Annotated in this window: 96 protein-coding genes and 2 pseudogenes (2 of these 98 only partly in view); 49 read left to right on the plus strand and 49 right to left on the minus strand. The window is 61.0% G+C overall.

Annotated elements, in window-relative coordinates:
* The 3 genes in view from BUA38_RS16735 to BUA38_RS16745 are tightly spaced (at most 49 nt apart) and all read left to right on the plus strand, a layout consistent with a single transcriptional unit that may run on beyond the window.
* Positions 1–128 carry the 3' end of an SDR family NAD(P)-dependent oxidoreductase gene (locus BUA38_RS16735; protein WP_072819352.1) on the plus strand. 634 nt of this gene lie to the left of the window's left edge, so 128 of the gene's 762 nt are visible here — the last part of the coding sequence; its start codon lies beyond the left edge, outside the window; it ends in the stop codon at positions 126–128.
* Positions 129–140: 12 nt separating this feature from the next.
* Entirely contained in the window at positions 141–560 is a 420-nt protein-coding gene (locus BUA38_RS16740) for an acyl-CoA thioesterase (protein ID WP_072819354.1), read from the plus strand.
* Positions 561–609: 49 nt separating this feature from the next.
* Positions 610–1,758, plus strand: coding sequence for an ABC transporter substrate-binding protein (locus tag BUA38_RS16745; RefSeq protein WP_072819356.1), 1,149 nt, complete (start codon positions 610–612; stop codon positions 1,756–1,758).
* A gap of 16 nt (positions 1,759–1,774) precedes the next feature.
* Here BUA38_RS16745 and BUA38_RS16750 read toward each other — a convergent pair whose 3' ends face one another.
* From BUA38_RS16750 to BUA38_RS16760, 3 genes are read right to left on the minus strand one after another with little or no spacing between them, the layout of a single operon-like run.
* Positions 1,775–2,512 carry an ABC transporter ATP-binding protein gene (locus tag BUA38_RS16750; RefSeq protein WP_072819358.1) on the minus strand — a complete coding sequence of 246 codons (738 nt, stop codon included), beginning with the start codon at positions 2,510–2,512 and terminating at the stop codon, positions 1,775–1,777.
* Entirely contained in the window at positions 2,509–4,278 is a 1,770-nt protein-coding gene (locus BUA38_RS16755; protein ID WP_072819360.1) for an ABC transporter permease subunit, read from the minus strand. The genes BUA38_RS16750 and BUA38_RS16755 overlap by 4 nt, the downstream gene beginning before the upstream one ends.
* A gap of 5 nt (positions 4,279–4,283) precedes the next feature.
* Positions 4,284–5,324 carry a branched-chain amino acid ABC transporter permease gene (locus tag BUA38_RS16760; protein WP_072819362.1) on the minus strand — a complete coding sequence of 347 codons (1,041 nt, stop codon included), beginning with the start codon at positions 5,322–5,324 and terminating at the stop codon, positions 4,284–4,286.
* A gap of 130 nt (positions 5,325–5,454) precedes the next feature.
* Between BUA38_RS16760 and BUA38_RS16765 the strand changes: the two genes are divergently transcribed.
* A complete protein-coding gene (locus tag BUA38_RS16765) occupies positions 5,455–5,958 on the plus strand; it encodes a MarR family winged helix-turn-helix transcriptional regulator (protein WP_072819364.1) in 504 nt (167 codons plus the stop codon).
* A 130-nt stretch (positions 5,959–6,088) separates the two neighbouring features.
* Here BUA38_RS16765 and BUA38_RS16770 read toward each other — a convergent pair whose 3' ends face one another.
* The 8 genes from BUA38_RS16770 to BUA38_RS16805 all read right to left on the minus strand — a co-directional run bounded on the left by BUA38_RS16770 (position 6,089) and on the right by BUA38_RS16805 (position 14,520).
* Positions 6,089–7,369: a glycerate kinase type-2 family protein gene (locus BUA38_RS16770; protein WP_072819366.1), complete on the minus strand. Its 1,281-nt coding sequence runs from the start codon at positions 7,367–7,369 to the stop codon at positions 6,089–6,091.
* A 119-nt stretch (positions 7,370–7,488) separates the two neighbouring features.
* Positions 7,489–8,721: an ABC transporter substrate-binding protein gene (locus BUA38_RS16775; RefSeq protein ID WP_072819367.1), complete on the minus strand. Its 1,233-nt coding sequence runs from the start codon at positions 8,719–8,721 to the stop codon at positions 7,489–7,491.
* 202 nt (positions 8,722–8,923) lie between these two features.
* On the minus strand, positions 8,924–10,147 hold the full coding sequence (locus tag BUA38_RS16780; protein WP_425304959.1) for an ABC transporter substrate-binding protein: 1,224 nt from the start codon (positions 10,145–10,147) through the stop codon (positions 8,924–8,926).
* Between the two features lie 21 nt (positions 10,148–10,168).
* Positions 10,169–11,209: a branched-chain amino acid ABC transporter permease gene (locus BUA38_RS16785; RefSeq protein ID WP_072819371.1), complete on the minus strand. Its 1,041-nt coding sequence runs from the start codon at positions 11,207–11,209 to the stop codon at positions 10,169–10,171.
* A gap of 2 nt (positions 11,210–11,211) precedes the next feature.
* On the minus strand, positions 11,212–12,090 hold the full coding sequence (locus BUA38_RS16790; RefSeq protein WP_072819372.1) for a branched-chain amino acid ABC transporter permease: 879 nt from the start codon (positions 12,088–12,090) through the stop codon (positions 11,212–11,214).
* Positions 12,091–12,103: 13 nt separating this feature from the next.
* Positions 12,104–12,814, minus strand: coding sequence for an ABC transporter ATP-binding protein (locus BUA38_RS16795; RefSeq protein ID WP_072819374.1), 711 nt, complete (start codon positions 12,812–12,814; stop codon positions 12,104–12,106).
* Positions 12,811–13,608: an ABC transporter ATP-binding protein gene (locus tag BUA38_RS16800; RefSeq protein ID WP_072819376.1), complete on the minus strand. Its 798-nt coding sequence runs from the start codon at positions 13,606–13,608 to the stop codon at positions 12,811–12,813. The genes BUA38_RS16795 and BUA38_RS16800 overlap by 4 nt, the downstream gene beginning before the upstream one ends.
* Positions 13,609–13,656: 48 nt before the next feature.
* The gene (locus BUA38_RS16805; protein ID WP_072819378.1) at positions 13,657–14,520 is read right to left on the minus strand and encodes an IclR family transcriptional regulator; all 864 of its coding nucleotides are present in this window, start codon (positions 14,518–14,520) and stop codon (positions 13,657–13,659) included.
* A 197-nt stretch (positions 14,521–14,717) separates the two neighbouring features.
* Here BUA38_RS16805 and BUA38_RS16810 point away from each other — a divergent pair, with 197 nt between their 5' ends.
* The 8 genes from BUA38_RS16810 to BUA38_RS16845 all read left to right on the plus strand — a co-directional run bounded on the left by BUA38_RS16810 (position 14,718) and on the right by BUA38_RS16845 (position 27,716).
* Positions 14,718–16,805 (plus strand): 3-hydroxyacyl-CoA dehydrogenase NAD-binding domain-containing protein, encoded by a 2,088-nt coding sequence (locus tag BUA38_RS16810; protein ID WP_072819379.1) that lies wholly within the window; start codon positions 14,718–14,720, stop codon positions 16,803–16,805.
* 163 nt (positions 16,806–16,968) lie between these two features.
* Positions 16,969–18,648, plus strand: coding sequence for a dicarboxylate--CoA ligase PimA (gene pimA, locus BUA38_RS16815; protein ID WP_072819381.1), 1,680 nt, complete (start codon positions 16,969–16,971; stop codon positions 18,646–18,648).
* On the plus strand, positions 18,645–19,832 hold the full coding sequence (locus tag BUA38_RS16820) for an acetyl-CoA C-acyltransferase (RefSeq protein ID WP_072819382.1): 1,188 nt from the start codon (positions 18,645–18,647) through the stop codon (positions 19,830–19,832). The genes pimA and BUA38_RS16820 overlap by 4 nt, the downstream gene beginning before the upstream one ends.
* A gap of 180 nt (positions 19,833–20,012) precedes the next feature.
* The gene (pimC, locus tag BUA38_RS16825; RefSeq protein WP_072819385.1) at positions 20,013–21,203 is read left to right on the plus strand and encodes a pimeloyl-CoA dehydrogenase large subunit; all 1,191 of its coding nucleotides are present in this window, start codon (positions 20,013–20,015) and stop codon (positions 21,201–21,203) included.
* 182 nt (positions 21,204–21,385) lie between these two features.
* The gene (gene pimD / locus BUA38_RS16830; protein WP_072819386.1) at positions 21,386–22,528 is read left to right on the plus strand and encodes a pimeloyl-CoA dehydrogenase small subunit; all 1,143 of its coding nucleotides are present in this window, start codon (positions 21,386–21,388) and stop codon (positions 22,526–22,528) included.
* A gap of 162 nt (positions 22,529–22,690) precedes the next feature.
* Positions 22,691–23,464, plus strand: a complete 774-nt coding sequence (locus tag BUA38_RS16835) for an SDR family NAD(P)-dependent oxidoreductase (protein ID WP_072819388.1) — start codon at positions 22,691–22,693, stop codon at positions 23,462–23,464.
* 191 nt (positions 23,465–23,655) lie between these two features.
* On the plus strand, positions 23,656–25,158 hold the full coding sequence (glpK, locus tag BUA38_RS16840; RefSeq protein ID WP_072819390.1) for a glycerol kinase GlpK: 1,503 nt from the start codon (positions 23,656–23,658) through the stop codon (positions 25,156–25,158).
* 122 nt (positions 25,159–25,280) lie between these two features.
* Positions 25,281–27,716 carry a penicillin acylase family protein gene (locus BUA38_RS16845; protein WP_425304980.1) on the plus strand — a complete coding sequence of 812 codons (2,436 nt, stop codon included), beginning with the start codon at positions 25,281–25,283 and terminating at the stop codon, positions 27,714–27,716.
* 37 nt (positions 27,717–27,753) lie between these two features.
* On the opposite strand, the gene BUA38_RS16850 is transcribed toward BUA38_RS16845, so the two are convergent.
* Positions 27,754–28,698 carry a threonine/serine dehydratase gene (locus BUA38_RS16850; protein WP_072819394.1) on the minus strand — a complete coding sequence of 315 codons (945 nt, stop codon included), beginning with the start codon at positions 28,696–28,698 and terminating at the stop codon, positions 27,754–27,756.
* A 55-nt stretch (positions 28,699–28,753) separates the two neighbouring features.
* Here BUA38_RS16850 and BUA38_RS16855 point away from each other — a divergent pair, with 55 nt between their 5' ends.
* Positions 28,754–29,056, plus strand: coding sequence for an ArsR/SmtB family transcription factor (locus tag BUA38_RS16855; RefSeq protein WP_072819396.1), 303 nt, complete (start codon positions 28,754–28,756; stop codon positions 29,054–29,056).
* Positions 29,057–29,107: 51 nt separating this feature from the next.
* Here the strand turns inward: BUA38_RS16855 and BUA38_RS16860 are convergent, their stop codons facing one another.
* Positions 29,108–30,301, minus strand: coding sequence for a urate hydroxylase PuuD (locus tag BUA38_RS16860; protein WP_072826178.1), 1,194 nt, complete (start codon positions 30,299–30,301; stop codon positions 29,108–29,110).
* Positions 30,302–30,527: 226 nt separating this feature from the next.
* On the opposite strand from BUA38_RS16860, the gene BUA38_RS16865 reads away from it, so the two are divergent.
* Both BUA38_RS16865 and uraD read left to right on the plus strand, forming a co-directional pair.
* Entirely contained in the window at positions 30,528–30,830 is a 303-nt protein-coding gene (locus tag BUA38_RS16865; RefSeq protein WP_072819398.1) for a hypothetical protein, read from the plus strand.
* Between the two features lie 23 nt (positions 30,831–30,853).
* Complete coding sequence (gene uraD / locus BUA38_RS16870) at positions 30,854–31,741, plus strand: 2-oxo-4-hydroxy-4-carboxy-5-ureidoimidazoline decarboxylase (RefSeq protein ID WP_072819400.1); 888 nt, start codon at positions 30,854–30,856, stop codon at positions 31,739–31,741.
* A gap of 6 nt (positions 31,742–31,747) precedes the next feature.
* Here the strand turns inward: uraD and BUA38_RS16875 are convergent, their stop codons facing one another.
* From BUA38_RS16875 to BUA38_RS16885, 3 genes are all read right to left on the minus strand, one after another.
* The gene (locus tag BUA38_RS16875; RefSeq protein ID WP_072819402.1) at positions 31,748–33,145 is read right to left on the minus strand and encodes a nucleobase:cation symporter-2 family protein; all 1,398 of its coding nucleotides are present in this window, start codon (positions 33,143–33,145) and stop codon (positions 31,748–31,750) included.
* A 128-nt stretch (positions 33,146–33,273) separates the two neighbouring features.
* On the minus strand, positions 33,274–35,997 hold the full coding sequence (locus tag BUA38_RS16880) for a molybdopterin-dependent oxidoreductase (RefSeq protein ID WP_072819404.1): 2,724 nt from the start codon (positions 35,995–35,997) through the stop codon (positions 33,274–33,276).
* The gene (locus BUA38_RS16885; RefSeq protein ID WP_072819406.1) at positions 35,994–36,806 is read right to left on the minus strand and encodes an FAD binding domain-containing protein; all 813 of its coding nucleotides are present in this window, start codon (positions 36,804–36,806) and stop codon (positions 35,994–35,996) included. The genes BUA38_RS16880 and BUA38_RS16885 overlap by 4 nt, the downstream gene beginning before the upstream one ends.
* Before the next feature lie 126 nt (positions 36,807–36,932).
* On the opposite strand from BUA38_RS16885, the gene BUA38_RS16890 reads away from it, so the two are divergent.
* Positions 36,933–38,273: an 8-oxoguanine deaminase gene (locus BUA38_RS16890; RefSeq protein WP_072819408.1), complete on the plus strand. Its 1,341-nt coding sequence runs from the start codon at positions 36,933–36,935 to the stop codon at positions 38,271–38,273.
* Positions 38,274–38,463: 190 nt separating this feature from the next.
* Here BUA38_RS16890 and BUA38_RS16895 read toward each other — a convergent pair whose 3' ends face one another.
* The 4 genes from BUA38_RS16895 to BUA38_RS16910 all read right to left on the minus strand — a co-directional run bounded on the left by BUA38_RS16895 (position 38,464) and on the right by BUA38_RS16910 (position 43,330).
* Positions 38,464–39,537: a BMP family ABC transporter substrate-binding protein gene (locus BUA38_RS16895; RefSeq protein ID WP_072819410.1), complete on the minus strand. Its 1,074-nt coding sequence runs from the start codon at positions 39,535–39,537 to the stop codon at positions 38,464–38,466.
* Between the two features lie 78 nt (positions 39,538–39,615).
* The gene (locus BUA38_RS16900; RefSeq protein ID WP_072819412.1) at positions 39,616–40,533 is read right to left on the minus strand and encodes an ABC transporter permease; all 918 of its coding nucleotides are present in this window, start codon (positions 40,531–40,533) and stop codon (positions 39,616–39,618) included.
* A gap of 150 nt (positions 40,534–40,683) precedes the next feature.
* Complete coding sequence (locus tag BUA38_RS16905; RefSeq protein ID WP_072819413.1) at positions 40,684–41,775, minus strand: ABC transporter permease; 1,092 nt, start codon at positions 41,773–41,775, stop codon at positions 40,684–40,686.
* A complete protein-coding gene (locus tag BUA38_RS16910) occupies positions 41,759–43,330 on the minus strand; it encodes an ABC transporter ATP-binding protein (RefSeq protein WP_072819415.1) in 1,572 nt (523 codons plus the stop codon). Before BUA38_RS16910 ends, BUA38_RS16905 begins: the two co-directional genes overlap by 17 nt.
* 572 nt (positions 43,331–43,902) lie before the next feature.
* On the opposite strand from BUA38_RS16910, the gene BUA38_RS16915 reads away from it, so the two are divergent.
* Positions 43,903–45,006, plus strand: a complete 1,104-nt coding sequence (locus tag BUA38_RS16915; protein WP_072819417.1) for a hypothetical protein — start codon at positions 43,903–43,905, stop codon at positions 45,004–45,006.
* Between the two features lie 303 nt (positions 45,007–45,309).
* On the opposite strand, the gene BUA38_RS16920 is transcribed toward BUA38_RS16915, so the two are convergent.
* From BUA38_RS16920 to BUA38_RS16945, 6 genes are all read right to left on the minus strand, one after another.
* A complete protein-coding gene (locus tag BUA38_RS16920) occupies positions 45,310–45,810 on the minus strand; it encodes a nucleoside deaminase (RefSeq protein WP_072819418.1) in 501 nt (166 codons plus the stop codon).
* A gap of 25 nt (positions 45,811–45,835) precedes the next feature.
* Complete coding sequence (locus BUA38_RS16925) at positions 45,836–47,368, minus strand: ABC transporter ATP-binding protein (RefSeq protein WP_072819420.1); 1,533 nt, start codon at positions 47,366–47,368, stop codon at positions 45,836–45,838.
* Positions 47,365–48,048 carry a cysteine hydrolase family protein gene (locus tag BUA38_RS16930; protein WP_072819422.1) on the minus strand — a complete coding sequence of 228 codons (684 nt, stop codon included), beginning with the start codon at positions 48,046–48,048 and terminating at the stop codon, positions 47,365–47,367. The genes BUA38_RS16925 and BUA38_RS16930 overlap by 4 nt, the downstream gene beginning before the upstream one ends.
* Positions 48,049–48,224: 176 nt before the next feature.
* Positions 48,225–49,151 carry an ABC transporter permease gene (locus BUA38_RS16935; protein ID WP_072819424.1) on the minus strand — a complete coding sequence of 309 codons (927 nt, stop codon included), beginning with the start codon at positions 49,149–49,151 and terminating at the stop codon, positions 48,225–48,227.
* An 18-nt stretch (positions 49,152–49,169) separates the two neighbouring features.
* On the minus strand, positions 49,170–50,276 hold the full coding sequence (locus BUA38_RS16940) for an ABC transporter permease (protein WP_072819426.1): 1,107 nt from the start codon (positions 50,274–50,276) through the stop codon (positions 49,170–49,172).
* 16 nt (positions 50,277–50,292) lie between these two features.
* A complete protein-coding gene (locus tag BUA38_RS16945) occupies positions 50,293–51,402 on the minus strand; it encodes a BMP family ABC transporter substrate-binding protein (RefSeq protein WP_072819427.1) in 1,110 nt (369 codons plus the stop codon).
* A 457-nt stretch (positions 51,403–51,859) separates the two neighbouring features.
* Between BUA38_RS16945 and BUA38_RS38045 the strand changes: the two genes are divergently transcribed.
* Positions 51,860–52,732 carry a transglutaminase-like cysteine peptidase gene (locus BUA38_RS38045; RefSeq protein WP_083587607.1) on the plus strand — a complete coding sequence of 291 codons (873 nt, stop codon included), beginning with the start codon at positions 51,860–51,862 and terminating at the stop codon, positions 52,730–52,732.
* A gap of 21 nt (positions 52,733–52,753) precedes the next feature.
* Here the strand turns inward: BUA38_RS38045 and BUA38_RS16955 are convergent, their stop codons facing one another.
* Positions 52,754–54,433: a methyl-accepting chemotaxis protein gene (locus BUA38_RS16955; protein ID WP_072819429.1), complete on the minus strand. Its 1,680-nt coding sequence runs from the start codon at positions 54,431–54,433 to the stop codon at positions 52,754–52,756.
* 322 nt (positions 54,434–54,755) lie between these two features.
* On the opposite strand from BUA38_RS16955, the gene BUA38_RS16960 reads away from it, so the two are divergent.
* Positions 54,756–56,348 (plus strand): glycosyltransferase family 39 protein, encoded by a 1,593-nt coding sequence (locus tag BUA38_RS16960; RefSeq protein WP_172806037.1) that lies wholly within the window; start codon positions 54,756–54,758, stop codon positions 56,346–56,348.
* Between the two features lie 53 nt (positions 56,349–56,401).
* On the opposite strand, the gene BUA38_RS16965 is transcribed toward BUA38_RS16960, so the two are convergent.
* From BUA38_RS16965 to BUA38_RS16980, 4 genes are all read right to left on the minus strand, one after another.
* Positions 56,402–56,698 (minus strand): hypothetical protein, encoded by a 297-nt coding sequence (locus BUA38_RS16965; RefSeq protein ID WP_156898545.1) that lies wholly within the window; start codon positions 56,696–56,698, stop codon positions 56,402–56,404.
* Positions 56,699–56,818: 120 nt separating this feature from the next.
* Positions 56,819–57,058 carry a hypothetical protein gene (locus tag BUA38_RS16970; RefSeq protein WP_072819433.1) on the minus strand — a complete coding sequence of 80 codons (240 nt, stop codon included), beginning with the start codon at positions 57,056–57,058 and terminating at the stop codon, positions 56,819–56,821.
* Between the two features lie 227 nt (positions 57,059–57,285).
* Positions 57,286–57,792, minus strand: coding sequence for a YkgB family protein (locus tag BUA38_RS16975; protein ID WP_072826180.1), 507 nt, complete (start codon positions 57,790–57,792; stop codon positions 57,286–57,288).
* Between the two features lie 47 nt (positions 57,793–57,839).
* A complete protein-coding gene (locus tag BUA38_RS16980; RefSeq protein WP_072819435.1) occupies positions 57,840–58,376 on the minus strand; it encodes a carboxymuconolactone decarboxylase family protein in 537 nt (178 codons plus the stop codon).
* Positions 58,377–58,508: 132 nt separating this feature from the next.
* Between BUA38_RS16980 and BUA38_RS16985 the strand changes: the two genes are divergently transcribed.
* Both BUA38_RS16985 and BUA38_RS16990 read left to right on the plus strand, forming a co-directional pair.
* Entirely contained in the window at positions 58,509–59,531 is a 1,023-nt protein-coding gene (locus tag BUA38_RS16985) for an AraC family transcriptional regulator (RefSeq protein WP_072819437.1), read from the plus strand.
* Positions 59,532–59,722: 191 nt separating this feature from the next.
* Entirely contained in the window at positions 59,723–60,163 is a 441-nt protein-coding gene (locus tag BUA38_RS16990; RefSeq protein WP_072819439.1) for a hypothetical protein, read from the plus strand.
* A gap of 240 nt (positions 60,164–60,403) precedes the next feature.
* On the opposite strand, the gene BUA38_RS16995 is transcribed toward BUA38_RS16990, so the two are convergent.
* Positions 60,404–60,883 carry a hypothetical protein gene (locus BUA38_RS16995; protein ID WP_156898546.1) on the minus strand — a complete coding sequence of 160 codons (480 nt, stop codon included), beginning with the start codon at positions 60,881–60,883 and terminating at the stop codon, positions 60,404–60,406.
* 122 nt (positions 60,884–61,005) lie between these two features.
* Positions 61,006–61,587: a methylated-DNA--[protein]-cysteine S-methyltransferase gene (locus BUA38_RS17000; protein WP_072819456.1), complete on the minus strand. Its 582-nt coding sequence runs from the start codon at positions 61,585–61,587 to the stop codon at positions 61,006–61,008.
* 425 nt (positions 61,588–62,012) lie between these two features.
* Between BUA38_RS17000 and BUA38_RS17005 the strand changes: the two genes are divergently transcribed.
* From BUA38_RS17005 to BUA38_RS17015, 3 genes are all read left to right on the plus strand, one after another.
* Positions 62,013–62,666 carry a hypothetical protein gene (locus BUA38_RS17005; RefSeq protein ID WP_156898547.1) on the plus strand — a complete coding sequence of 218 codons (654 nt, stop codon included), beginning with the start codon at positions 62,013–62,015 and terminating at the stop codon, positions 62,664–62,666.
* Between the two features lie 177 nt (positions 62,667–62,843).
* Positions 62,844–63,293: an ester cyclase gene (locus BUA38_RS17010; protein ID WP_072819460.1), complete on the plus strand. Its 450-nt coding sequence runs from the start codon at positions 62,844–62,846 to the stop codon at positions 63,291–63,293.
* Positions 63,294–63,517: 224 nt separating this feature from the next.
* Entirely contained in the window at positions 63,518–63,940 is a 423-nt protein-coding gene (locus BUA38_RS17015) for an adenylyltransferase/cytidyltransferase family protein (protein ID WP_072819462.1), read from the plus strand.
* On the opposite strand, the gene BUA38_RS17020 is transcribed toward BUA38_RS17015, so the two are convergent.
* The gene (locus tag BUA38_RS17020; protein ID WP_156898548.1) at positions 63,934–64,284 is read right to left on the minus strand and encodes a VOC family protein; all 351 of its coding nucleotides are present in this window, start codon (positions 64,282–64,284) and stop codon (positions 63,934–63,936) included. The two genes, BUA38_RS17015 and BUA38_RS17020, sit on opposite strands and share 7 nt — an antisense overlap.
* A 262-nt stretch (positions 64,285–64,546) precedes the next feature.
* On the opposite strand from BUA38_RS17020, the gene BUA38_RS17025 reads away from it, so the two are divergent.
* Positions 64,547–64,924 (plus strand): hypothetical protein, encoded by a 378-nt coding sequence (locus tag BUA38_RS17025; protein ID WP_156898549.1) that lies wholly within the window; start codon positions 64,547–64,549, stop codon positions 64,922–64,924.
* Positions 64,925–65,215: 291 nt separating this feature from the next.
* Here BUA38_RS17025 and BUA38_RS17030 read toward each other — a convergent pair whose 3' ends face one another.
* The gene (locus tag BUA38_RS17030) at positions 65,216–66,268 is read right to left on the minus strand and encodes an IS110 family transposase (RefSeq protein WP_244553128.1); all 1,053 of its coding nucleotides are present in this window, start codon (positions 66,266–66,268) and stop codon (positions 65,216–65,218) included.
* Between the two features lie 561 nt (positions 66,269–66,829).
* Here BUA38_RS17030 and BUA38_RS17035 point away from each other — a divergent pair.
* On the plus strand, positions 66,830–68,539 hold the full coding sequence (locus tag BUA38_RS17035; protein WP_083587609.1) for a PAS domain-containing sensor histidine kinase: 1,710 nt from the start codon (positions 66,830–66,832) through the stop codon (positions 68,537–68,539).
* Between the two features lie 200 nt (positions 68,540–68,739).
* Here BUA38_RS17035 and BUA38_RS17040 read toward each other — a convergent pair whose 3' ends face one another.
* The 10 genes from BUA38_RS17040 to soxC form a co-directional block, all read right to left on the minus strand.
* Positions 68,740–70,212 (minus strand): sensor domain-containing diguanylate cyclase, encoded by a 1,473-nt coding sequence (locus BUA38_RS17040; protein ID WP_072819464.1) that lies wholly within the window; start codon positions 70,210–70,212, stop codon positions 68,740–68,742.
* An 842-nt stretch (positions 70,213–71,054) separates the two neighbouring features.
* Positions 71,055–72,749: a thiamine pyrophosphate-binding protein gene (locus BUA38_RS17045; RefSeq protein ID WP_072819465.1), complete on the minus strand. Its 1,695-nt coding sequence runs from the start codon at positions 72,747–72,749 to the stop codon at positions 71,055–71,057.
* A gap of 283 nt (positions 72,750–73,032) precedes the next feature.
* Positions 73,033–73,821 carry a sensor histidine kinase gene (locus BUA38_RS17050; protein ID WP_072819466.1) on the minus strand — a complete coding sequence of 263 codons (789 nt, stop codon included), beginning with the start codon at positions 73,819–73,821 and terminating at the stop codon, positions 73,033–73,035.
* Between the two features lie 181 nt (positions 73,822–74,002).
* Positions 74,003–74,386 (minus strand): nuclear transport factor 2 family protein, encoded by a 384-nt coding sequence (locus BUA38_RS17055; RefSeq protein WP_072819468.1) that lies wholly within the window; start codon positions 74,384–74,386, stop codon positions 74,003–74,005.
* Positions 74,387–74,541: 155 nt separating this feature from the next.
* Positions 74,542–77,397: an ATP-binding protein gene (locus BUA38_RS17060; protein ID WP_072819470.1), complete on the minus strand. Its 2,856-nt coding sequence runs from the start codon at positions 77,395–77,397 to the stop codon at positions 74,542–74,544.
* A gap of 393 nt (positions 77,398–77,790) precedes the next feature.
* Positions 77,791–80,670: an ATP-binding protein gene (locus BUA38_RS17065; protein ID WP_072826183.1), complete on the minus strand. Its 2,880-nt coding sequence runs from the start codon at positions 80,668–80,670 to the stop codon at positions 77,791–77,793.
* A gap of 368 nt (positions 80,671–81,038) precedes the next feature.
* Positions 81,039–81,968, minus strand: a complete 930-nt coding sequence (locus BUA38_RS17070; protein WP_072819472.1) for a helix-turn-helix domain-containing protein — start codon at positions 81,966–81,968, stop codon at positions 81,039–81,041.
* A 364-nt stretch (positions 81,969–82,332) separates the two neighbouring features.
* Positions 82,333–83,238: a c-type cytochrome gene (locus BUA38_RS17075; protein WP_072819483.1), complete on the minus strand. Its 906-nt coding sequence runs from the start codon at positions 83,236–83,238 to the stop codon at positions 82,333–82,335.
* Between the two features lie 46 nt (positions 83,239–83,284).
* Positions 83,285–83,848 (minus strand): c-type cytochrome, encoded by a 564-nt coding sequence (locus BUA38_RS17080; protein WP_197685939.1) that lies wholly within the window; start codon positions 83,846–83,848, stop codon positions 83,285–83,287.
* Positions 83,835–85,163 (minus strand): sulfite dehydrogenase, encoded by a 1,329-nt coding sequence (gene soxC / locus BUA38_RS17085; RefSeq protein ID WP_083587611.1) that lies wholly within the window; start codon positions 85,161–85,163, stop codon positions 83,835–83,837. Before soxC ends, BUA38_RS17080 begins: the two co-directional genes overlap by 14 nt.
* Before the next feature lie 458 nt (positions 85,164–85,621).
* Here soxC and BUA38_RS38775 point away from each other — a divergent pair, with 458 nt between their 5' ends.
* The 15 genes and pseudogenes from BUA38_RS38775 (at position 85,622) to BUA38_RS17160 (ending at position 101,561) form a co-directional block, all read left to right on the plus strand.
* On the plus strand, positions 85,622–86,254 hold the full coding sequence (locus BUA38_RS38775) for a helix-turn-helix domain-containing protein (RefSeq protein WP_072819485.1): 633 nt from the start codon (positions 85,622–85,624) through the stop codon (positions 86,252–86,254).
* Positions 86,255–86,356: 102 nt separating this feature from the next.
* The gene (locus tag BUA38_RS17095; protein ID WP_072826185.1) at positions 86,357–87,139 is read left to right on the plus strand and encodes an enoyl-CoA hydratase/isomerase family protein; all 783 of its coding nucleotides are present in this window, start codon (positions 86,357–86,359) and stop codon (positions 87,137–87,139) included.
* A 122-nt stretch (positions 87,140–87,261) separates the two neighbouring features.
* Positions 87,262–87,723, plus strand: a pseudogene (locus BUA38_RS17100) (cysteine hydrolase family protein); the annotation flags it as partial.
* A gap of 23 nt (positions 87,724–87,746) precedes the next feature.
* Positions 87,747–87,902, plus strand: coding sequence for a hypothetical protein (locus BUA38_RS38780; RefSeq protein WP_425304981.1), 156 nt, complete (start codon positions 87,747–87,749; stop codon positions 87,900–87,902).
* Positions 87,903–87,974: 72 nt separating this feature from the next.
* Positions 87,975–88,628, plus strand: a complete 654-nt coding sequence (locus tag BUA38_RS17105; protein WP_072819486.1) for a hydrolase — start codon at positions 87,975–87,977, stop codon at positions 88,626–88,628.
* Positions 88,629–88,666: 38 nt separating this feature from the next.
* Complete coding sequence (locus BUA38_RS17110; RefSeq protein WP_072819487.1) at positions 88,667–88,963, plus strand: XapX domain-containing protein; 297 nt, start codon at positions 88,667–88,669, stop codon at positions 88,961–88,963.
* On the plus strand, positions 88,960–90,846 hold the full coding sequence (locus BUA38_RS17115) for an amidohydrolase (RefSeq protein ID WP_072819488.1): 1,887 nt from the start codon (positions 88,960–88,962) through the stop codon (positions 90,844–90,846). The genes BUA38_RS17110 and BUA38_RS17115 overlap by 4 nt, the downstream gene beginning before the upstream one ends.
* Positions 90,847–90,907: 61 nt before the next feature.
* Positions 90,908–91,096, plus strand: a complete 189-nt coding sequence (locus tag BUA38_RS17120) for a hypothetical protein (protein ID WP_072819489.1) — start codon at positions 90,908–90,910, stop codon at positions 91,094–91,096.
* On the plus strand, positions 91,093–92,505 hold the full coding sequence (locus tag BUA38_RS17125) for a cytochrome ubiquinol oxidase subunit I (RefSeq protein WP_072819490.1): 1,413 nt from the start codon (positions 91,093–91,095) through the stop codon (positions 92,503–92,505). The genes BUA38_RS17120 and BUA38_RS17125 overlap by 4 nt, the downstream gene beginning before the upstream one ends.
* A 5-nt stretch (positions 92,506–92,510) precedes the next feature.
* Complete coding sequence (gene cydB / locus BUA38_RS17130) at positions 92,511–93,503, plus strand: cytochrome d ubiquinol oxidase subunit II (RefSeq protein ID WP_072819491.1); 993 nt, start codon at positions 92,511–92,513, stop codon at positions 93,501–93,503.
* Positions 93,504–93,792: 289 nt separating this feature from the next.
* Positions 93,793–95,370, plus strand: a complete 1,578-nt coding sequence (locus BUA38_RS17140) for an MFS transporter (protein ID WP_197685940.1) — start codon at positions 93,793–93,795, stop codon at positions 95,368–95,370.
* Between the two features lie 10 nt (positions 95,371–95,380).
* Positions 95,381–96,520, plus strand: coding sequence for an HlyD family secretion protein (locus tag BUA38_RS17145; RefSeq protein WP_072819493.1), 1,140 nt, complete (start codon positions 95,381–95,383; stop codon positions 96,518–96,520).
* Between the two features lie 248 nt (positions 96,521–96,768).
* Positions 96,769–99,393 carry an MMPL family transporter gene (locus BUA38_RS17150; RefSeq protein WP_072819494.1) on the plus strand — a complete coding sequence of 875 codons (2,625 nt, stop codon included), beginning with the start codon at positions 96,769–96,771 and terminating at the stop codon, positions 99,391–99,393.
* 85 nt (positions 99,394–99,478) lie between these two features.
* Positions 99,479–99,928 carry a DoxX family protein gene (locus tag BUA38_RS17155; RefSeq protein ID WP_083587615.1) on the plus strand — a complete coding sequence of 150 codons (450 nt, stop codon included), beginning with the start codon at positions 99,479–99,481 and terminating at the stop codon, positions 99,926–99,928.
* 43 nt (positions 99,929–99,971) lie between these two features.
* A complete protein-coding gene (locus BUA38_RS17160; protein ID WP_072826187.1) occupies positions 99,972–101,561 on the plus strand; it encodes an MFS transporter in 1,590 nt (529 codons plus the stop codon).
* A gap of 209 nt (positions 101,562–101,770) precedes the next feature.
* Here BUA38_RS17160 and BUA38_RS17165 read toward each other — a convergent pair whose 3' ends face one another.
* The 4 genes from BUA38_RS17165 to BUA38_RS17180 form a co-directional block, all read right to left on the minus strand.
* Positions 101,771–102,703 carry a lactate/malate family dehydrogenase gene (locus tag BUA38_RS17165; RefSeq protein ID WP_072819496.1) on the minus strand — a complete coding sequence of 311 codons (933 nt, stop codon included), beginning with the start codon at positions 102,701–102,703 and terminating at the stop codon, positions 101,771–101,773.
* A gap of 110 nt (positions 102,704–102,813) precedes the next feature.
* A complete protein-coding gene (locus BUA38_RS17170) occupies positions 102,814–103,920 on the minus strand; it encodes an FAD-dependent monooxygenase (RefSeq protein ID WP_072819498.1) in 1,107 nt (368 codons plus the stop codon).
* A 58-nt stretch (positions 103,921–103,978) separates the two neighbouring features.
* Complete coding sequence (locus BUA38_RS17175) at positions 103,979–104,827, minus strand: polysaccharide deacetylase family protein (protein WP_244553316.1); 849 nt, start codon at positions 104,825–104,827, stop codon at positions 103,979–103,981.
* 488 nt (positions 104,828–105,315) lie between these two features.
* Positions 105,316–106,395: an alkene reductase gene (locus tag BUA38_RS17180; RefSeq protein WP_072819499.1), complete on the minus strand. Its 1,080-nt coding sequence runs from the start codon at positions 106,393–106,395 to the stop codon at positions 105,316–105,318.
* Between the two features lie 43 nt (positions 106,396–106,438).
* Here BUA38_RS17180 and BUA38_RS38055 point away from each other — a divergent pair.
* The 8 genes and pseudogenes from BUA38_RS38055 to BUA38_RS17215 all read left to right on the plus strand — a co-directional run.
* A pseudogene (locus tag BUA38_RS38055) lies at positions 106,439–106,628 on the plus strand (hypothetical protein); the annotation flags it as partial.
* Between the two features lie 353 nt (positions 106,629–106,981).
* On the plus strand, positions 106,982–108,118 hold the full coding sequence (locus BUA38_RS17185; RefSeq protein WP_083587616.1) for an HlyD family secretion protein: 1,137 nt from the start codon (positions 106,982–106,984) through the stop codon (positions 108,116–108,118).
* Entirely contained in the window at positions 108,115–109,704 is a 1,590-nt protein-coding gene (locus tag BUA38_RS17190) for an MFS transporter (RefSeq protein WP_072819501.1), read from the plus strand. Before BUA38_RS17185 ends, BUA38_RS17190 begins: the two co-directional genes overlap by 4 nt.
* 343 nt (positions 109,705–110,047) lie before the next feature.
* Positions 110,048–110,653, plus strand: a complete 606-nt coding sequence (locus tag BUA38_RS17195; RefSeq protein WP_072819503.1) for a (2Fe-2S)-binding protein — start codon at positions 110,048–110,050, stop codon at positions 110,651–110,653.
* Between the two features lie 3 nt (positions 110,654–110,656).
* A complete protein-coding gene (locus BUA38_RS17200) occupies positions 110,657–111,652 on the plus strand; it encodes an FAD binding domain-containing protein (RefSeq protein ID WP_072819504.1) in 996 nt (331 codons plus the stop codon).
* Positions 111,649–113,862: a xanthine dehydrogenase family protein molybdopterin-binding subunit gene (locus tag BUA38_RS17205; RefSeq protein ID WP_072819506.1), complete on the plus strand. Its 2,214-nt coding sequence runs from the start codon at positions 111,649–111,651 to the stop codon at positions 113,860–113,862. The genes BUA38_RS17200 and BUA38_RS17205 overlap by 4 nt, the downstream gene beginning before the upstream one ends.
* Positions 113,863–114,071: 209 nt before the next feature.
* Positions 114,072–114,542: a 2,4'-dihydroxyacetophenone dioxygenase family protein gene (locus BUA38_RS17210; protein ID WP_083588006.1), complete on the plus strand. Its 471-nt coding sequence runs from the start codon at positions 114,072–114,074 to the stop codon at positions 114,540–114,542.
* A protein-coding gene (locus tag BUA38_RS17215) for an alpha/beta fold hydrolase (RefSeq protein ID WP_072819519.1) crosses the window boundary here: on the plus strand, positions 114,539–115,343 show its 5' portion. It continues 38 nt past the right edge of the window; 805 of the gene's 843 nt are visible here — the first part of the coding sequence; it begins with the start codon at positions 114,539–114,541; its stop codon lies beyond the right edge, outside the window. Before BUA38_RS17210 ends, BUA38_RS17215 begins: the two co-directional genes overlap by 4 nt.

The following is a 115,343-nucleotide window of genomic DNA, read 5'->3' on the forward strand; positions in this document are numbered from 1 at the left end:
TTCCGTTCCCGCACCGTCTCGGCGATCCATCCGAATTTGCTTCCCTCGTGATGCAGATGATCGACAACGCCTACCTCAACGGCGAGGTGGTGCGGCTCGATGCGTCGCTGCGCATGGCGCCGAAATAGGACGGCGTCTTCATGTTCGTTCATCGCAGGGACGTGCAAATCCAGTGGGGCGATTGCGACCCTGCGAATATCGTCTATTACCCGCGCTACTTCGAGATGTTCGACGACTCCACCTCGATCATGTTCGAGGCGGCCGGTTTCTCCAAACAGGACATCGTCAGGAAATACGGCCTGGTTGGCATTCCCATGGTGGACACGCGGGCGAAATTCTACATCCCATCAACCCATGGCGACTGGATCACGATCGAGAGCCGGGTCGAGAGTTTCAAGCGGTCGAGTTTCGAGGTCACCCACAAGGTGTACAAGGGTGAGCGGCTTGCAATCGAGGCATTCGAGACCCGGGTGCTGGTCGGGCATGATCCCGCTGACCCCGCGCGCCTGAAATCGGCGCCGGTGCCGGAAGAGATCGTCGAAAAATTCTTGAAGGGATAATCGCTTCATAGAAAGCGAAATGATAAGGGAAATGTCAGGGAGGAATTCCATGAACAAGATGATACTCGCGACTGTCGCCAGCACTGCGCTCGCGCTGTCGGCGCCATCGGCGCAAGCGCAATCGGCCGAAATCACTATCGGCATTTCGATTTCGACCACGGGACCTGCGGCGGCGCTCGGCGTGCCCGAACGCAACGCGCTTGAATTCGTACCGAAGGAAATCGCGGGCGTGCCGCTGAAAGTCATCGTGCTCGACGATGGCGGCGATCCGACCAGCGCCACCACCAATGCGCGGCGCTTTGTGACGGAGTCCAAAGCCGACATCATCGTGGGGTCGTCGACCACGCCGCCGACCATCGCGATCTCCAACGTCGCCAACGAAGCCGGCATTCCCCACATCAGCCTCGCGCCGTTTCCGGTGACGCCGGAGCGCACCAAATGGTCGGTCGTGCTGCCGCAGCCGGTGCCGATCATGGGCAAGGTGCTCTACGAGCACATGAAGGCGCACAACATCAAAACCGTCGGCTATATCGGCTACTCCGATTCCTACGGCGATCTCTGGTTCGACGACTTCAAGCGCCAGGGCGTGCCGATGGGGTTGACGCTGGTCGATGAAGAGCGCTTCGCGCGGCCGGATACGTCGGTCGCGGGCCAGGTGTTGAAGCTGGTCGCCGCCAATCCCGACGCGATCCTGATCGGCGCGTCCGGCACGGCGGCCGGGCTGCCGCAATCGAGCTTGCGCGAGCGCGGCTACAAGGGGCTGATCTACCAGACCCACGGCGCCGCCAGCATGGACTTCATCCGCATTGCCGGCCCCGCGGCCGAGGGCGTGATCATGGCCTCAGGCCCGGTGATGAATCCGGAGGGCCAGTCGGATTCCGCACTGACCAGGAAGCCGGGGCTTACGCTCAACTCGGCCTATGAGGCTAAATACGGTCCGAACACCCGCAGCCAGTTCGCCGGTCACGCCTTTGACGCGTTCGAGGTCCTCAAGCGCGTGGTGCCCGCGGCGCTGAAGAGCGCCAAACCCGGCACGCCGGAGTTTCGCGAAGCGATCCGCCAGGCGTTCATGAGCGAGCATGAAATCGCGGCGACGCAGGGCGTCTACAACTGGACCGAAAAAGACCGCTCTGGTCTGGACGATCGCTCGCGGATCATCCTGACGGTGAAAGACGGCAAATACGTTCCGGCGATGTGAGGAGCGGAGGCGCCACTTATGTGGCGCTTTCTTCGCCTAAGCCCAGATAACTCGCGGCGACGCGCGCATTGCCGGCGATGTCCTTGGCCGTGCCTTGCAGCACGAATTCGCCGAGCTCCATGACATAGGCGCGGTTGGCGATTTGCAGCGCGGCCTGCGCGTTCTGCTCGACCAGCAGCACCGAGACACCGCTGGCACGGAGCTCGCCGATGGTGCGGAAGATGTCGGCGACGATGATCGGCGCGAGCCCCAGGCTCGGCTCGTCCAGCATCAACAGTTTCGGCGTGCCCATCAGCGCGCGGCCCATTGCCAGCATCTGCTGCTCGCCGCCGGACAGCGTGCCGGCGAGCTGCCGCCGTCGCTCCTTCAATCGAGGAAACAGCGTGTAGACGCGCTCCAACGACTGCGCCGACTCTGCCCTGCTATTTCGGAATGCGCCGAGCCGCAGATTGTCCTCGACATTCATCGCGGCAAACAACTCGCGGTGCTCCGGCACGAGGCTCAAGCCCGCCATGACGCGGTCCTCGATGTCGAGCCGCGTGATGTCGCTGCCAGCAAAGTTCGCGCCACCTTTCAGCGGTAGAATGCCCATGGTCGCATTGAGCAGTGTGGTCTTGCCGGCGCCGTTGGCGCCAATGATGGTGACGATCTCGTTTTCCGCGACATCGAGCGTGACGCCGCGAACCGCCTCGACCTTGCCATAGCCGATGTGGGCTTCTGTGATCCGCAGCAGGTTGGTGGCGCTGTCGCTCATGGCGCGCCTCCGAGATAGGCGCGGATCACGTCGGGATTGGCTTTGATCGCATCAGGGCGGCCTTCGGCGATCCGGGTGCCGAAATCGAGCACCACGACGCGGTCGGCGAGCCCCATCACGAACCCCATGTCGTGCTCGACCAGCAGCACCGACATGCCGCCATCGCGCAAGCTCCGCAGCAACGATGCCAATTGCTGCTTTTCCATGTGACGCAGGCCCGCCGCCGGCTCGTCGAGCAGGAGCAGCGCCGGGTCGGCGCAAAGTGCGCGCGCAATCTCGACAATGCGCTGCTGGCCGAGCGAGAGGTTGCCGGCGAGCATATGCGCCTGATCGGCGAGCCCGACGCGCTCGATCTGGCGCATGGCTTCCGCGAGCAGCCTGGCCTCGTCGCTGCGGTCTAGGCGAAGCAAGCTCTTGATCGCGCCCGCATGCCCGCGCAGATGCGCGCCGATCGCGACGTTTTCGAGAACGGTCATATCGGCAACGAGCTTGACGTGCTGGAACGTCCTGGAGACGCCGAGTTTGGTGATGTCCTGCGGCTTCGCACTTTTGAACACCTTGCCCGAGACCGAAATCGTACCAGCGGACAACGAGAGCATGCCGGTGATGAGGTTGAACGTCGTGCTCTTGCCGGCGCCGTTCGGACCGATCAAGGCCACGATCTCGCGGGTGCCGACATCAAAGGATACGTCGTTGACCGCGATCACGCCGCCGAATTCCTTGCGCGCGTGATCGACGATCAGAAGCGAGTCGTCGATCGCGGCGGGCTTTCGCCGCGGCGGCAACACGAGCGACGGATCGATGGCTTTGGGTCCCGGCTTGAACGGCAGAAGCCGGACCAGCCACGGCCACACGCCGTTCGGCGCGAGCTGAAGCAAGGCCACCAGCATCATGCCGAACACGATGGTCTCCAACTGGCCTTCGCCGTGAAACAGAACCGGCAGATAGTCCTGGAGGACTTCCTTGAGCACGACGACGATCGCCGCGCCCAGCACGCCGCCCCAGACATAGCCGGCGCCGCCGACCACGGCGACAAAGAGATATTCGATGCCGGCCTGGGCGCCGAACGGGGTCGGATTCACCGCGCGCTGGAAGTGGGCATAGAGCCAGCCGGACAGCCCAGCGAGCACGGCGGCGTAAATGAAGACCAACAGCTTGGTGCGTGGCGGCTGGATGCCGAAGGCTTCCGCCGCGACATGGCCGCGCCGCAGCGCGCGGATGGCGCGGCCGGTGCGGGAATCCAAAAGGTTCATCGTCAGCAACGCGCACAGGATGACCGCGGTCCAGATCGCGAAGTAGATCGTGTCGGGATCGATCATCTTCAGCGGCCCGATCGCGAGCGGTGGGATGGCGGAAATGCCGTCATTGCGGCCAAGGAATTCGAGCTTGCTGAATAGATAAAAGAGACCGAGGCCCCAGGCGATGGTGCCGAGCGGCAGGTAATGACCCGACAGGCGCACGGTGATCAGGCCGAGCGCGACGGCGAAAACGCCGCTGACGACAAGCGAAAGCGGCAACGTCAGCCACGGCGAGAGCCCGTAGGCCGTGGTCAGCACCGCGGTCGTGTAGGCGCCGAAGCCGCAAAACGCCGCCTGGCCGAACGACGTCAGCCCGCCGACGCCGGTGAGCAGCACGAGGCCCATCGCCACCAGCGCCGAAAGGCCAATATTGTCGAGCAGCACGATCCAGAACGGCGGCATGGTGGGGATAAACGGGATCGCCGCCATGACCAGCGCGAACAGGATCAACGGCAGCCGCTGCGCCATCTTGATCAGTCCTTTTCCTCGTCGACCGCGGGCGTTGCCAGCGAGCGCAGCAGCAGCACCGGAATGATCAGCGCAAATACGATCACTTCCTTGAAGTTGCTGGCGTAGAAAGACGAGAAGGATTCAACGCTGCCGACCAGAAGGGCGGCGATCGCGGTCAAAGGATAACTCACCAGGCCGCCGATGATCGCGGCGACGAAGCCTTTCAGGCCGATCAGAAACCCCGTGTCGTAGTAGAGCGTCGTGATGGGAATGATGAGAATGCCCGAGGTCGCGCCGATCACGGCGGCGAGCAGAAAGGCGATCTGACCCGACAGCGCGGTGCGGATTCCGACCAGCCGCGCGCCGAGGCGATTAACCGCAGTGGCGCGAAGCGCCTTGCCGTAGAGGGTAAAGCTGAACAGCAGCCAGAGCGCCGCAATCAGTGCCAGCGTCACGGCGTAAACAGCGATGCTTTGGCCGGTAAAGCGCAGGGGATCGATGGTAAACGCTGCGTTCGACAACGCGGGCCCGCGTTGGCCTTCGGCGCCGAAGAAGACAAGCCCGATGCCTTGCAGCGCCAGATGACAGCCGACGGCTGCGATCAGCAGCACCAGCACGGACGTGTGCGCAATCGGCGCAAAGGCGATGCGATAGAGATAAAGCCCGATTGTTCCAACGATCAGAAGCGAGAGCACGATGTCGACCGCGATCGGCGTCTGCTTACTTGCCAACGACAGTGTGAGCGCGAGGACCGCCGTGGGCAAGGCGATGTTGATGAAGAAACCTTGCACGATCAAAACAAAGCGCAGGCTTCGCCGACGCATCACGAGATCAAGGACGAAAGCGACGATGCCCATGGCGACGGCCAGCCGCGCGGTGCCGGGCACCTGGCCCGCGGCGAGCGTCGCATAGGTCAGCGCTCCATAGGTGACGAATTCGCCCTGCGGAATCAGGATGACGCGCGTCACGGCGAAGACCAGCACCAGGGCCAGGCCCAACAGGGCGTAGATCGCGCCATTGGTGATGCCGTCCTGCAGCAGGAACAGCATGATGGTCGTGTTCAATTGGGCCGCTCCCCTTAATCCCCTTCACGCAAGCGGTTGAACTCCGCGTGCCTAGTTTGATATAGTGGATAACAATTATCAGATATAACCTCAAGGCCGCGACCGGCATTGAGGCGGGTAACACGAGGCGATGACCGTTTCCAGAACCGCCACCGATGGCGCCAAGACGCAGCGTGCCGGCCGCAAGGAGGCCGAGGACGCGGGGATAGAACTCGGCGAACTGTCGGAAATGCTCGGCTATCCGCTCAAGCGCGCGCAACTGAAGATCTTCGAGGATTTTTTGCGCTGCATGGCGCCGCTGCAACTGACGCCTGCGCAGTTCTCGGTGCTCCTGCTGCTCGAGCGCAATCCCGGCCGTAACCAGACCGAGATCGCAAGCACGCTCGGAATCCTGCGGCCGAATTTCGTGGCGATGCTCGATGGCCTGGAGGCCCGCGAATTATGCTCGCGCGTTCGCTCGGCCAATGACCGGCGCTCGCATCATCTGGTGCTGACCGACAAGGGCAGGGCGGCGCTCGCGCGTGCCAAGAAACTTGTCGCGGCCAAGCACGAGGCGCGTCTCAACGAGTTGCTGGGCCCTGCCAATCGCGCGGCGCTGGTGGCGATGCTGACGAAGATTGCCGACGAGTTTTGAGTGCTTGCTCAAGTGTCATTCCGGGGCGCGAGCTTTTTTGCGAGCGAACCCGGAATCCATGTCGACAAGCGTTATGATGGTGCAATGGATTCCGGCCTCGAGGCTTCGCCTCGTCCCGGAATGACGGAAACTAGTCTACCAAAATCACCCTGACGTCATTGACGTTGGTGAGCGTCGGCCCGGTCTGAAGCAGGTCGCCGGTCGCTGTAAAAAAAGCGGTCGCGTCGTTGTTGGCGAGATAGGCCGCGGGATCGAGCGCGAGCGATTTCATTCTGGCAAACGTGGCGTGGTCGATGATCGCGCCCGCGGGGTCGCTGGCACTGCCCGCGCCGCCATCGGCGCCATCGGTATCGCCGGCGAGCGCCGAAACATCTGGCGTGTCCTTCAGGAGCGCCGCAAGCGCCAGTGCATATTCCTGGTTCGGGCCGCCGCGTCCGTTGCCTGTCACGGTCACGGTGAGTTCGCCGCCGGAGAGAATCGCGACGCGTTTGCCTTCGCTCCGGGCTTTCAGCGCCAGCCTCGCATGTTCGGCCGCGACGTCGCGCGCTTCGCCTTCGAGGTCGGCGCCAAGGCCGATGGTCGCATAGCCGGCCTCAGTCGCCACCTTGATCGCGGCATCGAGTGAAGCCTTGGGGCGCGCGATCAGCTCAAAGGTCGCGCGGTCAAAGGCGGCATCGCCTACCTTGCAGCTCTCGTTATTGGGATCGTCGAGCGCGCGGCGCACGGCGTCGTCGATATTGAGCTTGTACTTCGCGACGATGGCGCGCGCGTCAGCCAGTGTCGTCGGATCCGGCACCGTCGGTCCGGAGGCGATTGCCGACGGCTCGTCATGCGGCACATCCGAAATCGCGAGCGTCACGATTTCGGCGCGTTGTCCGGCGCGCGCGAGCCGGCCGCCCTTGATGCGCGACAGATGCTTGCGCACGACATTCATCTCGCCGATCGGCGCGCCCGAACGCAGCAAAGCACGATTGACCTGCTGCTTTTGCGCGAAGGTCACCCCAATGGCCGGCGCGATCCAGTTCGCCGAGCCCCCGCCCGAGAGGAGCACCAAAAGCAGATCGTCGGGACCGGCCTCCTGCGCCAGCGCCAATGTCTCGTCGGCGGCTTTCAACCCGGCTTCGTCCGGCACGGGGTGCCCGGCTTCGATCACCCGGATCCGCCGCGTCGGCACGCCATGGCCGTGGCGCGTGGTGGCGAGCCCCGACAGGCGCGCGGGATCAAGCTTGAGTTCGTCGAGATAATGCCGTTCGGCGGCGGCGGCCATTGCGGCTGCGCCCTTTCCGGCCGCAAGGCAAATGATCTTTCCCTTCGGCACGGGCGGCAGGTGCGCCGACAGGATCACGTCCGGATGCGCTGCCGCGACGGCGGCATCGAAAATCGCGCGCAGAAGGGGGCGTCGGTCGGTCATGGCGTCTCGATGGTTCGAAGGACCTGGAACGGGAGGCCGTTATCACTCCCCTTGCGGCAAAAGAAAACCCCCGCTGACGAGGTCCGCGGGGGTTTGTCGTGGGCTGCTTGAAGAAATGCTCAGCCGCCGATCTCGCCGCTGATGACATCACCGAACAACACCCAGCGCTCACCCTTGAACACCATCAGCTGGAGCTGGGTGATTGGGGCAAAATTGGTCGGCGAGGTGTTGATCCGAATGCCGGGCAACAGCACGTCGGTGCGAAAGTCCTTCAGATTGGCCGCCTGCTTCATGATATTCGCTCGCGTGAGGTCGTCGCCGCACTGCTTGAGCACCTGCACCATGGTTTGCGCGACGGCATAGCCGACGATCACCGAACCGTCGAGCTTGTTGGCTTCCGGGAAATCCTTGGCCAGGAAATCGAGGAATTGTTTCATGCCGGGATCGTTATTCCACTGTGGATCCGAGACGTCCTTCAGGTACGCGGCGGAAATGATGCCTTGTGCATTCTCGAAGCCGGCGGGCTTGACGACGCTGCCGATGGAAGCCGACACGTTGTTGAGAAAGTGCAGCGCCTTCCAGTCGATCTCGGCGACCTTCTTGATGGCCTGCGCCGCGAATTTCGGCGTGGCAATATCAACGAAGATGTCGGCGCCGGTAGCCTTGAGCTTGACGATATGGCTGTCGATGGTCGGCTCCGAGGTCTCGAAGCTTTCTTCCGCGATGATCATGGAAGCGGCTTTGTCGCCGAGGCCGTCTTTCAGGCCTTTCAGGTAGTCCTTGCCGTAATCGTCGTTCTGGTAGAGCACGGCGATTTTGGCGTTGGGCTTTTCCTTCAGAATATATTTGGCGTAAATGCGCGCCTCGCTCTGGTAGCCCGGCTGCCAGCCCATGGTCCACGGATAGTCTTTCGGGTCGTTCCACTTGGTAGCGCCGGTGGCGACGAAGAGCTGCGGCACCTTCTTGGCGTTCATGTATTTGTGGATCGCTGAATTGGGCGGTGTGCCGAGCGAATTGAAGATGAACAGAACCTCGTCGCTCTCGACCAGCTTGCGTGCCTGCTCGACCGTCTTGGGCGGGCTATAGCTGTCGTCATAGGTGATGAAGTTTATCTTGCGGCCGTTGATGCCGCCGGCGTCGTTGATCATCTTGAAATAGGCGACCTCGGTCCTGCCTTGTATGCCGTAGGCGGACGCAGGCCCGCTATAGGGCATAATGTTGCCGATCTTTATTTCGGTGTCGCTGGCGCCGGTGTCGTATTTCTTCTGGGCCAGCGCGCTGCCGCCCGAGACAGCCGATATTGCGAACGCAGCGACAGACGCGATCGCAATTCTGGTTGCGAAAACAGCCATGACCTTCTCCCTCTCGTCCAGTGACGGATGATTGCGTGCGGCCTTCTTGGTCGAAAGCTCTTGATCATTCCGATGATGGATCAGCCTACCATGTCGGACAAGAAAAAGCCCTCCGCGAAAGGCGCGGAGGGCTGCATCTTTAGTAGGCTTTTGAGGCGCGTGAGGCTCCTTCACGCCATCTCACAGGGCGGAAAGCCAGGCTCTAGTTGCTCAGCTCGCTCGACATGATGTCGCCGAACAGCTCCCATTTCTCGCCCTTGAACCGCATCATCTGCAATTGCTTGATCGGGGCGAAGTCGGTCGCCGAGGTGTTGATGGTGACGCCCGGCAACAGCGTGTCCGGCGTGAAGCTCTTCAAGCTGGCCGCCTGCTTCATCACGTTCTCGCGCGTCAGGTCGTCGCCGCACATCTGAAGCACCTTCACCATGGTCTGGGCCGCGCCATAGCCATAGACCACCGAGCCGTCGAGCTTGTTGCCGTCGGGATAATACCTGGTGAGGAAATCGAGGAATTTCTTCATGCCGGGATCGTTGTCCCACTGGGCGTCGGCGCCGTCCTTGGCATAGGCGGCCGACAGAATGCCTTGCGCATTTTCGAATCCGGCCGGCTTGATCACGCCGCCGACCGAGGCCGAGACGTTGGACACGATGTGCAGCGGGGTCCAGTTCATCTCGGCGAGCTTCTTGATCGCCTGGGCCGCAAATTTCGGCGTGGTGACGCTGATGAAGACGTCGGCGCCGGAGGCCTTCAGCTTGACGATGTGGCCGTCAATGCTCGGCTCTGAGGTCTCATAGCCTTCTTCTGCCGTTATCATCGACGACTTGGCGCCGAGCCCGTCTTTCAGGCCTTTCAGATAGTCCTTGCCGAAATCGTCGTTCTGATAGAGCACCGCGATCTTGGCGTCCGGCTTTTCCTTGATCAGATATTTGGCATAGATCCTCGCCTCGGCCTGGTAGCTCGGCTGCCAGCCCATGGTCCACGGAAAATCCTTTGGCTCGTTCCACTTGGTGGCGCCGGTGGCGACGAAGAGCTGCGGTACCTTCTTGACGTTCATGTACTTCTCGATCGCCGTGTTCGACGGCGTGCCGAGCGGGTTGAAGATCAACAACACTTCATCGCCTTCCACGAGCTTGCGCGCCTGCTCGACCGCTTTCGGCGGGCTATAGCCGTCGTCATAGGTGATGAAGTTGATCTTGCGGCCGTTGATGCCGCCCTCGGCATTGATTTTGTTGAAATAGGCCGTCTCGGTCTTGCCGATCACACCGTAGGCAGAGGCCGGCCCGCTATAGGGCATGATGTTGCCGATCTTGATTTCGGTGTCGGTTGCGCCGGTATCGTATTTCTTCTGCGCCAGCGCGCTGCCGCTCGAGGCGAGCGCGATGACGCCCGTTGAGACGGCGGCGAACCAAAGCTTCCTTGCAAACATCATGTTCTCCTTGGAATGTTTTTAGCGTCTTTTTAGGCTGCCCAGCAGATGCTGGGCGACCATCGCGACTTGCCTTGCACCATGCGGCACCAGGAAGATAACGAGAAACAGAATGACGCCGAACACCGCGCCGGAAAGGCCCTTGGAAATACCTTCGGCGATGTTCGGCACGAAGATGATGAAGGCGGAGCCGACGATCGAGCCCGGCAACCAGCCGACGCCGCCGACCACCATGCCGAGGAACAGCGAGATCGCGAGCGTGATGGTGTAACCGTCGGGCGCAACGAATTGCACGGCGATGGCGCCCAACCCGCCGGCGATGCCGGTGATCGCCGCCGAGACGCCGAAGGCCAGCGTCTTGTAGAGCGCCACATTGATGCCCATCGCGGACGCCGCGATTTCGTTGTCACGGATCGCCATGAAGGCGCGGCCGGAGCGGGACCTCAACAGGTTGACGGAGAAGATGTAGATCGCGATCGTGATGAGAAGCGTGAAATAATAGAGCCACATGTCCTGCGACATCTTCAGGTGAGCCCATGCGAGCACGCTCTGCACGGTCTCTGGCGGGTCCGGCTTGGTGACGACAAGGCCCTGCACCCCGCCTGTCCAGTGTTCGAAGTAGCCGAGCTTGAGCAATTGCGGCATCGCGGTCGCGAGCGCAAAGGTCGCCAGCGCCAGATAAACGCCCGAGAGCCGCAGCGCCGGCTGGCCGAACAGGAAGCCGAACACGAAGCAGACCAGTCCCGCGACCGGCAGCGTCAGCGCGTAATTCATGCCGAGGTGTTCCATCAGGATCGCCGAGGTGTAAGCGCCGACCGCATAGAACGCGCTCTGTCCGAGCGAGAATTGTCCGCTGCCGCCGGTCAGGATGTTCAGCGCCAGAACCGCAAGCCCATAGATCAGCAGCATTGTCATCTGGAAGATGATGAAGTTCTTCACGAACAGCGGAAAGGCGATCAGGAGCGCCAGCGCGATCAGCGAGGTGCCGGCCCCTAACGTCATCGCCCGCTTCGGAACGGCTTCGAGCGCGGGGGCTGCGGTGACTTCCTGCACGGCGCTCATGATTAAACCCGCTTCACGATTGGCCGGCCAAACAGCCCGGCTGGTTTGACAACCAGAACAGTGATGATCAGCGCCAGCGCGATCGGCAGCTTCAATTCATTGCCGACGCCCGGGATGTAGGTGCCGGCGAGATTTTCGATGATGCCGACGAGAAAGCCGCCAATCACCGCGCCGAACGGGCTGGTCAGGCCGCCGAGGACGGCCGCAGCGAAGCCGTAGATCAGAACGCCGCCCATCATGTTGGGTTCGAGGAATACCACCGGCGCGATCAACATGCCGGCGATCGAGCCGATCGCGGCCGCCATGCCCCAGCCGAGCGCGATCATCCATGACGTATTGATCCCGACCAACCGCGCCGATTCCGGGACGGAAGCCGCCGCGCGCATCGCAAGCCCGATCCGCGTGTAGCGGAAGAAAACGTAGAGCGCGATCAACAGCAGCACGGTCACGCCGATCATGCCGGCCTGGTGGGTCGAAATCAGCTGGCTGCCGAGGAAGGGCGCCGAGCCGAACGGCGTCGGGTATTGCTTGATGGTGAAGTCCCAGATCAGGCCGGCGCAGCTGTTGATGATCGCAAACAGCGCGATGAAGCCGGCGACGTTGGTCAGGATCGGCGCCTTCGCGAGCGGCTTGAACAGCAGGCGTTCGATGACGATGCCGCCGGCAAAGGAAAACGCGAGCGTCAGCAGGAAGGCGACCCAGTAGGGAAGGCCCCACTGCATCAACTGCCAGGAGATGAAGGTCGAGAACATTGCCATTTCGCCTTGCGCGAAATTGAGATGGTCGATCGCCTGATAGATCATAACGACGGCAAGCGCCATGCAGGCATAGATCGCGCCGGTGGCGATGCCGGCCAGGACCTGGTTGGTGAAAAGCTCCATCGGCTCGCGTCCCCTAATAGCCGAGATAGGATCTGCGGACGTCTTCGTTGTCCGCGATCTCGTTCGCTCTTCCGGACATCACGATACGGCCGGTCTCGATCACATAGGCCTGGTCGGCAATTTCGAGCGCAAGCTGTGCGTTCTGCTCGACCACCAGGATCGTGACCTTGTCCTCGCGGTTGATCTTGCCGAGAATCTTGAAGAGGTCACGCACGATCAACGGCGCCAGTCCGAACGAGGGCTCGTCGAGCAGCATCAGGCGCGGCCGCAGCATCAGTGCGCGCGCCACCGCCAGCATCTGCTGCTCGCCGCCCGAGAGCGTGCCGGCCTGCTGGGTATGGCGTTGCTTGAGCACCGGAAAATGCGCGTACATGCGTTCGATGTCGGCCGCCACGCCGGACTTGCTGCGGGTGATCGCGCCAAGCTGGAGATTTTCCTCCACCGTCATGGTGGTGAAGGTGCCGCGGCCCTGCGGCACATGGGCGATGCCGAGACGGACGATGTTTTCCGTCGAACGGCTGGAGAGCGGCGCACCGTCGAATTCGATCGCGCCCGTGGTGCGGACCATGTTGCAGATCGCGCGCAAGGTCGTGGTCTTGCCGGCGCCATTGGCGCCGAGCAGCGTGGTCACGCTGCCTTCGTCGAGCGTGAATTCAAGGCCGTGCAGCGCCTGGACCTGGCCATAGAAGGCGTTGAGCGCCTTGATATTGAGGAGCGCGGTCATTGGTCCTTGCTCCCGAGATAGGCCTTGATCACGTCAGGATCGGATTGCACGGCGGCGGGCGTGCCGTCGGCGAGTTTGCGGCCGAAATTCAGCGCCACGACATGATCGGCGATCGACATCACAAGGCCCATGTGGTGTTCGACCAGCAGCACCGTGATCTTGCGGTCGTTGCGAATGCGCCGGATCAGGTCGCCGAGCGCATAGACCTCTTCGTGGTTGAGGCCGCCGGCCGGTTCGTCCAGCAACAGGATCTTGGGTTCGGTGGCGAGTGCGCGCGCCAACTCGACGCGTTTCTGGGTACCGAACGGCAGGCCCGAAACGACGTTGTGGGCGACGTCACCGAGTTCGAGGTAGCCCAGGATTTCATCGACGCGCGCGTTCAGCGCCGCTTCGCCGCGGCGGACGCCGGGAAGCCTGAGCGAGTCGCTGATAATGTCGCTTTGGGTCCGCGCATGCGCACCGATCCGCACATTGTCGAGCACCGAGAGGTTGGAGAACAGGGCGACATTCTGGAAGGTGCGGCCGATGCCGATTTCGGCGATCCGGTGCGGCGGGCGCCTCAGGATGCTTGCGCCTTCCATCAGGATATCGCCGGCGCTCGGCTGATATAGCCGGCTGAGGCAATTGAAGAGCGTGGTCTTGCCGGCGCCGTTCGGGCCGATCAGGCCCAGGATCTGCCCCTGATGCATGTCGAACGACACGCCGTTCAACGCAACGATGCCGCCAAACGTGACGCTGACGTTGCAAACTGCAAGGAGCGGCGTGGCGGCAGGTAGCGCCTGGGGATCGGTCATCGTTCCCCGCACACAGCCGGCGCCTTTCCTGAATCAGGCCGGCAAAGGCTATCTGATCCCCTCAACCATCCGCGCAACTTTCCCTCCCGTTTTCAGTTTCCGCCCTTCTTGTTTTCTTGCTTGCGGCGCTATTCCGCCGAGTGCTGCTTCGATGGTGCGGACCATGGTCAAAAGACGCGGCCCGATATCGTTGCGCAGCCGGTCTTCCGTGAAACGGAACGCCGGCGCCCCACAGTTAAACGCATATGGGCCGGTTCCGTCATTGAGCTTTAGTGCTACGCCGACGGCGGCGATGTCATCGTGCCATTCGCCTGCCGAGATCGTAAAGCCGTGTTTGGCCACGGTTTCTCCGGCGCGTTCGAGGCCGTCGCGCATCTTGGCCCAGCGGGTGCCGTAATATTCGCGCAGGTCGCGCAGCAGCGCATTGCGCTCCTCCTCGGGCAGCGCCCAGAAATAGGCGCGCCCCATCGCGGTGGTGGCGATTGGAATGCGCGAGCCGACATCGAGCTGGACGCCGAGGGTCATGCCGCGGCTCTGGCCGAAATAGATCATGCTGAGGCGGTCGCGGCCGCCGACCGCCACCGCGCCGCCGGTCTCGCGCATCAGTTCTTCCCGGTAGGGTTCCGACAGGTGACGGACGCCGAGATTGGTAAGTGCGGCATAACCGAGCGCCATGGCTGCCGGCGCCAATTGGTACTTCTCGAAGCGGGGAACCGGCGTAAGATAGCCGAGCTTTGTCAGAGTGTAAGTCAGCCGCGAGACGGTCGGCTTCGGCAGCTTGGTGCGGGCGGCGATCTCCTGATTGCCGAGGAGGCCATCATTTGGCTGGAATGCGCGCAACACATCGAGACCGCGGGAAAGCGCAACAACAAAACTGCGATCAGTCGCGACTTTCTTGCCTTGACGCTTCATGGTCTGACGCCGACGCTTGTTCGCTACTTTCGTACCCGCGAATTCTGGTAGCGAACCCAGCGAGAGGTTTTGTTGACAAGGGACGTGCTTCAAAATAACCCTCCCTGTCAAGATGCGGAATTCAATTCCGCAATGCGGAATAAATTCACCGGCTAAAAATTAGCTACGCAAGAACAGGCTGTTTAGGGAGAGTTGCCGTGAGCGAAGTAGTCAGGCTTGAGCGTCATGACGTGGTTGCCATCGTCACGGTCGACAGTCCTCCGGTGAATGCGCTGAGCGCCGCGGTGCGTGGCGGCATCGTGGACTGCATCACGCGTGCGATTGCGGATTCCGAAGCAAAGGCAATCGTCCTGACCTGCGCCGGGCGCACCTTCATCGCCGGTGCGGATATTACCGAGTTCGGCAAGCCGCCGGTTCCTCCAAGCCTTCATGACGTGCTCAACGCGATCGAAAGTTCGCCAAAGCCCGTGGTGGCTGCGATTCATGGCACGGCACTCGGTGGCGGGCTCGAGGTTGCGCTCGCCTGTCACTATCGGGTCGCGGTCAAGGAAGCCCGGCTCGGCCTGCCCGAAGTGAAGCTCGGGATCCTGCCCGGCGCCGGCGGCACGCAGCGTCTGCCGCGCGCGGTCGGACCGGAGTTGGCGGTCAAGATGATCGTCGGCGGCGATCCGATCTCCGCTTCCGATGCCCTCAAGAACGGTCTGATCGACGAAATCGTCGAAGGGCCTGCCGCCGGCGGCGAGGCGTTCGCCCGAAAGGTGCTCGCGGAAAAGCGCCCCTTGCGCAAATTGCGCGACGACGACAGCAAGCTTGCGGCGGCCAAGGCCGACCGTTCGATTTTCACCAATGCGGTGGCGGCGCTGACCAAGAAAGCCCGCGGGCTGGAGGCGCCGTTCGCGGCGGCCGACGCCGTGGGCGCTGCCATCGATCTGCCGTTCGACGAGGGGATCAAGAAGGAGCGCGAGACGTTCCTCAAGCTCGTCGCAAGCGATCAGTCCAAGGCGCAGCGCCATGCGTTCTTTGCCGAGCGCGAGGCCGCCAAGATATCAGGCGTTCCCGACGGCACCAAGGCCCGGCCTGTCGAGCGCGTCGCCATCATCGGCGCGGGCACCATGGGCGGCGGCATCGCGATGTCCTTTGCGAATGCCGGCATTCCCGTCACGCTGATCGAGACCGGCGAGGAGCAGCTCAAGCGCGGCATGGGCGTGATGCAGAAGAATTATGAGGCGACCGCCGCGCGTGGTGGCATTCCCGCGGATGCGCCCGCCAAGCGCATGGCGCTGATCCACGGCGTCGTGGGGCTCGAAAACGTCAAGGACGCCGACCTGATCATCGAGGCGGTGTTCGAGACCATGGCGATCAAGAAGGAAGTGTTCAACGCGCTCGACAAATATGCCAAGCCCGGTGCGGTGCTGGCCTCCAACACTTCCTATCTCAACATCAACGACATCGCCAAAGAGACCAGGCGCCCGCAGGACGTGCTCGGCATGCACTTTTTCTCGCCGGCCAACGTGATGAAGCTCTGCGAAATCGTGCGCGCCGAGAAAACCGCGCCCGATGCGCTCACCACGGCCGTTGCCGTCGCCCGCAAGATCGCCAAGGTTCCGGCGGTGGTCGGCGTTTGCGACGGCTTTGTCGGCAACCGCATGCTGGCCCAGCGCAGCAAGCAGGCCGAAAAGCTGCTGTTCGAAGGCGCGTTGCCGCAACAGGTCGACGCCGTCGTCACCAAGTTCGGCATGCCGATGGGCCCGTTCGCGATGGGCGATCTCGCCGGACTCGATATCGGCTGGCGCTCGCGCAAGGACCGCGGCATCAAGTCGGAAATCGCCGATGCCCTGTGTGAAGCCGGGCGCTTCGGCCAGAAGACCGGGAAGGGCTATTACAAATATGAAGCGGGCTCGCGCGCGCCGTTGCCCGATCCGGAAGTCGAGAAGCTGATCGACGAGACGCTACAGCGCCTGGGGCGCAAGCGCCGCGCGGTGAGCGACGAGGAAATCCTCGAGCGCATGATGTATCCGATGATCAACGAGGGCGCGAAGATCCTCGAAGAGAAGGTCGCCGCGCGCCCCGGCGACATCGACGTGATCTGGCTCTACGGCTATGGCTGGCCGGTCTATCGCGGCGGCCCAATGTTCTATGCCGATCAGGTCGGGTTGAAGCACATCGCCGATCGTCTGGCATTTTACGCCAAGGAGACCAACGATCCCTCGCTGGAGCCCGCGCCGCTGTTGAAGCGTCTCGCCGCCGAGGGAAAGACGTTCGCATCGCTGGCGAAAGCAGCGTGATGGATCGCGTCAGCATGTTCTCTCCGTTCCCTCTCCCCTTGTGGGGGAGGGTTAGGGAGGGGGGTAAGACGCGGGCGCGGTGCTCGGGGTACCCCCAACCCCTCCCCACAAGGGGGAGGGGAGCATCTGGCACTATGCTCACCTCACGCTTCGCATCACTTCCATGACCCATCCCGGCGAACAGTTTTACCCGAAAGGCGTCCGCTGGGACGACGCGATCGAACGCGGGACACTGCCTGATCTGTTGTCGAAGGCTGCACGCGACTTCGGGGCGCGGCCGGCGATCGAATTCCGCGATCGCGCCATCAGCTATGCCGAGCTGGAGGAGCTCGCCGAGGTCGCAGCGGCGGCGTTCATGCGTGCCGGCGTCGGCAAGGGCGCGACGGTTGCGCTGTTCCTCGGTAACTCGCCGGACCATCCCGCCAATTTTTTCGGCGCCTTGAAATCCGGTGCGCGCATCGCGCATCTGTCTCCGCTTGATGGCGAGCGCGCGTTGTCCCACAAACTGAGCGACAGCGGCGCGCGCATTCTTGTTACGTCCAATCTGGCGGCGCTGCTGCCGACGGCGCTGAAGTTTCTGGAGAAGGGCCTGGTCGACCGGCTGATCGTCTGCGAGGACGACCGTTGGGGCGTGGTCGGCAATCCGCATGCGCCGATCCCGGATCATCCCGCGATCACCACCTTCGCGAAATTCGCCGAAGGCGCGACGAAACCTTCACGCTGGCCCGACATCTCGCCGGACGACGTCGCGCTGCTGCAATATACCGGCGGCACGACCGGGTTGCCGAAGGGCGCGATGCTCAGCCACGGCAATTTGACGTCGGCGGTCTCGGTCTATGAGGTCTGGGGCCGGCCGGCGCGGCTCGAGCGCAATACGGTCGAGCGCGTGATCTGCGTGCTGCCGCTGTTTCACATTTATGCGCTCACGGTCGTGATGCTGTCCGCGATCCGCGTCGGCAATTTGATCTCGCTGCATCAGCGTTTCGATGTCGAGGCTGTGATGCGCGACATCGAGGTCAAGCGCGCCACCGCGTTTCCCGGCGTGCCGACCATGTGGATCGCGATCGCGAGCCTTCCCGATCTCGACAAGCGCGATATGTCGTCGCTGGTCAGTTGCGGATCGGGTGGCGCGCCGCTGCCGGTCGAGGTCGCCAAGGTCTTCGAACGCAAAACCAACATGAAACTGAAGAGCGGCTGGGGCATGACCGAGACCTGCTCGCCCGGCACCGGCCATCCCAAGGAAGGGCCGGACAAGCCGGGCTCGATCGGGGTGATGTTGCCCGGCATCGAGATGGATGTCGTGTCGCTCGACGATTCCAGAAAGGTTTTGGCGCCGGGCGAAGTCGGCGAAATCCGTATCCGCGGCCCGAACGTCACCAAAGGCTACTGGGGCAGGCCGCAGGAAACCGCGGAAGCGTTTGTCGGCGACCGTTTCCTGACCGGCGATATCGGCTACATGGACGCGGACGGCTATTTCTTTCTGGTCGACCGCAAGAAGGACATGATCATCTCCGGCGGCTTCAATGTCTATCCGCAGATGATCGAGCAGGCGATCTACGAGCACGCGTCCGTGCAGGAAGTGATCGTGATCGGCGTCGTGGACGAATATCGCGGCGAGGCGGCCAAGGCCTTCGTCAAATTGCACGCGGGCGCGGCTGCCTTTACGCTCGATGAACTAAAGGAGTTTCTCTCCGGCAAGCTTGGCCGGCACGAGATTCCCACAGCCCTTGAATTCGTCGACGAATTGCCGCGCACGCCGGTCGGCAAACTCTCGCGCCATGAATTACGCAACCAGCAGTCCGCGCCGACAAAACAACAATTAGCAACAGGAGGTCGTCCATGACCGACGCCGTCATCGTTTCCACCGCCCGCACTCCGATCGGCAAGGCCTATCGTGGCGCGCTGAACGCCACCGAGGGCGCCACGCTGCTCGGTCATGCCATCGGCGAGGCCGTCAAGCGCGCCAAGGTCGATCCCAAGGAGGTCGAGGATGTGGTGATGGGTGCCGCACTCCAGCAGGGCTCGACCGGCGGCAACATCGCGCGCAAGGCGCTGTTGCGCGCGGGCCTGCCGGTGACGGTCGGCGGCACCACGATCGACCGGCAGTGTGCGTCAGGCTTGCAGGCGATTGCGCTCGCGGCGCGCTCGGTGATCTTCGACGGCGTCGAAGTCGCGGTTGGCGGCGGCGGTGAGTCCATCAGCCTGGTGCAGAACGATCACGCCAATAAATTCCATACCCAGGACCCGGCGCTCCTGAAGATCAAGGGCGAGGTCTACATGCCGATGATCGACACCGCCGAGGTCGTCGCCAAGCGTTACGGTATCTCGCGCGAGCGGCAGGACGAATATTCGCTGGAGAGCCAGCGCCGTGTCGCCGCCGCCCAGCAGGGCGGCAAGTTCAATGACGAACTCGCGGCGATCACCACCATGATGGGCGTGGCCGACAAGGCGACCGGCGAGATCTCGTTCAAGGAAGTGACGCTCGCCAAGGATGAAGGCCCGCGGCCGGACACCACCGCCGAAGGGCTCGCCGGCCTCAAGCCGGTGCGCGGCGACGGCTTCACCATCACCGCCGGCAACGCCAGCCAGTTGTCCGATGGCGCCAGCGCTAGCGTGATCATGAGCGACAAGGAAGCTTCCCGGCGCGGTTTGAAGCCGCTTGGCATCTTCCGCGGTTTCGTTGCCGCCGGTTGCGAGCCGGACGAAATGGGCATCGGGCCGGTCTTCGCGGTGCCGCGGCTTTTGAAGCGTCACGGCTTGAAGGTCGACGACATCGATCTCTGGGAGCTGAACGAGGCGTTCGCCGTGCAGGTGCTCTATTGCCGCGACAAGCTCGGCATCGATCCGGAAAAACTCAACGTCGATGGCGGCGCGATCGCGGTCGGTCATCCCTATGGCATGTCGGGTGCGCGGCTCACCGGTCACGCGCTGATCGAGGGCCGCCGCCGCAAGGCGAAGTATGCCGTGGTGACGATGTGCGTCGGCGGCGGCATGGGCGCGGCCGGATTGTTCGAGGTGGTGCAGTAATTCGTCGTCCCGGCCTTGCGCCGGGACCCATAGGCCGCGGCCCAACTTGGGGCACAAGCGGCAACCGGCTTACGAAATTTCGGTGGCCGGTGGTTATGGGTCCCCGCTCCAGTGCGCAATTGCGCACAAGGCGGGGACGACGGTAGGTAACGTGATGAGATAAATTCACAGGAGAATCCGATGGATCTCGCTTTCACCAAGCAAGAAATGGCGTTTCGTGACGAAGTGCGGGCGTTCTTCCGCGACAACGTTCCGCCTGCGACGCGGCAGAAGATGGTCGAGGGCCGTCATCTGACCAAGGACGAGATGATCGCGTGGTGGCGTATCCTGGACCAGAAGGGCTGGGGCGTCTCGCACTGGCCGAAGGAATATGGCGGCACCGGCTGGAGCTCGGTGCAGCATTACATTTTCAACGAAGAGCTTCAGGCGCATCCGGCGCCGGCGCCGCTGGCGTTTGGCGTCAGCATGGTCGGCCCCGTGATCTATACCTTCGGCAACGAAGCGCAGAAGAAGCAATACCTGCCGCGCATCGCCAAGGTCGAGGACTGGTGGTGCCAGGGCTTTTCCGAACCGGGCTCGGGCTCCGACCTCGCGTCGCTCAAGACCAAGGCCGAGCGCAAGGGCGACAAGTACATCATCAACGGCCAGAAGACCTGGACCACGCTGGCGCAGCACGCCAACATGATCTTCTGCCTTTGCCGCACCGATCCCGGCGCCAAGAAGCAGACCGGCATTTCCTTCATCCTGATGGACATGAAGTCGAAGGGCATCACGGTGCGCCCGATCCAGACCATCGATGGCGGCCACGAGGTCAACGAGGTGTTCTTCGACGACGTCGAGGTGCCGGTCGAAAATCTGGTCGGCGAAGAGAACAAGGGCTGGGACTACGCCAAATTCCTGCTCGGCAACGAGCGCACGGGGATCGCGCGGGTCGGCGTTTCCAAGGAGCGCCTTCGCCGCATCAAGGATCTCGCCTCGAAAGTCGAATCCGGCGGCAAGCCGGTGATCGAAGACCAGGCGTTCCGCGAAAAGCTCGCGGCGGTCGAGATCGAGCTGAAGGCGCTGGAACTCACTCAGCTTCGCGTCGTGGCCGACGAAGGCAAGCACGGCAAGGGCAAGCCCAATCCGGCGTCGTCGGTGCTCAAGATCAAGGGTTCGGAAATCCAGCAGGCGACGACCGAACTTCTGATGGAAGTGATCGGCCCGTTCGCAGCGCCGTTCGACGAGCATGCCGACGACGGTTCGAACGAGGCGATGGAGTGGACCGCGCAGATCGCGCCGAGCTATTTCAACAACCGCAAGGTCTCGATCTACGGCGGCTCGAACGAGATCCAGCGCAACATCATCACCAAGGCGGTGCTGGGATTGTGACTCTTCTCCCTCGCTCCGCTTGCGGGGAGAGGGTTGGGGTGAGGGGCTGCTCTCCACGATCGTGATCGACGAGAGAGATGTACCCCCTCACCCGATCACTTCGTGATCGACCTCTCCCCGCAGGCGGGGCGAGGTGCAGCGAGCGCCAGTTTCGGAAGATAATATTAGTCGAGGAAACGTAGATGGATTTCGATTTGACCGAGGAGCAGCGGCTTCTCAAGGATAGCGTCGAGGGACTGCTCGGTGACGCCTATGATTTCGAAGCGCGCAAGAAATACATGAAGGAGCCGGGCGGCTGGAGCAAGGCGATCTGGGGCCGCTTTGCCGAACAGGGCCTGCTGGGCCTGCCGTTTGCGGAAGACGACGGCGGCTTCGGCGCCGGCGCGGTCGAGACCATGATCGTGATGGAGGCGCTGGGCCGCGCGCTGGTGATCGAGCCGTATCTCGCGACGGTCGTGATCGCCGGCGGGTTGTTGCGCCATGGCGGCTCGGCCGCGCAGAAGGAAGCGCATATCCCGTCCATCATCGACGGAGCCAAGACGTTTGCCTTCGCGCAACTGGAGAAGAACTCGCGCTACGATCTCGCCGACGTCACCACCTCGGCCAAGAAGAAGGGCGACGGCTGGATCATCGACGGCGAGAAGTTCGTCGTGCTCAACGGCGAGGCCGCCGACACCTTTGTCGTCACCGCGCGCACCAGGGGCGGCCAGCGCGACGCCAACGGCATCGGCGTGTTCCTTGTGCCTGCGAACGCCAAGGGCATCGTGAAGAAAACCTATCCGACCCAGGACGGGCTGCATGGCGCGGATGTCACCTTCACCGGCGTTGAGGTCGGCGCGGATGCCGTGATCGGGGATGGCGAAAACGGCCTGCCGCTGATCGAACGCGTGGTCGATGAAGCGCGCAGCGCGCTGTGCGCCGAGGCTGTCGGACTGATGGACGAATCCCTGAAGGCCACGGTCGAGTACCTGAAGACGCGCAAGCAGTTCGGCGTGCCGATCGGCAGCTTCCAGACCTTGCAGCACCGCGCGGCTGACATGTTCGTCGCGGTGGAACAGGCGCGCTCGATGTCGATGTTTGCCACCATGGCCTGCGACTTCGACGACGCGAAAGAGCGCTCGACCGCGGTCGCCGCCGCCAAGGTGCAGATCGGCAAGTCCGGCAAGTTCGTCGGCCAGCAGTCGATCCAGCTGCATGGCGGCATCGGCATGACGATGGAGGCCAAGATCGGTCACTACTTCAAGCGCCTGACCATGATCGAAAACACCTTCGGCGACACCGAGTATCACCTGCGCCGCGTCACCGCCGCCGGCGGGCTGGTGTAGGTCCCATCCACCCGTCCTCGTCATTCCGGGGCGATGCGTAGCATCGAGCCCGGAATCCATCGGGCCGCGTTAGTGCGAGGAGAAATGGATTCCGGGTCTGGTCCTTCGGACCATCCCGGAATGACGGTGTGAGAGCTGGCCAAACTGCGAAGGAACATCCCCATGAAATCCACCCCTTTCGATCTCACCGGACAGGTTGCGGTCGTCACCGGCTCGAGCCGCGGCATCGGCCGCTCCTCGGCCGAACTGCTCGCCGAACTCGGGGCAAAAGTCGTGATCTCCTCACGCAAGGCCGATGCCTGCGAGGAAGTGGCGCAAGGCATCCGAAAAGCAGGCGGCGACGCGCACGTGATCGCCTGCAACATCTCGCGCCGCGAGGAGATCGAGGCGCTGATCTCGGGCGCGACCAAACATTACGGCAAGGTCGACATTCTCATCTGCAACGCCGCGATCAATCCCTATTACGGGCCGCTGCTCGACATCAAGGACGAGGCGTTCGACAAGATCATGGCCTCCAACGTCAAGAGCAACATCTGGCTCTGTCAGCTTGCGATTCCCGCAATGGCCGAGCGCGGCAAGGGCTCCGTCGTAATCATCTCCTCGATCGGCGGCTTGCGCGGTTCGACCGTGATCGGCGCCTACGGCATCTCGAAGGCGGCGGATTTCGCGCTGTGTAGAAGCCTCGCCGGCGAGTGGGGCCCGAAAGGCGTGCGCGTCAATTGCGTCGCGCCGGGCCTGGTCAAGACCGATTTTGCGCGCGCGCTGTGGGAAGACGAAGAGCGGCTGAAGCGCCGCACTGCGTCTACGCCGCTCCGGCGTATCGGCGAACCCGACGAGATCGCAGGCGCAGTCGCCTATCTCGCGTCCGATGCCTCGAGCTTCATGACCGGTCAGACGATCGTGGTCGACGGCGGCGTCACCACGGCGGGGGCGTAGCTCGCGAATTTCGTGTCCCGGACGCGGTGCAGCGTCCGCAGATCCGGGACCTATTATTCGTTTTGCTCATGGCCCCGGATCAGCAGCGTATCATTGCATGCTGCGCGGCGTCCGGGGCACGAGAGCCGCCTTGACCTTCTCTCTCTGATCCGCTTGCTTGGCCGCCAATGAGAAACGTTGGAGGAACGCCAATGTCCTTCGTGCTCGCCATCGATCAGGGCACCACATCCTCGCGCGCCATGGTGTTTCGCGGCGACCTCTCGGTTGCCGGCATCGCGCAAGCTGAATTCCCGCAGCACTTTCCGGCTTCCGGCTGGGTCGAGCACGATCCGGAAGACATCTGGAACTCGACGGTTGCGACCTGTCGCGACGCGCTGAAGAAGGCTGGCGTCACGCCGAAGGACATCGCCGCGATCGGCATCACCAACCAGCGTGAGACGGTGGTGGTGTGGGATCGTGCCACCGGCAACGCCATTCACCGGGCTATCGTCTGGCAGGATCGGCGCACCGCCGATTTTTGCGCGAAGCTGAAGGACGAGGGCCACGAGCCGATGATTGCGGCCAGGACCGGCCTGATCATCGATCCCTATTTCTCCGGCACCAAGGTCGCCTGGCTGCTCGACAATGTCCCGGGCGCGCGGGCGCGCGCGGAGCGCGGCGAATTGCTGTTCGGCACCGTCGATTGTTACCTGCTGTGGCGTCTGACCGGTGGCAAGGTGCATGCGACCGACGCCACCAACGCCTCGCGCACGCTGCTGTTCAATATTCACACCGGCGCTTGGGATGACGACCTGCTCAAGCTATTGGGTGTGCCGCGCGCGATGTTGCCGGAGGTGAAGGATTCCTCGCACCGGTTCGGCGAGAGCGTGCCCGATCTGTTCGGTGGCGCCATCGCGATTGCCGGCATCGCCGGCGACCAGCAGGCCGCGACGATTGGACAAGCCTGTTTTTCGCCGGGCATGATCAAGTCGACTTACGGCACCGGCTGCTTTGCGCTGCTCAATACCGGGACAACGCCCGTCGCCTCGAAGAACAAGCTCCTCACCACGATCGCCTATCAGCTCAATGGCAAACGCACCTACGCGCTCGAAGGCTCGATCTTCGTGGCGGGGTCTGCGGTGCAATGGCTGCGCGACGGCCTGGGGGTAATCAAGCAGGCCGCGGAAACCGGCCCGCTTGCCGAAAAATCCGATTCCGCCCAGAGCGTCTATCTCGTGCCGGCCTTTGTCGGTCTGGGTGCGCCCTACTGGAATCCGCGCGTGCGCGGCGCGCTGTTCGGGCTGACGCGCAACACCGGCCCTGCCGAGCTCGCACATGCCGCGCTCGAGAGCGTCTGTTACCAGACCGTCGATCTCTGGGAGGCGATGCGCGCGGACTGGCCGGAAGCCAAAGCCGCCAACGTCGTGCTCCGCGTCGATGGCGGCATGACGGCGTCCGACTGGACGATGCAGCGGCTCGCCGATCTGCTCGACGCGCCGGTCGACCGGCCGGTCGTGCTCGAAACCACCGCGCTTGGTGCGGCCTATCTCGCCGGACTTGCCGCCGGTGTTTATCCCGCGCCGGAAAAATTCGCCGACAACTGGCGGCTCGAGCGCCGCTTCAAGCCCAACATGAGCGCGGCGACACGCGAGCGAAAATTGAAGGGTTGGTCACGCGCCGTGAAAGGCCTGCTCGCAAGCGATGAAGACATCTGATGATCGTCGTCATTGCGAGGAGCAGCGCGACGAAGCAATCCAGGCTTTTTGGTAGTGCTGGATCGCTTCGCTGTCGCTCGCGATGACGAGGAAAGAAAAAGAATCGGGAAGAACAAATGAAAATGCCTCAAACCCTCGCGACGCGGCTCGGTGTCGCCGCGTTGCTTTTTGCCGCAGCATCTCTAGCCTTTGCCCGCGACAGCGACAACGCACCTTCCGCCGCGCGGCTTTCGAGCGCGCCAGCGCCGGGCTTGCTAGCCGCTGGAAAGATCCTGGTCGACGTCTGGGGTATTCCGCATATCTATGCGGACAACGAGCACGACCTGTTTTTCCTGCAAGGCTTCAACGCTGCGCGCGACCGGCTCTGGCAGATCGATCTCTGGCGCAAGCGCGGTCTTGGCCTGCTCGCCAGGGATTTCGGCCCGGCCTATGTCGAGCAGGACAGAAGCTTGCGGCAATTTCTCTACCGCGGCGACATGAACGCGGAATGGGCGTCGTATGGCCCGAAGGCAAAATCCTACGCGGAAGCCTTTGTCGCCGGCATCAACGCCTATGTCGCGGACGTGCAGGGCGGCCGCCGCGCACTGCCGATCGAGTTTCGCATCGCCGGCACCATGCCGGACGCATGGAAGGCCGAAGACGTGGTGCGCGTCCGCAGCCACGGCCTGACCCGCAACGTTGCGTCCGAGGTCAAGCGTTCGCTGGTGGCCTGCGCGGCCGGCCTCGAGGCGGATCGTTTTCGGGTCAAGCTCGAGCCCGCCTGGACCACGAAAATTCCGGAAGGGCTCGACCCCTGCTCGATCCCGAAGGGCGTGCTGGCGGCGTATGATCTGGCGACGCGGCCGGTGGCGTTCGCGCGCGCCGAAGAGCGCAAGGCGATGTTGCAGCATGACCCGGATCGCTATCTCACCGAGGCCGACCAGCAGCGCGACACCATCGGCTCCAACAACTGGGTGGTCGCGCCGTCGCGCACCGCGACCGGCCGCGCCATCCTCGCCAACGATCCGCATCGCGAGCACAGCGTGCCGTCGCTGCGTTACATCGTCGGATTGAATGCGCCGGGGATCTCGGTGATCGGCGCGGGCGAACCGGCGCTGCCGGGTATTTCGATCGGCCACAACGGCACGATCGCGTTCGGTCTCACCATCTTCAACGTCGATCAGGAAGATCTCTACGTCTACCAGCTCAATCCCGCCGATCCGAACCAGTATCGCTATTGCGATGGCTGGGAGCAGATGCGGATCGTGCATGAGAGCATCGAGGTCAAGGGCGAGAGCGCTCGCGACGTCGAACTGAAATTCACCCGGCATGGCCCGGTGATCCATGTCGATGCCGCCAACAAGCGCGCCTTTGCCATCCGCTCGGTCTGGTTTGAGCCCGGCACCTCGGCCTATTTCGGTTCGTCCGACTACATGACCGCCAAGGACTGGAACGGCTTCGTCACCGCGATGAAGCGCTGGGGCGCGCCGTCGGAGAATCAGGTCTATGCCGACGTCAAAGGCAATATCGGCTGGATTCCCGGCGCCAAGACGCCGCGCCGCGTCAACTATGACGGGCTGATGCCGGTGCCGGGCGATGGCCGCTACGAATGGCAGGGCTTCGTCCAAAATGACGAGCTGCCCCGCGTCTACCGTCCCGAGCAGGGCTTTTTCGCCACCGCGAACCAGATGAACCTGCCAAGCGATTATCCAGTCACGGAGCGCAAGGTCGGCTTCGAATGGTCCGACCCGGCGCGCTGGCAGCGCATCGTCGAAGTCTTGCAGTCAAAGCCGAAGATGACGCTGGCCGACGCGATGGATTTGCAGAACGACACCACCTCGATGCTGGCGCGGCGTCTGGTGAAATTGCTCGGACCAATTCAGTCCGATGACGCCAATGCCAAAAAGGGATTGGGGCTGCTTAAGGATTGGGATGCGCGCGACGACGCCGACAGCGCGGCGGGCGCGATCTACGAGGTGTGGATATCAAACCACCTGGGCTCGGCGCTGCTCAAGGCCGTCGCGCCGAAGGCAGCAGACCTGATCGCATCGGAAGCGTCTTCCATTTCGCCCATCGTCGCCTATCTCGAGGCGCCGGATGCCGCGCTCGGCGCCGATCCCAAAGCCGCACGCGACCGGATCCTGAGTGAAAGCCTCGGGCGTGCGGTCGCCGAGGTCAGCGAAAAGCTCGGCGCGGACACCACGATGTGGCGTTGGGGCAGATTGCATGTGGCCAAATTCGATCACGCGTTGATGCCGCTCGCTGACAAGGCAACAGCCGCTCAGATGTCGGTCGGGCCGCTGTCGTTTGGCGGCGCCGCCAACGTGCCGCGCGCCGCGACCTACCGCCGCTCGGATTATCATCTCACCGCCGGCGCCTCGTTCCGCATGGTGCTTGATGTCGGCAATTGGGATGCCAGCCGCGCCGTCAACACGCCCGGCCAGTCCGGCGATCCCTTCAGTGGGCACTACCGCGATCTCGCGCCGCTGTGGGCGACCGGCCAATATGTGCCGCTGCTCTACAGCCGCGCTGCGGTGGAGGCTGCTGCGGCGGAAGTGATTAGTTTGACGCCGAGGTGAGTCGTTTATCCCTCCCCGTTGCGGGGAGGGAAAGAAGCTACCCCTCAAACCTCACCGCCGTCGTATTCGCGCCGCATAGCAACACGGCGACACGTTCTCCGGCGGCGGGCTTGTAGCGTCCCGAGAGCAGCGCCGCGAATGCTGCCGCGCCGCCGGGCTCGGTCACCACGCGCAACGTGGACCACAGCTTCTCCTGCGCCTGGCGGATCGCCTCGTCCGTGACCAGCACGACGCGATCGACATTGGCGCGCGCGATCGGAAACATCAGTTGGCCGACCTGGCGCGGGGCAAGACTATCGGCGGCGATGCCGCCGGCGGGCGCGTCCACCGGATGGCCTGCGGCCAGCGCATCATGCAGCGTGGGCGCCGCTTCCGGCTCGACCGCGACGATGCGGATTCTGCGACCATACCAGGCGGCGATGCCGCCGATCAGTCCGCCGCCGCCGACCGCGACCAACAAAGTATCGATGTCCGGCGCATCCTGTTCCAGTTCGATACCGACCGAGCCCTGACCGAGCAGCGTCTCGGCCTGGTCGTAGGCATGAACCGGCATCGCGCCGGTCCGTTCGATATGCGCTTCGCTTGCGGCGAGCGCATCGGCATAGCGCGAGCCGGCAATGACGAGTTTCGCACCGTATCCACGGATTCGCTCCTGCTTGGCGGGCGAGGCGATGTCGGGCACGAAAATGGTCGCGGGCACCTGCAAGCGATGCGCGGCACAGGCGACCGCCACGCCGTGATTGCCGCCGGACGCCGCCACCACGCCGGCAGCCGGCGCCTTTCGCAACAGCAGATTGGCGAACGCGCCGCGCGCCTTGAACGACCCGGAATGCTGCAAGAATTCCAGTTTGAAGGTGAGGGGACCGGCCGCAAGGCCGAAGTCGGCCATATCGGCCTTGAGAAGGGGCGTTCGCCGCACGAAGGGGCGGATTGTTGTTTCGGTCGCGGCAATGCGCTCGCGTGTAATGAACGTGTCGGTCATGGGAGCCTCACTGGGCCGATCTTGACACAAGTTAGGTAATTAGCAAAATAGCTAAATGAAAATTGCGATTGCGTTGCGCGCGCTGGCCAGCGAGCGGCGTCTCCTGATCCTGGACTGGCTTCGCGACCCGAAAAGGCATTTTCGGGCGCAGGTCGACGGCGACCTCGAGGATGACGGCGTTTGCGGCCTGTTGATTGCCGAAAAGCTCGGCGTCAGCGCCCCCACTTTGAGCGAGCACATGCGCGTCCTGATCGCAGCGAAGCTCGTGCGCGCCAAGCGCGTCAAGCAGTGGACGATGTACCGGCGCGACGAGGATGCGATTGCGGCCGTCAAGCGCGTGATTCACGACAAGGTTTGAGGCGCGGTCTCAGATCCGACTCTCGCCGATGGAAAGAAGCGAACCGCAATCTCAGCGCGCGCCGTCGGCGATCCAGGCCGCGAGCACTGCGCGCTCCTGGGGTGTGATTTCGGTGATGTTGCCGGGCGGCATGGCGTTCGACCAGGCCGCGTTGCGCCCGATCAGCCGGCTGTTGCGCATGATTGCTTCCGGGTCGTCGAGCCGCACGCCCTTGGGCGCTGCGGTGATTCCATCAAACACCGGCTCCGCGGCGTGGCACATGCTGCATCGGGACATGACGATTTCCTGCGCGGCGGCAAAATCATGCTTGGGCACGACTGTGGCCGCCTTGGCGTCGCGGGGACCTGCGGTGGTCAGGAACGCAATCGCGATCATGCCGATCGCAGCCACCCCCCACACCCACCACGGCGATTTGCGCCCGGCGTGGCGCTCGTTGAAGAAGTGACGGATCACGGGGCCGAGCGCCAGCACGATGGCGGCGATCAGCCAGTTGTAGCGGGTGCCGAAGATCAGCGGGTAATGGTTGCTGATCATCAGGAACACGACCGGCAGCGTCAGATAATTGTTGTGGACCGAACGTTCCTTGCCCTGCTTGCCGAATTTCGGATCCGGCTTCTCGCCTTTGAGCAGTGCGGCGATCACCTTCTTCTGGTTCGGGATGATCAGTGTGAAGACGTTGGCGACCATGATGGTGCCGATGATCGCGCCGATCTGGTTGAAGGCGCCGCGGCCGCTTAGCACATGGGTGAAGGCGTAGGTCAGCGCCACGAGGAAGATGTAGCCGCCGATCGCAAACGGCAGCTCGTAGGCGGAAAGCCCGCTGCGGCAGGCCGCTTCATAGAGCAGCCAGGCCAGCGCTAGGCTGAAAAAGCTGAACAACGCGGCCTGGGTGGGCGTGAGGTCGAGCACGGACTTGTCGACCAGAAACAGTTCGGCATCGAGATAGTAGACGATGACCATCAGCACGAAACCCGACAGCCAGGTGGTGTAGGCCTCCCACTTGAACCAGGTCAGTTCCGCCGGCAGCTTCGCCGGCGCGACCAGGAATTTGACGATGTGGTAGAAGCCGCCGCCATGCACCTGCCAGGCGTCGCCATGGGCGCCTTCGGGCAGACCCTCGCGCGGCTTGAGTTCCAGGTCGAGGTGGATGAAGTAGAACGAGCTACCGATCCAGCCGACCGCCGCGATCACATGCAACCAGCGGAAAATAAGGCTTGCCCACTCGGATAAAATCGATGCCCACATCGCCCAGCTCCATGCCTCGCGCGGCGGATGCGGCGACCGTCCCGCGCGTTTTGTCCGGCCAACCACCTTGGCCGGAAACCCCAATTTCTGTGTCGCATTGATCGGGGTTGTTTTCCAGCGCTTCCGGTTGGCAGCCGGGAATGGCGGTTTGCCCAAAAAGGGGGCATGTGGACTTCGCCGCACCAATCCGGGTAAATGATGGGGGGCTGATTTCAAGGTGGGACGTATGAAAAAGATTCTCCTGTGCGCGATGCTGGTCGTGGCGGCGACGCCGGCCTGGTCGCAAACCAAGCCCAAGGCGGGCCGTGCCGACCCCTGCGCGCCGATTGGCCAGACCGCCAACCGCGAGCTGGTCTACCCGATGAACTGCAATAACCTGCCGGCGCCGCCACCGCTGCCGCCGCAGGCCGCGGTTCAGCCGGCCCCTGCCGCGGCGCCTGAGCCCGAAATCCGGCGCGGCGGCCTGTTCGGCATGTCCTTCGACGTGGGTGGAGGAAATGGGCCAACCGCGCAGGGAAGGAGCCCATAAGCGGGTCGATGGTGTCGGGACCCATGTTGCAGAAGCCGCTTGAGGAGCTGAACCGCTGCACGCAAAGCGACTTTGTCGCCGCGCTTGCCAATATCTTTGAGTATTCGCCCTGGGTCGCCGAGCAGGCTTTTGCCGCGCGGCCGTTTGCCGGCGTCAATGCGCTGTTTGCAGCCATGAAAACGGCGGTCGAACGCGGGAGCAAGGATCAGCGGCTCGCGCTGATCAAGTCGCATCCGGACCTCGCCAACAAGACCCAGCGTGCTGCGGGGTTGACGGCCGAATCCACCGCCGAACAGAACAGCATCGGGCTCGACCGGCTGTCGGATGCCGAATACGAGGCCTTCGAGCGCGTCAACAACGCCTACCGTGGCAAGTTCGGCTTTCCCTATATCGTCTGCGTCCGCCGTCACACCAAGGATTCGGTCCTGGCCGATTTCGAGCGCCGGTTGCCGAATGACGCCGCGACCGAGACCGCAACTTCGATTGCGGAGATCTGCCGGATCGCGGCGCTGCGGCTCGATCAGCTCGTCGCCTCGAGCGACCGTCTGGCCGTTCATGGACGGCTTTCGACCCACGTGCTCGATAACCACAACGGCAAGCCGGCGGGTGGAATTGCGGTCGAGCTCATCGAACGCTCGTTAAAGGGCGAGAGCCGCGTCGTGGCACGAGCCGTGACCAATTCGGATGGCCGCACCGACCAGCCCTTGATTGGTGGACGGCCAGTGCCGATCGGCCGCTATGAACTCAACTTCAGCGTTGGAAGATATTTCAGGGAGCGCAACGTCCCGCTCTCCGAGCCGCCGTTCCTCGACGATATCGCTTTGCGGTTTGCGGTAAGCGAACCGGAGGGGCATCTGCATGTGCCCCTCCTGGTCACGCCGTGGAGTTACGCGACCTATCGCGGCAGCTAGCTCTTTCTAGACATGCTGGGCCGATGAAGCGATCGCCGCGGCGTCGGCCTTTGCGCTCGCACTGCTGCCGAACCCGTTGAAGAATGCGTTCAGGATCACCGCCGTCACGGCGCAGAGCAGGATGCCTGATTCCAGCAGCGGCTGAAGATCGCGCGGCAGGTTGTGGAAGAAGCCGGGCGCCGCGAGCGGAATCAGGCCGAAGCCGACCGAGATCGCGACCACGAACAGGTTGAAGCGGTTGTTCCTGAAGTCGACGGATGTGAGGATTCTCGCACCGGTCGCAGCCACCATGCCGAACATCACAAGGCCCGCGCCGCCGAGCACGACCAGCGGCACCGCTTCGACCAGTGCGGCCAGCTTCGGCACCAGTCCGAGCAGCAGCATGATCGCGCCGCCGGTGATCGTGACCCAGCGCGAGCGCACGCCGGTGACGCTGACGAGGCCGACATTCTGCGAGAACGACGTGTAGGGGAAGGTGTTGAAGATGCCGCCGATCAACGTGCCGACGCCGTCGGCGCGCAGGCCGCGCGACAGCGCATCGCGGTCGACGGTCTTGCCGGTCATTTCGCCGAGCGCGAGGAACATGCCGAGCGATTCGATCATCACCACGATCATCACGACGCACATGGTGACGATCGGTACGAGATGGAATTGCGGAATGCCGAAGCGGAAGGGGATGACGATGTCACCCCACGGCGCGGCCACAATTTTCTCGAAATGCATCACGCCAAGCACGCTGGCCAGGATCGCGCCGGCGATGATGCCGAGCAGCACCGAAACATTGGCGACAAAACCCGAGCCCCACCTGATCAGCCCGAGGATGACGAGCAGCACGAAGGCAGAGATACCGAGGCCTTGCAACTGGCCGTAGGCCGGATTGGGAAAGGCGCCTGGAACGCCGTCCACCACCTTGGTCAGGGTCGGCAGGCCGCCACCAGCCCAGTTGATGCCGACCCGCATCAACGAAATGCCGATCACCATGATGATGGTGCCGGTGACGACGGGCGGAAACAGCGGCAGCAGGCGGCTGATGAAAGGCGCGGCAACGATGCCGAAGATCCCCGCAGCGATGACGGAGCCGTAGATGCCGAGCAACCCGATGTCGGGAGAGGCCGCCATCGACAGCATCGGGCCGACGGAGGCAAAGGTCACGCCCATCATCACGGGCAGCCGGATACCGACTGACGGAAATCCGATGCACTGCACCAGCGTGGCGAGGCCGCAGGCGAACAGGTCGGCGCTGATCAGAAAGGCCACGTCCTCGGGCGACAGTTTCAGCGCGCGGCCGATAATCAGGGGAACGGCGACCGCACCGGCATACATCACCAGCACATGTTGCAGCCCGAGCGCCAACAGGCGCGGGACCGGCAGGACCTCGTCGACGGGATGAACTTCGGTGCTCATGGCAAAACCCCCAACTGCGCAAAAAAGGCGCGTTGTCACAGCTTTGCAGCAATTCAAGCCCTGTGCCAGATGCCTCTCTCGCGCTGCCGCAGAGAAAGCTGCCACAGAGAAACATGTCTGCCTGTTGCTCAACTCCCGAACTTTTCCTTCAGCGCCGGAAACAGCCGGTCGGGCTTGAACGGGGTCGACGTAAAGCGGATACCGGTGGCGTTGGCGATGGCGTTGCTCATCGCCGGCGCCACGGGATTATACGGGCTTTCACTCATCGACTTGGCGCCCATCGGCCCGATCGTATCGTAGGTGTCGGCGAAGTAGACCTCGGTGCGCGGCACGTCGGCGAACGAAGGCAGGTGGTAGTCGCGGAAGCGCGGATTGACGATGCGGCCGTCGCCGTCCATCACCATTTCCTCGTAGAGCGCGGCGCCGAGCGATTGCGCGACACCGCCTTCGACCTGGCCGCGGCATTGCATCGGATTGGCGACGCGGCCGGCATCGGCCGCCTGCACGCTCTTGAGAATCTTCAGTTTGCCGCTGCCTTTGTTGATGGCCACCCGAAAGCCCTGCACATTGAAGGCGACCGAGCGCGGCGTGCCGGCGGAGTTGCCATGCGCAGTGAGCGTCTTGCCTTGCGATCGCGCGGCGGTTGCGATCGCCGCGAACGGAAGCCGCTTGCCGTCGCAGACAAGGTGATCCCGTTCGAGCACGCCGGTCGCAGCATCCGCGCCCATGGCCTGCGCGGCAAAGGCCTTGATTTCGGTGGCGAGATTTTCCGCGGCCATTCTTGTGGCCATCCCCGCGACAAAGGTGCCGGACGAGCCGTAAGCGCCGGTGTCGTGGCCGCCATTGGCGGTGTCGGATTGTCTGAGGCGGATCTGGTCGACGGTGGTGGCGAGCGCGGTCGCCGCGATCTGGCGGTGCACGGTCGCGGTGCCGTTGCCGAATTCGGCGGTGCCGACCGTGAGGTCGAATCCGCCGTCGTCGCGCAGCGAGACAAAACTGTCCGAGATATGGCCGGCGGGCGGTATGGTGTCGATCATGGTAAGCGCGATACCGTCGCCGATCAGCCATTCGTCGGACAGTTGCGGCCGAGGCGCCTCGGCCTTCATCGCGCGTTCGACCAGGTCGAGGCACTGGTCGAGCCCGTAAGAGCCATACGTCACGTCGTGATATTCGGATCCCGGCGGTGCCAGCATCGGATCGCCGGGCTTCACGATATTGCGGCGGCGCATCTCGAACGGGCTGATGCCAAGTTGTCTGGCGAGCTCATCGATGGCGGACTCCACGGCGAGCTGCGTCTGCGGCAGGCCATAGCCGCGAAAGGCGCCCGCCGGCACCGTGTTGGTATAGGCGGCGATGCCATCGACCTTCTTGTTCGGGCAATTATAGACGCTGATGCACTCGGCGACGGAGTGAAACAGAACCGGACCTGCGTGATTGCCGTAAGCGCCGGTGTTGGAGAGCACGTCGAGCTGCAAAGCCGTCAGCTTGCCGTTCTTGTCGGCGCCGGCCCTGATCGTGGCGCGCATCGGGTGACGCGTCGACGTCGCGATAAACTGTTCCTCGCGCGTCAGTTCGAGCTTGACGGCGCGGCCGGTTTTTAGCGCGGCAAGCGCCAGAATATCCTCGACGAACATCTCCTGCTTGCCGCCGAAGCCGCCGCCGACACGCTTGCAGAGAACGCGCACTTTATCCGGAGGCAGATCGAACAGACCGGCCAGTCCTCGCCGCGTCAGGAACGGCACCTGCGTCGAGGAGCGAACGGTGAGAACGCCGTCGTCGTCGACATAGGCAAGCCCCCCATGGGTTTCCAGCGCGGCGTGCTGCACGCGTTGTGTCTGGAACGTGCCCTCATAGGTGACGGCGGAGCTGGCCAGCGCCGCGGCAACGTCGCCGAACTCGCCATGGATCTCGGCGGCGATGTTGCGGGCGGAATTGGCGACGCGATGCTCGCTGGTCTTGCCGGGATGAATCGCCGGTGCGCCTTCGGAGATCGCTTTGGCCGGGTCGACCACGTGCGGCAATATCTCGTAACTCACCTTGAGGCGGCGGCAGCCTTCTTCGGCCGCGCCTTCGCTTGTCGCCACCACAGCCGCAACCTTCTGCCCGATGAAACGTACGACATCGTCGAGCACGCGCGTGTCTTCGGGGTCCATCCAGTCATGCTCGTGGCGCGCGGTCGAGAACAGCGTTTTCGGCGCGTCCTCGTGGGTGAGGACCGCATGCACGCCCGGCACCGCGAGCGCGGCGGTCTTGTCGATTGCGACGATTTTCGCGTGCGGATGTGGCGAGCGAAGCATCTTGATGTGGAGCAGGTCCTCGATCTCGGTGTCGAACGTATAGCGTTCGGCGCCGCTCACCACCTGCGGTCCGGCGGGCGCGGGCAGGCTGCGGCCGAAGGCATCGCCGGCGGCGGCATCCTCGATGTTGTGCTTGCCGTTGAGCGCGTCCTCGATCGAACGATAGCCGGTGCAGCGGCAGATATTGCCCTTCAGCGCCGCGCCGAGGTCGCGCTGCTGGGCCTGGTTCAGGGAAGCGCAAGTGAGGATCATGCCGGCGGTGCAGAAGCCGCATTGAAAGCCCTGCGCATCCAGAAACGCCTGTTGCATCGGATGAAGGGCAGCCTCGCTCGCAAAACCCTCGATGGTCGTGACCGCATGACCCTCGGCGCGAAACGCGGGAATCAGGCAGCTGTGCACCGGTTCGTTGTCGAGCAGCACGGTGCAGGCGCCGCAGTCGCCGGCATCGCAGCCTTTCTTAACGCCGAAATGGCCGAGCTCGCGCAGGAACGTGCGCAGGCATTGCCCGGCGCGGGGCTGTTGTTCGAAACTCTTGCCGTTGACCTCGAAGCTCATGAAAGCTCGTCGCGGATTTCGGCAGCCAGCCGCAGCGTCATGTGCTTGCGCCAGAACGGCTTGCCGTGAACGTCGTCGTGGTAAAGGTTCTCGGGGATGGCTTGCACGATTGCATCGCGCAGTTCGGCGGCGCCGGGCAATTGGTTGAAGGCCAGCCGGAGCGGCCGCTTGGTCGAGGCGGTCACCGTCAGGGCAAAGGCTCCGTCATGGGCGATGCTGCCGATCACGAGCGCGGCCGAACGTCCGACAGGCGTCAACGAAATCTGGCGGAAGGCCGAGCGGCGCTTCAAGGCGGCGAGCGGAATGTCGATTCCGCGCAACAGCTCGCCGGGCTTGAGCACGTTGGCGTTGTTGCCGGTGACGAAATCGGAAACCGCAATCTTTCGCTCGCCGCCGTCCGCTTGCCAGATGGTGCAGACGCCATCGAGCGCTGAGGTCAGCGAGATCATCGGCCCGGCGGGCAGCGACATGCAGACGTTGCCGCCGACGGTCGCGGTCTTCCAGATCTTGAAGGAGGCGAGAAAGGCGCGGCAGCATTGATTGATCAGCGGCGCGGCAAGCCAGTCCGGCGGGCAGGCGATCGCGTCGAGTTCGGCGACCGTGCAGGTCGCCGCGATCGACAGCCCGTTCGCATCGATCGTCAATGCTGGCCATCCGAGTGCGGCGAGGTCGATCAGGCGATTGAGATGCGTCTGCGGTTCCGAGAACAGCCACGTGCCGCCCGCGAGCCAGGCATCGCCTGCTGTCCAAACGGGCAGTTCGGAACGCGCTTTCGGGCGCGTCACCGCCCTGATCGTATTCAGGTCCATGCCTAGAGCAACACTTTCAACACCAGCATTCTTTCTGTAACAGTCCTTGCAAAACCAGAGCCAATTGGGCGGCCCGCTTGGTCCTAGAATTGCAAGAATAACGGGTTAAAGAGGAAGGCGTTAACGATGGCGCAAGCGATCTGGATCAAGGACCCCTTGGGCGTTCTGGCGGAGGGGGCGACCCGCGGCATTGTCGTGCGGAAGGGGCGGATCGTCGAACTGGTCCCGGCCGGTGCGACGCCGGCCGAGGACGCCGCGGTGTTCGACGCCTCGGCGCATGTGGTCATCCCGGGGCTGATCAACACCCACCATCATTTTTACCAGACGCTGACCCGGGCGGTGCCCGCGGCGATGGACCGCGAACTGTTCCCGTGGCTACAGGCGCTCTATCCGATCTGGGCTGGATTGACGCCCGAGGCGCTTGAACTCGGGGTTACCGTGGCGATGTCGGAGCTGATGCTGTCCGGCTGCACCACCACGACCGATCACCACTACGTCTTTCCGGCCGGACTTGAGCAATCCGTCGATATCGAGGTCGCGGTCGCGCGCCGGCTCGGCCTGCGCGTGCTGTTGACCCGCGGTTCGATGAATCTGTCGCAGCGCGACGGCGGTCTGCCGCCCGACAGTGTGGTGCAGGACGAAGATACGATTCTCGCCGACAGCGAACGTGTGGTCGCCAAATATCACCAGCGCGGCGAAGGCGCGATGGTCCAGATCGCGCTCGCGCCCTGTTCGCCGTTTTCAGTGACGACCTCGCTGATGAAGAAGACCGCCGAACTCGCCGAAAAACTCGACGTGCGCATGCACACGCATTTGGCCGAGACCGAGGACGAAAACCGCTTCTGCGAAAAGCTCTACAACTGCCGGCCGCTCGATTATCTTGAAGATTGCGGCTGGCTCAATTCGCGAACCTGGCTCGCGCACGGCATTCACTTCAACGCCTCGGAGATGAAGCGGCTCGGCAAAGCCGGGACCACGATCAGCCATTGTGCCTGCAGCAACCAGATTCTGGCTTCCGGCGGCTGTCCGGTCTGCGAGATGGAAGAGGCCGGCGTCGGCATCGGGCTCGGCGTCGACGGCTCGGCGTCGAACGATGAATCCAACCTGATGCAGGAGGTCCGCGCCGCGTTTCTGTTGCAGCGCGCGCGCTATGGCGTCAGCAAGGTGAGCCACAAGGACGCGTTGCGCTGGGCGACAAAGGGATCGGCAGCCTGCGTCGGCCGTCCCGAACTTGGTGAAATCGCCGTCGGCAACGCCGCCGACCTCGCGCTGTTCAAGCTCGACGAGCTGCGCTTTTCCGGTCATGGCGATCCGCTTGCCGCGCTCGTGATCTGCGGCGCGCATCGCGCCGACCGGGTGATGGTTGCGGGGAAGTGGACGGTCGTCGACGGAGCCATTCCCGGCCTTGATGTCGCCAACCTGATCCGCCGCCACAGCGCCGCCGCGCGCAAGCTTCAGGCGGGGTAGAATCGTTCGATGTTCTTTCCTCATGGTGAGGAGGCGCTCTTGCGCCGTCTCGAACCATGATGTCCGCAGCCCATCCTTCGAGACGCGGCTAAGCAGCCGTTCCTCAGGATGAGGCGTTGCGCGGAGATGCAAAGAAAAAAGGCCGGGCGTTGCCGCCCGGTCTTTCCGCCGCCGCGATGCCTTCTCGGGCTTACTTGCCCGGGATCTTGTCGTCGATGCCCTTGACGTAGAAGTTCATGCCGAGCACCTGGCCGTCGTCGAGATGGTCGCCGCCCTTGCACTCGACCGTCTTGCCTTCCTGGTCGACGACCGGACACTTGAACGGATAGAGCTTGCCGGCAATGATGGCGGCTTCCGTATCGGTCGCGAGTTTCTTCACGTCGTCGGGCATGTTGGTGTAGGGCGCCATCACGACCATCTTGTCCTTGAGGCCGTCCCAGACGTTGTCGGTTGCCCACTTGCCATCGAGTTCAGCCTGGACGCGACGGATGTAGTACGGCCCCCAATTGTCGATGATCGAGGTGAGCTGCGTCTTCGGACCGAACTTGATCATTTCGGAGTCCTGACCGAAGGCGAGCTTGCCGCGCTCGGATGCGATCTGCATCGCGGCCGGCGAGTCGGTGTGCTGCATGATCACGTCGGCGCCCTGGTCGAGCAGTGCCTTGGCGGCATCGGCTTCCTTGCCGGGATCGAACCAGGTGTTGGCCCAGATGATCTTGACCTTGATGTTCGGGTTGACCGTCTGCGCGCCGAGGATCGTGGCGTTGATGCCCATGATCACTTCCGGAATCGGGAACGAGGCGATGTAGCCGAGCACGCCCGCCTTCGACATCTTGCCGGCGATCACGCCCTGGATGTAACGGCCTTCGTAGAAGCGGCCGTTATAGATCCCCATGTTCTTGTCGCTCTTGAATCCGGTGGCGTGCTCGAAATGCACGTTCGGATATTTCTTGGCGACCTTCAGCGTCGGGTCCATGTAGCCAAAGGACGTCGTGAAGATCAGCTTGTTGCCAGCGCGCACGAGCTGCTCGATCGAACGCTCGGCGTCAGGGCCTTCGCTGACGTTTTCGAGATAGGTGGTCTCGATCTTGTCGCCCAGTTCCTTCACCAGGGCCTGGCGTGCGACGTCGTGCTGATAGGTCCAGCCGAGATCGCCGACCGGGCCGAGGTAGATGAAGCCAACCTTCAGCTTGTCGGCAGCCGAAGCGCTCAGGCTCCCGGCCAGCAGAACTGCGGCAGAGGCCGCAAGAAGTTTTTTCCTCATTATCAATCTCCACTACTCGGGGTAAAATTTACATCCAGAACGCAGCGCCCCCTACCGCCGCGTCCCGAAACGAAAGATTCAGCGATCCGGCACGAACGTATTTCCTAACGCCGCAGGCGCGGTCGAGCCGCCGGTTCTCGCCCGCGAAATCAGAACAAGGACAATGACAGTCGCCAAGTATGGCAGCGATGACATGAATTGCGAAGGGATGCCAAAGCCGAATGCCTGCACGTGCAATTGCAGGATGGTCACGGCGCCAAACAGGTAGGCGCCGATGGCCAGACGCAGCGGCCGCCACGACGCGAACACGACGAGCGCAAGCGCAATCCAGCCGCGGCCGGCGGTCATGCCCGGAATGAAGAACGGCGTGTAGGCGAGCGGCAGATAGGCACCGGCAAGACCGGCGCACGCACCGCCGAAGATCACCGCATACAGGCGGATGCGAAGCACCGGATAGCCGAGCGCATGGGCCGAGACATGGTTGTCGCCGGCAGCGCGCAGGACCAATCCGCCGCGCGTGCGATAGAGGAAGTACCAGACGCCGATCAGGAGCGCGAGCGACAGATAGACGAACGCATCCTCGCCGAACAGGATGCGGCCGATGAAGGGAATGTCGGTGAGGCCGGGGATGTAGAGATGCGGCGCCGGCGTGATGCGCTCGCCGACGAAACCTGCACCGATCAGGCCGGAAACGCCGATGCCGAGAATGGTCAGTGCAAGCCCGGTCGCAACCTGGTTGACCGCGAGACCGAGCGTCATCAGCGCGAAGATCAACGACAGCAACACACCCGCAACGATCCCGAGGATCGCGCCGACGACGATCGAACCGGTGAGCCACGCGCCGCCAAAGCCACACGCCGCGCCCACGATCATCATGCCTTCGACGCCGAGGTTGAGCACGCCGGAGCGCTCGGTCACGAGTTCTCCCGTCGCGGCGATCAACAGGGGTGTCGACGCCGCCAGTACCGACAGGATGATGGGTTCAAGCAGTTCCACTAGTGCCCACTTTCCGAAGCTCGTATTAAATCTCAGCGCACACCTTTCACGAACTTCGGAAAGTCATGGGCACTAGCAGACTTATAATTCCAGTACCGCCTTTCTATTTGAAGTTCCTGGATCGAATTTGCCGCTTGTCGTGCAGGAACTTCAAATAGGCGGTACTGGCACCTGTCCGGAGGCGGGGATCAGCCGGATCCGGTAGAGAATGAGGGAATCGCAGGCCAGCACATAAAACAGCAGGATACCCTGAAAAACCTTGGTCACGTCCAGCGGTATCTTCATCGCGATCTGGGCCTGTTCGCCGCCGATGAAGGTAAGCGCAAGAAAAAGTCCTGCAATTAATATTCCAACAGGGTTCAGCCGTCCAAGGAAGGCGACGATGATCGCGGTGAAACCGTAGCCCGGCGAGAAGCCCGGCTGAAGATGGCCGACCGGACCTGCCACCTCGATGATCCCGGCAAGGCCTGCGAGCGCGCCGGAAATGGCGAAAGTCAGCAGGATCAGTTGTTTGGAATTGAAGCCGCCGAAGCGTGCGGCGCGCGGCGCCGCACCGACGACGCGGATTTCGAAACCCTTGATCATGCGGCTGAGCAGAACGGCGGCTGCAATGACGACGAGCACGACAAAGATCGCACCGAGGTGCAGGCGGCCACCCTCGATCAGATTGGGAACGGTCGCGACCGGATCGAACTCCGCGGTCGTCGGGAAGTTGAAGCCGTTCGGATCGCGCCACGGGCCGCGCACGAGATAGTCGAGGAAGAGATCGGCGACATAGACCAGCATCAGGCTGGTCAGGATCTCGCTCGCGCCGAACTTCACCTTGCAGATCGCCGGGATCAGCGCATAGAGCGCACCGCCGGCTGCGCCCAGCACCAGCATCACCGGCAAGACCCAGGCGCCGGCGTCCGTGCCCTGGGTTTTCACCGCAAGCCAGCTGCCGGCAACCGCGCCGATCAGGAATTGCCCCTCGGCGCCGATATTCCAGACGTTGGCGAGATAGCAGAGCGAGAGGCCGATCGCGATCATCACCAGCGGCGTCGCCTTGACCGCGATTTCCTGGAGCGAATAGCTGTCGGTCAGGGGATCGATGAAATAGACCCAGAGCGCGAGAAGTGGATTCTTGCCGAGAATGGCAAACAGAATGACCATGGTCACGATCGTTAGCCCGATCGCGATCAAGGGCGAGACCAGCGCAATCGTGTTCGATCGCTCGGTGCGTTTTTCAAGCACGAGCTGCATGCGCCGCCTCCGTGTGGTCGAGGCCGCTTCCGCCCATCAACAATCCCAATTTTTCGCGGCTGGCTTCCGCCGTCGGCAAGGCCTCCGACAGCCGGCCGTGAAACATCACCGCGATACGATCGGTGATTTCGGCGAGTTCGTCGAGGTCCTGGCTGGTGACGAGGACGGCTGCGCCGGACGTGGCCAGATCGAGCAGCGACTGGCGGATCACGGCGGCCGCGCCCGCATCGACGCCCCAGGTCGGCTGGCTCACCACGAGCACCGCGGGCTTGCGCAGGATCTCGCGTCCGACGACGAATTTCTGCAAGTTGCCGCCGGACAGGGAAGCGGCTTCCGGATCGCGCTTGGCCTTGCGCACGTCGAAAGCTTCGGTGGCGCGGTCGACTGTCGCGAGTGTCGCCGGCGTATCGATGAAGCCGTATTTCACCATGCCGCTTGCCGCATGGCCGGTCAGGAGCGCGTTCTCCGACAGTTTCATGCGCGGCGCGGTGCCATGGCCGAGCCGTTCTTCCGGCACGAAGGCCGCGCCGAGTTTGCGCCGCTGCGTGATCGTGAGATGGCCGGCTGCAATCCCTTCGATCACGACCGTGCCGGGGTCGTTGGAGCGCCGTTCGCCCGACAGCGCCGAGAAAAGCTCATCCTGCCCGTTGCCGGCAACGCCCGCGATGCCGAGGATTTCGCCGCCGCGCAGCTCAAGCGAGATGTTTTGCAGCCGCACGCCATGCGGATCGTCGGGCTCGAGGCAGAGATCGTTGACGACAAGCCGCGGCACCGTGATCTGTCGCGTGGCCGCGGCCTTCACCTGCTTGATTTCGGTGCCGACCATCATCCGCGCCAGCGAGGCCGCGGTTTCCGCCTTGGGATTGCAGGTCGCGACCTTCTTGCCGCCGCGCAGGATGGTGGCGGTGTCGCACAGCCGTTTCACTTCCTCGAGCTTGTGGCTGATATAGAGAATGGCGCGGCCTTCGGCTTTCAGCCGCTCCAGCACGATGAAGAGTTGATCGGCCTCCTGCGGGGTCAGAACCGCGGTCGGCTCGTCGAGGATCAGGAATTTCGGATTCTGCATCAGCGCGCGGACGATTTCGATGCGCTGCCGCTCGCCGACCGATAACTGCCAGACCTCGCGGCGCGGATCGAGCGGCAGCCCATAGGTGCGCGACACCTGTTCGAGTCGCGCCGACATGTCCTTGAAGGATTCCTTGCCGTCGAGCCCGAGCGCCACATTCTCGGCCACCGTGAGATTATCGAACAGCGAGAAGTGCTGGAACACCATGCCGATGCCGCGTGCGCGCGCTTCTGACGGTCCGGACAGCACCATCCGCTGGCCTTGCCAGCGCATCTCGCCTTCGCTCGGCTGGATCAGGCCGTAGATGGTTTTGACCAGCGTCGACTTGCCGGCGCCGTTCTCACCCAGCAGTGCGTGGATTTCCTGCGGCCGGACTTCGATGTCGACGGAATCATTGGCGAGAAATGTGCCGTAGAGCTTGGTCAACCCAATGGTTTGCAGAAGCGGCGTATCGCCGGAATGGGCGCTGGCATGCGTCGGATCTGACATTCGGGTCCACGGCTCAAAAAGCTGCCTCAATAAGGCTGCCTCAATACTGTGCTAGTTTAAGCGCCAGCGTAAGTAGCGAAAATGCGTCACCCGTTGCCCAAGCTTTCAGCAGCCGGGAGACCAGGCGTGATTCTCGGGCAGCCGTGTTGCATTGCGATCATCCGACCTTCAGCGGGCGTCGAAAGCCTTTCACAGACTGAAATCGCTGTTGCATAATTGTGACGGTCTGTTGCAATTCGTCATCGGTCACGGGAGCTTGCCTTGCGGACTGGCGCCGTCGCCAGGCTGTCTCCTTAGAGGTGCGACGAGCCGCTTTTCCCGCACAACGGGTTTTGCGCTGCCGGACAAAAAATCAATAAAAACAATTGGAACGTGGCATGTGGCCGCGGCCGTTCGAATCCTTTTGGCGAAGCGTCGAGGCGCGATTTGCCCTGCAAAACAGGGGTCGCGAGGGCGTTTTTGATTAAACATGCAGCAGGGGTTGGAAAAACTTGAGGCTTCTCACACCCGACGAACGGCGTAACTGTTCCGTTCAGGGCCTGTGATGGTTCGCTCTGCAATTGGGGGTACTAATGTTTAAAAAGCTAATCTTCGCAACCGCGGCAGTCGCGCTTGCTTCAGCCGGTATGGCCCGCGCCGCTGACCTTCCGGTCAAGGCCGCCAAGCCGGTCAAGGATCTTCCCTTCTTCTTCGTGATCGATGACCGCGTCACCTATTCGTGGATGCCGAACGGTACCGATCCCGGCGCCTATTCGTTGAAGCCCAATGGGGGCGGTTTCAATGGCAATACGGCCAAGAGCGTGTATTCGTTCACTCACTTCGACGCGTGGCAGTACGGCACCAACTTCTTCACCATCTCGATGTTCAAGTCGGACCACAACGATCCGGCCTCGCCGTGCTTGGGCTTTACGACCAACTCGACCCAGAACTCCGCGTCGCTTTTCCCCGCCAACGGCAGCACCGTTTGCGCCGGCGCCACCGAGTTCTACGGCCTGTTCCGCTCGACCTTGGGCTGGAACGAATTGTTCGGCACCAAGCAGTTCAGCATGGGTCCGCTGCACAACATCTCGTTCGAGTGGGGCGCCGATTACGAGACGGAAAACAGCTTCCTGGCTCCGGCCAAGCGCGACTTCGTCGCCGGTCTCCAGTTCGCGTTTGATCTTCCCTACAAGGGCTATATCAACGTAGCGCCCTTGGCCTACAAAGAAATCAACCACAACGCTTTCGACTCGTGCGCCAGCGTGTTTGGTGCGGGCATTCCGGGCGTGACCTGCCTCACGGACGGCAACACCAAATTCAAGACCACCTGGGCGATTGAAATCAACTACTACATGGATCTCGGCTTCATTCCGGAAGGCTACCAGTTCTTCTCGATCAGCGGCCGTGCCGGTTTCTACGGACCGAAGGGTGACTCGAACGCTCCGCTCGTGAACATCATGCCGTCGAAGACGGAAATCAACAGCGAGCCGATCCGTCTGACCTTCGATGCCTCCAAGGCGATCATGGGACCGAAGTACTCGCACTTCGTGGACGTCTGGGTTGCCTATCGCTACTGGCAGAACAAGTTCGGTCTCGACCACAACAGCTCTGTGAACGGTATCTGCGCTGTGGCCGGCGTGAGCACCAACACCTGTACCGAGCAGACCGTCTATACCGGCGTGACTGTGAAGTTCTAAGACTTTCACAGGTCCTAAAAACGATGGCGCCGCGACTTGATCGCGGCGCCATTTTCTTTTGGCGAAGCTGTCAACGCTTCGCTTGCCAAGACTTTCCACGGTCGTCCCGGCGAACGCCGGGACCCATACCGCGGAATCTCACCGTGGGTTTCGGTGATCGACAATCTTCGCTTGAATGAAGGTCTGTGGTTATAGGTCCTCGCGTGCCGCCTTCGCTGAAGCTGCGGCGGCCCACCGATCTAGCCCCGGCGAAGCCTTGGCGGAGACGGGTCGCGAGGACGACGTTCGTAAAGCGAATGCGGCCTATTTCTTCCAGACCCCGTCGTGAAGCGCTGCGGCTTCGCCCTCGAGCAGCGGACCGATCACGTCGGTCGGTCGTTGCCCGCTCGCAAACACCGCGCGGCAGGGCAGGTCGAGCGTCGGATTTTCCGGGTGATTGCCGGTGATGTCGCGCAACCGCGCTTCGCTCAGGCCGTAGACGAGACGGCCGATGCCGGCCCAGTAGATCGCGCCTGAACACATCGCGCAGGGCTCGGCGGACGAATACATCGTGGCGTCGGCAAGGTCCTCGGCCTTGAACGTGCGGCAGGCCTGCGTCGCCAGCAGGCGCTCGGCATGCGCGGTGCCGTCATGGGCGGGCATATAGCCGTTCTCGGTCTCGATCAGGATTTTACGATTGCGATCGACCAGGATGGCGCCGAAGGGATGGTTGCCGTTGTCCATCGATCGCCGCGCGACATCGAAGGAATGCCGCAGAAAGTGCTCGTCCAGTTCGGCCTGCGTCAGGCGCTCGACATCCGTCATCGGCGTTCCGCCATCAGATTGTTGTTCAGTGTCCCGCCATGTGGCGGCCAACTTCCGTCAGGTCGGCTTCGCTGGCGCGCGCCTCGTAGACGAACTGGCCGTGAAACATCACCACCAGACGATCCGACAATTCGAGCAATTCGTCGAGGTCTTCTGAGACCAGAAGCACCGCCGCGCCGCGGTTGCGCGCCGCCATGATCTCGGCATGGATCTGGGCGACGGCGGCGAAATCGAGCCCGAAACAGGGATTGGCGGCAATCAGCACCTCGACGTCGCCGCCGAGTTCGCGCGCCAGCACCGCGCGCTGCACGTTGCCGCCCGACAGCGCCGAGATCGGCATATCGGGGCCGCGGGTCTTGATCTTGTAGAGATCGATCTTGCGTTCGGCGTCGCTGCGGAAGGCCGCGCGGTTGAGCCACCAGCCGCCTTTTGCAAAGGGCGCGCGATCGAATTCGCGAAACGCCACGTTGTCGGCGACGCTCATGCCGCCGACGCAGGCGTTTTTCAGCGGCTCTTCGGGCAATAGCGACATCTTGTGCCGCCGCATCTCCTCGCGGCTCGCATGATAGGCATCGCCCGCGACGCGGATTTCGCCGCTTTCGGCCTCGCGCTGCCCGGCCAGAACTTCGACGAGCTGACGCTGGCCGTTGCCGGACACACCGGCGATGCCGACGATCTCGCCACCGCGCACCGACAGCGAAACGTCATTCACCGCAACCGCGCCGGCATCGTCGAGCGCGCAGATCTTGTCGAGTTCGAGCCGCACGCCGCCGGCTTCCCCCGAGCGCGGCGGCTGGATCGTCAGTTGCTCGGCGCCGATCATCGCGCGCGCCATCGCGTCCGGCGTCAGCTCCTTGACCAGACCTTTGCCGGCGAGCTTGCCCCGGCGCAGGATGGTGACTTCATCGGCAAACGCCATCACCTCGCGGAATTTGTGGGTGATCATCAGGATGGTCAGTTCGCCGCCCTTGACCATGTCGCGCAGCATGCCGAGCACTTCATCGGCTTCGCCCGGCGTCAGCACCGAGGTCGGCTCGTCCAGGATCAGGAAGCGCCGCTTCAGGTAGAGCTGCTTGAGGATTTCGCACTTCTGCCGTTCGCCGGCCGAAATATCGGAGACGCGGGCGTTGAGCGGTACCTTGAACGGCATCCGCGAAAGAAACGCCTCCAGCTCCTTCTTCTCCTTGGCCCAGTCGACCACGGCCGGCACGTCGTCGCGCGCCAGCACCAGGTTCTCGGCGACCGTCATCGCCGGCACCAGCGTGAAGTGTTGGTAGACCATCCCCAGGCCCAGCGCATGCGCGTTCTTCGGATTGGCGATCGCGTGTTCGCGCTCGCCGATCATGATCTGGCCTTCGGTGGCGTGGTAATAACCCATGATGCATTTGACGAGCGTGCTCTTGCCGGCGCCGTTCTCCCCTAACAGCGCGTGCAGCGTTCCGGACTTAACCTTCAGTTCGACATTGTCGAGCGCGACAAAGTCGCCGAAGCGCATCGTCATCGCGATGGCGTCGATGCCGAAGGCGCCAGCCGGCGGCGGGATCTCGCCGATGATCATGAAATCGCTCCGATCAGGTCGGCGGAGGTGGTCACCGCGCCGAACACGCCGCCCTGCATCTTGACCATCTTGATGGCGTGGTTGTGGTTGTCCTTGTCGGTGGCGCCGCAGCAGTCCTCCACCAGCACGCATTCGAAGCCACGGTCGTTGGCTTCGCGCATCGTGGTGTGGACGCAGACGTCGGTGGTGATGCCGGTCAGCACGATGTTGTCGATGCCGCGCACGCGCAGCATCAGTTCGAGGTCGGTGGCGCAGAACGATCCCTTGCCGGGCTTGTCGATGATCGGCTCACCGGCGATCGGATAGAGGTCGGGGATGATGTCCCAGCCGGGTTCGCCGCGCACCAGAATCCGTCCGCACGGGCCGGGGTCGCCGATGCCGGCGCCGATCTGGCGCGAGCGCCAGCGCTTGTTGGCGGGGAGATCCGCAAGATCGGGCCGGTGTCCCTCGCGGGTGTGGATGATGTGATAGCCCTTGGCGCGCATCGCGGTGAGCAGGCGCTTGATCGGCTCGATCGGCGCGCGGGTCAGCGACAGGTCATAGCCCATCTTGTCGACATAGCCGCCGACGCCGCAGAAGTCGGTCTGCATGTCGATGATGATGAGCGCGGTGTTTTCGGGGCGAAGGTCGCCGTTATAGGGCCAGGCATAGGGCTCGGACTTGGCATAACGTTCGGGCATGGCTAGAGCTCCGATTCCGAAGTTCGCAAGCTATCGTGGCGGCCTCTGATGCGAACTTCGGAATCAGAGGAGCTCTAGCAACTCTTGGTCTTCTAGTGCGGCTTTTGAATTTAAAGTTCCCAAAACGAACTTGCGGCAACTTTGATGGGAACTTTAAATTCGCCGCACTAGCCTCGTTACTTCGTGATCGATAGTTCGGCGGGCGCGCCGGTCAGCGTGCGCTTCGGCGAGCAGGTGATGATCATGATCGCGAGCGTCAGGATGTAGGGCGCGGCGTTGAACAGGTGATAGCCGGAGGTGACGCCGACCGATTGCAGCGCCGGTCCGAGCGCGGCGGCGCCGCCAAAAGCGAGCGAGGCCCACAGGCACAGCATCGGGTCCCAGCGGGCGAAGATCACGAGTGCGACCGCCGTGATGCCCTGGCCCGACGACAGGCCTTCGTTCCAGCTTCCGGGATAGAACAACGACAGGAACGAGCCGCCGATGCCGGCGAGAAAGCCGCCGACCATGGTTGCGCGCAGGCGGATCCCGAGCACCGAGTAGCCCATGGCGCGCGCGGCGTCCGAACTTTCGCCCGCGGTGCGGATCAAGAGACCCCAGCGCGTGGTGCGGAACGCCCAGTAAAGAACCGGCGCGAGCACCAGGCCCAACAGGAACAGGACATTGATCCGCAGCGCCGAGCGGAGCTGCGGGATGTCGGTCCACCAGCCGAAATCGATCGCCGGCAATCTTGGCGCCGTCGGCTCGATCAGCGGCTTGCCGAGATAGAAGGCGAGGCCGGTGCCGAACAGCATGAGGGCAATGCCGACCGCGATGTCGTTGACGCGCGGCAGCGAGCAAATTCCCGCGTGAAGTGCGCCGAGCAGTGCGCCGGTGACGCCGGCTGCGAGCACCCCTAACCAGGGCGAGCCTGAAACGTAAGAGATGCCGTAGGCACTCATCGCGCCCATCACCAGCGTGCCTTCGAGGCCGAGATTGATGCGGCCGCTTCGCTCGGTGATGCATTCCCCAAGGCTCACGAACAAAAACGGCGTGGAGACGCGGATGGCGCCGCCGAACACGGCGAGTGGCACGGTCCAGAGTCCGATCGATCCGTCAGCCATGTCGCCCGCCTCTTAACGTCATTTGCTTTTCAGAAAACCGATCCGCCCGTAGAGCGCGTCGCTCGCCAGCACGAACACGAAGATAATTCCCTGCAGCACCAGCACGGACGCGTCGGGCAGACCGAGCCGGCGCTGCAAGAGGCCGCCGGAGGCATTGATACCGCCAAGCAGGATCGCGACCGGAATGACCGCGAGTGGATTCTGCCGCGACAGGAACGCGACCAGGATTCCGGTGTAGCCGTAACCCGCGGCGAGGTTGGCGTTGGTGCGGCCCTGGACGGCGGCAACCTCGACCATCCCGGCAAGGCCGGCGCATGAGCCCGCTATGAAGCAGACGGTGAGGATCAATTTGCCGACGGAGAGGCCGACGATCTTGGCGGCGCGGATATTGCCGCCTGCGACGCGCGCCGCGAAGCCGAAGGTGGTGTGATAGATCAGGATGTAGGAGGCCACCGCCGCGATCAGGCCGAACACCAGGCCCCAATGCACGTCGGTGCCGGGAATGGTGCCGATCATGTTGGCCGCGCCGATCTCGTGCGTCGACGGCTTGTTGAGGCTCGCGGGATCGCGCATCACGCCCTCGACCAGGTGATTGAGGATGGCAAGCGCGATATAGACCAGCAGCAGGCTCGATATGGTTTCGTTGACGCCGCGATATTGCCGAAGCGCCCCCGACAGCAGGATCCACAGGCCGCCGCCGGCCATGCCGGCAGCCGCCATCGCTATTTGAACGACCAGCGGCGGGGCGAACGGCACAGCGAGCGCCATCGACGTCGCCGACAGCGCGCCGATCAGGAGCGCACCTTCGCCGCCGATGATGACGAGGCCGAGTTGCGCCGGCAGCGCCGCGCACAGCGCGGTCAGGATCAGGGGCGCGGCGCGGGTCAGCGTGTTCTGCCATGAGAACCAGGTGCCGAACGCGCCCTGGTACATATAGAAATACAGGTCGATCGGATTCTTGCCGAACAGCGCGACAAAGATGCCGAAGACCACGAGCGCGGCGGCAAGCGCCGCGCCCGGGATCAGGATGTATTCGATGGACGTGCCGTGGCGCTGGAGAAACCCAGGGTCGGCGGATGGTGCTACGACGGCCGCCTCTGCCGGATCAGCAACTTCAGATGTCACGAAGTTACTCCAGATGTCACGAAGTTGCGCCGATCACGCCCTCGACCAGGTAATCCATCTTCTCGAGTTCAGGATCCTTCTGGCCGCGCTCGGTGCCGGCGGTGATGACCGTCTTGCCCTTGTTGTCGAGCAGCGGGCCCTTGAAGATCGAAAGACCCTTCGCCAGGAACGTGGCCTTGACCTCGTCGGCATGCTTGCGCGCCTGCTCCGACACCTTGGGGCCGTAGGGCGAGACCTTGACGATCTCTTCCTGCAAGCCGCCGCGGTAGAAATTCGGAATGCCGTCGGCGCTCGCCATCATCTTCAGGAACTTCGGATAGAGCGCTTCCCAGTTCCACTCGGCGCCGGTGAGATAGGCCTCGGGCGCGAGCGGCGACAGGTTGACGTGATAGCCGCACACCATGGCGCCGCGACGCGCGGCGTTTTCGGCCATCGTCTTCGGTCCGTCGACGTGGCAGGTCAGGACGTCAACGCCCTGGTCGATCAGGCTGTTGGTGGCTTCGGCTTCCTTGACCGGCATCGACCAGTCGCCGGTGAAGATCACCTGGGTGGTCGCTTTCGGGTTGGCGAGCTTGGCGCCGAGCGTGAACGCGTTGATGTTGCGCAACACCTGCGGGATCGGCTTGGCGGCGACGAAGCCGAGCTTGCCGCTCTTGGAGGTGTAACCGGCGACGATGCCGGAGATGTACTGCGCTTCGTCGATATAGCCGAAATAGCTGCCGGCGTTCTTCGGGTCCTTGTCGGTCCAGAGGCCGCCGCAGTGCTCGAAGCGCACTTTCGGATACTTGTTGGCCATCTTGACCATGTGCGGGCTGAAGTAGCCGAACGAGGTCGGGAACACGAGGCTCGCGCCGTCGAGATTGATCATCGACTCCATGGTCTTTTCGACCGCGTCCGTCTCCGGCACCTTCTCTTCTTCGATGACCTTGATGCCGGGCATCTTCTTCAGCGCGGCGGCGGCCACCGCGTGCGCCTGGTTGTAGCCGTAGTCGTCGCGCGAACCGACATAGATGAAGCCGATCGTGGTGTCGGCGGCGGCGGCCGGGCGCGCACCGAGCGCCGAGCCCAGTGTCAGCGCCGCGCTTCCCTGCAACAGGCGCCGTCGTGAAATATTGCTGAAATCCATTGACTACTCCCCGTGGCGGGTAATCCCGCTTCCCAACTCTGTTGGCCGCGCCGGTTCGGCGGGACCTGAACCCGTGTCGCAAGCTTCATGCCAGAGCTTTGTGACTCACATCTATCTGTAATCATTAGTCAAAAGCTGGAGGCCGGATGCGACCCCCGATTTGGAAGTGATTAAATTAGCAGCAGATTTGGCGAATTGTATGCGGGAGAGTTGAGCAGCGGGGTCTTGGAGGGGTGGTTGGACCCGAAGGCCCGTGAAGGGGCCACTGCCTTGCCTAGAAATTAAGCAGTCGAAAGAGCTCTCGAATCTCTTCCCCGGGCGTGGCGTTGAAGCCATTTGGCCAACGCGGACATCAAAGCGCCATGGGTCAGCGCTGCGGTGAGAAAACAGTTGGAAGCGATCTGCTTAAGCCAATCTTAGAATCCTGGGGCGAGAATCCGCAGCACGGGATTTTCGAATGGTCAGGTTACGAATTTCCGCCGCGCTTCAGCGAAGCCTCACGGTCCTGGTGATTTCTCCCCTCGTCATCACCGGCTTTGTCGTGTGTGCGGCCGTGTCATTAGCGTCCTCCCTGACGGTTCTCTCGGTCGCTTTCAAGGTTAGCGATCACCACACCGTGGAATCCCGTCTCTCCAGCGCGCAACCGCCGCTGTGGAACGACCTCTGGAATGACGCGATCGCCGGCCTTGCGAGCGTCGCCGATCGAGGCGTCCAGATCAGTCTTGCCTCCCGTCTCGCGAGCGTGCAACCGCTGCCGCGGAACGACCTCCGGCATGGCGCGGCCGCGGCTCTCGCGAACGTCCCCGATGGACCGCCGCAAGGCCTCCAGTTCATCAGGCTTGACGTGCCGACCCTGGCTCCGATGGCATTTACGCGCTTCTGCCTGGAATACCCGGCCGAGTGCAAACCGCAGCGGTTGGTGTTCGCCGGCGACCGGATTGAGTTGAACATCACGCGCTGGGCGGAGCTCGAGGACGTCAATCGCACCGTCAATTCGTCGATCCATCCAGAACGAAATGAAGACGGCCTCGCCGGTGAAAAATGGTTGCTGGGCCCGGATCGCGGCGATTGCAACGATTATGCTGTCACCAAGCGTCACGAGTTGATCGCGAGAGGCTGGCCCGCCCGCACCGTTCTGTTGAGCGAGGTCGTGACCGTCTCGGGCGAGCATCACCTTGTCACGGTTGTCCGCACCGACAGCGGCGATCTGGTGCTCGACAATCTGACCGACCAGATCATGCCGTGGTCCCGCACGCCCTATCGATGGGTGCGCATCCAGATGCCGAAAAACCCGAACTACTGGGCATCGATTTCCGAACGAAGCGCCTAAAAAGTTGCGGCCAGAGGCCGATCAGGCCGCCCGGATTCCGGCGACGAAGCGATCGATCTTGGATCTCAGATGAGCTGCCTGCTCATTGAGTTCCTCGGCGGAAGTCAAAACCCGGTTGGCCGCCGCGCCGGTGTGGGCCGCAGCCTTGGATGCGCCGCCGATATTCTGAGTAACCTTCTCGGTTCCCTGGGCGGCTTCCTGGATGTTGCGGGCGATTTCCTGGGTCGCGGCGCCCTGTTGTTCGACGGAGGACGCAATCGCCGTCGTGATCTGGTTGATCGCGCCGATGGTCCCGCCGATATTCTCGATGGCCTGGACGGCTTCCGTGGTCGCGCCTTGCATCGCAGCTACCTGGGACGAGATTTCATCGGTCGCCTTGGCTGTTTGGCTCGCCAAAGACTTCACTTCGTTGGCGACGACGGCAAAGCCCTTGCCGGCTTCGCCGGCACGCGCGGCCTCGATGGTTGCGTTCAAGGCCAGCAGGTTGGTTTGACTCGCAATATCGTTGATCAGCCTGACGACATCCCCGATCCTCTGCGCGGCGGCGGACAACCCTTGAACGGTGGTGTTGGTGCGATTGGCTTCCTCGACGGCCTGGCTGGCGACCTTGGTCGATTGAGCAACCTGACGTCCGATCTCGGCGACGGATGAGGCGAGTTCTTCGGTCGCCGCAGCGACGGTTTGCACATTGGCCGACGCCTGTTCGGCCGTCGCCGCGACGGATGTCGCCTGATGATTGGCTTCGTCCGCGGAAGCGGACATCTCGTTCGATGTCCCGCGCAGTTCAGCCGCAGCGCCTGAAAGCGTATCGAGCGAGCCGCGGATGCTTGCCTCGAAGTCGTCGGCCATGGAGCCGAGAAGGTTGCGTTTCTCGGTCTCGGCCTTCTTCTTCAGTTCATCCTGTTCGCCACGCAAACGGACGGCTTCGATCATGCTGTCCTTGAAGACCTGGACGGATTGCGCCATGGCTCCGACCTCGTCACGGCGATCCTGAGCAGGGATGACGGTGGCCATATCGCCCGCGGCGATCTTGCGCATGGCGCTCGTCATTCCCTTGATCGGCAGAACGATGCTGCGCCCCAGAAGCACGGACGTGCCGACCACCATCACAAGAACGATGGCGAGCAGCATGCCGATGCGCCAGACCTGTTGCCAGAAGATGGCGTCGACGTCGTCAAGATAGATGCCGCCTCCGATGGTCCAGCCGTACGGCTTGAACTCGACCGCGTAGGAAACTTTTGGGAGTGGTTCCGTGCCGCCCGCGCGCGGAAAGCGATAGCTGACGAAACCGCCGCCTTTGGCCGCGATGTTGATCTGGTCCCGCGTGAAGTAAACGCCATTCGAGTCGGGCGCGTTATACAGGTTCTTGTTCTCGACCTTGGGATTCGGGTGGGACAGAACCAGGCCCTCGGAGTTGAAGGCGTAGAAATAGTCGTCGTTACCGAAGCGCAAGGTCTTGAGAACGGTTTTTCCCCGTTCGAGCGCCTGGGCATCCGAAAGGCCGGTTGCCTTCGAGTTCTGATAGTCGAGGTCGATGTTTTGCCTGGCGAGCATCACGACGTCACGGAGCTTCGCCTCGCGGTCCTCCAGCAGATTTTGCCGCAGCGCCGAGAGTCCGACCGCCGCGATGACTGCCACACCGGCAACCGCAAGCAGCACCATCATCAGCAGCTTGGTGGAAATCTTCAGGCTTGCGTGCATGGAGCACCTATTTTTTCGGGGTTCAGGCGGGTTCCCGAAGCGTTAATCGGAATTGATAAAAATGCCCCTAACAGCCTCCCGTGGGCATGGCTGGGCGCACGTTCTGACATGGCAACGGCGCGCGCGCACCGCGCGGCAATCCGACGTTCATCCCCCAACGGCGCTGCGACAACTAGGCCGATTTCCAAGCCTGCCCGGGCGTGCCACAGGTCAGCTTGTTGCGTGACAAGTTGGTTTTAACTGGTTTTCCCCGCCCGCGATGAGGGTTTTCCTCCCCGATTTGACATTCCCGAATGCGGCTGCCCGCTCGGAAGTCCGTCCGGTGCGGTGGCGGCAGCCGTTTCTACGTCTGCTCGACGGGATCGAAGCGGGCTGGGCCATTCCGCTTCTGCTGGCCGGATTTGTCGCTGTCTGGATGGCCTTTCTGGTGATCGCCTACCTTGTCGGCGATCTGCATTCTGATGTGCTGGAGGCCTGGACATTCGGGCGCAGCTTCGAATGGGGCAGCGCCAAACACCCGCCGCTGATGGGATGGATCGCGCATGCGTGGACGTCGGTCTTTCCCCTGACCGACTGGTCGTTTCAACTGCTGGCGCTCGTCAACTCGACGCTCGCATTGTGGTTCGTCGACCTGATTTCGCGGCGTTTCGTGACGGGCGACAAAAGAATCATCGTGCTGCTGCTTCTCATGCTGCCGCCGACCTATCAGTTTTTCGCGCAACGTTTCAACGCCAACGCGGTGCTTTTGCCGGTCTGGCCCATCGCGACCTATTGTTTTCTGAGGTCGTTTGAAACGCGCGAGGTGAAATGGGCCGTCGCCGCCGGTGCAACGGCCGCGCTTGCCATGCTGGGAAAATACTATTCGGTTTTTCTGATCGGCAGCTTTGTGTTTGCCGCGATCTGCCATCCTCAACGCCGGGCTTATTTTGCATCGCCGGCTCCATGGATTTCCGCCGGCGTCGGTCTTGTGGCGTTGGGACCGCATTTGCATTGGCTGGCGACAACCGGCGCGATGCCGTTTACCTATGCGCTCATGGAACACGGCGGAAAGACATTTTTCGCCGCGCTCAACGAGGCGGTTCTTTTTGTACTTGAAGCGGCGTTGAGCCTGGTGCTGCCGGCTTGCATGTGGGCCGCGATCGCAGGACGGCGCCTGAAAATGCTTCCGCGCGATTTTCGACAGATGGATCCGGGCCTGCTGCTGTTGTTCTGGGTCACCGTCGGGACGATCGTGTTTCCGGCGATCGCGGCAATCGTCGTCGGCACCCACATGCCGGGCGTCTGGGCCTCACAAGGCCTCTTCCTGTTTGTCATTCTCTTGGTCTGCACCACGAGCTATCCGATCGACCGCTTCCATACGGTCAATTTGATCGTCATCGTCGCAAGCATCGCGCTGGTCGCCGCCTTGATCGTGGCGCCCGTTCTCGCGTTTTATCGCAATACCCATCCGCTCAATGAAGGCCGCAATTTCTACCGGCTGTCCGCGCTCGAACTCACGCGTCTGTGGCATAGCCAGATGGACGTCCCGCTTCCGATTGTCGGTGGCGAGGAGGGATTGGCGCTCGCGACGGCTTTCTACAGCCCCGATCATCCCTTGTTCGAGGTGGAGCTTGTTTGTCCGAAAACGAATGAATTTCCCAAAGCTGCCATCAGCCGCGGGTGGGCGGCTTTGTGTTTCGCCGGCGACGGGGCTTGTCTCTATCGAATGGCGAGGAACATCTCGAAAGCCCCTCGCGTCGTGGAGATCGAGTTCGCCGTTCAGTCCACTTTGATGGGTCTTCCGGGCGCCCAACAGCGTGTGAAAGCGTTCATCATCCCGCCCTCGACCGAGGGAATGATGTCGTCGATGTCAGCGGAGGATCTGAAGGAGCGGCGTTGCAAGGGTGGCAGACGTCCCGTAGCAGATGAGCGTTGAGACGAGGCGATGCTTTGCAGGCGTCGGTCCCCTCTGGCCTTTTCGAAGCGCATTCAACGCCGATGACTTTTGTTCGATCGTCGGTAGTGCCAATGCCTGTGCGAGGCATGCCGTCGATGCCTGGTTTCGCGCTCAGGTTCGCTCTCCATTTTGGCATTGGCTTGCAGAGCAGCGACCCGGATGGCTTCCACCGGAACGATCTTCTTGTCTTCATCTGTCATCGTCAGCTTGTCGTTCTTGCTGGCCAGATTGACGACAACGATATCGGAGGCGCCGGCATCGGTTGCTGATGCCGGGGAGGCAGGCGAGTTGCTCCTGGCTCGGAGCGCGAACACGCCGCCCAGAACCAAAGCGCACACCATAGCGAGGCGGACTGCGGTCCACATAAGCTTGCGCCCTCGTCACGCTAACCCCTTAAGAAACATGGGTATTTGGGGCGAAAAAAGGGCGGTCGATCCCTTGGTAAGGGCTCAGCCTGTCGATGCAGCCTCCAGCCTGATCTCACTGCGACCCTTTTCGGCGAGGTTCAGACGCGCGAGCTTCTCGATGGTGGACCAGTTCTCCCGGAAAATGATGGCAGCGTCGACCTGGCTGGCGGCTTGGATCGTAACGCTGCAGGCGTGCCTTGCGCCCGCGTCCGTCATCTGGAAATTGATCTTGAAATCCGCCGCCTGTTGGGCAGGCGATAGCGATGGCTGCTCTTGGCGCATTCTGACGCTCCCCTTTTTGCAACCTAATTTCCCCAGTTGCAGAGCGCAGTTTACGTTAGCGATTGGGAAATCTGTTGGGCGCGATTGCGGCCGTCAGCGGGAACGATCGTGGCTCGACAGCGCCAAGGCGGGATTGCCCCGGCGCGGTGAACTGTTGAATAACCAACGTGCCGTCGCCGGCGAGCGGAAAGCTCACCGGCGACGCATCGTCATCGGCAAGGCGCCGTCTATCTACGCACCAGGCGAATCGCGTCCTGCCGCAGCAGGTAGAACGAGACCGCGAGCAGGACGACGTCCTTCATCAGGAAAGGCAAGTTACCCGTCATCGCGGGGAAACCTCCCGCGGCAACGTCCCAGCCCTCGGGCATGAACGGGATAATCGTGACCGTTGCGATGAATGTGCCGGTCGAGCCGAGCGCGCCAAGAATACCGATCCGCTTGTCCCAAAAGCCCGCGAGCAGCAGGGACCCGAACGTCCACTCCGAGACGCCCAGGAAATAGCTGGCGCCGGCATGGCCGAATACCGGATAGAGCCACCAGATCAGCGGCCCATTGCTGATGAAGGGGACCAGTCTTTCGAACTCGTACGGAAACCACTTCTGATAACCGAAGAAGAAGAACATGATCACCATCGACGCCCGGACGGCGTGGTAGTCGAGGTCCTCCGCCAACAGGCCGGTGCCGTGCAGCGCGCGGACGAGCGGGTTATGAACGGTCGTGGAAAGCGTAGTCATGGTCGTGATCCTTTCGTGCTTGAGATCTGACGGATCGCACCGTCGCTTCATGCGACGGCCGGGAAGTCGATCTCGGTGTCGTTGATGCGGTTGAAGACGTTGGTGAAGACGATAGTCGCGAAAGCCAGGCTGATCTCGACGAGCTGGGCGTCGCTGTAGCCGGCGGCCTTGATCGCTGCGAACTCATCGTCGCTGACGGTGCCGCTGGTTGCCGCGAGCTTGCGGACGAAGCGGGCCAGTGCGTCTCGCTTGGAATCGCCCGTGGCGTTGCCATCGCGAATGTTCTTCAGTTCGTCGGGCTTCAATCCTGCGAGCTTGCCGAGCAGGCTGTGTGCAGCCACGCAGTAATCGCAGCCGGCGACACCGCTGACGATCAGCTTGATGGTTTCCCGGTCGCGCTTGTCGAGCGAACCGGATGCGAGCACCGCATCGGCGGCGAGCACCGACTTGAGCGCAGCAGGGCCGTGAGCGGCGATCGCCGCAAAGGCGTTTGGCACGTTGCCGACCGCCTTCTTGATCTGCGCGTAAACTTGACCGGACGGACCGGCATCGGACTCGAGGTTCGGAACTGAAAGGCGGGACATATTCGCACTCCGTTGTTGGGGTTGATGAACGATTGCGGAGTGAGGATATGGCCGCGGTATGAGACTTTGAATGTCGATAAATCTCGATTATATGCTTATTCGTCTCATTTGATCGTCACGGGAGAATCGCCCATGGATTGGCTTAGCCGGCTGTTCGAGATGATGCCGGTGCGCGGGCGGCTGGATTTGCGCTGCGCCTATGGCGCGCCCTGGCGCATCGTGCAGGGGCCCGGCGAGACCAACGAAATCCCGTACCACGCAGTGCTGGCCGGCTCGGCGATACTGGACGACCCGGCAGGAGGCCGTCCCCTGCACTTGAAGGCCGGCGACATCTTGCTGCTTCCCGGCAACCCGCGGCACGTGATGCACGACAGTAGCGGCGCCAAGCCGATGCCGGCGAGCAACCGCGCCGCGCTCAACTTCACGATCAGCGAGAACCTTGGTTCAGGCGATCGGCTCGACCTCTTGTGCGGACATTTCGCGATTGCGCCGCCGCACGATCGTCTGCTGCGCAATTTTCTGCCGCCGCGTCTGGTCGTGCATGCGGGAGCAGCCGGCGAAAACGAAACCGCGGCGCAGCTCGCCAGCCTTGTCACCGTGATGCGAGGGGAATCGGCGGACGACCGCCTGGGCGGACGCGCGATGCTGAACGCGTTGTCGACGGCAATGTTCGCGCTGGCGTTGCGGCTTGCCAGTGAGACCGAGGACGCGCCGCACGGCATTCTCGCCCTCGCCGGCCATCCGCGCCTTGCGCCGGCGGTGGCTGCCTTGTTCAACGAGCCCGCGCGCGCCTGGTCGTTGCCTGAACTCGCCGAACTGTCCGGTATGTCGCGCGCCACGCTGGCCCGTCAGTTTCAGGAGAAGCTCGGCCGTTCGGCCAGCGATCTACTGACCGACATCAGGATGACGATGGCAGCGAACGAACTGACACGTTCATCGCTTTCAACCGGCGCAGTCGCCGAGGCGGTCGGCTATCAGTCGGAAGCGGCCTTCCAGCGTGCTTTCAAGAGCCACATGGGCCTTACGCCAGCGCAGTGGCGCAAGACGGGGGAGGCGTCGGGCCGGGAGATCTTTGCAAGGCGTGCGGCCGCGAGAGCCGATGCGAAGCCGGCGGAGACACGCGCGGGCCAGAAACGGGTACGGCAGTCCCGATGAAGGAGAGCCGCGCCGCCAACGCCTCGTGAACTTCTGCGCGCCATCGAACCTCCGCTAGCCCTCTTTGTGTGCACGGTCACCTCAGTAGTTGCCCGGATATGCAGGGAGCGCCTGCGTCGAGATAATTCGGAGCTGGGAACGATAGGTCATGAAGTCAAATGCCGACTTCGCTGTAAACGCAGGATGGGAACATGAAATTCCTTACGGGACTGCTCGCGTTTGTACTTTTGTTTGCCGGCGCTGAGTCTGGCGGCGCAGCAGTCAGGATCGCCGATGACCGCGGTGGAATGATAGGTTCCTATCTCGATAAATATGAAGGCCTTCGACGCTCCCACCAGGTGGTCATGATTGACGGTCAGTGCGCCTCGGCATGTACAATAGTCCTCGGAAAGATTCCTCACGACAAGATTTGCGTGACTTCCAACGCGGCTCTCGCTTTCCATGCGGCTTTCGATTTCGGAAGCGGGGGTCAGGAGATTACCAACCGCGCTGCAACCAAGGTGCTTTACTCGATGTATCCGTTGCGGGTGCAGCGCTGGATAAGCCGGCAAGGTGGATTGACCCCGCACCTGATCGTTCTGCGCGGGGCCGAACTTGCGAAAATGTACCGTCCCTGCGATTTGAACGCCTAGGCTTCCTTGACCATTGAGCCTCGCGTGGTCGCCGCCAGACGAGCGGGAGCAACGCAGTGTTCGCTTTGGGGGCAAAGTGGAAGAGAGCAGCGCTGGTAGAGACGCCCGCTAGTGATCCACAATAGACATCAGCTAGGAGCTCCGGCGCACCTGAGATCGAACCACCTAGACGGATCCATTCGATGCGCCGGCTACTGCAAGCGCTAAGTCTTGCACGGTAAAGCGGAACGAGAGTGGTCGTCATTTCCGCGCGTCATGATCCCTGTGAAACAGGAAATCAATGACTTGCGCAACTACTGGTGAGCCGGGCGTAACCGATGTGCGGTCATCAGAACGCGACATGAGTTGCAGCTGCATGGCACGGCGCCCCGTCGGGTCGATATCCGTGAGATCCTCCGTGTCGGTTATTTCGATAGCCAGGATAGCGACCCTAGGCTGACGTTGCTGTTCTGTTAGTGGCCGAAGAACGAGCAACGGATGCTCCGGGCAGATCGCGGCGATATTGGCGAGTCTCTTGAGCGGCCACTTCAGATGGGTCCAGTGTTTGACGATCTCCGACCAATTGCCACCGTCCTTGAAGGAGCCATTCAAGAGACCATTCGACAAAGGGTCGTGTGGGGTGAACACGCCGACACTGGCCCCGATATCGATCGCGTGCGGTCCCGTCGGCAAGAGCACGTGGAGGCCGATCTTCCCATCATCCGAACTAACTAGCTTCATCGTCGTCTCCATTTGTCGGAGGCTCTTCGCGCGCAGCAGAATTCACTGTCGGCCGCTGCCGGAGGTCTGGCCGCCGTCGGGTCCAGTCCGTAATCGGGTCGCAGTAAGTATTAGCCGTCGGCTTAGGGTACCGGACCGCACGACGTTGCTTCCTTCGCGATCAATTTGCGCTTGCGCTCGAGGCCCCAACGGAAGCCCGCTAGTCCGCCATCGCTGCGAACAACGCGGTGACACGGAATTGCGAGAGCCAGCGGATTGGCAGCGCAAGCGTTGGCCACGACCCGCGCGGCCGCGTTCGGATAGACACAATTGATCACGCGGGCCAAGTGCATGTAGCTGACCGTCCGTCCGACCGGGAGATTGCGGATCGCCTCCCAGACGCGGCGTTGTAGCGGCGTTCCTCGCATATCCAGCGTGAGGTCAAGCCTTTGGGTAGGCTTGTTCGCGAATACGACTACCTTCGAAAGATCGTCACGAAGGAAGGCTTGGCTTCGCACGAGCGTTGCCTTTGGAAAACGCACCAAGAGATCAGTTACCAGCTCCTTGTCACTATCACCAATCAGGATCGCGCAAACGCCCTTGCTGCTGTGGGCAACCAGTATCTCGCCGAGATCGGATTCGCCCGTAGCATAGAACAGGATCTCAGCGGTTGGCCCGGCACGCGCCTTTGACTGCGTGACGCCATTCTTCATCATGAGGTCCATGGAATATCTCCTTTATCAGTCCTCATGACCCAAGGTAGTCGGAAGCCTTTTGGTTCGAACTCCGATGCTTGCTCTCAAACTGAGAAAATTTCCGACACAGTTCCGAGCATAAAAAGCCTGCCGTGCGACCGGCGAAAAGTAGGGCGCCCCCTTGGCAAAAGTGACACCAGGCCGTCCGCCACGCACAGCAGCGGCCAGCCAAGCCGCAGCGTCACGCGATTGCCGGCGTGAGATTGCGCGTTCCAGATTCTCGCTCGTGCGTCCAAGAGTTTGAAAGCAAGAATCGGAGTGCGGTGCGCGGCGGCTCACGAGAGAAGATTTGCGAGAGCGGAATGAACCGACCTCTCTTCCGCAGGAGATCTACCGGCCTTGGCGCCTGTGTCGCACAATATGATGTCGGGTCGGGACAGCTGCGGAGAAGAGAGATGGCCCCCACGCGGCCAAAGTACCGAACCTTGAAATTTACCCACCTTGGCGTTGAATTCTGCGTCACTGCTGTTCCTGCTGGCGTCGATGTCGAACTCCATATCGCCGATCAGTACGGTCGGCTCTTGTTGCCCATTTCGCTTCTGATTTCGGGCGCTAAGCAGGAGCCTGGGAGCGGCAACAAGCGTCGACGGATCGACGCAGGCATGGCCGAACTCCAAAAAGCCGTCAAAGCACTCGACGAACCGCGCTTCCTGAAGTTTCTGGAGATCCCAAGGGCGGCGAGCGACTTTGATTGGACGCCCGCGGAACTGAACGCGGCGTCGAAGATCGACTGGTCACAACCGGCAGCGGCCATCGTTCATGAGGGATATTGCTTCTCGATCGCCGCGTTCGAAACCGAGCATCGGTTGGTTATCCTGCTCAGTGACGCGGACGGGCCTTTCGACGGCCCAATGTCCGTGCCGAGGGAAATGATCGACCGCGCGAATTGGAAAGGCGATGATCCACTCTTATTCGGCGTCAGAGCGATGGTCACGCAAATCCGTACTTGGAGCGAGTCTCGGACGGCCGCTTTCGTCAGGGACGCGCCTCGGCTGACTGAGCAAATGCAACGGTATGGACGACCGACGGCCCGCGATCGTCTGAATTGAAGAATTGGTCAGAGTTCTCACGAAGTCATGAGCCCGCCCAATCGATGGCGCAGCCCGCGAGAGGCCTTTCTAGTTTGAAGGCAAGAATCGGAGTTTGGCGGTGAGGAGAGCGGAATACGTCTGATCTCAGGTCATCGAATGATTTGGTGATTCCGAGGTGATGAAAGGACCTTTTCTATGAGCAAGGAAGAAGACAACAAGGCAGTCGTCGTTCGTTGGTTTACCGAATTCTGGGGCAAGGATGTCAATTTGGCGGTCATCGACGATATCGCCGCGCCCGACATGCTGCTCAAGTATTCGCTGCACGAACCGCGTCGCGGCCGTCAAGACATCAAGGCGTTCATGACCGACTTCCGGGCCGCGTTTCCCGATCTTAATTTCTGGGGTACGGCTGATTTGATTGCAGAAGGCGATTACGTCGTCGGTCAGTGGGAGGGTGGAGGCACCCACACGGGTCCGGCCTTCAAAGATTTTCTGATCGGCGGTCTCCCCGCTGCGACGGGTCGTAAGATGCACTTCACCGGCACGACCGTGCTGAAAGTGATCGGCGGAAAGATCGTGCAGGAAATCGGTCTCGACGATGGCGTCACCGCACTAACGCAACTCGGCCTCATCAAGGCCGCCTAAGCGAACTCGCACGACGCCGACCTGTGATTTATCGGCACTCTTCGGCAAGAGACTGGGCCCGCGCAATGTCAAGTGCGGGCCTTCGTCATTTCGGGCGGAAGAGCAGAGCGAAAAATCTTCTTTCGACATTTGTTGATTTCGAAACACGAACCGGAGCGTAGCGATTTCGATACAGCAGTAGTTTCTTCAAAGTGAAATCCACTAAGATAATCGGAACGACAGCCATGATCCGCATCGGTTACGCCCCCGGCGCCTACGACCTCTTCCATATCGGCCATCTGAATCTACTGCGCCGTGCGAAAGAACGATGTGATTATCTGATCGCCGGCGTTGCGGCGGATGACGTGTTGATCAAGCACAAGGGCATCCAGCCAGTAATCCCACTCGCCGAGAGGCTCGAGATCGTCCGTAACATCAGCTTCGTCGATGCCGCCTACGCTGCGACGACGAACGATAAGGTCGAGATCTGGAAAGAATTGCGGTTCAACGTCCTGTTCAAGGGCAATGACTGGCAGGGTACCAAGAAGGGTCTGGAGCTCGAACGGGACTTTGCTGCTCTCGGGGTGGAGATAGCCTACTTCTCCTACACGCCGTCGACAACGAGCAGCGCACTCCGCAAGACGCTTCAGAATGATGCGAGTTATTGAGAAATCGGAAGCTCAACTTGTGTTCCGTCCGGATCGATAAGATAGATTGGCGACGAACCGCGCGTTGGATCGTGCGCACCTTTTTGCGGAAAACACACGCGTTGCGGGTCAAGCACGGGCTGTTTTTCCTTGCCCGAGACCAACGTCACGCCGTTGCTGTCCTTCTCCATCACGACGGCTCGGGAATCGCGTTCGATCGACCTAAGGATAAAGACTTCCGAAAGCCCGACATTGTCACGGTACCAGTTTACGGACCGCCTCATGTCCGAGACGTAGACGACAACATCGCGCGTCGTCGGCGCGACCGAGTTGCACGGAGAAAGCTCAGCTTCCGCGCTTTTCATGTTAGCGCCCTCGATCGAGAGCAAGCACACCGCGCTCAGGATGATCGGAGTCCTTGTGCCACGCAACAGTGCCTCTGACCACGCCATCTCATCCTCCTCACATTAAAAATGACGATGGGAATGGTCTAGGTCGAACCGGGCAACGCGCGCACTCCGGTTCTTGCTTCCAAATCACTGTATCGTTCAAAATTTGAAAACAAGAAACGGAGTGCCGTTGTTCGCCTGGACCGTTCTACTCGGCCCGAAGCACGAGCGGGGCTCTATGGCGGACCAGATCGATATTCGCAGATTGGTGAATTTCGAGACCGCGATCGATGGTACGGCCGTGAAACTTGTGGCCGAAGATCAGGCAGGCCGGACGGTCGACATCATCCTTACGGTCGAAATACTGTCGGCGTTGCTGATGACCTTGCCAAAGATGGCATCGAGCGCCGTGAGACGCGCAAATCACGATCCGAGGATGCGCATTACGTATCCGCTGCGGGAATTTCAGATCGAGGCGGCACCCGACAACTTCCGCATTCTGACGATCGGCACGCCGGACGGATTTACGGTTTCGTTTAGCCTTACCGAGGAGCTCTCCCGCGAACTGGGAGAGGCGCATCTGAAAGGTAGCGGCGAGCGCGCGAAAACGCACTGACGACGCTCGCGTACGCTACGACTTCAGAGCTGAAGCGGGGCCGTCGCGACGCGCCCTATCTGAAGGTCTGCTTTCCGGTGACAGGCCAAGGTCCGCAATTGGCCCTTGGCAGACGTCGACCATGCCCGATTCGATTTCGGCTTTCGGTGGCGAAGCAGTCGACCGGGACGACCCGGAAAATCTCCCCTTGCCCCGTCGGGCAAATCACCTTTAGAAGCCCGCGCGTCCTTGCCCGATCAAGAGCAACTGTGCCGAAGTAAACGGGGACCAAGGGCGATAAAGTTCGCTGGATCAGGCCGATGTGTAGCGCGCGGCATCCCATTTCTGGCGACGAGCGATCATGACGTTGAGGATGACGATCAGCTTTCGCATGCAGGCGACGAGGGCCACCTTCGGCTCCTTTCCCTTGGCGATCAGGCGTTGATAGAAGGCCTTGAGCACCGGGTTGTGCTGCGTGGCTGCGCTGAGGCAAGGCATGTAGACGGCGTTTCTGACCCAACGGCGGCCGCCCTTGATGTGTCGCTCGCCGCGCCGTTTGCCACTATCGTCATCATAAGGTGCGAGGCCTATCAAGGCCGCGGCGATCTCCTCACCCACCATCCCGAGCTCCGGCATCCCCGCGATGAGGATCGCGGATGTCGTTTCGGCGAGGCCCGGCACACTCTCGATGATCTCGGCGCGCTCAGCAAAGCCCGGTGTCGCCTTGACCTTGGCGGAGATCGCAGTCTCGAGCTTGGCAATTTCGGCAGCCAGACTCTTCAACACGTGGGAATGGGCCTTCTGCACCGGTCTCGGTCCGGCGTGTTCGTTCTGGCTTTGCAATCGGGTCTTAACATCAATCAGGTTTTTGCGTGCCTTCACCAGCGCTGCCAGCTCCTCGCGTGCGGCATCGTGGATCTGGCCAGGTATCTCGTCAAATGTCTCTGCGAACCAGGCGATCATCCCCGCGTCGATCGGATCGTTCTTCGCTAGGCGTCCGGCCGACAGCGCGAAGCTGCGGACCCGCCTGGGATCAACGATCCGCACCTCGATGCCGGCTTGGCGCAGCACTTTGGCCCAATCGCGTTCGTAGCCGCCACTGGCCTCCATAACGGCCTTGTTCACTTGGTGCTTGCGAAGCCAGGCCACCAGCTTGCTGTGCCCTGGCGCGGTGTTCGGGAACACCTGACGCAATGCGAACTTGCGAAGGCAGACATCTACTTTGTCCTTGGCCACGTCGATACCGGCGACAACCAAACCGCTTTGTGCCATCATCCACTCCCTTCCTTGCTCGGTACGGGCTCGAAGCCCTTGCAACTGTTCGGGTTGAGGAAGACACCGGAACTGTCCCTCGCTCTTGAACAAGCTTTGTCGCTTTTGGGGCGCTACGGGCTCAGCTCCAGCAACGGGCGGTTGGTCAGAACCGCCCGTTCGCACATTCTGCCAGATTTCCTGGACACAAGGGGCGTTTCGCGATCGTCACGAACGTTGGGCCTAAAGGATGCGATGGGCGCGTTGACGCCGCCGGACGAGCGGCATCGATGCGGACGGCGAAGTCGTGTGGTCTTGATGCCTCGATGCTGGCATCAACTGGCGATGATGCTTCGCATCACGCCGGGATGGTGGCAAGAAAGCCGATCACCAGAGAGAGCACGAAAGAAGCCGTTAAAACCATCGTGCAGGAAAGGCCGGATCGTTCTGGCGAACCTGTGGTGACTAACTTGTGTGCTTTCTTACATCGCACACAAGGCTGCGGGTGCGCTTGAGCATCCGGCTTTTCCTGCGCCCTCTGTTTTTCGAGGGACAAGATTTGGCAAAAGCCCGGGCAACAAAGGCCGCGGGGGTGCACGATTTTGTCTACACAACACCGCACGGCTGTATAGACTGACCTTTGCAGCCGACGATTTTGCAGATGGCCACCTCGACATGACTCTGGCCCCCGAGGGTCTTAACTTCAAAGAGGCTCCTGACTTCAAAGCGCTGTTCGAAGGCGCTCCCGGTCTCTACCTGGTCCTGACGCCAGACTTGCGCATCGTCGCCGTCAGCGAGGCCTATTTGCAGGCGACCATGACGAAACGTTCGGAGATTCTCGGGCGCCCGCTGTTCGAGGTCTTTCCCGACAATCCCGATGACCCGGCTTCCGATGGCGTGCGCAACCTCAACGCCTCGCTTCAGCGCGTGTTGCAACTCCGCCGCCCGGACGCCATGCCGGTGCAGAAATACGACATCCGCAAGCCGGAGTCGGAGGGCGGCGGCTTCGAAGTGCGGCACTGGAGCCCGCGCAACTCGCCGGTGTTCGGCCCCGACGGGCGCATCGCCTACATCATCCATCGGGTCGAGGACGTCACCGAATTCATTCGCCTGAAACAGCAGGGCGTCGAGCAGGACAAGCTTGCGGAGGAATTGCGCGGCCGCACGCGGCAGATGGAGGCCGAAGTCTTCCTGCGGGCGCGCGAGGTCGATGATGCCAAAAAGCAGCTCGAAGACGAGCAGCGGCTGCGCCAGACCCAGAAGATGGAAGCCGTCGGGCATCTCACCGGCGGCGTCGCGCACGACTTCAACAATATTCTCACCGTCATCATCGGCATGGCGGAGGTGTTGAGCGAAGATCTGGCCGACGACCCGGCGCGCATCGCCTCCGTGCGCATGATTTCCGACGCGGCGCAGCGCGGAGCGGAGGTGACGAAGCAACTGCTTGCATTTTCCCGCCAGCAGCCGCTGCAGCCGCGCGAGACCAATCTCAATGAATTGGTCGAAGACATCGCCAAGCTGCTCCGGCCGTCATTGGGCGAGCAGGTCGAGATTCAGCTCGCGCTCGAAGACGACAGCTGGTCGGCGCTGGTCGATCCCAGCCATCTGACCACCGCGCTTCTCAACCTCGCCTTCAACGCGCGTGACGCGATGGGGGAGGGTGGCAAGCTCACGCTGGAAACCGGCAACGTCTTTCTCGACGAGGCCTATGCGGCGCTGAATGCCGAGGTGCGGCCGGGCCATTATGCGATGGTCGCGGTCAGCGACACCGGCAGCGGCATTCCCGAAGCGATCCGCGACAAGGTGTTCGAGCCGTTCTTCACCACCAAGCAGACCGGCAAGGGGACGGGGCTCGGCCTTTCCATGGTCTACGGCTTCGTCAAGCAGTCCAACGGCCACGTCAAGATCTACTCGGAAGAAGGCCACGGCACGTCGATCAAGCTCTATCTGCCGCGCGCGACCGAGACCGTGCAGGCGCGGGAGCCGGTGGCCTCGGGCGAAGTCGGCGGCGGCGGCGAGACCATTCTGGTCGTCGAGGATGATCCGCTGGTGCGCCAATATGCCAGTGCCCAGCTCACCCTGTTGGGATACCGGACGATTCTGACCGCCAACGGGCCGGAGGCGCTGGTCGAAATCAGAAAAGGCATCGCCTTCGATCTGCTGTTCACCGATGTGATCATGCCGGGCGGCATGAACGGGCGGCAATTGGCCGATGTCGTGCGCGCGTTGCATCCGAAGATGCGGGTGCTGTTTTCGGCGGGCTACACAGAGGATGCGATCTTCCATCACGGCCGGCTCGACCCCGGCGTGTTGCTGCTGCCAAAGCCCTATCGGCGTTCCGATCTCGCGCGGATGATCCGTCTCGCGCTCGACCAGGAGGCGTGAGGCTGCGTTCGTTTGGTTCCGGGTGCGGCCCATCCTTCGAGACGCCCGCCGGCAGCGGGCTCCTCAGGATGAGGGCGGAGTACGCGGTTTAAATCCTCATGGTGAGGAGCGCCATTTGGCACGTCTCGAACCATGAGGCCCGGACGGCTGGCTGTTGACAATTGAATCAGAAAATGGCTTGGCCCACCGCGGCGTGCAGCTCACGCGACGCTGGTCTTGCGGCGGTTCCGGTTGGTCTCGATATAATGCTGGCGCTTGGCGCGCAGCATCTTCATGTCCGCGCGTTTGACGACTTGTTCGAGCCGGTCGCCCGGCTCGCTGGTGGCGATACCGGCCGAGATGCTGAGCGGCGTTTCCGGATAATACTGATTGTTGATCTCGATCAGCTCCTTCAGCGTGTTCAGAACCGCATCGCCGACCACGGCATCGGTGCCGGGCAGCAACACGGCGAATTCATCCCCGCCGATGCGCGAGACCGAAGCCGGCTTTTCGATCAGCGAGTCGAACACTTCGCCCGTCCGGCGTAAGAGCCCGTCTCCGGCCGCATGGCCGAGTTCGTCGTTCACCGCCTTCAGTCCGTTGAGGTCGACGATGATGATCGTGACCGGCAACGGTCCCTTCCGCTCCAGCCGATTGAGTTCGTCGACATAAAACGAGCGGTTCAGCGTGCGCGTCAGCACGTCATGGGTGCCGAGATATTCGAGGTAGGTCTCGGCTTTCTTGCGGGCGGTGATGTCGGTGAGCGCGACCTGCACCCGCGCCCAGTCGCGTTCGTGGCTCGGCAGGATCGAGAATTGCAGCAGCAGATGCAGCTTGGTGCCGTCGAGCGCGTAGTTCACGACTTCACGCTGCTGGAACAGCTTGCCCGCCCACAGATCGATCAGCTGCTCGCGGAAAGGCGGCTCCATTTCGTCGCGGAAGACCCGCGGAAGGTTGTGCAGCAGCGTCTTCTTGTCGGGTGCGCCGAACAGCTCCAGCGTGCGGCTGTTGACGTCGATGACGTGGATTTCGCTCATGCAGCGCGCGACGAATTCCTGATGCACGTCCGTGAAGACGCGCAAGTCCTCGACGCCGCGGTTGCGTACGTCGTCCATCAGGCGTTTCACGCCGCTGAAGTCTTCCACCCACAGCGATACGGGCGAGTGGGCGAACAGGCCGAAGGCGTAGTTCTGGCTGTCGACGAGGTCACGCCGGGCGTTTTCCCGTTCGCTCACGTCCTCGATGGCCACCATGACGCGGTCCCAGCTTCGTTCGTGGCCGGGAAGGATACGGCCCGAGAGCTGGATATCGAGACGCTTGCCGGTCAGCGTGTAGTTGACCGTGTTGCTTGCGAAGCTGGTCTGCCCGTACCAGAGCTGGGCGAGCTCCTCGACATGGCTCTTGAACGTGTCGTCGCGCAGCACCTGGCCGAGGTTGGCCATCAGATGATCGAGGTCGCGTGCGCCGTACAGCGACAGGGTCTTGGGATTGACCTTCAGCACGCGGATGCGCTCGGAGCAGCGCCGGACCCGATCCGGATTTGCGGTTAAGAACGCCTTGATGTCGGTGACGTTCTCCGCGCGCCATTCCTGGAACAGCGCCTGAACTTCACTATAGTCCTCGAGCCAGAGCGAAACCGGCGCCAGATCGAACATTTCGGCGTCGCTTTTCCGGTCGATGGAGGTTGCGGACATGAAGAGCCCTGACAAAAGTCGGATGCTCTTTTGTGGTAGGCAGAATTCGTTAAGATTCCTTCAGTGTGTGCGGAGGCGAGTACCCGAACGGCGGAGATCGGTGGCCCGCCTGGCCGTAGCTCGCAAAGCGAGCGAAGGATGGTGCCCCTGGCCGATAGTTGCCTAGAGCCATAACCATTTGAATTTGAAACCACTTTTATCGTCGATTGCTGCCGATACCAGCACAAATACCAGCAGGATGGCGCGCGGTATTCACTTGCAAAAATAAAGCTGCGGGCTCCTCGGCAGCAGGCACGGTCCACGCGGTTTTTTGTCTCCACAATCGGCCGACCGGAGTCGAACCCGACTCAGGCTCGAAATCTTTGGAGGAGGCAGGCGACCGCTTACTCAGCAGCTTTTCGTCTTCTTCGAAGTGGAATGATTGAAAATCGTGGGTTTGAGTCCCTCCCTGCGTCCGCGCTCAGCCAATCCTTAGCGTTTACACAGCTTTGAGCGCCACACACTCTCCGCTGCACCGGTCACCATACGATGGGTACACAGGATGAAAAGTCTTGGCTGAGCAAAGATCGCCCGTTCACCGGAGGAGCGATAGTATTCTTCTCTCACAAGAGGCGTGCGGGCGCCAACGTTCGCAGAAAAGCATTTGACGATTTGTGAGGCGCTCCACTGAATAACTCCTTCCCGATCGGCGCGAATCCGTGAGGAGCGCACCTCATCTGCGCTAGGCAGCAAAGTGATAGGCGACAAACTGGCCCGTTCCGAGTTCCCGCACGATAGGCTCCTCGTTACCACTTGTGAGATTTCGACTAATCTCGCTAACCGCGCTCGTCTCCACCTCTATGTTAGCCGCCGGTTACGGCAAGTACTGCTTCCTTGATCTTCGCGATAGCATAGTGCCCAGCCTGCTCGGGTTCGACGTGCGGCATGTTCGGCATTTCGTCGGCGGCAACGACCGCATCTACGATCGCGGGACCATCGACGGTAAGTGCCTCGGTGATAGCGCCCATCAGGTCACGCGGCTTTCGCGCCGTAAAGCCGTGGCCGCCACAGGCGCGCGCCAGCGCCGCAAAATCGGGGTTGGGAAATTCAATGGCCTCGCGAAATGGCACGATGCCGACACTCTCGGCTTCCAGCGTGATCAGGCCCAGCGCAGAGTTATTGTAGATGATGACCTTCACCGGCAGCTTGTGATGCACGGAGGTCATGAACTCGCCCATCAGCATGTTGAAGCCGCCGTCGCCGACAAGTGCGATCACCTGGCGCGAGCGGTCGAGCACCTGGATCCCGTTGGCCTGTCCAAGAGCCGTACCGACGGCGGCGTTGTTGAAGGAGCCGACGATGCGTTGCGATCCGCTCTGCCGGATCCAGTTCGCGGACCATAGGGTATTCAACCCGGTGTCCAGAACAAATATGGCGTCGCGGCGGGCGGCGTCGCTGACCGCGCGCGCGACCGCTTGCGGATGAATACGGTCCTTGCTCCGCTCGAGGTCGGCCTGCTTGTTCAGCATATCGTCCCACCGCTGACGTTCGTGGGTGACCTTGTCAAAGAAGCTGGCGTCGCTCTTCGCCGCAACACGATCCAGCAGCAGCTTCAAAGTGGGCTTAGCCGAGCCTACAACACCGAGTTCGGTCGGCGTGCGGCGCCCCAGCACTTGCGCACGTTCATCGATCTGGATCACGGCACCCTTGTCGGGCAGGAAATTGGAGTAGGGATAGTCGGTACCAACCATCAGCAGAAGGTCGCAGCGCTGTACGGCGTGATAGACTGCCTTGGTACCGATCATGCCGAGGCCGCCCATCCAGCGCGGATCTTCATAAGCCATCAACTCCTTGCCGCGCACTGAATGAATCAAGGGCGCCTTGAGACGGTTCGAAAGCTCTCCCAGGAGATCAGCCGCGCCGCGGCAACCCCCGCCGCACATGATCACCACGCTGTCAGCCTTGTCGATCCGCCGGGCGATGTCGGCGACGTCTGTTTCGCTTGGGGTTACTTCGCTGCGCGGCTTTAAGGTCGCCACGCTAGAGGCCGCGCCGGCCGTCCTCGCGGAAAGCACGTCCTGCGGAAGCGTCAGATGCGCAACGCCGGGACCCGAATAGGCGGCGGCGATGGCCTGATGAATCACAGCCGCTGCTTGCGCCGGCGACGAAATTGTTTCGGTATAAAGCGAGACATCCCGAAACAGGAGATCCGGCGCGGTGGTCTGGATGAAGTCGGTGCCCTGCATCGCCCGCGGCATGTCACCGGACAGCGCAAGGACAGGCGCGTGATCGCGGCTCGCCTCGTAGAGCCCCGCCACCAGATGTGTGCTGCCCGGACCGGTCGTGCCCGCGCAGACGCCGAGCCGTCCGGTCAGCTTCGCTTGTCCGGCTGCGGCCAACGCCGCGCCTTCTTCGTGCCTGACGCCGACCCACTCGATCTTGCTTCTGCGAACCGCATCCGCCAGAGGATTGAGGGAATCGCCGATCAAACCGAAAATCTGCGTTACACCGATCTGTTCAAGTACTCCGACCAGAAGCTCCGACACTGTCTTCGACATTTGCTCCTCCCGATCAACGTATCGCCACCTTGGGCCACAGGCGCAAGCCTGCGTATGGAAAGGGGTTAATGTGGGGCTCACAAAAATGTGCCGTGGTCATGTTGCGTCGATAGCAAGTGAATTGAAGGTGACCTTGGCCTGCGGGGAGTTGGCGTCTATTCGCAATGCGCGAGGCAGTTTCGGCGCAATCCATAGGGCCGGGTTTTTCGGATCGCCTGCAAATTGCAGCACATCCCGGCGCCCGAGCCTTGCGTTTTCTCTCGATGCGCGATGTTGGTTCCACTCACTCGCCCTTCGTGTCGCGTGCGACGAAAATGGAGAAGCGAGACCCGCGGCAGGGAGTGGAAGCGACGTCGATGCGGTGACCCAGGATGCTGAGCGCCTGACGAACGATGAAGAGACCGATGCCAAGGCCGTCACATCGCGCAGCATCAAGACGGGTAAAGGCTTCGAAGATTCTCGAAATGTTTTCTGCAGGAATTCCAATGCCCGTGTCGTATATATCGATCCGGATTCCTGAACAGGAATGCCTGCAACCGAGCAGGATGCGACCACCCGGTTGGGTGTACTTGATTGCGTTGTTGACCAAATTGCGCAGGACGGCGCCGAGCAGCAGGCTATCGCTCACGATCGTAGCCCCACAGGAAACCATGTGAATGCTTACGCCCTTGGCCAGCGCATCCTGCTCAATCTCCCGGCAGGCTTGCCGCAAAACTTGATGGACACATACAGGCTTAAGCTCGAGACGCTGAGCACGTTCTTGGATGCGCAGCGCAGCCAGTATTTGCTCGAGCTGTTCCTTTAGTCGATCGACCGCATTTTGGCCGGACCGCAGGTATAGCTGTTCGGAGCTTGTTCGGACGCCACGTCCAAGGCGTTCGTAGGCTGCCTGAATGACCTGGAGCGGCTGGCGAAGGTCGTGACCCGCTATGGCGAGCAGCACCGCCTCAAAATTCTCGGCGCTCTGCGGCCTAGCAGTGGCCGTCAGACTCCAGGACGCCGGCACCCCCGTGGTCGCTCGAAACTTTGCGTCGCGTTCTTCCGTCCCGAGATGGTCGCTCACGTCGTGCATGCGCGTTTTCCGCAGATGGTAGTCTCGAAAGATTGCAGAGCAGAGGGTGAGGCAGTCGTCGCGCGAAAGCGAATTAAATATTTTAAAACCTTGTTAATCGTGGTGCGGCGTGCGCACGAACGTGCGTGCGTTTGCTAGAGGCGCAGAGAATGAGACGAGCCAAGCCAGATGAAACGAATTGTCATACATCGCAGCGATTGCGCAGGATGATCAATTGGACAATAAGTTCGTGGTGTGGCGTAAAATAAAAAGCGAGGACAAGAGGGTCCGGTAGACCGCGCTTGTCGAAATTTCCATCAACATTGGCAGTGAGAATGAAATTTCCGTAATGGCTCACGATTTTCGTGACTGCGATCGTCAGCCTATCGCCAATGATGTCTCGCTCTGCCCAGTCCCTGATGGCCGCTTTGCCCCAGTAGTCGCGCAACTGATCGTTGACCAGGGCGTCGTCCGCGAATGTGGCCATTAGCTGCTCCAAATCGACGCTGTTTGTCGCCTCGATGAATGCAGCGACGAGCGGAGGAAGCGGAATTGGCGTATCGGGCGACGAAGGCGAACTGGGCATGCAGAACCACGACCGTACATAAAGTATTTTTCGGCAACATGCCTGAGTTGGGGAGCTTTGGCGCATAGTAAGATGTAAAAAATTGTAAATTGGATCGGGTTCCCGAAGGACAGTGCGGCTTAGGATCCCGGTTCCACAATTCCAGGAGGCGCGGTTTATGCGTCTTGCGCGATCATCGCATGCGCCAATTTCAGATCCAACGTATCGAAACCTTCCGTGAAACGGTCATAGACATTGGCCACGCATTGACGGGCCTCGACACTCTCGCCGTCTTCCCGAAGAAGGCGTGCCAAGGTCATTGCCGACCTGAGTTCAAGGCTGAGCGCTTGTTGCGCGTGGGCCTTTGCAATCGACGTCCTCAAACATGTCTTGGCGGATTCACGGTCCTTTCGCGCTGCGAGGATTTCTCCCTTGATACGCAGCAGTGCAGGCAGGTCAAACTCCGCGCCTGAATGGGTTGCGGCAATTGCACCATCGATCGTGAATAGCGCTTCTTCCAACTGCCCGATTATTCGAAGACCTTCTGCGAGCGCTCCTATGGCTGCGGCACGAACCACGTTGTATTGCTCGGCGTCCATTATTTCTAAAGCTTCCCTCAATGACTCTATTCCCGCTTGCGCCTCGCCACTGGCTACCTGAAGTTCGCCCTTTAGCCCAAGCCCCCCGGCGCGATAGGGCCGCAGAGCGTGTCTTTCGGCGTACCCTATCAACTGTTCGACCAACTCCCGGACCTTGGAGATATTCCCGGTCCAGAAAATGACCGAGGCGCCGTAGAGAAGGGACGTGCAAACGGATACGGGGTGGTGTCGGCCACGGCTCAATTCATCGATTGCTTTTTGTGCCGTTCTGAGCGCCCGATCCGGAAAGCCGCGCAGCCACAAAACTCGGGCAAGAGCCACCATGGCTCCTGTACGATTGATGATTCCAAAGTAGTTGTTGACGAGGTGTGAGCCGACTTCGGCGTCAAGTGACATTCCCTTTTCGATATGAAACTGCGCTGAAGCGAGATCTCCTTTCATGTAATCCGAAACACCTATCATCCACTCGGCCCAGACAAGGCCGGCAGGGTCAGAGATTGCTTGCGCCACGCTTCTTCCACGTTCGACAGCCGCTCGCGCGCCGCGAACGTCACGTTGCCGGACCAGGAACAGATTCAAGCTCGCCAAGAGCTGCAACTCTCGCACCTTGTCCTTGAGCGTCTCGGCAAGTTCGAGCCCGCGCTCGATCGCGGCGCGAGCGCTGACGTCGTGTCCGCGAGTGTACATATACGCGAGCGCTAAGGATTCCTGAAGAATTATCTCCGTTTGCGCGCTAATGCTTTTATCACCGCGAGCGACCAAAGCCCATTCGCAAAAGTATCTACACTCTTCCAGTAGAGATAAGCCCAATAGCAACGGCGCCGCTTGCGCGACGAGAGCTGTTCCAAAGGCAGGGTCGCCACGATCCGACAGTGCCCACCCCAGCGCCGCGCGCACGTTGCCTATGTGTGGGGCATATAGCGAGAAATCGTGCTGGCCGATCCTCGAGTTGGTAATCTCGTCGCGTTGCAGAAACCTTGAATAATATTCCGCATGGCGGCGCGCGACGCAATCTGCTTCACCCCGTTCAGCGAGTTTTGCTCGGGCATATGCGCGTGTCGTTTCGGGCAACCGATAGTATGCCGATTCGGATTCTTGAGTCGTCGATATTAGTGACTTCGTGAGTAGGCTTTCGAGAGCCTCGATAGTGCTCGCTTCTTCTGCCTTTGTCTCCGACGCAACCGAGCAGGCTGCCTCAACCGTGAAATCCCCGACGAACACCGAGAGCCTGCGAAGAACAACCCGTTCCTGCTCGGGAAGGAGTTTGTAACTCCAATCAAGCATCGCGTTCATGGTTTGGTGCCGGGGCACCCCGGTTCGGCGTCCGTGCCAAAGCAGGCTGAAGCGATTGTCGAGCAGTTCCGCAATTCCACGAATCCCGAGAGAGCCTGCGCGACTGGCCGCGAGTTCGATCGCTAGCGCAATTCCATCAAGTCGGCGACAGATCGAGGCGACGATCGGTGCGTCAACTTCGCTCAACGCTGTTCTTTGGCCAGCCGCCGCTGCCCGATCCATGAAGAGTTGGACAGCTGGATATCCCATCACTTCGGCGGCGGTTGTATCGGCATGCTCTGGCGGACAATCAAGTGAGTACAACAAGTGGACATGTTCACCTTCGACACGAAGCGCCTCGCGGCTGGTCGCGAGGATATACGCTTGTGGCGCCTCGTTGACGACGCGTTCTGCCAACTCGGAAGCCGATTCGATCACGTGCTCACAGTTGTCAAGAATCAGCAGAATCTTCTTTTCGTCCAGATATGTTACAAGGCTGCCGAAAGGGTCATGAGCCTGAACCATGAAGCCGAGCGCCGAGCCGACCGCCGTCGGCACGAGTTGAGAATTTGTCAACGTGCCCAGATCGATAAAGAAAACGGCGCCACGAAAGCCCTTCAGCAACGAATGCGCAACCGAAATGGCGACCGTCGTCTTTCCTATTCCGCCTGGGCCCACGATGCTCACGAAGCGTCCCATGATGAGCTGCTCGGATACGGCTCGAACAACTTCATCCCGCCCGACCATTCGTTCCAATGGCTGCGGAAGCTTTCTGGGCAACTCGCCGTCCGTATTTCCTTCGGCGGTGGTGGGGCGCGCTATCGCATGTGACACTGGTGCGACAAAACAATAACCGCGACCGGAGACGTTAGATATGTATCGAGTGCCGTCCTCTCCGTCGTTCAGCGCCTTCCGCAGCGTACCGATCTGCACGCGGAGATTTGCTTCAAAGACCGTTACATTCGGCCAAGCGCTAGAGATCAACTCGTTGTAGCTGACGACCTCGCCGGCACGCTCCACCAAAGCAATCAGGAGATCGAGCGCGCGGCCTCCCAGATGTATCGGGTCGTCAGCCCGTTTGAGCTGCCTGCCTGTCACAAACAAACTAAACGGACCAAAGGAAAGAGCATCCTCCGGTAAGGAATGTCGGTGATCATTCATCCGAATTTCCGCTCACATGAGCGAGCACGGGCAGCCGTGCGTAGCGGAATTCCTCGTTAAGGCCTACATTGCGCCGGGCCGTCATGCAGCTCTACTGTGTCACACATAGTATGTGATACTCGGGTGTCAGCAGCCCAATCATCCGAGTACCCCACCACGCACGGAAAGCACAAGCCGTAGAGATAAAGTATAGGACGATGGCGTGAAGTCGGCAAGTTCGCTCGGTGCTGAGTCTTCCGTCGAGTGCGAAAGGAACCTTGGCGTAAACCTCTGAGCGATATGCGATATGGGAATGAGCGCGTTGTCGAGCGTTCCGATTTTTGGCTGCACGGTCATCGCTGGCCAGCAGTTCGCCCGCCTTCGAGCCATCTACCGGGCAATATCAAACCGAGCTTAGCTTGCTCGGCAGCCGGACCTATGAAGACGCACTTGATCTGAAGCTGAAGTGGATAGGAGGGCGCGGGCTGCCCGCAAATCTGCCGTCTCGAACCCCTCTGTATATCGCCCATAGATGTCCGCCAGCATATCACGCGCCGCGTCCGCACGTCCCTGGTCTGTCCACAAGCGGAATAGCAAAATTGCTGAGCGCAATTCCCATCCAGGAGACGATTGCTTCCGGGCCAAGTTGATTGATGTCATGAGCGACTTCTCAGCCGCCGTCCAGTGTTGTGGCGACAGCGCCAAGAGCGTCTTCGCGCTTGTGCGAAGCAGATCGGGAAGCTCGAACGTCCCACTTCCGCGCTCGGCTTTGGTGACGGCGTCTTCAATAAGATCAAGCGCCTCCTCGGGCTCGCCTTCCCGAAGCAATCCTTCCGCCAACGCGCGGGAAATCGCCGGGAAAAGAATATAGTTGCGCTCAGCAGCCAGTATCGAGCGTGCGCGGCGCAGATGCGCAATGCCGGCGGACGTTTCACCACGCGCTACCAGGAGTTCGCCCAATCTGACGAGACCGCACGCGTGATACGGAACCAGCGAGTGCTTTTCGGCGCCAGCTATCAGCTCATCGATGAGTGCTGCCGCGACATGCTCGTCGCCGCGCCAGAGAAAAATCTCAGCGCCATAGATCAAACAAATGGATAACGTCACCGGATTGCCTTCTCGTCGAGCGAACTCGATGCCGCTTTGCGAAAATTCCGCCGCCCTGCAGGGAAAACCGCGCAACCATAAAGCTCTGGAAAGCCCAACTCGAGCCCAGAGTTCGTGATCGAAGCCGAAGTATTGGCTTCGGCCTAGTGCGGTAGCTGCCGCACGCTCGAAACCCCTCTCGTAGTGCTGCTGCGCCTCTGCTTGGTTCCCGAGCAGATGATGGCTTCCCCCCAGCATCCACTCACCGACGACTTTCTCGCGCGGCCCGCCAAACTCGGCGGCTGCGGCTGAATACTGCACAGCGGCCGCGAGCGCGCCGGCGAAATCTCCCGCGCGCATCCGAAGGAGATTACGACCGGCAAGCAAGTGCATTAGCTGCTCTGTTTCGCGCAACGCCTCGGCGAGCGAAATTCCGCGTTCGAGCGCGCCGGCCACCTCTCTGCTGTCGCCCTGAGCAAACATAGACGACATGGCAAGCGAGGCTTGCAGCGTAAGTTCTCGTTGTGTCCCCCGATCGGATTCGCCAAGTGCTGATATTGCCTTTTGGCACCATTGCTGGCATTCGCTTAGCATTGACGAATTTAAGAATAAGGGTGCCGCGCCGGCTCCGAGGGTGACTCCAATCGACGCGTCGCCCGACGGCGAGAAACTCCATTGGAGCGCTGCTCTCACGTCCCCCAACAGCGGGCTGTGGTTAGAGCTGCATTGGCTTTGGAGGAAACCATGAGGGGTTACGAGCGGATGCTCTGAAAAATAGAGGGCGTGTCGTCTTGCTATCGTACATTCTTCGTTTCGTTCAGCCAGTTTCAGAGCAGCGTAGTTTCGCGTCGTATCCAGGAGGCGGTACAGGCTTTTGTCGCCACCTGGGGAAGCCATTAGAAGCGACTTGTCGACCAGCTTTGTGATTATGTTGATAAACGCCGACGTAGGCTCATTCGATTCGGCCGCCACCGCTTGGGCGGCTTGCAGAGTGAAGGGGTCAACAAAGAGCGACAGCCTGCAAAGAACCTTCTTTTCGTCCTCTGATAAGAGATCGTAGCTCCAATCAAGAGTTGCTCGCAATGTCTGATGCCGAGACGCCTTACGCCGACCGAGCCAAAACAGCGCCAATCGATCACTAATCAGTTCGGACACTCCTCGAATACCATATTGACTTGCGTGGCCGGCTATCAACTCGATCGCCAACGGAACGCCATCGAGTTGACGGCAAACGTTTGCGACTATGCGTGCGTCGTCATCTCCAATATCCGCGTCGTAACCGCCAGCGGCCGCGCGCTCCATGAAGAGTTGTAGCGCCGGAAAGACAAGTAGATCGCCACTGGTAGCCTCATTCAGCGGAAATCCAAGCGGTGGGAGCCAATAGAGGTGCTCGCCAGAAACCTGCAGCGGTTCGCGACTTGTTGCGATGATGTGCACGAAGGGTGCGGTTTGGAAGAGAGAGTCGACCAAAGGTGCGACGGCATCGACAACATGCTCGCAGCTATCAAGAACAAGAAGTATTCGCCGTTCGGTAAGGAACGTCAGCAGCCCCGCGAGTGAGCCCTGTGTCTGAGCATGATATCCGACTGCACTCGCGACAGCCGGAATAACAAGTGCACCGTCCTTGAGAGACGAAAGGTCTACGAAACAGATTGTATCATCAAATTCGTTCATCATCGCGTGTGCGACGGCGATGACCAGAGTCGTCTTGCCTATACCACCAGGGCCAACGATGCTTACGAATCGCTTGGTGACGATCATCGACTGCAAGGCATCGATGTTCTCGTCACGGCCAATCATTCGTCGCAACTTCGGAGGCAGCGTCCGCTTCTTAACTGATGGCGAGGAGGCCGTCGTGCTTTGCTTTAGTTGCCGGTGAGTTGGTGCAACAAAGCAATAACCTCGGCCGGCGACGTTAGTGATGTATCGTGCGCCATTCCGGCCGTCTCCGAGCACCTTGCGAATAGCCGCTATATGGACGCGAAGATTGGCTTCCTCCACGGTAACGCCGGTCCAGACCTGCGCCATGAGCTGCTTATGAGTGAGGGTCTCGCCAGGCCGCTCCACCAGCGCGATCAGGAGATCAAATGCTCGACCGTCAATCGGAAGTGACTCGTCGTTTTTTTTTAATAACCTCTCAGCCGCGAACAGCCTGAAAGGACCGAAGGTGACGACGTCATTCGTGCATGAGTTGGCGAGATCAAGCATAGAGACAATCCGAAGGCCCCCGGCCATCCCATGTGCAGCTTGCCACGCGAGGTATCGTTTGCGCGGAAGATCGACGCGTCGCTGATTGATGTGAGCTATTTCATGTATCGATCGTGCACAAAATGTACGAATCGTACACGGCTGAACGCAAGGATCGTACTCACGGTGGGCCTTGAAGTTCGCATCGTGGTGGTTCGTGATCTAGAACGCGTTGCTGCGGAGAGCTTCGTCATTCTGCTCCGCGCTGGGCCCTCCAGAAGCCGGCCTGGAGCGCGGCAACGCCTCGGATTGTGTCAAGCGGCAACAAACGTGCTCACGTCGTCCTCAGACAAGTGGACTTGCCTCGATGAAATCTTGGGACATGTCCATTAATAAACTAACTTGCTCCAGGCGCGAGGACTTAAGCCGACGCGTCGGGTAAATACTCGTGTGAAGTGGCTTCTGTCGACGAAACCGCAACTTTGAGCAATCGCGGACAGCGATGCATCTCGATCCCGAAGCATCACCTTCGCCGTATCGACCCGCACCTGGAGCAGCCACGCGTGCGGAGCGAGGCCGGTTGATTTGCGGAATGCCCGCGAGAAGTGGCCGACCGACAGCCCGCACATTTTAGAGATTTCACTCAGCGATATCGCGCCAGCCAGATTGTTAGCAATCAATTCCTTCGACAATCTTTCCTGCCATGGCGCGAGCCCGCCCTTGAGCGGCTTTGAAAGCGTGCAGATTCCGCCGTATTTTTCTGCTGTATGACTTGCGAATGCCAGCATCACGTAATCCAAGAATAGTCGATTGGCTTGCTCAGGAGCGCGAAACGCTGGCATCAGGGATAAGCCCAAATGTTTGATTGTCTCGTCCGAGATCCCCACACCAGGCTCGTACTGAAGTTCGTCTATGCGCGGCATCTCCGCCTGATCCGTCAGAACGTCGATCGCCATTTTGGGTAAATAGAAGAGAGTGGAATGGTAAGGTCTATCAACTAACACGCGCGGCTCGCGCCTCATATCGCTGATCAGGATTTGGCCTGCCCGGAGAGGTGCGGATGAAACATGACGGTCGCATTCCCAATAGCAATTCTTAGCGGCGTCATTCATGACCAAAGTGACCATATAGGCGTCAAAGCGAGGCAATGCAGCCGATAGCGTCCCTGATGGCTTGAGCACATGGATGTCGGTTACCGCGATCTCAGCCTGTCCCAACGATCGCGTCACGATGGCGGGCGCGTCCTCTAGGCCTAGTTTTTCCGCTAGGCTGCGACCGTAAGGAAAGTGCGGGCTGCGCGAAGAGTTGGATCTGTCCATTGCAGCTTCCAATTCATATTCGGATAGCACTCAGCCTCGCGAGTAAATCACAGCATCGTTCGAACCAAAAGCGCCGAGAGGCCTGCGGGCAACGGAACTTGGTGTCATTAGCTCGAGGCTCTCCCGGGTGCCCCACGGAAGCGGGTGCGGACGGCTCCTTCGGCTGAGGCCAACTTGCCACTTACTGAGAAGCTGATCGCCATGACTTCCTCGCGAACCCTTCCTAGGGAGCGTACCTGTTAGTCTCCAATTTGCATGGATGGGTCCATACCGTGTCCGATCGATTGGTACGGCCAAACCAAACGCGATGCCTCGTCTCGTGTTTTCATGCACGTGCCCAACTCTCGCCAGTCTGAATGCCGTGCTATGGCTCGAGGGAGGCGAGGTATGCCGCGATTGCCACCATATCGTCGACGCTCAGTTTCTGTACGACGCCATGCATCAGCGCCGCCGACGGTCCCGAGCGGCTGCCGTCCTGGAAAAAGTAGAGTTGGCGAACGATGTAATTTGCGTGGCGGCCCGCGATGGGGGGCGCAACGCCAAGACCCTTCAGTGTCTCACCGTGGCAGATTGCACATTTGGTTGTCTTGCCGTCACCAGTTGCGACCAGCGCTTCTCCTCTGGCGACGCTCCCCATCGGTACGTAGGCGACGAATCCGGATTTCGGATCGCGATTGAGCGCGGCCTTTTCGTCCTCAGGCAATTCCACGATCCGGCTCCCAATGGGTTCCGCGCCCCCGTCAGGGAGATTTAGCCGAATGTTGCCAGGTGCAACGTAAGTCTTCGGAACCGTGTCGGTCTCGACCACACGGAGCCAAGGCCGGGCCTGGAGCGAGGCAAAATATGCGGCAGCGGATTGAACCTCCTCATCGGAGAGGGCCTCGGCAATCGTCGGCATCACGCCGAACCCTTTCCTTGCGCCACTCTTGAAATCGACCATCTGCTGGACAAAGTAGGGCACAGGAAGCGCGGCGAGATATGCCGATTCATCGTGACCGGTCCCGGTAGGCAGATGGCAGGAGCCGCATGCAAAGGTTTTAGCGCCGTGGGCTACGACCGGTGGCATCGGCGGATGCATGTCGGGATACCAATCCGGCGGGTTGGACAAATCGTCAATTTGTTTGCGTGTGTAAGACTTGGTGCTGCCGGGCGGAGGCTTCGGCTCGCTCTCGCTTGCCAGCGATGGCGGTTGGACCTTATCGGCCTCGGGGAACGCCCAATCGGGGCGCTCGGCCCCAAAAACTACGACGGGAATAAAGCCGAACAGCAATATCCAACAACCACGCCGTGCCCCGTTTCGTCTAGCCCACCTATTCCTAGTCATGCGGGGTGCTTTCGGGGAAGCGAGGGATGAATCCGTTACGGTTAGGCATTTGCACCTTCGGGAGTGTCTGCGCGTTGATGACCTGTTTTGCGTCGATCAGCTTGTTTTCTGCAAGGATGTACGCAGTGAGCGCGTAGACCTGATCGTCAGTAAGTGACCTCGGTGAGGTCCAAGGCATTGCGCGCCGGATATAGTCGAACAACGGGGGTGCGTAAGGCCAGAAATTGGCGATCGTCAGCGTCGTATCATCGATGCCGCTTCTCTTCATGTCGCTGACCACGGGCGGAGCGGCGGGAGCACCGCTCGTCGTCGTTGTCGCACCCTTTCCACCATCGCCGTGGCAGGCCGCGCAGTTATCCGCAAATATCAGGGCACCCTGATCGGATGTTCCGCTGCCCGCGGGCAAGCCTGCCCCGCTGGGTTCAATATCAATATCCCACGGCGCAATATCTGCGGGAACGATCGGCCTGCCGAGATTTCGTCCCTCGCCGAACGCCAAGCCTATCCCGAGAGCGAGGGTGCAGAAGGTCGACAGGAGCATTTTATGCATACGCATGCGTTACTGCTCCCCTGTTGTCGATTGCCCAGCTTACAACGGCATTGAAATGATGATTTTTGAATGCCAGTAGCGGCGGTACTGAAGATAATTCGCCACGCTGCGCGACAAACTGCGCGCGCGTCGGCTGCACGTTTCCGGCCTCGTCCAAGGCGCGGCTTTGCAAGATGGCCGGGCCACCATTCCAGCGCCATGGCATTCGAAAGCGCGTGAACGCCTTGCTCAGCACCGGCTCCTGCAGTGCTGCGTCTGCCCAGCTACCACCACCATCGGCAGAGACTTGTACCTTGGAAATCTTGCCTGTCCCGGAATAAGCGATGCCTGAGATCTCGTAGACTCCAGGCTGCTGCAAAGGACGCCCCGGGGAAGGTTGTGTGATGAATGATTTTACCTCGTTCACAAAGTAGAACTGATAGGCTTTGCCGCTCGGTAATGGCTCCGTGTAAACTTGCGATTCCCAATAACTCATGGCGGGCTCCGCCAGGAGCTTGATCCGCCGTACATACTTGATGTTCATGTTGCCTTCGTAACCCGGCAAGAACAGCCTCATCGGATAGCCATTGCCCGGCATCAGCGGCTCGCCATTCTGGTAGAGCGCGATCATCGCGTCGTCCATTGCTTTGGTGAGGGGGACGCTCCGCATCACGTGCGCCGCGTCGGCACCTTCGGCAATGAACCACTTTGCTTTTGGGTCAACGCCAGTCTCTTCGAGCAGCGTCGAGAGTTTGACGCCCGTCCACTCGGCGCAGGAAACGAGCCCGTGCAGTGCCTGGACGTCCGCCTGGAGTGGTTTTGGAGAAAATAGTGCCGCGCTATTGCCGCCACATTCAAGAAACGCAACGCGCGACGTCATGGGAAAACGCAGCAACGTTTCAAACGAGAAGAGCAGCGGCTGCTTGACCAGACCGTGGATCAGGAGTTGGTGCACGGCCGGATCGATTTCCGGAACGCCGTCATGAACGATGGTAAAAAACACGCCGTTCGGCGTGATTGTCCCGTCCAGCAGGTGGTGGGGAGTGCGTGACTGTGAGGTGCGCGGCTCGAAATCCGGATTGGAGAGCGTGCGCACCACGCTTTTCGCAAATTTCGACGGTAGCTGATAGGCGGGAACGGGATCGCCTGGTGCGAGACTCCAAGGTGCTTCGACGAGAGGCTCGGCAGCAGCGCCAGTTGCCCTTAGTCCGACGACCGTACCCAAAGCGCCAGCGAATGCGACGCCATTTCTGAGCAACGCGCGCCTGTCGAGTAGGCCATTGCCTGCAACTGTCTCGATACGGTTGGCCTTCAGGTCGATATATCTTTTGGATTGCGTCATCGCGCCACTCCCAGGCTTGAGAAGTTCCAGTTCATCGGTTTTGGGTAAGTTGAGCGGGTATCTCGCGGCGCTGCGACCGAAGCTAGACAATCCAAATGCACGGTGCGTTTTGAATCAGTGATGTCTTGCGATGCGCCCCAACGATCCAAGCCCTGCGTCACCTTTTGTCTTCTCCTCCTAGTGACCGCAGATGTGTCCTACCGTTGCATGTGCGATTTTTTGCGGCTTGGACGATAGCTAGTTGATTTGAACATTTTGATTTATCGGCGCGGCCCTAACCGATCGATTATCAAAGTGTGCCGCGCAGTAGCGAGCCGCTGCAAAATTGTTCGAAGACGTTCTGCATTTTAAAATTTACAATTTTTTTCGGCCTTTTACTCGCCAATCCCTCTTATTAGGCACAACTTGATGCCTGCCCGCGCGACTTCGGGGCGCCCGGACGGTGAGGGAGGTATCCAATGCAATTCTCCTCAATACCCGGCAAGACTTCTGCCCCCCCGGCGACACCGAGCGCTTCGGATGAATTTTCTGCAGCGCTGACTAATTGGCTGGCTGAGGCGCGATCGGCTATCAGCCACGATCCGCGCACAGCGGATCGGTATTGGGACCGGTTCGAGGAGTTGCTGCTGCGGAACGGTGCCTTAGAGCGCCGTTACGACGAAATTGAGCTTCCCTCATGCGGCTTGGCGCCTTGGCAGCGCGCACGCATAACCAGTTACGTCGACGCCAATCTGGCCAAACGGCTTTCGACAGCGGAGCTCGCTGCGCTGGTGCGGCTAAGCACGAGCCATTTACGCCGCGCATTCAAGGCCAGTATGGGATGCTCGCCGCATGAGTACGTTATCCAGTGTCGAATAGAGCGCGCAAAGACGCTTATGATCGAGACGGGGATTTCGCTTGCGCAGATCGCCTTTGAGTGCGGGTTAGCTGACCAGGCTCACCTCTGCCGGCTCTTTCGTCGCCAAGTCGGAATAAGTCCGTCCGCTTGGCGTCGAGCGCGGCAGTTGCGTCGAGTGGAGGCGCCTGAAGATGCTGCAACTGTCAAAAAGCACAATGAGGCGGGGTGGCTATGTCTGTCACCAGCAAATTAAGCGTATGTGGCGGTGTTGAGAACATAAATGCGAACACCGATCTGGTCGAAACTCCGTTTCAGTTGAAACGTCAAAACGAGCAAAGCAATGAAGGAGGGTGCCATGCAAACCCGTCAAGCTGAGTACTTCGGTGCCTATCGCACCATAAGGATGACGCGAGATGCTAAGGGCGTTCTGGTTGTTGAATTCCATAGCGATGGCGGACCGTGCACCTTCTCGGCACAACACCATACGGAGGTCGTAGATGCCTTCCACCGGATTGCACAAGATCGAGCAAACAAGATCGTCATACTGACGGGAGCAGATGGCGACTTCATTATTGGGGTCGATTGGAACTCTTTCGGCGATGTTTCCGATCCCGGCGTTTGGAGCCAGATTCACGACGAAGGCAGTCAAGTGTTGGAAAACATAGCCAACATACGTGTGCCTGTGATCGCGGCGATCGAAGGACGTGCGTATATCCATTCAGACTATGCGCTGCTTGCGAACGTGATTGTGGCGGCCGAGGGTTCTACCTTCCAGGATGTCGGACATTTCGCCGTAGGTGTGACGCCAGGCGACGGAATCTTTACGACGTGGAGTTATCGCGCTGGAGCAGGACGAGCGGAGGCGTTCCTGCTCAACCCGCGGCCGCTGCCAGCTGCTACCGCATATGAATGGGGAGTCGTGGCAGAAGTCGTGCCAAACGGCCAGGCGCTCACTCGGGCGCGGGAACTGGCCGCGCTGTACTTGAAGGCTCCGGAAGTGACGCGCCGCGACACTCGCATCCACTTCATTCAACCATTGAAGGAGCGGATTGTGCGAGAAGTTGGATATGGGCTGTCGCTCGAAGGGGCGTCGTCAGCCGCCCTATTGAGATCAAAGGCCAAGAATGAAGCTGCGTGACCGTCCGGCCTTGGCTGCATAGCCGCGGATTCATACCGCGGGCAACGGCAACCAGTCGACAGATTTACTGACTGTTTCATACGCAGAGTCTTCATCCGCCTTGCGAACCACGGAGATAAAGAATGGAAATTCTTGATCCCGCCCGAACGGCCCTTTTAGTAGTGCATATGGCCAAGGGAGTGGCCGGCCAGGTCGACACACCCTTCAACCGGCTTTTCCGGCAGCGGGCCGAGGAGACAGGCGTAATCGGGGTCCAGGCACGGCTGCTGGACGGGTTCCGCAAGGCCAAGGCGAAGGTGGTCTACACCCTTGTCACGTATCAGCCGGGCCTGCCCGGCGTCAGGCCAAACTCCCCAATGTTTCGAACGCTCGTCGGAAGCCCTACTCTTCTGCAGGGTACTCCCGCGGTTGAGGTCATCGACGACATCGCCCCCCGGCCGGACGAGCCGGTCGTCAGGGGGCAGGCGGCAAACGGGTTCGACGGCACCACGCTCGACACCATTCTCCGCGTGGCAGGCATCGATACTCTCGTGCTCGTCGGTATCGCGACCGACGTCGGGGTTGAATCCACTGCGCGCGCGCTGCATGCGACCGGCAATACCGGACGATCGTCGTCTCCGACGCCTGCCAGGCCGACAGCGACGAGGCCCACGCCCGCGCGCTCGACGTCCTGCAAAAGTGGTTCAGCGAGACCCCTACCACAAACGAGGTCCTCAGCGCTCTGAGGATAGCTACTGTCGATCCAGCTCACAGAGCCGCGTGAGCTTGAGCTGCCCCAGCAATGCACGTTCGGGCAAAATGGCAACAAAGCGGCGTCCAATACGGAGAACGAACAATGGCAAAACTCGAGATGCTCACCCCACAAAACAGCGCGATTGCCCTGATCGATTATCAACCCGCTATGTATCAGGGCGTGCAATCCCATGACCGACTGGTGGTCTTCAACAACATACAGATCCTCGCCAAGGCCGCGAAGCTCTTCAAGATGCCCACCATAATTTCGACCATCGCGAAGGACTCCTTCTCGGGTCCTTTCATGCCGGAAGTGACCCAACTGTTTCCGACGCATGAAGTGATTGACCGAACCGCCATGAACGGGTGGCTGGACCCGAACTTCCGCAAGGCTGTTGCGACGACCGGCCGCAAGAAGATCGTCATCGCTGGTCTCTGGACCGAGGCCTGCGTGATGTTTCCGACCCTCGATATGCTGAAGGACGGCTACGAAATTTATATTCCCGCGGACGCATGTGGCGACGTTTCGCCGGAGGCACATAACCGCGCAATGGATCGCGCGGTCCAGGCCGGCGCGATCCCGATCACGTCGCTTCAGTATGTGTTCGAGCTCCAGCAGGACTGGGCCCGCTCGGAGACCTACGAAGGCGTGATGACTATCATGCGAGAGCACACGCCCTACGGCATCCAGGTGCGATTCTCCAAATGGGCGCTCGGTGAACATGCCTCCGAGGGCGGGCTGAAGGCAGCCGAATAACGCGCGCTTTGCGTTCGCTACTCCAACGGGGGCCGACGATGAGGATGTATCTGCTTTCGCTCGCAACCGGTGTTCTGGTCGGCGTGATTTACAGCCTTCTCAATGTCCGGTCTCCCGCGCCTCCCCTCGTGGCGTTGGTCGGTCTACTCGGAATTCTTATTGGTGAGCAGGTCATCCCGATCGGGAGGCAAGTGGTTGCCGGAACTTCGCTGGCGAGTGCCTGGCACCAAGCGAAATGCGCCTCTCACCTGTTTGGCATGCTGCCTGGCCGCCACGCCGGCGCAGCAGCCACAACGACCGCGACGACAAAGATTTCTACGGAGAATCAATCATGACAACCAACATGCCCGATCTTATCCTCCGCCGCGGTCTGTTCACGACACTAGACCGCTCAAATCCGACGGCGAGCGCGGTCGCCATAAAGGACGGCAAGTTCACCGGGGTAGGTCAGGACCAGGAGATCATGCCACTTGCTGGTTCCAACACGAAAATCATCGACCTGAAGGGACGCCGCGTTCTGCCCGGCTTGGTTGACAACCATCTTCATATCATTCGCGGCGGCCTGAACTTTAACATGGAGCTCCGTTGGGACGGCATCTGGTCGCTGGCCGACGCGATGGCCATGCTGAAGCGTCAGGTCGCGATCACGCCACCGCCTCAATGGGTCCGGGTGGTCGGCGGCTTCACCGAACACCAGTTCGCCGAGAAGCGGCTGCCGACGATCGAGGAGATCAACGCGATCGCGCCTGATACGCCTGTGTTTCTACTGCATCTTTATGATCGTGCGATCCTCAACGGCGCCGCGCTACGGGCGGTCGGTTATACCAAGGATACACCGAACCCGCCCGGCGGCGAGATCGTCCGCGACAACAAGGGCAATCCCAACGGACTTCTGCTCGCCAAGCCGGCCGCCGGCATTCTGTACACGACGCTCGCCAAGGGCCCGAAATTGCCGTTCGAGTATCAAGTGAATTCCACACGGCATTTCATGCGCGAGTTGAATCGATTGGGCGTCACCGGTGCTATCGATGCCGGCGGCGGCTTCCAGAATTACCCGGAGGATTACGCCGTCATCCAAAAGCTGTCGGACGAAGGCCAGCTCACCATCCGCCTCGCTTACAACCTCTACCCGCAGAAGGCGAAGGCCGAGAAGACCGATTTCCTGAACTGGACCAGGACCTCCAAATACAAGCAGGGCGACGACTATTTCCGGCATAACGGCGCTGGCGAGATGCTGGTGGCCTCCGCCGCTGACTTTGAAGACTTTCGCCAAGCTCGTCCCGATATGCCGCCGGAGATGGAAGGCGAACTTGAGGATGTCGTTCGCATTCTGGTGCAGAACCGCTGGCCGTGGCGGATGCATGCCACTTACGACGAGACCATCTCACGCGCACTCGACGTATTCGAGAAGGTCAACCAGGATACTCCACTTGAAGGTCTGAACTGGTTCTTCGACCACGCAGAAACCATCTCCGATCAGTCCATTGACCGTATCGCGGCGCTCGGCGGCGGCATCGCCATACAACATCGCATGGCTTATCAGGGCGAATATTTCGTCGAGCGCTACGGGTTTGGCGCGGCGGAGGCGACGCCACCGGTGAAGAAGATCATCGACAAGGGCGTCAAAGTATCTGCCGGCACTGATGCCACCCGTGTCGCGTCCTACAATCCCTGGGTCGCGCTTGCCTGGCTCGTGACCGGCATGACCGTCGGCGGTCTTCGCATCACGCCGCCGCGCAATCGCCTTGACCGCGAGACAGCACTGCGGATGTGGACGGAAAACGTGACCTGGTTCTCGAACGAGGAAGGCAAGAAAGGCAGGATCCAGGTCGGTCAACTTGCGGACGTTATCGTGCCTGATCGCGACTACTTCTCCTGCGCCGAAGCAGAGATCGCCGAGACGACGTCCGATCTGACAGTAGTGGGTGGCAAGGTCGTATATGCGGCGTCCGATTTCAAATCTTTGGACAACGCCGCTCCGCCACCTGCGATGCCCGACTGGTCCCCGGTTCGTGCGTTCGGTGGTTATGCGGCTTGGGGCTCCGCCGAGTCTGCCGGCCAACCGGCGTTGGCACGGAAGATGGCAATGAGTTGCGGGTGCGCCAATCAGTGCAAAATCCATGGGCACGATCACGCGACGGCTTGGTCGAGCAAGCTGCCGATCTCTGACCTGAAGAGTTTCTGGGGCGCGCTCGGTTGCGCCTGCTGGGCGGTGTGATCATGGCAGCAACGCCTGCCACCAGTGCGGAAGTCGGGGGGTGCAACAAGCGGAGCGACGAATGAACAAGGGTCTGATCTCAGCCTCGCATTCCATCGGAGTGGTTGTCGCAACTCTGTTCGGCGTCGCCTTCTTCTTCGTCATTATCGGCGTATTCGGTCTTTCGGCGTCGATCGCGGCCCTAGCTTTGTTCGTCGCGCTGGCAGTATTCGTCTTCCGGCGTCCGCAGGATCAGGAGACACAGCCATGAATCTTGATCCAGCCCTCCTTGCCCGCATCCAGTTCGGCTTCACGGTCAGCTTTCACATCATCTTCCCGACGATCTCTATTGGGCTGGCGATGTTCCTGGCGATCACCGAGGGTTTGTGGTTGAGGACCAAGGACCCGCTGTATCTCCAGATTTATCGTTTCTGGCTCGGCATTTTTGCGATGGCCTTCGGTGTCGGCGTCGTCACCGGGATAGTGTTGTCGTTCGAGTTCGGTTTAGCCTTCGCCAAGTTTGGTCAGATGGCCGGACCGGCGATCGGCCCGATGATTGCTCTCGAAGTTCTGACCTCGTTCTTTCTAGAGGCAGGCTTTCTCGGGATCATGCTGTTTGGCCTCCATCGGGTCGGGCCAAGGCTGCATTTTCTCGCCACCTGCATGGTGGCGCTTGGAACCTTGCTGTCGGCATCCTGGATTCTCTCGGCCAATAGCTGGATGCAGACGCCCGATGGCATCGAGGTCGTGAACGGCCATGTTGTGGTGACCGATTGGCTGAAGGTGGTCGTCAACCCGTCCTGGCTCTATCGCCTGCCGCACATGCTGACCGCTGCGTATATCACGGGCTCTTTCCTCGTTGCGGGCGTAGGCGCATGGTATCTGTTGCGCGGCGAGCACGTGCCGTTCGGACGCCGGACCGTGTCAATGGGCACGGCCTTCGCTACCATCCTGATCGCAACTCAGGTTTTTCTCGGCGACATCCTGTATGGGAAAATGGTGCAACTCCAGCCGGCCAAGATGCAGGCGGCCGAGGGTTTCTGGGACAAGCAGTCGGAGTCTCCGGCACCGTACTACTGGATGATCGTTCCCGATCAGGAGCATCAGCGCAACCGCTTCGCGCTCGGCATTCCGGTGCTCGGCAGCATCTGGTTGACCCACAGCCTTGATGGCCGCGTCGACGGGTTGAAGAACACGCCGGTCGACCGTCAGCCGCAGATGGGCTGGGTGTTCTACGGCTTCCGGGTGATGTACGGCATCGCGATCCTTATGTTCGGCGTTGCCGTCGCATCGCTTTGGCTGCGCTGGCAGGGCCGCTTGTTTGCCAATCGCTGGTTCTTGCGCACGCTGGTCGTAATGACGCCTTCGGGCATCGTCGCGACGCTTGGTGGCTGGTATCTCGCCGAGACCGGCCGTCAGCCGTGGGTGATCTACGGAATTCTCCGGACCATCGATGCCGTCTCGCCGGTGCCGGCCGACGTGTTGCTGTCGAGCCTGATCGCCTTCATCTGCATTTACGCGTTATTCCTGACCGCTTTTGTGCTGTTTGCCGTCCGGATGATCCGCCGTGGCCCGCAGGGCGCGCCCGCGCAGGCTGAAGCCTCCGGTTCCCTTAAACAGGCGCTGAAACCGCGTGTGATAAACGCCCCGGTGGGCGCCAGCCCGCTTCCGGCGGAGTGAAAGCCATGGACCTGCCGCTTCTTTCCGCTCTATTCGCCGCGTTTGCGCTCTCGCTTTATGTCATGCTCGACGGTTTCGACCTCGGCGTCGGTACCTTGCTCCTTGCCCAGCATGACGAAGAGTTGCGCGACCGGATGGTCGACTCCATTACCCCGACCTGGGACGGCAACGAGACCTGGCTGATCATGACCGGCGTAGCGCTGCTCGCAGCCTTCCCGATCGCATATGGCATCCTGCTGCCGGCCTTCTACTTGCCGCTGATCGCGATGCTGCTGGCGCTGGGTTTGCGTGGCGTCTCCTTCGAATTCCGCTATCAGGTCGAACGGGGGCGCCGTGCCTGGGATGTCGCATTCGGCCTCGGCTCAATCGTCGCGGCGCTGATGCAAGGTTTTATCGTCGGCGGCCTCATCCAGGGGCTGACGATCGATGGCGAGCGTTTCAGCGGCAGCGTCTTCGATGTCTTTCAACCGTTCTCCCTTCTCGTCGCAGTGTCGGTATTGGCGGGGTACATGGTGCTTGGGGGAGGGTGGCTACATTTGAAGGCGACGCGCAGCTTGCAGAGCTTCGCAGACCGCAGCCTGCGGCGGACGACACCCGTCTTCGTCGGCTTGGCGGCTGCGACCTGTGCCGCGGCACCCTTCGTTCAGCCCGGCGTTTTGGAAGCGTGGACGTCGAACCCGGTGGTACTGACGATCATCGTCATTCTGTTCCTTTCCACCGCCGGTGCGCTGATGCAGTCGATCGGTGGGAATTCGGCTCTCCGCCCGTTTCTTCTCGGGCTCATCTTGTTTGTTCTCGGGGTCGCAGGCCTCGGCATCACGATCTTTCCGAACATTGTGCCATTCCGCCTGACACTCTGGCAGGCCGCATCGGCAAGCCTCAGCCACGTCTTCCTGTTGATCGGCGCTGCCATCGTTACGCCGGTCGTGCTCGCCTATTCCGCGTTCGCCTATCGGGTCTTCCGCGGCAAGACGCCTGAGAAGGGATGGGAAACATGAGCGGTCGTCTAAGAAGGTTGATTTGGTTCGGTGGACTGTATGTGTCGTCAATAGCAACTCTCTTTGTCGTCTCCCTGTCATTTCGGTCTTTGTTCAACGCGATGTTTCGGATCGGCCTGCCGTGAAGCCACGGCTTCAAAATGGGCGAGTTGGTGTCTTGGATCGCGCAGACTATTTGCAGCCGTCGGACGAGAAATGACCGCCTCACGGCTGCGATGTGGATGGACATGTACTGCTATGCAAAAGATACGGAAGCGGAACTTTGGCTGAACTGATCCAATCATCGGGATTGATCGCGCCCGCGGCTGGGTCGACTCCAGAATTGTCTGCGCGTCAACTCCGGCTGCTGTTGCTTGGCCTCGGCTTTGCGACGGGTATGGAGTTTTATACCGCCGACAGCGTTAACCTGGTGCTGACAGATCTTACCGGCAGTTTCGGTGTCTCCGGGGACGAAGCAAGCTGGAGTCTCACGGTCTATACTTCAGCGCTATTTTTGGGGGTGCCCGTATGTGTCTGGCTTGCCGGGCATATCGGTTACAAGAACTACCTGATCGGTAGCGTGCTGTTGTTCGTCGCGGGGTCGGTAGTGAGCTCCACTTCCCTCAGCTTCGATACCATGCTGGTGGCGCGTGCGTTCCAGGGTGTCGCGGGCGCAGGCCTCGTGGTGTGGTGGCGAGGCACCGTTTACATGCTGTTGCCCAAGCCCAAGCGCAGCGAAGCGCTCATGCATGTCTCAACGATGCTCTATCTCTCCAGTGCCTTCGGGATGCTGTTCAGTGGCTATATCACCGACCAGGTAAGTTGGCGGCTGATCTGCATTCCGAACCTCGCCTACGCCGCGGCAGCGATCTGGCTGCTGGTCCGATATTTTCCCGATATGCCCGTGCAACGGTCAGAGCGCCCGACCGATTGGCCAGGAATCGTTCTGATTGCCGTGGCGCTGGTGTCGTTGCAGATCATCCTGAGCCGTGGCCAAATCGACGACTGGTTTGGTTCTCCGCGGATTCGCTTGCTCGCATGGCTGGGTGCGACCGCTCTGATACTGTTCGGCATCTGGCAGACCAGCGCTCGCAATCGCGCGCCCTTGCTTCGGCTTGAACTGCTGCTCGACCGCTACGTGCTGTCGTCCGTCCTGATCGGCGTACTGACGGGAATGATCCTGTCGGGCAGCCTCTACATGCTGCCGGAATTCCTGCGCAACGTCACTTCCCAACCGCTCAGCGCCACACAAACCGGACGGGTAATGGCGGTCTACGCTCTGACCGCGGCTGCAGTGCGCCCGTCGGTCGTCGGCATCGTCGCCCGGTTCGGGCAGCGCAAGACGATCTGCGGCGCGCTCGTCTGCCTGATCGCCTCAATGCTGCTCATCAATCGTTTTCTGACCACCAACACACCTGCATATTACTTTTACCTTCCGCTGGTCCTCTACGCTCTCTGCGTCTCGAGCCTGCTGCCCTCCGTCGGCAGCGGAACCGTCGCGCGCATCGAGCAGCGTAACCTTCTTGATGGCGTGTCTCTTTACATGACCTTCCGTCAGTTCGGTGCTGCGATCGGCGTCGCCGTGCTCACGATCCTGGTCGAACGTCGTGAGACACTTCACTCCGCGCGCCTGTTCGATCACTTGCGGGCCTCGAGCCAGGTCTTGCAAAATTGGATGACGACAGCTTCGGACGTCATCCTCTCTCGGGGAGGCTATTCGATCCTCAAGAGCCAACAGATCGCCACCAAGCTGCTGGCTGAGGTCGGTGGTCGCGAGGCGGCGACGCTCGCATATGCGGATGCCTTCCTGTTCATGGCTGTTGTCGGGATCATCACGCTCTGCCTCGTCCCGATTATTCCGCCCACCCCGCCGGCGATCAAAAAATGAGGAGCCGGGCATGACCGATCAAACCATGCTCAAAGAAACACCGTCCCCATCAGTTCCTCTTCAGGGCAGGGCGCCGGAGATCAAGGCGGCACTTCCGCACTACGGCCGGTCGAGCCCGCGCTCCTTGATCGTTGGCGCCCTAATTGCGGTCGTTGCCGGGGTGGGTTTGTACTTTTATGTGCCGGGCTTCTGGCAGGTGTCCACCGACGACGCTTACGTGGACGCGCATGTGGTTTCGATCGTGCCGAAGGTGGCCGCCTATGTCTCAAAACTAAACGTCAACGACAATTCCAAGGTCGCGCGCGACGAACTGATGATCCAACTGGATCCGAGGGATTTTCAAGTCGCCGTCGATATCGCCAACGCCGATCTCAAGAGTGCGCAGGCTAATGCCGACAATATCGATGCGCAGATTCGAGAGCAGAATGCCATCGTCGCGGAGAGCCAATCGGCGATCGACGGCGATCAGGCGATGCTCGATTTCGCGCAGCAGCAGTTCGATCGCTACAAGTCGCTTGAGAGCACTGGCTCCGGAACGGTCGAACGCCTTCAGCAGGCGGAGGCCGATGTCGGGCAACGCCGCGCCACAGTGCAACACGATCAGGCAGCGCACGATGCCGCCCGGGCCCACCAGGTCGTGCTCGAAACCCAGAAGCTCCAGGCGAAAGCCGCCGTCGAACGCCAGCAGGCGGCGCTTGCGCAGGCCCAACTCAACCTTTCCTATACAAAGATAAGTGCGGCAGAAGCTGGCAGTGTCGCGAACAAGACAGTCGAAGTAGGAAACTACGTACAACCCGGGCAGGTGCTGCTTTCGATCGTTCCCGACACGCTTTACATAACAGCCAACTTCAAGGAGACACAGCTGACCAACGTGCGTCCCGGCCAGCGCACGACGATCCGGGTTGACGCCTTCCCGGGTCTGCGTCTTGAGGGACGCGTCGACAGCCTCCAGCGCGGTACGGGTTCGCAATTCGCGTTGCTGCCGCCCGAGAATGCGACCGGCAATTTCGTCAAGGTGGTGCAGCGCGTTCCGGTCAAGATCACATTCAACGATCCAGGCGAGGCACTGCACTGGATCTCGCCTGGTATGTCCGTGGAGGCGAGGATCTTCACGGCGGACCCGCCTGGCTGGCTAAGCTTTCTCGACTAACCACTTACGCAAACAGTGAGACCGAGTGGTGCGAAAGATCAGAGAAGATATGGTCACGGCAGCGCTCGACGCCATGCTCATTCTTGGACCTCTGGTCATGCCGACGAAAGGGCCGGCTATCGGGTTGGCAAGGCCGAGATACGTATCGGCAACACCATGCCTTATACGGGCCCGCTGGCGAACGTTCGTGACGACTGGAAATGCCGAAGCGGCCTATTCGATATGATCAACGATAAAAGGAGGCTGTCATGTTAATCGCAGCGATCGTCGCCATCGTTGATTTTTGTGTGGAGCGCCGCTGGTGGCTGTTTGCTGCCGGGATTTTGTTAGTGACTGGCGCCGCCAGCTACGACCTGGGACATTTCTCAATAACCACGAATACTGAAAGCTTGATCTCGCAGGATCTGCCATGGCATCAGCGCCAGGCTACCTTCTCGAAGGCATTTCCGAACAAGGGCATCTCGGTCGTGGTCAAGGCGGCGACCGCGGAGAACGCCGAACGAGCTACCGAAGCGCTCGAGCGTGAGCTTGCGAAGCGTCCGGACTTGTTTCGTTCAGTTTCCGCGCCGGGCGGTGGAGAGTTTTTCCAGCACAACGGTTTGCTTTACCAGCCTCTGACAGACATCAAGAGGTCGATCGGCGGATTGTCAGAGGCCCAAGTTCTCATCACCACACTCGCAACCGACCCGAGTTTGCGCGGAGCTATGAAGGCACTTTCGCTGGCCGCCGATGGCGTTCAGGGCGGAGAACTCAAGCTAGACGAACTCGTCTGGCCTCTTTCGCTCGCCGCCGGAACCCTGAACGATGTGCTTGCCGGCAAGCCGGCTACGTTTTCATGGCAGGAACTCGTCCGGGGATCGCGACCACAAGTCGAGCAGCTAAGGCACTTCATCGAAGTTCAGCCCGTTCTGAATTTTGCCGCATTGCAGCCCGGACGTGTGGCGACGGACGGAATTCTGCGATCGGCTTCCGATCTGAAATTGGGTGAAAGGTTTGGAGCGACCGTCGAACTCACCGGCCCGGTCCCGATGAATGACGAACAATTCTCGGTCATTCGGAAAAGTGCACTGCGAGATACCCTTGCTGCGTTGCTCGGTGCGCTGATTATCCTCTGGCTTGCCCTCCGCTCATGGAAGATCGTCACCGCTGTGTTTTTCAGCCTGATTGTTGGTCTCTCTGTTACGGCGGCGCTCGGCATTGCGCTGGTAGGAGCTTTTAATCTGATCTCGATTGCGTTCTTCGTCCTATTCGTGGGACTGGGAGTTGATTTCGGAATTCAGTTTAGCGTCCGATACCGATCCGAGCGCCACGAACATCAGGATTTGCGGGAGGCCCTCCGAAGCGCCGCCGGCAAGGTAGGCGGCCCACTCGCTCTGGCCGCGGCCGCGACGGCGGTAGCGTTTTTCTCGTTCCTGCCGACAAATTACAAAGGTCTCTTCGAACTCGGTCTGATTGCGGGTTGCGGGATGTTGATTGCGTTTGCCTGCAGCCTCACCTTTGTCCCGGCAATGCTCGCCATCCTGAGGCCACCGGGAGAGCCGGTTTCCATGGGCTTCAGCAGCCTCGCGCCGCTCGATGACTTTCTGCAGCGACATCGTATTGTGGTGATTGCCGCCACTATCGGTGTGGTGTTGGCTTGCTCACCGCTGTTGCTCCACTTGCCGTTCGATTTCAATCCAATCAATTTGGAAAATCCGAATGCGCCATCTGTCGTCACCTATCGTGAACTGCAGGGAAATTCTGAAACCAGCGCGAGCGATGCCGAAGTCCTGGCACCAAATCTTGAAAATGCCGATGCCATCGCTCACCGTCTGGCGACACTGCCTGAGGTTTCTCGAGCGCTTACGCTCAGCAACTTCATTCCCGGCGATCAGGACGAAAAATTAGCCGCCATCCATTTTGCAGCGCCGCGGCTTAGCGCCGCTCTCGATGCTTCTCGGCAGCCCGCGCCATCTGACCAGGACACGGTCGCAGCGATCCGGAAAACCGCCGCGGATCTTTCAAGGGTGACCGGCGTCAAGAAAGGGCCAGGCGCCGACGCGGCACGGCACGTCTCTGGTCTGCTGACGCGACTAGCGGAATCAGATGTGGTCATGCGGAATAAAGCCGAAGCGACGATTATTCCATCGCTTGTCTATGATCTTGTTCGGCTTCGCGACAGTCTCGAGCCGCGGGCGGTGACGATCAAGGCGCTACCTTCCGATCTGGTCCGCGACTGGATCTCGCCCGATGGGAAGGCCCGCGTTCAGATTTTGCCGAAGGGCGACCCAAACGACGACGATGTCTTGCGGAAATTTGCTACGTCCGTTTTGGCTGCCGAATCCTCGGCTACAGGTCCGGCAATAAGTCTGTATGAATCCGGCAGAACGGTCATCGCTGCCTTTTTCGAAGCGGGCGGTATCGCACTGGCTGCCATCACCGTTCTCCTGTTCATCGCATTGCGGCGCGTCACCGACGTGCTGCTGACCTTGATACCCTTGCTGCTTGCCGGCGCCGTCACGCTTGAGGTCTGCGTTCTGACGGGTACCTCGATGAACTTTGCAAACATCATTGCGCTGCCACTTCTGCTCGGCGTCGGCGTCGCGTTCAAGATCTATTACATATTGGCCTGGCGCGCCGGGAATACTGGACTATTGCAGTCCAGCCTGACCCGGGCGGTAATCTTCAGTGCGATGACCAACGCGGTGGCATTTGGAAGCATGTGGTTATCGAGCTATCCGGGTTTGTCGAGCATGGGCAGGATGATGGCCTTAGCGCTGGTGTGTACGATGGCCGCGGCTGTGTTGTTTCAGCCGGTCTTGATGGGAAGGCCCCGTCAAGCCAGAACAGTCGCACCGCCCACGCCTCTGCCTATCCCTGACGCAGCGGAGTGATGCGCCGCTTCATCACAAGCCGCGTCAAATCCTGATTCCGAATTTCGAAGCCTCCAGCGTACTGAACCAACAAGCGAGTTCAAACATGAATACGATCAAGATGCAAAACGCCAGGATGGTTGAACGCCTCCGCCCGATACTTGCAGCGCCCGTTCTGCGATGGGTCGCTCTGCTGGGCCTGTGCGCGGCGTATCTGCAGGGCGGCTTCGACAAGGCGGCGGATTTTTCCAGCGCCATTGCCGAGATGAATCATTTCGGACTGTCGCCGGCCGCACCGCTCGCCGTCGCGACGATCGCCATGGAGATTGTCGCGTCTATTCTGATTTTGACTGGGTTTTATCGATGGTTAGGCGCATTGGCGCTTGCGGGCTTCACCTTCTTTGCTACCTTCGTCGCTAACCGCTTTTGGGAAATGGCACCTCCGGAGCGCGTCTTGGCTGCCAATTCGTTCTTCGAACATCTTGGCCTCGTCGGGGGGTTCCTGCTTGTCGCCTGGTACGACTTGCGTGAACGCTGTCATGTGTCCGATCCGTAGCTTCGCCGTGACTGAGGGTACCAAAAGTATCGCCGGCGATCCGATGCCGGGCCCGAGCGGGTTCGCGCCATTGCGTCAAACGACGTTCGCCGTGCTCTGGGTCGCGACGGTGTTGGGCAATACCGGCAGCTTCATGCGCGACGTCGCCAGTGCCTGGCTTGTCACCGATTTGTCGAGCGCGCCGGCGGCGGTCGCGATGATTCAGGCAGCGAGCACGATACCGGTATTCGTGCTCGCGATTCCGGCGGGCGTCCTTTCGGACGTTTTCGACCGGCGCAAGCTTCTGATTATCATGCAACTCGTGCTCGCGTCGGTCAGCGCAACGCTGATGCTGCTGTCCTATACCGGCGCGTTGACGGTCGGCTTGCTTGTGGCGCTGACGTTCGTCGGCGGTGTCGGCGCAGCCCTTGCAAGCCCGACCTGGCAGTCGATTGTACCAGAGCTTGTCCCCAGGCAAGACCTGAAGAACGCAGTGGCGCTGAACTCGCTAGGTTTCAATATAGCGCGGTCGGTCGGACCGGCCGCGGGCGGCCTGCTGCTGGCCGTGCTGGGCGCCGCAGTCGCCTACAGTGCCGACGTCGTGAGTGATCTTGTCGTCGTCGCGGCTCTCGCGTGGTGGCGACGTGTGCCCAGCGCGGATGATGAACTGTCGGAACACTTCCTCGGGGCGTTCAGGGCCGGACTTCGTTTCGTTCGCTCAAGCCGCGAATTGCATGTGGTACTGACGCATTCGGCGATATTCTTTGCTTTCTTAAGTGCCCTGTGGGCGCTCCTGCCGATTGTTGCCAGGCAAGTTCTCGGCGGCAACGCCGGATTCTACGGCATCCTTCTCGGTGCGATCGGCGCGGGCGCTATCCTCGGTGCGCTGGTCCTGCCGCAACTCCGCCGCCGTTTCGACGCTGACGGCTTGTTGCTCGCTGCCGCGATCATTGCCGCCATCATCATGGCGGTACTGGCTATTGCTCCGCCGCGATGGCTTGCCGTCGTGATCCTGCTTGGGCTGGGCGGAGCATGGATTGTCGCGCTGACGACGCTCAACGGCGCGGCGCAGGCGATCCTACCTAACTGGGTTCGCGGCCGGGGCCTTGCCGTCTATCTGATGATCGTCAATGGGGCCATGGCTGGCGGAAGCCTCGCATGGGGAATAGCGGCCGGGGCCTTGAGCGTGCCGGCGACGCTCCTGGTCAGCGCTTGCGGGCTCTTCGTTGTTGCCTTCATTCTCCATCGCATCAAGCTGCCGGCAGGGGAAGCCGATCTGAAGCCGTCGAATTATTGGCCCGAACCCTTGACTGCCGATCCCGTCGAGCATGATCGCGGGCCGGTGCTCGTCCTGATCGAATATCGCATCGCGAAGGACGACCGTTTGAAGTTTTTCGAGTGCTTGAAGCGGCTGTCGCAGACGCGCCGGCGTGACGGAGCCTACGGTTGGGGTATCACGGAAGATGCCGCGGATTCGGAGCGCATCGTGGAATGGTTCATGGTCGAGTCATGGGCGGAGCATCTACGCCAGCACCATCGCCTGTCGAATGCCGATGCGGATATTCAGCGGGAAGCAACGCAGTTTCACATCGGCCCAAATCCTCCAGTGGTGCGTCACTTCCTGGCGCTGGAGCTGGATGATATCGGCCGGTAACGGGAGGGCCACAGGAAGGAGCCGCACCGCAAGCTTTTGCGTTTCGTCGAACAAGCCTCCCTTGCCGTTCGGAATTGCATCCGGGCGTTCTCGGGCCTTATATTCCCTGCGCCATCCGCACGTCGGCGTGCCTACAGGCGGTGTGAAAACCCACGTTAGCTGGCTCCGATCGGCAAATCCGCAAATGAAGGCGAACTCTCATCAATAAATTACCGAATGCGATCTTGAGCTTTGCGTAATGCTTCGATACTTTTTTTCAGACCTGTATGTTCATCATCAGACAGTGGCGGCTCGAGAATTTGCACGCAACCGCTTCTTCCAATGATGCTTGGCAGTGAGAGCGTTAATTCATACCTTGAATTGTAAGCACCAATTGGAACGACAGCGCGTTCGTCACGGAGCACGATTTCCGCGATCCTGGCGCAGACCATTCCTATTCCGTATTGGCTGGCCCCAATCCCCTCGATGATTGATATATTGGCGAAACGTACTTCATTCTCAATGGATGGTTGGATGTCATCCTGTTCCAGTCCGCATTGACCAAGCGCGTCTATTATCGGTACGCCGCCTACACGAGCACCTGACCAGTAAAAGATCTGAGACGTTCCGTGTTCGCCAAGGACTTGCGCTTCGATTTGGGCAGGTGCCACATTTAATCTTCGGCCCAGGTGAACCCGAAAGCGGAGACTGTCGAGCAAAGTCCCGGTGCTCAGCACACGGTCGTGCCCGGCAATGCGGCGAGTCAAATCGGCAAGCGGATCTGGAGGGTCGGTTACAACGAGAAGAACGGCATCCCAAGCGACCGCAACGATCTTGGGGACCACATCACGGTAGACCGCGGTATTCTTGTCGAGAAGGCGTAACCGCCCCAGCGGATCATTGCGATCCGTGGCTCCTCCGGCTTTCTCATTGACACCAGCCGTTATCATGATTAGTGCGGCATCGGCCAAATCCGAGTAGTCTCCGTCCCTTATTTTTGTGACGGAGGAAAGCGGGGCTCCATACCCCATGTCAGTGGCCATGCCTCTGGATCGATCACGGCTTCGATTGACTAGAACGATCTCGCTTGCGATGCCTCTCATCAGAGTAGCAAACGCACAAGCAGAACCGACGGCTCCTGTTCCAATTATTCCGATCTTCATGATGCACCTGCATTTTCCTGTGTGATCAGAGCAAGCTTATGCCAGTCGGCGCGATGTCTCCTGATGTTTCGAATGTCGAGGCCGCGCGTGGGTGAAACCATGGAGGTGAGTCACGAAAGCTGGGCTCCCAATTCTCGCCCCGACGCAGCAATGGCGGCGCCCAACGGCGCTCGTTCGTTCCGGTACGACTGGAGGGCTTCTACCGCGGGCTTCGAAAGCAGATGCTTTCTGAGCGACATGGCGTCGCCGGCGGCCTTGGCGATGCCCATGCCGGCATGCGGCCGCACGACAAAGGCCGCATCGCCCGCAAGCGCGATCCTGCCGCTGACCATGTTTTCCGTCTCATAGTCGAAGATCCCTTGTACTAACGGTCGATCGGTCGCCTTGATCGCGTCGGCGAACGGACGCGGCAGAAGGCGCTCCGCGTCTTCAGTGAGAGCGGCGCGGGACCGATCCGATACCGCACCCGGGGGAAGAGAGTACGGATGGACATGGCCGTCTGAGTCGGTAAGTGCCGTGTCGCGTTCCACTGGTCCGGGAGCCGGGCGGTACCAGACCCAGTTATATCTTCTGGCTCCGACCTCAGTTTCCCCACGCGGTCCGGGAACAAGGAATCCGATCACGTGCGATCGGGGCATTCGGAAATAGGCGAAGCGCTCGAGGAGTTTCGCGGCGGCAGCGGCGGGTAATGAACGCTCCGGTAGCAGGCCGCGCCATCCGACGTAGCCGGCATAAGTGTTGGTTCCACGCGATCCGTCGACCGACGCCCGGACGACGGAGGCAATGCCATCTGCGCCGATGGCGAGATCGGCCATCTCGACGCCGCCGTCATCGAAGACGACGACGACTTGATCGCCGTCCTGGCGTACACTATCGACCCTCCGACCGAGGACGTAAGATTTCGATACTCGGTTCCGGAACGTCCGGTAGAGGTAATCCCAGGGTATTTGCATCTGCGGGGGCATTTCGCTAACGACGGTAGATTCCACACGGTCGAACACGATGCGTTCACGGGCCACGACACCAACGCGCGCGACGTGCTCACACCCTGCGGCGCGAAGAACCGCGAAGGTGTCGCGCTTGCCGAGCAAGCCGGCTCCGCGACCCTCAAGCCCGTGCAGCGACCGTTCGTAGATCGCGATCTTGTGGCCGTCGCCGGCGAGCAGGGTCGCGGCGAATAACCCCGCGAGCGAACCGCCGACGATCGCTATCTGCACAGCATTTCCCACATTGATAGCGATTTCGGCTGAAGCACCATTCGCAATCTCGAATTCTCTAGCGCTGCTGGGCCTCGGTTGGGCCGGGAAGGCCGCTTTGGGAGGAGGGGCCGCGGTGCACTATCGGCGTGTCGTCGCGGTGCTCCAGTGCCCAGCGAGCGATCTCGTCCTTTCGAGCGAACCAGACGTCGCCCTTCGATTTGGCGTAGGTGAGAAAACGGTCGAGAGCGCGCACCCGTCCGGCGTGGCCGCTGATCCTGTCATGCAAGCTGATTACCATCATGCGCCGTCGCAAATTGCCTTCCTCGTAAAGTTGATCGAACTCGTCCTTTAGCGCTTGCTCGTAAGCAAGCGGATTCCATCCTTCGAATGGAAAGGAGACAATGTCGTTCAAGTGAAAGGTGTAAGGGACGGTCACGAAGTCGCCCCCCTTTAGCGGGATGACGAAAGGTTCGTCGCGGCTCGGCTCGTCGATTTGATAGAGAAAGCCCAATTCTTGGAGCGTTTCCAGGATATGGACTGAGTTACGCATCCAATAGGCGTTCCATCCAATCGGTTGGGCACCTGTAACGAGGTAAATGGTTTCCACGCTGTCAGCAATGAACTTCTTCTCCTCTTCGCGCGAGAGTTGATAGCTGTTCTCCCAAGTTCGGCCGTGCGCGGCAGCCTCATGCCCTCTGCGGACGATCTCGCGGGCCACGTCTGGCGAGGTCTCGACGGCCCGTCCTATCATGAACGAGCTTAGCTTGATGCCGTGCTTGTCCATCAGATCGAGAACGCGTGGGATTCCCTCATAGTGCCCGTAAGCGAAAAACGCATTGGTGGGGAGATCAGGTACGCCGTCCTTGATCGCGTCAGGTATCACGCCGCCAGCGCCCGAGATGGGCTGCCCACCACCTTCGAACATCAATGATAGGCTAACCGCCAAGCGAGCGCCGTCAGGCCAATACGTCCGTGTCATCCTTCTCTCCTTGCTTGGTTCACCTTGGCCGTTCGTGCTGGCGATCAACGAAAGTGCACCGCCGATCGCGAACGACGCGTGAATCCGAGCTTCGCTTCGCTCCTAATGCAGTTCACCGTATCGATATGCACTTCGCGCATGCCTATTCAGTAGTTGCGTGTGCGCCGGCAAACTGGTCGTTCGAGACCGCCAGTCCGAGCGCCGTGTGGTCTTTAGATTGCTCGCCATCTCGTGCGCGTCGGCTGCAAAACCGGCGATTGCGAAGGCTTGGGCCGCTCAATATTGTGCTCGCGTAGGTTCCTGCCTGCAGTTCTCCCCGCATAGTGCCATCGAGAATATCCTCCCGGGGCCAAGTTCGGCAGAAAGCGTTTCTGTCGCATTAGCTGAAATTGACATGGCAGAACTCCGGTGTTCGCTACGCCGCGGGGTAGGTATCATTCGGCGGCGTCGGGATAATCCAGATAGCCTTCGGTGCCTTGGGTGTACCAAGTGGAAGTGTTTTCCTTGGCGAGCGGCAATCCGAGCTTGATCCGTCTCGGCAAGTCCGGATTCGCGATGAATGGGCGGCCGAACGCAATCGCATCCGCGTCACCTGAGGCGACAGCAGACTCCGCCCTCGGCGAGGCATAGTCCGAATTCAGTACGAGACAACCACGGAAGACCTCCCGTATGAGTGGGGCGATCGGCGGTCGATCGGCCTTGCCGAAGGTTCCGTTGAGTGTTGGCTCGCGAAGCTCAAGGAAGGCGATTTTCATTTTCGATAGGGCTGCTGCTGCTGCTGCAAACAGTTTTTCGGGTTCGCTATCGTTTACGCCTTGACTGTCGCCATTGGGTGAAAGTCTCACTCCCGTTCGTTCGGCACCGACGATTTCCGAGACCGCCGTGGTCACTTCTACGAGGAGGCGGATGCGGTTTTCGATCGACCCGCCGTACCGGTCGGTGCGGAAGTTCGTATTATTTCGCAGGAATTGATCGATGAGGTACCCGTTTGCTGCGTGGATCTCCACGCCGTCGAAGCCGGCTCGAAGTGCGTTGCGGGCTGCGGCTCGATAATTCTCGATGAGACCGGGAATTTCGTCGAGGGTGACAGCTCTCGCTTCGGTATAGCGACGCCTACCTTCGTAGGTGTGAGCGTACGATGGCGCCGTTGTGGCGGAAGCCGATATCGGAGCCGCTCCGTCGAGGAAGAGCGGATGAACCACTCTGCCCATATGCCAGAGTTGCGACAGGATTCGTCCTCCGGCACTGTGTACGGCTGAAACGATTGGCTTCCAGGTATTCACCTGCTCGTCGCTCCATATTCCCGGAGCATATGGCCATCCGAGACCTTGTCGGCTGATGCCTGTAGCTTCTGTGATAATGAGGCCGGCGGTCGCGCGCCGTTCGTAATAGTCGACCATGATCGGGGTAGGCACGTGATCGCGGGTCGAACGTCCTCGAGTCAGCGGCGCCATGAAAATCCGGTTCGGTGCCTCTATGGCGCCTACGCGGATCGGATCAAAGAGAGATGCCATCGCAAATTCTCCTGATTGAATTTTGACGGCTTGACTTAAGGCCGTGACGAGAGGTGATTATCGATCTGTATTCCTCGCGTGCAGCCGTAACGGACGAGTGAGTACGAGGCTCGCCTCCGAAACCGAAAAGGCTCGCGTCTGGTCACCTTAGTCTCGCGCCCGGCGGACGTATTGGATTTCACACTCACTTTTTGGATTATTTTTGGACTGCGATGACGGGAGGCGACGCGCGTCCGGCTGATGCGGCTCGCAGCATCGACGGTGCCGCAGGCGTGCGCGCGTTAGATCGTTCAAATCCCGAACCAAAGATACAAGAGGTTATTTCGTCGACTTGATAACAATTCGGTTTGGTTCGTCTTGGAGGCCAGCAGGATGAAATTAAGATTAATCTCATCGCGAGAGCCGCACTCGCGGTGGTCGGATCCTCGGTCGCGATGGTCTACGCTTGGGAGCCGCCAATAGCCCCAGTTGCCCCGTCTTCCACGGGTCCCTTCAAACCCGCCACGGTGCGTAAGCGAGCGCTTCTCGCGATGGCTATCGACACAACATGATGCCGAGGGACCCCGCCGGCAGAATTTGAGCATTCATGGTCGACGCAACCTACAACACAATCAAACGCCGGAACCTTCGCGATCTGCTGCGGCGTCCCGCTCTACATGCGTTTGTAGCGGCGGCAATCGTCGCGATGGCGTGGATCGTTGCGGCGCGGTGGGACAGGTGGACCGGTGCCACAAGATACCAGCGGACCGACGATGCCTACATGTCGGGCGACGTTACCCCGCTTTCGTCCAAGGTTTCCGGATATATCACCCGGGTCTGGGTCGAGGATTATCAAGGCGTCAAGCGCGGTGACCCGATCGTAGAGATCGACCCATCGGATTACCAGGCGCAATTCGATCTTGCGTCGGCCAACCTGGCTGCAGCCGAGGCCGCCGAGGCGCAGATTACGTTCCGGCGGGAAACGCAGCGGACACTGATCGATCAGGCGGAGGCAACCATTCGGGCAAGCCAAGCCGAGTTGGACCGCGCTTTGGCCGAGGCGAAGCGCCAGCGCGATCTACTTCAAACGCAGATAGCGGGCACCGAGCAACGCGTTGAACAGACCGACGCTGATGCCCTGAAGGCTGAAGCGACGCTCATGCTCAACCGAGCTAAACTTGAGCAACAGAAAGTGTCGCTGTCCGAACTCGACGTCCAGGAGAAGCAATTAGTTGCGCAAGCAAAAGCGGCCGGGGCGCAGGCGAGGCTTGCACACAATAATCTGATCAACACGCGGATATTGTCGCCGGCGGACGGCATGGTTGGTGCACGGCAGGTGCGCGTCGGCCAATTCGTGAACGTCGGCAATCAGGTGGTCAACGTTGTGCCTTTGCCGAACATCTGGGTAGTTGCGAACTTCAAGGAGACGCAGATGACCCGGGTGCGCGCCGCCAATCCCGCACGCGTTACGGTAGACGCCTTCCCTTCGCTCGTTCTCACTGGGCGGGTCGAGAACTGGTCTCCTGGCACGGGGGCGACCTTCGCGCTTCTTCCACCGGACAATGCAACAGGCAACTTCACCAAAGTCGTACAACGCGTTCCGGTGAAGATCGTTCTGGACGCGAATCCCGCGCTGGGTACTCTCGTTCGCCCCGGAATGTCCGTGATCGCCACCATAGATACGGGTTCCGAGATGGATCCGATTCCCGTAATACCCCGCCCGGCCGGCGAGACCGGGCCGTGACGGTTGCCATCGCTTCAGCGACGCCCGACGGTCGTGTGTCGGGACCGTTGGCACCCTATGTCGGTCTGCTAGGCGTCTTGCTTGGTACGATGATGTCGACGCTGGACACCCGAGTGACGGTGTTCGGTCTCGCTGATCTGCGCGGCGCGCTAGACACAGGTTTTGACGAAGGCGCCTGGATCACCACGGTTTTGGGAATAGGGCAACTGATCGGCGGCATTTGCTGTCCTTATCTTGCGACGGTGATCGGCCCGCGCCGCATGTTGTTGGGCGCCATCCTGGTCTTCTTCGTGGCCACCATGCTTGCACCGTTCTCTCCGAACCTCCGGGCCTATCTCGTGGCGCAGTTTCTGGGCGGTCTAGGCTCCGGAACATTCATCCCGCTCACCATAATCTTCATTCTCCGTCACATGCCGAAGGGATTGCTAGTCTACGGCCTCGCCATTTACGCGATGAACTCCGAGTTCTCACAGAATATCGCAGCCTCGCTGGAAGGCTTCTACACGGACAACTGGTCCTGGCGCTGGATCGACGGGCAATACGGACTACTACTGCCGGCGATGTTTGCCTGCGTCTGGTTCGGCATGCCTCGGGACGAGCCCTACGATTCCGGCAAGCTTCGAGTGCTCGATTGGCCGGCAATCTTATACGCATCGCTCGGTTTCGGGCTGCTCTTTGCCGGCATCGATCAGGGGAATCGGCTGGATTGGACGCGCAGTGGCCTCGTCTGTGGGTTGCTTTTGGCCGGTGCGGTCGCGGCGGCGTGCTTCGTAATCCGCGAATTGACGGTCGCACGCCCGGCGATCGACCTGCGTATCCTCTCGCGCGGTTACCTGATCCTTCTTTTCGTGCTGTTGGCGGGCTTCCGCTTCATCATACTTTCCACGGGTTACATCATTCCGAACTATCTGCAAACGATCCAGAATTATCGGGGACTACAGATCGGTTCCGTACTCATTTGGATCGCTCTTCCGCAATTTCTGATCGTCCTGCCGTTGGCAGCTGCGCTCACGCGGATCGATCCGCGCTGGACACTGGGCGTCGGCACAGCGCTGATCGGTGTCGCGTGCTTGCTGGCCACAGGTTTGACCGACCAGTGGGTGACGGATGATTTTGTCCCGTCACAGGCGATCCAGGCGGTGGGGCAATCTTTAGCGTTGACGAGCCTGGTCGTGCTTATCGCTCGCGCGACCAGTACAGCCGAAGCTGTGACGATTGGCACTTTCATGCAGACGAGCCGGCTATTCGGGGGAGAGGTAGGTATTGGCTTCATGCAAACCTTCGTTCGCGTGCGCGAGCAGATTCATTCCAATCTTCTCGGCCTACACGTGCAGTCCCAAGATGATCAATCGATGAGCCGCCTTCTCGATTACAGTCGTGTGCTTGGGACACATATCTCCGATGCTTCGGAGGCGGCCGTCCAATCGGTCAAGCTACTGGCAAACGTTGTCGGGCGGCAGGCCTTTGTCCTCGCCTGCATCGACGGATTTCAGGCCGCCGCCGCGGTCGCCGCGATGTGTTGGATCCTTGCCGCCTTCGTAGCCTCGGGCCTATCCAGCGCACAAAAGACCGGCGGACCCAAATGAAAACACCTTACAAATCGATGTATCAAGATGTCGGTCAGAACGTCCAAAATGCGCGCCTGGAATCCAAGCGCTCACCCTCTCGCTAATGCTAGAACGCATGAAATCTGCGGCGCCATGATCTTGCTGCTCGTTTGGAAATGGCCACTGTCGGCGCAAATATAAGCGAACATAGGCGCGAGGCGCCGATCGAATTAGCGGCGATCACCATCAATCATTTCGGAGGACGACAAATGGCTCCCGTCATCACAAAGAACACACCAGACGTCTAACCAATCTCAGGGTGCGAACGAGGGCGGGCAGCGCGCAACAACAGAAATTGACGCGCAAATAAGAGGAATGTCGCATGGGCAAATCCGACACAATCACGCCCGCCAATCGACCTCTCGGCTCCGATCAAGCATCCGCAAATTCAGCGCCGGAAGAGGAAGCGCTCGCTGCGAGGCCGGTGCGTTTAACGGTCAACGGCCGTGACTGCATCGCAATTGTCGAGCCGAGGACGACACTTCTCGATGCCCTGCGCGGAGCGTTGTCGCTGACAGGGACGAAGAAGGGCTGTGACCGCGGAGAATGTGGCGCATGTACTGTGCACGTGGACGGTCGGCGCGTGCTCTCCTGTATGTGTTTGGCCGCAATGCAGGAAGGCAAAAGCATCTCCACGGTCGAGGGTTTGGAGAAAAATGGAGAACTCCACCCCGTCCAGGCGGCCTTCATAGAACACGACGCGTTCCAATGTGGTTTCTGTACCGCGGGGCAGATCATGTCGGCCGTGGCCGTGATCGAAGAAGCGAAAGCCGGATCGCCGAGCGCGGCGACGCAGGACGTCACCAGGCCGTTCACTATGAGCGATTTTTCGCTCCAGGAGGTCCGCGAGAGAATGAGCGGCAATCTGTGTCGCTGTGCCTGTTACCCGCACATTGTGGACGCCGTGCAAGCGGTGGCAAGGAGCTGAGCCATGCACCCGTTCAGGCTTTCGCATGCACCTGATGCGGCGATCGCAATTGCCTCGCACACCCGCGACCCTGGGCTGACGTTCATTGCCGGAGGTACGGATCTCATTGGCCTCATGAAAGATCGCGTTACTCTCCCCGACTGCGTGATGGACATCAACGGCTTGTCGGACTTCTCGCGGATCGAGCCGCTGCCAGGAGGGGGCATCCGTATTGGCGCATTGGCTCGCATGAGCGACGTCGCAGCGAACATTGAGGTGCGGAGGCGCTTTCCGGTGATTGCCGAAGGGCTCTTGTTCGCGGCCTCGGGTCAGCTCAGGAACATGGCGTCGATTGGCGGCAACATCATGCAGCGGACGCGTTGCGCCTACTTTCGCGACGAAGACGGTCCCCCCTGCAACAAGAGGCGGCCAGGCTCAGGTTGTTCGGCTTTCCACGGCATTAATCGCAATCATGCGATTTTCGGATGGTCCGATGCCTGTGTCGCTACCCACCCCTCTGACGTGGCCGTCGCATTCGCGGCCATGGACGCGATCGTCCTGATTCGTGGGCGCTCGGGGGAGCGATCTATCCCGTTCGCAGACTTCCACTGCCTGCCGGGCAGCACGCCCGAGCGAGATAATGTGCTCGAGCGCGGCGATCTGATTGTTGCGATCGAGGTGCCAGGGAGGCCCGAGGGCCGAGCTTCGCATTACCTGAAACTTCGCGACCGTCAGTCGTATGAGTTCGCGCTCGTTTCGGCCGCGGCTGCGGTCGCCATAGATGAGAAACGCATTCGCTCTGCCCGGTTGGCAATGGGTGGGGTTGCCCACAGGCCGTGGCGGCTCACGGCAGCGGAAGAAGCGTTGGGCGGGATTGCGTTGGATGAGACCGATAAACTGAGAGCCGCTATCGCCACGTCCTTTGCCGACGCCCGTCCCCTTACCCACAACGCTTTCAAGATCGAACTTGCGCAGCGCGTCGCTCTGCGCGCGCTGCAAGCTGCAGGAGCGCGCGCATGACCTCCATCGGGCAGCCAGTCTCGCGTTATGACGGTCGTCTCAAGGTCACCGGAGCCGCCGCCTACACCGCCGATATCTTTCTCCCTGGCGCCATGCACGGCGCCATCGTGCATAGCACGATAGCAAACGGGCGAGCCGAGTCGATCGATACCGCAGTAGCCGAAAGGGCTCCGGGTGTGGTGGCAGTCTTCACTCACCGCAACATGCCGCGCATGAAACCGACTCCGCGACCGTGGAGCCACCTACATCCCCATGGTCAGTCCTATCTTCCCCTTCAGGATGACAATATCCACTACGCCGGCCAGCCAATCGCTTTGATTATTGCCGAAACGCTTGACCAAGCCACGCATGCCGGAACCCTCATCGAGGTAAGCTACGAGACACGTGACCCAGTTATCTTCAACCCAAAGATGGTAAAAGAGGCCGTCGACCCGCCGCAATTCCTTTGGCCGGTCTCATCCTCGGTTGGAAACGCCGAGAAAGGAATCGCCGACGGCTCTATTCGACTCGAGCAGACCTACACCACGTCTGACCGACATCATAACCAGATGGAGCCGCACGCCACGACGGCGGTGTGGGAAAGTGACGGTACACTGACATTATACGAAACGACCCAGCATATTTTCGGGGCTCGCGAGCTCATATCGATCGTGCTCGGGATGCCGCTCGAAAAGATCAATGTCGTAAGCCAGTTCATCGGAGGCGGCTTCGGCGGCAAGGCCTACGTCTGGCCCCACACGCTACTGACTGCGCTTGCGGCGAAAATGGTTGGCCGACCAGTGCGCCTACAGCTCACCCGCGCGCAAATGTATTCGATGGTCGGCCATCAGTCGGCGACCGTGCAGGCCATAGCAGTCGGCGCTCGCGAGAACGGAAAGCTCACTGGCATTCGCCACGAGAGCGTTTCCGCTACTTCCGTTTTCGACAACTACATAGAGTATGCGGCCCTCTCTACAAGGTCGCTATGGACCGCGAGCGGTGGCATTTCAACCAATCACAAAGTTGTCCACGTGAACCGAAACACGCCGACTGCGATGCGGTCGCCGCATGAGGCACTGGGCCACTTCGCACTGGAAAGCGTGCTGGACGAGCTTGCGTACGCGAGCGGTGTGGACCCTGTCGCGCTAAGACTAGGCAACGACGCCCAACTCGATCCCTATAGCGGCCGGCCATACTCAAGTCGTGCAATGCGGGATTGCTTGATGGAGGGCGCTGCGCGCTTCGGTTGGAATAAGCGATCGCCCGAGCCACGTTCGATGCGAGATGGTCGTTACCTGATCGGGCAGGGGATGGCCGGTGCGATCTATACCCACTGGCGCTGGCCGGCTGAAGCGCGAGTCATCATCCACGCCGACGGCACGGCGCTGGTCGAAACCGGCTCTCACGATGTGGGAACGGGGACTTACACCGTAATGAGACAGATCGCGGCCGATGGATTGGGCATATCGCCTGACAAAGTAATCGTGCGACTCGGGGATACGAGACTCCCAACCTCGCATGCGTCGATCGGCTCCGCCACGATGGCGAATGCAGGGGCATCCGTCATGCTGGCGGCGCAGGCTGCCCGCGACAAAGCGATCGGATTGGCGCTGAGTGGTCGCGATGCTCCGTTGGCGGGCGCAGTCGCCAAGGAGATCACGACGGCGGATGGATTCATCTCAGCCGCGGCAAAAAACGTAAAGGTAAGCTACGCCGAACTCCTGGCGCGCAGCGGTCTGTCCGAACTGGCTGGGGAGGGCAAGTACGATCCGGTCGAAGAGGCGAGCGGACCGAAGGCGATCTTCAGCTTTTCGGCGGTTTTTGCAGAGGTTCGGGTCGATCCGGAGCTTGGCGCGGTGCGTCTGAATCGATTTGTCGGTGCATATGACGCCGGCCGCATAATCAACCCAAAGACAGCACGCAGCCAAGCGATCGGCGGAATCATCTGGGGAGTAGGCCAGGCTCTCTTGGAACAGTCCGAGATGGATCCAATGCTTGGGCGTTTCCTCAACCGCAACTATTCCAGCTATCTCGTGCCGACGAACGCCGACATTCCCGAACTAGAGACCCTATTTGTGGGCGAGTTCGATGAGGAAGCGAGCCCGTTGGGCGCAAAAGGGCTCGGCGAGCTTACGGCTGTATCGGTCGCACCGGCGATAGCGAATGCTGTCTACCATGCTACCGGAAAACGCATACGGGATCTGCCGATTACGATAGAAAAGCTCTTATAGCAGATCGCTTTCGCCACTTCTCCGGGGAATGAGCGATGGTGGGCGACTTGGTTCAAGGCGGCATCAGACTTCGAGTACGAACGCCGAAATGTTTTTTCACCTAACGGAGGAGAACGGTAATGAAGTCTTCATCGGAGCGACCGCTGGCTTCCGAGCACCGGTCCATCGACCAGCGCAAAATTGCATATCAAAAGCCCCAGCCAGCCGGCATGGTGCCAGATATATTCGTCGGCTCCGCGCTGGACCTTGACGGGAATGAACGCGAATGGGTCCCACAGTCGCCGACCGTCGACTTCAGGCCGCTCGTGCTGAACGTGACTCAAGGGTACTACATCAACATCCTCCGAGTTAAGTCCTCGGGTGTGCTGTCGCGCCACCGTCATTCCGGACCTGTGCACGCCTTTACGCTGCGCGGGCGATGGCACTACCTTGAGCACGACTGGGTTGCCTCTGCAGGCGACTACGCGTTCGAGCCGCCTGGCGAGACGCACACACTAGTGGTTCCGGACGACGTAACGGAAATGGCCACGCTCTTTCACGTAACGGGCACGTACACGTACGTCGATCCTTATGGCGAGGCTCTCGGATACGAGGACGTCTTCACCAAGCTGGAGCACGCGTCCATACACTACGACGCCGTAGGACTCTGCAAGGACTACGTAAGGAGGTTCGTCCGGTGACGAGGTACGAGACCGTCGATGTCGAAGGCGTTCCGATCAGCTATCTCGTCGCGGGCGAAGCGGGACGCCTGGTACTGCTGCTTCATGGCACTTATTGGAGTCGCGTATGGCGACCTGTACTCGACGCTTTTGCTGTCGCAGGCCTTCGCCCCGTGGCAGTCGATTTTCCTGGCTTCGGACGCTCGGGTGGTGAACTCGCCGTGGAGAACGCGTCGATTCCGCGCCTCTCCAATTGGCTCCTGCTCTTCCTCAAGGCAATCGGCCACAGCGGCCCGGTCATGGTCGCCGGCCACGACATTGGCGGTGGCGTCGCGCAGCATCTGGCGATGGCAAACAACGTGGAAGTGCCGCGTCTCGCACTAGTGAATGCGGTGATGTACGATTCGTGGCCCGTGCCCGGCGTTGCCCGTTTCCGGGATCCGACGGTAGCCGCTGCTACGACGCCGGATGACATTCTCGCGGCTCGCAGAGTGTCTGTGGCGAAAGCGCTTGGTCGACCCGCAAGCGAAAGCGAAATCGCCGAATATCTGGATCCTTGGCGGGATCCGAGAGTTGCACGCTCCTGGTTAGCGCTCGCGCGGGCCGCTGACAACCGTTACACGATGGAGATCGTACCGGCTTTGCTGCAGTCCAGCATGCCGAAACTCCTGGTGTGGGGTGAGGACGATCCCTTCCAGACGATCGACTACGCCGAACGCTTTCTCCGTGAAATTCCGAACACCAGGCTTGTCAGGGTTAGGTCAGCTGGACACATCCCGATGGAGAACGATCCCAAAGCCGTGGCGGGAGCACTGACCGAGT

Origin of the sequence: Bradyrhizobium erythrophlei (genome assembly GCF_900142985.1) — a bacterium.
GTDB classification, from domain to species: domain Bacteria; phylum Pseudomonadota; class Alphaproteobacteria; order Rhizobiales; family Xanthobacteraceae; genus Bradyrhizobium; species Bradyrhizobium erythrophlei_B.

What these genes read in the sequence shown, in the direction of transcription:
- BUA38_RS16740 (WP_072819354.1), top strand. Translation starts at nt 141, where the DNA reads ATGTTCGTTCATCGCAGGGACGTGCAAATCCAGTGGGGCGATTGCGAC.
- BUA38_RS16745 (WP_072819356.1), top strand. Translation starts at nt 610, where the DNA reads ATGAACAAGATGATACTCGCGACTGTCGCCAGCACTGCGCTCGCGCTG.
- BUA38_RS16750 (WP_072819358.1), bottom strand. Translation starts at nt 2,512, where the DNA reads ATGAGCGACAGCGCCACCAACCTGCTGCGGATCACAGAAGCCCACATC.
- BUA38_RS16755 (WP_072819360.1), bottom strand. Translation starts at nt 4,278, where the DNA reads ATGGCGCAGCGGCTGCCGTTGATCCTGTTCGCGCTGGTCATGGCGGCG.
- BUA38_RS16765 (WP_072819364.1), top strand. Translation starts at nt 5,455, where the DNA reads ATGACCGTTTCCAGAACCGCCACCGATGGCGCCAAGACGCAGCGTGCC.
- BUA38_RS16770 (WP_072819366.1), bottom strand. Translation starts at nt 7,369, where the DNA reads ATGACCGACCGACGCCCCCTTCTGCGCGCGATTTTCGATGCCGCCGTC.
- BUA38_RS16775 (WP_072819367.1), bottom strand. Translation starts at nt 8,721, where the DNA reads ATGGCTGTTTTCGCAACCAGAATTGCGATCGCGTCTGTCGCTGCGTTC.
- BUA38_RS16780 (WP_425304959.1), bottom strand. Translation starts at nt 10,147, where the DNA reads ATGTTTGCAAGGAAGCTTTGGTTCGCCGCCGTCTCAACGGGCGTCATC.
- BUA38_RS16785 (WP_072819371.1), bottom strand. Translation starts at nt 11,209, where the DNA reads ATGAGCGCCGTGCAGGAAGTCACCGCAGCCCCCGCGCTCGAAGCCGTT.
- BUA38_RS16790 (WP_072819372.1), bottom strand. Translation starts at nt 12,090, where the DNA reads ATGGAGCTTTTCACCAACCAGGTCCTGGCCGGCATCGCCACCGGCGCG.
- BUA38_RS16795 (WP_072819374.1), bottom strand. Translation starts at nt 12,814, where the DNA reads ATGACCGCGCTCCTCAATATCAAGGCGCTCAACGCCTTCTATGGCCAG.
- BUA38_RS16800 (WP_072819376.1), bottom strand. Translation starts at nt 13,608, where the DNA reads ATGACCGATCCCCAGGCGCTACCTGCCGCCACGCCGCTCCTTGCAGTT.
- BUA38_RS16805 (WP_072819378.1), bottom strand. Translation starts at nt 14,520, where the DNA reads ATGAAGCGTCAAGGCAAGAAAGTCGCGACTGATCGCAGTTTTGTTGTT.
- pimA (WP_072819381.1), top strand. Translation starts at nt 16,969, where the DNA reads ATGACCCATCCCGGCGAACAGTTTTACCCGAAAGGCGTCCGCTGGGAC.
- BUA38_RS16820 (WP_072819382.1), top strand. Translation starts at nt 18,645, where the DNA reads ATGACCGACGCCGTCATCGTTTCCACCGCCCGCACTCCGATCGGCAAG.
- pimC (WP_072819385.1), top strand. Translation starts at nt 20,013, where the DNA reads ATGGATCTCGCTTTCACCAAGCAAGAAATGGCGTTTCGTGACGAAGTG.
- pimD (WP_072819386.1), top strand. Translation starts at nt 21,386, where the DNA reads ATGGATTTCGATTTGACCGAGGAGCAGCGGCTTCTCAAGGATAGCGTC.
- BUA38_RS16835 (WP_072819388.1), top strand. Translation starts at nt 22,691, where the DNA reads ATGAAATCCACCCCTTTCGATCTCACCGGACAGGTTGCGGTCGTCACC.
- glpK (WP_072819390.1), top strand. Translation starts at nt 23,656, where the DNA reads ATGTCCTTCGTGCTCGCCATCGATCAGGGCACCACATCCTCGCGCGCC.
- BUA38_RS16845 (WP_425304980.1), top strand. Translation starts at nt 25,281, where the DNA reads ATGCCTCAAACCCTCGCGACGCGGCTCGGTGTCGCCGCGTTGCTTTTT.
- BUA38_RS16850 (WP_072819394.1), bottom strand. Translation starts at nt 28,698, where the DNA reads ATGACCGACACGTTCATTACACGCGAGCGCATTGCCGCGACCGAAACA.
- BUA38_RS16855 (WP_072819396.1), top strand. Translation starts at nt 28,754, where the DNA reads ATGAAAATTGCGATTGCGTTGCGCGCGCTGGCCAGCGAGCGGCGTCTC.
- BUA38_RS16860 (WP_072826178.1), bottom strand. Translation starts at nt 30,301, where the DNA reads ATGTGGGCATCGATTTTATCCGAGTGGGCAAGCCTTATTTTCCGCTGG.
- BUA38_RS16865 (WP_072819398.1), top strand. Translation starts at nt 30,528, where the DNA reads ATGAAAAAGATTCTCCTGTGCGCGATGCTGGTCGTGGCGGCGACGCCG.
- uraD (WP_072819400.1), top strand. Translation starts at nt 30,854, where the DNA reads ATGTTGCAGAAGCCGCTTGAGGAGCTGAACCGCTGCACGCAAAGCGAC.
- BUA38_RS16875 (WP_072819402.1), bottom strand. Translation starts at nt 33,145, where the DNA reads ATGAGCACCGAAGTTCATCCCGTCGACGAGGTCCTGCCGGTCCCGCGC.
- BUA38_RS16880 (WP_072819404.1), bottom strand. Translation starts at nt 35,997, where the DNA reads ATGAGCTTCGAGGTCAACGGCAAGAGTTTCGAACAACAGCCCCGCGCC.
- BUA38_RS16885 (WP_072819406.1), bottom strand. Translation starts at nt 36,806, where the DNA reads ATGGACCTGAATACGATCAGGGCGGTGACGCGCCCGAAAGCGCGTTCC.
- BUA38_RS16890 (WP_072819408.1), top strand. Translation starts at nt 36,933, where the DNA reads ATGGCGCAAGCGATCTGGATCAAGGACCCCTTGGGCGTTCTGGCGGAG.
- BUA38_RS16895 (WP_072819410.1), bottom strand. Translation starts at nt 39,537, where the DNA reads ATGAGGAAAAAACTTCTTGCGGCCTCTGCCGCAGTTCTGCTGGCCGGG.
- BUA38_RS16905 (WP_072819413.1), bottom strand. Translation starts at nt 41,775, where the DNA reads ATGCAGCTCGTGCTTGAAAAACGCACCGAGCGATCGAACACGATTGCG.
- BUA38_RS16910 (WP_072819415.1), bottom strand. Translation starts at nt 43,330, where the DNA reads ATGTCAGATCCGACGCATGCCAGCGCCCATTCCGGCGATACGCCGCTT.
- BUA38_RS16915 (WP_072819417.1), top strand. Translation starts at nt 43,903, where the DNA reads ATGTTTAAAAAGCTAATCTTCGCAACCGCGGCAGTCGCGCTTGCTTCA.
- BUA38_RS16920 (WP_072819418.1), bottom strand. Translation starts at nt 45,810, where the DNA reads ATGACGGATGTCGAGCGCCTGACGCAGGCCGAACTGGACGAGCACTTT.
- BUA38_RS16925 (WP_072819420.1), bottom strand. Translation starts at nt 47,368, where the DNA reads ATGATCATCGGCGAGATCCCGCCGCCGGCTGGCGCCTTCGGCATCGAC.
- BUA38_RS16930 (WP_072819422.1), bottom strand. Translation starts at nt 48,048, where the DNA reads ATGCCCGAACGTTATGCCAAGTCCGAGCCCTATGCCTGGCCCTATAAC.
- BUA38_RS16935 (WP_072819424.1), bottom strand. Translation starts at nt 49,151, where the DNA reads ATGGCTGACGGATCGATCGGACTCTGGACCGTGCCACTCGCCGTGTTC.
- BUA38_RS16945 (WP_072819427.1), bottom strand. Translation starts at nt 51,402, where the DNA reads ATGGATTTCAGCAATATTTCACGACGGCGCCTGTTGCAGGGAAGCGCG.
- BUA38_RS38045 (WP_083587607.1), top strand. Translation starts at nt 51,860, where the DNA reads ATGGTCAGGTTACGAATTTCCGCCGCGCTTCAGCGAAGCCTCACGGTC.
- BUA38_RS16955 (WP_072819429.1), bottom strand. Translation starts at nt 54,433, where the DNA reads ATGCACGCAAGCCTGAAGATTTCCACCAAGCTGCTGATGATGGTGCTG.
- BUA38_RS16970 (WP_072819433.1), bottom strand. Translation starts at nt 57,058, where the DNA reads ATGCGCCAAGAGCAGCCATCGCTATCGCCTGCCCAACAGGCGGCGGAT.
- BUA38_RS16975 (WP_072826180.1), bottom strand. Translation starts at nt 57,792, where the DNA reads ATGACTACGCTTTCCACGACCGTTCATAACCCGCTCGTCCGCGCGCTG.
- BUA38_RS16980 (WP_072819435.1), bottom strand. Translation starts at nt 58,376, where the DNA reads ATGTCCCGCCTTTCAGTTCCGAACCTCGAGTCCGATGCCGGTCCGTCC.
- BUA38_RS16985 (WP_072819437.1), top strand. Translation starts at nt 58,509, where the DNA reads ATGGATTGGCTTAGCCGGCTGTTCGAGATGATGCCGGTGCGCGGGCGG.
- BUA38_RS16990 (WP_072819439.1), top strand. Translation starts at nt 59,723, where the DNA reads ATGAAATTCCTTACGGGACTGCTCGCGTTTGTACTTTTGTTTGCCGGC.
- BUA38_RS16995 (WP_156898546.1), bottom strand. Translation starts at nt 60,883, where the DNA reads ATGAAGCTAGTTAGTTCGGATGATGGGAAGATCGGCCTCCACGTGCTC.
- BUA38_RS17000 (WP_072819456.1), bottom strand. Translation starts at nt 61,587, where the DNA reads ATGGACCTCATGATGAAGAATGGCGTCACGCAGTCAAAGGCGCGTGCC.
- BUA38_RS17005 (WP_156898547.1), top strand. Translation starts at nt 62,013, where the DNA reads ATGGCCCCCACGCGGCCAAAGTACCGAACCTTGAAATTTACCCACCTT.
- BUA38_RS17010 (WP_072819460.1), top strand. Translation starts at nt 62,844, where the DNA reads ATGAGCAAGGAAGAAGACAACAAGGCAGTCGTCGTTCGTTGGTTTACC.
- BUA38_RS17015 (WP_072819462.1), top strand. Translation starts at nt 63,518, where the DNA reads ATGATCCGCATCGGTTACGCCCCCGGCGCCTACGACCTCTTCCATATC.
- BUA38_RS17020 (WP_156898548.1), bottom strand. Translation starts at nt 64,284, where the DNA reads ATGAAAAGCGCGGAAGCTGAGCTTTCTCCGTGCAACTCGGTCGCGCCG.
- BUA38_RS17025 (WP_156898549.1), top strand. Translation starts at nt 64,547, where the DNA reads ATGGCGGACCAGATCGATATTCGCAGATTGGTGAATTTCGAGACCGCG.
- BUA38_RS17035 (WP_083587609.1), top strand. Translation starts at nt 66,830, where the DNA reads ATGACTCTGGCCCCCGAGGGTCTTAACTTCAAAGAGGCTCCTGACTTC.
- BUA38_RS17040 (WP_072819464.1), bottom strand. Translation starts at nt 70,212, where the DNA reads ATGTCCGCAACCTCCATCGACCGGAAAAGCGACGCCGAAATGTTCGAT.
- BUA38_RS17045 (WP_072819465.1), bottom strand. Translation starts at nt 72,749, where the DNA reads ATGTCGAAGACAGTGTCGGAGCTTCTGGTCGGAGTACTTGAACAGATC.
- BUA38_RS17050 (WP_072819466.1), bottom strand. Translation starts at nt 73,821, where the DNA reads ATGCACGACGTGAGCGACCATCTCGGGACGGAAGAACGCGACGCAAAG.
- BUA38_RS17055 (WP_072819468.1), bottom strand. Translation starts at nt 74,386, where the DNA reads ATGCCCAGTTCGCCTTCGTCGCCCGATACGCCAATTCCGCTTCCTCCG.
- BUA38_RS17060 (WP_072819470.1), bottom strand. Translation starts at nt 77,397, where the DNA reads ATGAATGATCACCGACATTCCTTACCGGAGGATGCTCTTTCCTTTGGT.
- BUA38_RS17065 (WP_072826183.1), bottom strand. Translation starts at nt 80,670, where the DNA reads ATGCTTGATCTCGCCAACTCATGCACGAATGACGTCGTCACCTTCGGT.
- BUA38_RS17070 (WP_072819472.1), bottom strand. Translation starts at nt 81,968, where the DNA reads ATGGACAGATCCAACTCTTCGCGCAGCCCGCACTTTCCTTACGGTCGC.
- BUA38_RS17080 (WP_197685939.1), bottom strand. Translation starts at nt 83,848, where the DNA reads ATGCGTATGCATAAAATGCTCCTGTCGACCTTCTGCACCCTCGCTCTC.
- soxC (WP_083587611.1), bottom strand. Translation starts at nt 85,163, where the DNA reads ATGACGCAATCCAAAAGATATATCGACCTGAAGGCCAACCGTATCGAG.
- BUA38_RS38775 (WP_072819485.1), top strand. Translation starts at nt 85,622, where the DNA reads ATGCAATTCTCCTCAATACCCGGCAAGACTTCTGCCCCCCCGGCGACA.
- BUA38_RS17095 (WP_072826185.1), top strand. Translation starts at nt 86,357, where the DNA reads ATGCAAACCCGTCAAGCTGAGTACTTCGGTGCCTATCGCACCATAAGG.
- BUA38_RS17105 (WP_072819486.1), top strand. Translation starts at nt 87,975, where the DNA reads ATGGCAAAACTCGAGATGCTCACCCCACAAAACAGCGCGATTGCCCTG.
- BUA38_RS17110 (WP_072819487.1), top strand. Translation starts at nt 88,667, where the DNA reads ATGAGGATGTATCTGCTTTCGCTCGCAACCGGTGTTCTGGTCGGCGTG.
- BUA38_RS17115 (WP_072819488.1), top strand. Translation starts at nt 88,960, where the DNA reads ATGACAACCAACATGCCCGATCTTATCCTCCGCCGCGGTCTGTTCACG.
- BUA38_RS17120 (WP_072819489.1), top strand. Translation starts at nt 90,908, where the DNA reads ATGAACAAGGGTCTGATCTCAGCCTCGCATTCCATCGGAGTGGTTGTC.
- BUA38_RS17125 (WP_072819490.1), top strand. Translation starts at nt 91,093, where the DNA reads ATGAATCTTGATCCAGCCCTCCTTGCCCGCATCCAGTTCGGCTTCACG.
- cydB (WP_072819491.1), top strand. Translation starts at nt 92,511, where the DNA reads ATGGACCTGCCGCTTCTTTCCGCTCTATTCGCCGCGTTTGCGCTCTCG.
- BUA38_RS17145 (WP_072819493.1), top strand. Translation starts at nt 95,381, where the DNA reads ATGACCGATCAAACCATGCTCAAAGAAACACCGTCCCCATCAGTTCCT.
- BUA38_RS17150 (WP_072819494.1), top strand. Translation starts at nt 96,769, where the DNA reads ATGTTAATCGCAGCGATCGTCGCCATCGTTGATTTTTGTGTGGAGCGC.
- BUA38_RS17155 (WP_083587615.1), top strand. Translation starts at nt 99,479, where the DNA reads ATGAATACGATCAAGATGCAAAACGCCAGGATGGTTGAACGCCTCCGC.
- BUA38_RS17160 (WP_072826187.1), top strand. Translation starts at nt 99,972, where the DNA reads ATGCCGGGCCCGAGCGGGTTCGCGCCATTGCGTCAAACGACGTTCGCC.
- BUA38_RS17165 (WP_072819496.1), bottom strand. Translation starts at nt 102,703, where the DNA reads ATGAAGATCGGAATAATTGGAACAGGAGCCGTCGGTTCTGCTTGTGCG.
- BUA38_RS17175 (WP_244553316.1), bottom strand. Translation starts at nt 104,827, where the DNA reads ATGTTCGAAGGTGGTGGGCAGCCCATCTCGGGCGCTGGCGGCGTGATA.
- BUA38_RS17180 (WP_072819499.1), bottom strand. Translation starts at nt 106,395, where the DNA reads ATGGCATCTCTCTTTGATCCGATCCGCGTAGGCGCCATAGAGGCACCG.
- BUA38_RS17185 (WP_083587616.1), top strand. Translation starts at nt 106,982, where the DNA reads ATGGTCGACGCAACCTACAACACAATCAAACGCCGGAACCTTCGCGAT.
- BUA38_RS17195 (WP_072819503.1), top strand. Translation starts at nt 110,048, where the DNA reads ATGGGCAAATCCGACACAATCACGCCCGCCAATCGACCTCTCGGCTCC.
- BUA38_RS17200 (WP_072819504.1), top strand. Translation starts at nt 110,657, where the DNA reads ATGCACCCGTTCAGGCTTTCGCATGCACCTGATGCGGCGATCGCAATT.
- BUA38_RS17205 (WP_072819506.1), top strand. Translation starts at nt 111,649, where the DNA reads ATGACCTCCATCGGGCAGCCAGTCTCGCGTTATGACGGTCGTCTCAAG.
- BUA38_RS17210 (WP_083588006.1), top strand. Translation starts at nt 114,072, where the DNA reads ATGGTGCCAGATATATTCGTCGGCTCCGCGCTGGACCTTGACGGGAAT.